The 115343-nt window shown below is 43.6% G+C and carries 92 protein-coding genes, 1 pseudogene and 1 riboswitch; of the genes and pseudogenes, 48 read left to right on the top strand and 45 right to left on the bottom strand.

What is annotated here, in order from left to right:
* The first annotated feature begins 140 nt into the window (after positions 1-140).
* The gene (locus L4D12_RS13255) at positions 141-977 is read left to right on the top strand and encodes a (2Fe-2S)-binding protein (protein ID WP_428448323.1); all 837 of its coding nucleotides are present in this window, start codon (positions 141-143) and stop codon (positions 975-977) included.
* Between the two features lie 6 nt (positions 978-983).
* Here the strand turns inward: L4D12_RS13255 and L4D12_RS13250 are convergent, their stop codons facing one another.
* Positions 984-1772, bottom strand: a complete 789-nt coding sequence (locus tag L4D12_RS13250; RefSeq protein ID WP_428448322.1) for a bestrophin-like domain — start codon at positions 1770-1772, stop codon at positions 984-986.
* A gap of 264 nt (positions 1773-2036) precedes the next feature.
* Between L4D12_RS13250 and L4D12_RS13245 the strand changes: the two genes are divergently transcribed.
* The 3 genes from L4D12_RS13245 to L4D12_RS13235 all read left to right on the top strand — a co-directional run bounded on the left by L4D12_RS13245 (position 2037) and on the right by L4D12_RS13235 (position 3654).
* Complete coding sequence (locus L4D12_RS13245) at positions 2037-2507, top strand: NanQ anomerase/TabA/YiaL family protein (RefSeq protein ID WP_428448321.1); 471 nt, start codon at positions 2037-2039, stop codon at positions 2505-2507.
* Positions 2508-2521: 14 nt separating this feature from the next.
* Positions 2522-2902, top strand: coding sequence for a hypothetical protein (locus L4D12_RS13240; protein ID WP_428448320.1), 381 nt, complete (start codon positions 2522-2524; stop codon positions 2900-2902).
* 332 nt (positions 2903-3234) lie between these two features.
* The gene (locus L4D12_RS13235; protein ID WP_428448319.1) at positions 3235-3654 is read left to right on the top strand and encodes a hypothetical protein; all 420 of its coding nucleotides are present in this window, start codon (positions 3235-3237) and stop codon (positions 3652-3654) included.
* 85 nt (positions 3655-3739) lie between these two features.
* Here the strand turns inward: L4D12_RS13235 and L4D12_RS13230 are convergent, their stop codons facing one another.
* The 6 genes from L4D12_RS13230 to L4D12_RS13205 form a co-directional block, all read right to left on the bottom strand.
* Complete coding sequence (locus L4D12_RS13230) at positions 3740-4366, bottom strand: bifunctional 4-hydroxy-2-oxoglutarate aldolase/2-dehydro-3-deoxy-phosphogluconate aldolase (RefSeq protein WP_428448318.1); 627 nt, start codon at positions 4364-4366, stop codon at positions 3740-3742.
* On the bottom strand, positions 4363-5349 hold the full coding sequence (locus L4D12_RS13225) for a sugar kinase (protein WP_428448317.1): 987 nt from the start codon (positions 5347-5349) through the stop codon (positions 4363-4365). Before L4D12_RS13225 ends, L4D12_RS13230 begins: the two co-directional genes overlap by 4 nt.
* Positions 5346-6770 carry a glucuronate isomerase gene (gene uxaC / locus L4D12_RS13220; protein WP_428448316.1) on the bottom strand — a complete coding sequence of 475 codons (1425 nt, stop codon included), beginning with the start codon at positions 6768-6770 and terminating at the stop codon, positions 5346-5348. The genes L4D12_RS13225 and uxaC overlap by 4 nt, the downstream gene beginning before the upstream one ends.
* A 55-nt stretch (positions 6771-6825) precedes the next feature.
* A complete protein-coding gene (locus tag L4D12_RS13215; protein ID WP_428448315.1) occupies positions 6826-8289 on the bottom strand; it encodes a fructuronate reductase in 1464 nt (487 codons plus the stop codon).
* A 132-nt stretch (positions 8290-8421) separates the two neighbouring features.
* Positions 8422-9723 (bottom strand): TRAP transporter large permease, encoded by a 1302-nt coding sequence (locus L4D12_RS13210; protein WP_428448314.1) that lies wholly within the window; start codon positions 9721-9723, stop codon positions 8422-8424.
* Positions 9724-9741: 18 nt separating this feature from the next.
* Entirely contained in the window at positions 9742-10254 is a 513-nt protein-coding gene (locus L4D12_RS13205) for a TRAP transporter small permease (protein WP_428448313.1), read from the bottom strand.
* A gap of 313 nt (positions 10255-10567) precedes the next feature.
* Here L4D12_RS13205 and L4D12_RS13200 point away from each other — a divergent pair, with 313 nt between their 5' ends.
* The 3 genes from L4D12_RS13200 (at position 10568) to uxuA (ending at position 13769) form a co-directional block, all read left to right on the top strand.
* Entirely contained in the window at positions 10568-11551 is a 984-nt protein-coding gene (locus L4D12_RS13200) for a TRAP transporter substrate-binding protein (RefSeq protein ID WP_428448312.1), read from the top strand.
* Between the two features lie 99 nt (positions 11552-11650).
* Positions 11651-12439: an FCD domain-containing protein gene (locus tag L4D12_RS13195; RefSeq protein ID WP_428448328.1), complete on the top strand. Its 789-nt coding sequence runs from the start codon at positions 11651-11653 to the stop codon at positions 12437-12439.
* Positions 12440-12584: 145 nt separating this feature from the next.
* On the top strand, positions 12585-13769 hold the full coding sequence (uxuA, locus tag L4D12_RS13190) for a mannonate dehydratase (protein ID WP_428448311.1): 1185 nt from the start codon (positions 12585-12587) through the stop codon (positions 13767-13769).
* An 86-nt stretch (positions 13770-13855) separates the two neighbouring features.
* On the opposite strand, the gene L4D12_RS13185 is transcribed toward uxuA, so the two are convergent.
* Positions 13856-14392, bottom strand: a complete 537-nt coding sequence (locus L4D12_RS13185) for a GNAT family N-acetyltransferase (RefSeq protein WP_428448310.1) — start codon at positions 14390-14392, stop codon at positions 13856-13858.
* 164 nt (positions 14393-14556) lie between these two features.
* Here L4D12_RS13185 and L4D12_RS13180 point away from each other — a divergent pair, with 164 nt between their 5' ends.
* The 3 genes from L4D12_RS13180 (at position 14557) to L4D12_RS13170 (ending at position 16879) form a co-directional block, all read left to right on the top strand.
* On the top strand, positions 14557-14958 hold the full coding sequence (locus tag L4D12_RS13180) for an NUDIX hydrolase (protein ID WP_428448309.1): 402 nt from the start codon (positions 14557-14559) through the stop codon (positions 14956-14958).
* A 297-nt stretch (positions 14959-15255) separates the two neighbouring features.
* The gene (locus tag L4D12_RS13175; protein ID WP_428448308.1) at positions 15256-16107 is read left to right on the top strand and encodes an alpha-amylase family glycosyl hydrolase; all 852 of its coding nucleotides are present in this window, start codon (positions 15256-15258) and stop codon (positions 16105-16107) included.
* A 271-nt stretch (positions 16108-16378) separates the two neighbouring features.
* Complete coding sequence (locus L4D12_RS13170; protein ID WP_428448307.1) at positions 16379-16879, top strand: GNAT family N-acetyltransferase; 501 nt, start codon at positions 16379-16381, stop codon at positions 16877-16879.
* Between the two features lie 241 nt (positions 16880-17120).
* Here the strand turns inward: L4D12_RS13170 and L4D12_RS13165 are convergent, their stop codons facing one another.
* Positions 17121-20534: a M66 family metalloprotease gene (locus L4D12_RS13165; RefSeq protein WP_428448306.1), complete on the bottom strand. Its 3414-nt coding sequence runs from the start codon at positions 20532-20534 to the stop codon at positions 17121-17123.
* 739 nt (positions 20535-21273) lie between these two features.
* Between L4D12_RS13165 and L4D12_RS13160 the strand changes: the two genes are divergently transcribed.
* Positions 21274-22302 carry an isoaspartyl peptidase/L-asparaginase family protein gene (locus L4D12_RS13160; protein ID WP_428448305.1) on the top strand — a complete coding sequence of 343 codons (1029 nt, stop codon included), beginning with the start codon at positions 21274-21276 and terminating at the stop codon, positions 22300-22302.
* Positions 22303-22458: 156 nt separating this feature from the next.
* On the opposite strand, the gene L4D12_RS13155 is transcribed toward L4D12_RS13160, so the two are convergent.
* On the bottom strand, positions 22459-22707 hold the full coding sequence (locus L4D12_RS13155; protein ID WP_428448304.1) for a DUF3297 family protein: 249 nt from the start codon (positions 22705-22707) through the stop codon (positions 22459-22461).
* 156 nt (positions 22708-22863) lie between these two features.
* Positions 22864-24114 (bottom strand): L-2-hydroxyglutarate oxidase, encoded by a 1251-nt coding sequence (lhgO, locus tag L4D12_RS13150; protein WP_428448303.1) that lies wholly within the window; start codon positions 24112-24114, stop codon positions 22864-22866.
* A 276-nt stretch (positions 24115-24390) separates the two neighbouring features.
* On the opposite strand from lhgO, the gene L4D12_RS13145 reads away from it, so the two are divergent.
* Positions 24391-25005, top strand: a complete 615-nt coding sequence (locus L4D12_RS13145) for a GNAT family N-acetyltransferase (protein ID WP_428448302.1) — start codon at positions 24391-24393, stop codon at positions 25003-25005.
* Between the two features lie 9 nt (positions 25006-25014).
* On the opposite strand, the gene L4D12_RS13140 is transcribed toward L4D12_RS13145, so the two are convergent.
* Together L4D12_RS13140 and L4D12_RS13135 are read right to left on the bottom strand one after the other, a co-directional pair.
* Positions 25015-25302 carry a hypothetical protein gene (locus L4D12_RS13140; RefSeq protein ID WP_428448301.1) on the bottom strand — a complete coding sequence of 96 codons (288 nt, stop codon included), beginning with the start codon at positions 25300-25302 and terminating at the stop codon, positions 25015-25017.
* Between the two features lie 210 nt (positions 25303-25512).
* Complete coding sequence (locus L4D12_RS13135) at positions 25513-26946, bottom strand: amidohydrolase (protein ID WP_428448300.1); 1434 nt, start codon at positions 26944-26946, stop codon at positions 25513-25515.
* 244 nt (positions 26947-27190) lie between these two features.
* On the opposite strand from L4D12_RS13135, the gene L4D12_RS13130 reads away from it, so the two are divergent.
* A complete protein-coding gene (locus L4D12_RS13130) occupies positions 27191-28042 on the top strand; it encodes a GNAT family N-acetyltransferase (RefSeq protein WP_428448299.1) in 852 nt (283 codons plus the stop codon).
* A gap of 96 nt (positions 28043-28138) precedes the next feature.
* Here the strand turns inward: L4D12_RS13130 and L4D12_RS13125 are convergent, their stop codons facing one another.
* Both L4D12_RS13125 and L4D12_RS13120 read right to left on the bottom strand, forming a co-directional pair.
* Entirely contained in the window at positions 28139-29143 is a 1005-nt protein-coding gene (locus L4D12_RS13125) for a GGGtGRT protein (RefSeq protein ID WP_428448298.1), read from the bottom strand.
* Positions 29144-29231: 88 nt separating this feature from the next.
* A complete protein-coding gene (locus L4D12_RS13120; RefSeq protein WP_428448297.1) occupies positions 29232-29924 on the bottom strand; it encodes an iron-sulfur cluster assembly scaffold protein in 693 nt (230 codons plus the stop codon).
* A 117-nt stretch (positions 29925-30041) separates the two neighbouring features.
* A riboswitch (Fluoride riboswitch) is annotated at positions 30042-30137 on the bottom strand.
* Positions 30138-30427: 290 nt separating this feature from the next.
* Between L4D12_RS13120 and L4D12_RS13115 the strand changes: the two genes are divergently transcribed.
* The 7 genes and pseudogenes from L4D12_RS13115 (at position 30428) to L4D12_RS13085 (ending at position 40029) form a co-directional block, all read left to right on the top strand.
* Positions 30428-30796, top strand: a complete 369-nt coding sequence (locus L4D12_RS13115; RefSeq protein WP_428448296.1) for a hypothetical protein — start codon at positions 30428-30430, stop codon at positions 30794-30796.
* A 172-nt stretch (positions 30797-30968) separates the two neighbouring features.
* Positions 30969-33341 (top strand): Lon protease family protein, encoded by a 2373-nt coding sequence (locus L4D12_RS13110; protein WP_428448295.1) that lies wholly within the window; start codon positions 30969-30971, stop codon positions 33339-33341.
* A 75-nt stretch (positions 33342-33416) separates the two neighbouring features.
* Positions 33417-34325, top strand: a complete 909-nt coding sequence (locus tag L4D12_RS13105) for an aldo/keto reductase (protein ID WP_428448294.1) — start codon at positions 33417-33419, stop codon at positions 34323-34325.
* A 135-nt stretch (positions 34326-34460) separates the two neighbouring features.
* On the top strand, positions 34461-35243 hold the full coding sequence (locus tag L4D12_RS13100; protein WP_428448293.1) for a TetR/AcrR family transcriptional regulator: 783 nt from the start codon (positions 34461-34463) through the stop codon (positions 35241-35243).
* A 360-nt stretch (positions 35244-35603) separates the two neighbouring features.
* Positions 35604-37936: pseudogene (locus L4D12_RS13095) on the top strand (efflux RND transporter permease subunit).
* Between the two features lie 71 nt (positions 37937-38007).
* Entirely contained in the window at positions 38008-38802 is a 795-nt protein-coding gene (locus tag L4D12_RS13090; RefSeq protein WP_428448292.1) for an outer membrane lipoprotein-sorting protein, read from the top strand.
* A 9-nt stretch (positions 38803-38811) separates the two neighbouring features.
* Complete coding sequence (locus L4D12_RS13085) at positions 38812-40029, top strand: hypothetical protein (protein WP_428448291.1); 1218 nt, start codon at positions 38812-38814, stop codon at positions 40027-40029.
* Between the two features lie 111 nt (positions 40030-40140).
* Here L4D12_RS13085 and L4D12_RS13080 read toward each other — a convergent pair whose 3' ends face one another.
* Together L4D12_RS13080 and L4D12_RS13075 are read right to left on the bottom strand one after the other, a co-directional pair.
* On the bottom strand, positions 40141-40581 hold the full coding sequence (locus tag L4D12_RS13080) for a VOC family protein (RefSeq protein WP_428448290.1): 441 nt from the start codon (positions 40579-40581) through the stop codon (positions 40141-40143).
* Between the two features lie 88 nt (positions 40582-40669).
* Positions 40670-41350, bottom strand: a complete 681-nt coding sequence (locus tag L4D12_RS13075; RefSeq protein WP_428448289.1) for a type 1 glutamine amidotransferase domain-containing protein — start codon at positions 41348-41350, stop codon at positions 40670-40672.
* A 205-nt stretch (positions 41351-41555) separates the two neighbouring features.
* Between L4D12_RS13075 and L4D12_RS13070 the strand changes: the two genes are divergently transcribed.
* Complete coding sequence (locus tag L4D12_RS13070; protein ID WP_428448288.1) at positions 41556-42011, top strand: dCMP deaminase family protein; 456 nt, start codon at positions 41556-41558, stop codon at positions 42009-42011.
* 108 nt (positions 42012-42119) lie between these two features.
* On the opposite strand, the gene L4D12_RS13065 is transcribed toward L4D12_RS13070, so the two are convergent.
* Together L4D12_RS13065 and L4D12_RS13060 are read right to left on the bottom strand one after the other, a co-directional pair.
* Positions 42120-43001, bottom strand: a complete 882-nt coding sequence (locus L4D12_RS13065) for a patatin-like phospholipase family protein (protein WP_428448287.1) — start codon at positions 42999-43001, stop codon at positions 42120-42122.
* A 132-nt stretch (positions 43002-43133) separates the two neighbouring features.
* Positions 43134-43694, bottom strand: a complete 561-nt coding sequence (locus L4D12_RS13060) for a type II secretion system protein (protein ID WP_428448286.1) — start codon at positions 43692-43694, stop codon at positions 43134-43136.
* Between the two features lie 536 nt (positions 43695-44230).
* Between L4D12_RS13060 and L4D12_RS13055 the strand changes: the two genes are divergently transcribed.
* Positions 44231-44776 (top strand): hypothetical protein, encoded by a 546-nt coding sequence (locus L4D12_RS13055; RefSeq protein WP_428448285.1) that lies wholly within the window; start codon positions 44231-44233, stop codon positions 44774-44776.
* 123 nt (positions 44777-44899) lie between these two features.
* Here the strand turns inward: L4D12_RS13055 and L4D12_RS13050 are convergent, their stop codons facing one another.
* Positions 44900-46579, bottom strand: a complete 1680-nt coding sequence (locus tag L4D12_RS13050) for an RluA family pseudouridine synthase (RefSeq protein ID WP_428448284.1) — start codon at positions 46577-46579, stop codon at positions 44900-44902.
* Positions 46580-46870: 291 nt separating this feature from the next.
* Here L4D12_RS13050 and L4D12_RS13045 point away from each other — a divergent pair, with 291 nt between their 5' ends.
* Entirely contained in the window at positions 46871-47749 is an 879-nt protein-coding gene (locus L4D12_RS13045; protein WP_428448283.1) for an EAL domain-containing protein, read from the top strand.
* Here the strand turns inward: L4D12_RS13045 and L4D12_RS13040 are convergent.
* Positions 47746-49182: a class II fumarate hydratase gene (locus L4D12_RS13040; RefSeq protein WP_428448282.1), complete on the bottom strand. Its 1437-nt coding sequence runs from the start codon at positions 49180-49182 to the stop codon at positions 47746-47748. The genes L4D12_RS13045 and L4D12_RS13040 overlap by 4 nt on opposite strands.
* A 214-nt stretch (positions 49183-49396) precedes the next feature.
* On the opposite strand from L4D12_RS13040, the gene L4D12_RS13035 reads away from it, so the two are divergent.
* A complete protein-coding gene (locus L4D12_RS13035; RefSeq protein WP_428448281.1) occupies positions 49397-49666 on the top strand; it encodes a PepSY domain-containing protein in 270 nt (89 codons plus the stop codon).
* Between the two features lie 85 nt (positions 49667-49751).
* Here L4D12_RS13035 and L4D12_RS13030 read toward each other — a convergent pair whose 3' ends face one another.
* Positions 49752-51170, bottom strand: a complete 1419-nt coding sequence (locus tag L4D12_RS13030) for an alpha-amylase family glycosyl hydrolase (RefSeq protein WP_428448280.1) — start codon at positions 51168-51170, stop codon at positions 49752-49754.
* Between the two features lie 366 nt (positions 51171-51536).
* On the opposite strand from L4D12_RS13030, the gene glgC reads away from it, so the two are divergent.
* The 5 genes from glgC (at position 51537) to L4D12_RS13005 (ending at position 58279) form a co-directional block, all read left to right on the top strand.
* Positions 51537-52754 carry a glucose-1-phosphate adenylyltransferase gene (gene glgC / locus L4D12_RS13025; RefSeq protein WP_428448279.1) on the top strand — a complete coding sequence of 406 codons (1218 nt, stop codon included), beginning with the start codon at positions 51537-51539 and terminating at the stop codon, positions 52752-52754.
* Complete coding sequence (gene glgA, locus L4D12_RS13020; RefSeq protein WP_428448278.1) at positions 52744-54264, top strand: glycogen synthase GlgA; 1521 nt, start codon at positions 52744-52746, stop codon at positions 54262-54264. The genes glgC and glgA overlap by 11 nt, the downstream gene beginning before the upstream one ends.
* 231 nt (positions 54265-54495) lie before the next feature.
* Positions 54496-55755, top strand: a complete 1260-nt coding sequence (locus L4D12_RS13015) for a DUF3137 domain-containing protein (RefSeq protein ID WP_428448277.1) — start codon at positions 54496-54498, stop codon at positions 55753-55755.
* 28 nt (positions 55756-55783) lie between these two features.
* The gene (locus L4D12_RS13010; RefSeq protein WP_428448276.1) at positions 55784-56353 is read left to right on the top strand and encodes a LemA family protein; all 570 of its coding nucleotides are present in this window, start codon (positions 55784-55786) and stop codon (positions 56351-56353) included.
* Between the two features lie 573 nt (positions 56354-56926).
* Positions 56927-58279, top strand: coding sequence for an endonuclease/exonuclease/phosphatase family protein (locus L4D12_RS13005; RefSeq protein WP_428448275.1), 1353 nt, complete (start codon positions 56927-56929; stop codon positions 58277-58279).
* A 160-nt stretch (positions 58280-58439) separates the two neighbouring features.
* Here the strand turns inward: L4D12_RS13005 and L4D12_RS13000 are convergent, their stop codons facing one another.
* The 6 genes from L4D12_RS13000 to L4D12_RS12975 all read right to left on the bottom strand — a co-directional run bounded on the left by L4D12_RS13000 (position 58440) and on the right by L4D12_RS12975 (position 61669).
* The gene (locus tag L4D12_RS13000; RefSeq protein WP_428448274.1) at positions 58440-59279 is read right to left on the bottom strand and encodes a hypothetical protein; all 840 of its coding nucleotides are present in this window, start codon (positions 59277-59279) and stop codon (positions 58440-58442) included.
* Between the two features lie 70 nt (positions 59280-59349).
* A complete protein-coding gene (locus L4D12_RS12995; protein WP_428448273.1) occupies positions 59350-59658 on the bottom strand; it encodes a YceK/YidQ family lipoprotein in 309 nt (102 codons plus the stop codon).
* Positions 59659-59776: 118 nt separating this feature from the next.
* The gene (locus tag L4D12_RS12990) at positions 59777-60364 is read right to left on the bottom strand and encodes a type 2 periplasmic-binding domain-containing protein (RefSeq protein WP_428448272.1); all 588 of its coding nucleotides are present in this window, start codon (positions 60362-60364) and stop codon (positions 59777-59779) included.
* 245 nt (positions 60365-60609) lie between these two features.
* The gene (locus L4D12_RS12985; RefSeq protein WP_428448271.1) at positions 60610-60912 is read right to left on the bottom strand and encodes a type II toxin-antitoxin system RelE/ParE family toxin; all 303 of its coding nucleotides are present in this window, start codon (positions 60910-60912) and stop codon (positions 60610-60612) included.
* On the bottom strand, positions 60900-61157 hold the full coding sequence (locus tag L4D12_RS12980; RefSeq protein ID WP_428448270.1) for a type II toxin-antitoxin system Phd/YefM family antitoxin: 258 nt from the start codon (positions 61155-61157) through the stop codon (positions 60900-60902). The genes L4D12_RS12985 and L4D12_RS12980 overlap by 13 nt, the downstream gene beginning before the upstream one ends.
* A gap of 215 nt (positions 61158-61372) precedes the next feature.
* The gene (locus L4D12_RS12975; protein WP_428448269.1) at positions 61373-61669 is read right to left on the bottom strand and encodes a hypothetical protein; all 297 of its coding nucleotides are present in this window, start codon (positions 61667-61669) and stop codon (positions 61373-61375) included.
* A gap of 228 nt (positions 61670-61897) precedes the next feature.
* Here L4D12_RS12975 and L4D12_RS12970 point away from each other — a divergent pair, with 228 nt between their 5' ends.
* The 4 genes from L4D12_RS12970 (at position 61898) to L4D12_RS12955 (ending at position 64064) form a co-directional block, all read left to right on the top strand.
* Entirely contained in the window at positions 61898-62095 is a 198-nt protein-coding gene (locus L4D12_RS12970) for a hypothetical protein (RefSeq protein WP_428448268.1), read from the top strand.
* A gap of 248 nt (positions 62096-62343) precedes the next feature.
* Entirely contained in the window at positions 62344-63054 is a 711-nt protein-coding gene (locus L4D12_RS12965; protein WP_428448267.1) for a pesticin C-terminus-like muramidase, read from the top strand.
* The gene (locus L4D12_RS12960) at positions 63051-63425 is read left to right on the top strand and encodes a hypothetical protein (protein WP_428448266.1); all 375 of its coding nucleotides are present in this window, start codon (positions 63051-63053) and stop codon (positions 63423-63425) included. The genes L4D12_RS12965 and L4D12_RS12960 overlap by 4 nt, the downstream gene beginning before the upstream one ends.
* A gap of 252 nt (positions 63426-63677) precedes the next feature.
* On the top strand, positions 63678-64064 hold the full coding sequence (locus L4D12_RS12955) for a hypothetical protein (RefSeq protein ID WP_428448265.1): 387 nt from the start codon (positions 63678-63680) through the stop codon (positions 64062-64064).
* 233 nt (positions 64065-64297) lie between these two features.
* On the opposite strand, the gene L4D12_RS12950 is transcribed toward L4D12_RS12955, so the two are convergent.
* The 4 genes from L4D12_RS12950 to L4D12_RS12935 all read right to left on the bottom strand — a co-directional run bounded on the left by L4D12_RS12950 (position 64298) and on the right by L4D12_RS12935 (position 75235).
* The gene (locus L4D12_RS12950; protein WP_428448264.1) at positions 64298-67168 is read right to left on the bottom strand and encodes a BRCT domain-containing protein; all 2871 of its coding nucleotides are present in this window, start codon (positions 67166-67168) and stop codon (positions 64298-64300) included.
* 79 nt (positions 67169-67247) lie between these two features.
* Entirely contained in the window at positions 67248-70130 is a 2883-nt protein-coding gene (locus L4D12_RS12945) for a BRCT domain-containing protein (protein WP_428448263.1), read from the bottom strand.
* 87 nt (positions 70131-70217) lie between these two features.
* On the bottom strand, positions 70218-72323 hold the full coding sequence (locus L4D12_RS12940) for a BRCT domain-containing protein (RefSeq protein ID WP_428448262.1): 2106 nt from the start codon (positions 72321-72323) through the stop codon (positions 70218-70220).
* Between the two features lie 65 nt (positions 72324-72388).
* The gene (locus L4D12_RS12935; RefSeq protein WP_428448261.1) at positions 72389-75235 is read right to left on the bottom strand and encodes a leucine-rich repeat domain-containing protein; all 2847 of its coding nucleotides are present in this window, start codon (positions 75233-75235) and stop codon (positions 72389-72391) included.
* A gap of 229 nt (positions 75236-75464) precedes the next feature.
* On the opposite strand from L4D12_RS12935, the gene L4D12_RS12930 reads away from it, so the two are divergent.
* Positions 75465-76697 (top strand): vWA domain-containing protein, encoded by a 1233-nt coding sequence (locus L4D12_RS12930; RefSeq protein WP_428448260.1) that lies wholly within the window; start codon positions 75465-75467, stop codon positions 76695-76697.
* Positions 76698-76705: 8 nt separating this feature from the next.
* The gene (locus L4D12_RS12925) at positions 76706-77809 is read left to right on the top strand and encodes an AAA family ATPase (RefSeq protein ID WP_428448259.1); all 1104 of its coding nucleotides are present in this window, start codon (positions 76706-76708) and stop codon (positions 77807-77809) included.
* 91 nt (positions 77810-77900) lie between these two features.
* Here L4D12_RS12925 and L4D12_RS12920 read toward each other — a convergent pair whose 3' ends face one another.
* Together L4D12_RS12920 and L4D12_RS12915 are read right to left on the bottom strand one after the other, a co-directional pair.
* Complete coding sequence (locus L4D12_RS12920; RefSeq protein ID WP_428448258.1) at positions 77901-78569, bottom strand: hypothetical protein; 669 nt, start codon at positions 78567-78569, stop codon at positions 77901-77903.
* 101 nt (positions 78570-78670) lie between these two features.
* Positions 78671-81745, bottom strand: a complete 3075-nt coding sequence (locus L4D12_RS12915; protein ID WP_428448257.1) for a hypothetical protein — start codon at positions 81743-81745, stop codon at positions 78671-78673.
* Positions 81746-82372: 627 nt separating this feature from the next.
* Between L4D12_RS12915 and L4D12_RS12910 the strand changes: the two genes are divergently transcribed.
* The gene (locus L4D12_RS12910) at positions 82373-83059 is read left to right on the top strand and encodes a tetratricopeptide repeat protein (protein ID WP_428448256.1); all 687 of its coding nucleotides are present in this window, start codon (positions 82373-82375) and stop codon (positions 83057-83059) included.
* 2 nt (positions 83060-83061) lie between these two features.
* Complete coding sequence (locus tag L4D12_RS12905) at positions 83062-83982, top strand: hypothetical protein (protein WP_428448255.1); 921 nt, start codon at positions 83062-83064, stop codon at positions 83980-83982.
* Positions 83983-83994: 12 nt separating this feature from the next.
* On the opposite strand, the gene L4D12_RS12900 is transcribed toward L4D12_RS12905, so the two are convergent.
* Positions 83995-85434: an MltF family protein gene (locus L4D12_RS12900; RefSeq protein WP_428448254.1), complete on the bottom strand. Its 1440-nt coding sequence runs from the start codon at positions 85432-85434 to the stop codon at positions 83995-83997.
* A 409-nt stretch (positions 85435-85843) separates the two neighbouring features.
* On the opposite strand from L4D12_RS12900, the gene nrdD reads away from it, so the two are divergent.
* From nrdD to L4D12_RS12880, 4 genes are all read left to right on the top strand, one after another.
* Complete coding sequence (gene nrdD / locus L4D12_RS12895; protein WP_428448253.1) at positions 85844-87970, top strand: anaerobic ribonucleoside-triphosphate reductase; 2127 nt, start codon at positions 85844-85846, stop codon at positions 87968-87970.
* A 75-nt stretch (positions 87971-88045) separates the two neighbouring features.
* Positions 88046-88510, top strand: coding sequence for an anaerobic ribonucleoside-triphosphate reductase-activating protein (gene nrdG, locus L4D12_RS12890; protein WP_428448252.1), 465 nt, complete (start codon positions 88046-88048; stop codon positions 88508-88510).
* Positions 88511-88914: 404 nt separating this feature from the next.
* Positions 88915-90966, top strand: a complete 2052-nt coding sequence (locus L4D12_RS12885; RefSeq protein WP_428448251.1) for an EAL domain-containing protein — start codon at positions 88915-88917, stop codon at positions 90964-90966.
* A 90-nt stretch (positions 90967-91056) separates the two neighbouring features.
* On the top strand, positions 91057-91320 hold the full coding sequence (locus tag L4D12_RS12880) for a DUF2960 domain-containing protein (protein WP_428448250.1): 264 nt from the start codon (positions 91057-91059) through the stop codon (positions 91318-91320).
* 35 nt (positions 91321-91355) lie between these two features.
* Here L4D12_RS12880 and L4D12_RS12875 read toward each other — a convergent pair whose 3' ends face one another.
* From L4D12_RS12875 to L4D12_RS12860, 4 genes are all read right to left on the bottom strand, one after another.
* On the bottom strand, positions 91356-92141 hold the full coding sequence (locus L4D12_RS12875; protein ID WP_428448249.1) for a ceramidase domain-containing protein: 786 nt from the start codon (positions 92139-92141) through the stop codon (positions 91356-91358).
* A 1-nt stretch (position 92142) separates the two neighbouring features.
* On the bottom strand, positions 92143-92550 hold the full coding sequence (locus tag L4D12_RS12870; protein WP_428448248.1) for a globin: 408 nt from the start codon (positions 92548-92550) through the stop codon (positions 92143-92145).
* Positions 92551-92683: 133 nt separating this feature from the next.
* Positions 92684-93580 carry an EamA family transporter RarD gene (rarD, locus tag L4D12_RS12865; protein ID WP_428448247.1) on the bottom strand — a complete coding sequence of 299 codons (897 nt, stop codon included), beginning with the start codon at positions 93578-93580 and terminating at the stop codon, positions 92684-92686.
* 121 nt (positions 93581-93701) lie between these two features.
* The gene (locus L4D12_RS12860) at positions 93702-94298 is read right to left on the bottom strand and encodes a class I SAM-dependent methyltransferase (protein WP_428448246.1); all 597 of its coding nucleotides are present in this window, start codon (positions 94296-94298) and stop codon (positions 93702-93704) included.
* Positions 94299-94577: 279 nt separating this feature from the next.
* Between L4D12_RS12860 and L4D12_RS12855 the strand changes: the two genes are divergently transcribed.
* Together L4D12_RS12855 and L4D12_RS12850 are read left to right on the top strand one after the other, a co-directional pair.
* On the top strand, positions 94578-94931 hold the full coding sequence (locus L4D12_RS12855) for a DUF2750 domain-containing protein (RefSeq protein ID WP_428448245.1): 354 nt from the start codon (positions 94578-94580) through the stop codon (positions 94929-94931).
* Between the two features lie 236 nt (positions 94932-95167).
* Complete coding sequence (locus tag L4D12_RS12850) at positions 95168-95416, top strand: hypothetical protein (RefSeq protein ID WP_428448244.1); 249 nt, start codon at positions 95168-95170, stop codon at positions 95414-95416.
* Positions 95417-95509: 93 nt separating this feature from the next.
* Here the strand turns inward: L4D12_RS12850 and L4D12_RS12845 are convergent, their stop codons facing one another.
* A complete protein-coding gene (locus L4D12_RS12845) occupies positions 95510-96268 on the bottom strand; it encodes a 1-acylglycerol-3-phosphate O-acyltransferase (RefSeq protein WP_428448243.1) in 759 nt (252 codons plus the stop codon).
* A gap of 255 nt (positions 96269-96523) precedes the next feature.
* Between L4D12_RS12845 and L4D12_RS12840 the strand changes: the two genes are divergently transcribed.
* From L4D12_RS12840 to L4D12_RS12830, 3 genes are all read left to right on the top strand, one after another.
* Positions 96524-98200 (top strand): amidohydrolase, encoded by a 1677-nt coding sequence (locus tag L4D12_RS12840; RefSeq protein WP_428448242.1) that lies wholly within the window; start codon positions 96524-96526, stop codon positions 98198-98200.
* 216 nt (positions 98201-98416) lie between these two features.
* On the top strand, positions 98417-98929 hold the full coding sequence (locus L4D12_RS12835) for an NlpC/P60 family protein (RefSeq protein WP_428448241.1): 513 nt from the start codon (positions 98417-98419) through the stop codon (positions 98927-98929).
* Between the two features lie 185 nt (positions 98930-99114).
* Positions 99115-99633 carry an aminoacyl-tRNA deacylase gene (locus L4D12_RS12830; RefSeq protein WP_428448240.1) on the top strand — a complete coding sequence of 173 codons (519 nt, stop codon included), beginning with the start codon at positions 99115-99117 and terminating at the stop codon, positions 99631-99633.
* A 61-nt stretch (positions 99634-99694) separates the two neighbouring features.
* Here L4D12_RS12830 and L4D12_RS12825 read toward each other — a convergent pair whose 3' ends face one another.
* From L4D12_RS12825 to L4D12_RS12805, 5 genes are all read right to left on the bottom strand, one after another.
* Complete coding sequence (locus L4D12_RS12825; RefSeq protein ID WP_428448239.1) at positions 99695-100231, bottom strand: protein disulfide oxidoreductase; 537 nt, start codon at positions 100229-100231, stop codon at positions 99695-99697.
* Positions 100231-102291 (bottom strand): cytochrome c biogenesis protein CcdA, encoded by a 2061-nt coding sequence (locus L4D12_RS12820; RefSeq protein ID WP_428448327.1) that lies wholly within the window; start codon positions 102289-102291, stop codon positions 100231-100233. Before L4D12_RS12820 ends, L4D12_RS12825 begins: the two co-directional genes overlap by 1 nt.
* A 117-nt stretch (positions 102292-102408) precedes the next feature.
* Positions 102409-102816, bottom strand: coding sequence for a hypothetical protein (locus L4D12_RS12815; RefSeq protein ID WP_428448238.1), 408 nt, complete (start codon positions 102814-102816; stop codon positions 102409-102411).
* A 196-nt stretch (positions 102817-103012) separates the two neighbouring features.
* The gene (gene ylqF / locus L4D12_RS12810; RefSeq protein ID WP_428448237.1) at positions 103013-103969 is read right to left on the bottom strand and encodes a ribosome biogenesis GTPase YlqF; all 957 of its coding nucleotides are present in this window, start codon (positions 103967-103969) and stop codon (positions 103013-103015) included.
* A 313-nt stretch (positions 103970-104282) separates the two neighbouring features.
* On the bottom strand, positions 104283-105260 hold the full coding sequence (locus tag L4D12_RS12805) for a peptidoglycan DD-metalloendopeptidase family protein (RefSeq protein ID WP_428448236.1): 978 nt from the start codon (positions 105258-105260) through the stop codon (positions 104283-104285).
* Between the two features lie 252 nt (positions 105261-105512).
* Between L4D12_RS12805 and L4D12_RS12800 the strand changes: the two genes are divergently transcribed.
* The gene (locus L4D12_RS12800) at positions 105513-114344 is read left to right on the top strand and encodes a tandem large repeat (RefSeq protein ID WP_428448235.1); all 8832 of its coding nucleotides are present in this window, start codon (positions 105513-105515) and stop codon (positions 114342-114344) included.
* A gap of 151 nt (positions 114345-114495) precedes the next feature.
* Positions 114496-115343 (top strand): hypothetical protein (locus tag L4D12_RS12795; RefSeq protein ID WP_428448234.1); only part of this gene is annotated, 848 nt, incomplete at its 3' end.

The raw sequence follows: 115343 nt of genomic DNA, 5'->3' as shown, positions 1-115343 counted from the left end.
ATCGTGATTTGAGGGGCTTTCTCGGTGTCGACGCAAGTTGCTTGCTGCATTACTTTAGTTAAAATTGAGGACTTGGCGCTAGCTGTGCAGTAATATCAATGATTTGCTGCTTGTCATGTACGGAATAAGATAGAGGTTTCATGAACTTAACGACTGAATTGGCGGTTTTATGGCCAGGTGAGCCTCAGCAATCGACTATCGGCGCGCAACTTGAATGGCTTGAACAATGTGAGCCTTTTTTTCGGCTAGAATCTAGCCATATTGGTATACCGCTTAATGAGTGGATGGATTCAGCATTTCCGGCCACGATAGCCACTTTTTGTGATGACATCGATACCCGTAAGGCTGTAGGGGCATCCTTATGGCTGAAAAGCTTTAGCGCACATTTGTTGACAGGTATGGCCGCATTGAGATTGAAATTTGCTCGCGTGCCTTGTATTACGGTTAGTCAAATTAGCCTTGAAGTGTCATCAAAAGGGAAATTACAGCGTGTTGCAATAGATGAAGACGCGAAATTTTTCTGTTTAGCTGATGATGTCATGGCTGATTCCCCATTGGCAATTGTTGTTGCTTCTGAGCAAAGGCTGGATCAGCAGTTTGCTCTCATATTGCAGCAGTTAGGCGATTACCTGGCGCCTTACTACAAGCATGAAAATGTGAGTCGAAACTTGTTCTGGGGTCATTGGGGGTATGCGGTCGGCTTGTCGTTTCAAAAATTGACCCAGCATGGCTCTGAAAGCACCTTGCTGGAAACCCTTCAGCCAGAAGCGGATCGCTGGCTAAAAAGTTTACTACCTAACACGGCGAACCTAAATAGCGTCAAAGTGGCAACCAGAGAACCAGTTGCCATTTATTATATTCGCCGTGAAACCTGTTGTTTAAAATACAAACTGGATGGTAAGAAAAACTGTGCAACATGCCAGTTGATTGATCCTGAAGAGCAGTTGATTCGGTATCAGTCCAAAATACCAGAGTGACAGCCATTAAGGGGTAGTAACATCTAAGCCATCGCGTAGGTCAATCAATGGTTGCTGGCTTACCTCAATGATAGTGCGTATTGGCCTATCAAGCTCAACAATGAGCGTGAGCACTAACGAAAACGCCATCGCAAAAGGCAGGGCAGCAACTAGCGCCCTGCCTTTGTTTTCGGCCCCTACTTGTATACCATTCAGTGCAATTGTCAGAAAGGTTAGTAAGCCTAAGGTGAGCCAGATACTGATGGGTATTCGCCCGCGCAAACTTTTGTTGACCCGTTCAGTATGGATATCAATCACTTCATTAAGAGAGCTGATATAGAGCAGCAGTAGTTCTGGTGTCGTGGAATTATGTGCTTGAATGGCTTCATCCCAAAGTTTGAGTTGAAGGGCCTCACTCGTAACAATGATGTAGTTGATTGACGGTTTTATCTGGCTTTTATTTTCAACCACCCGAATGGTGACATATTCACGGAGCAGTTTTTGGCTACGGGAGCGATAAGGCTCGGTGAGCAGTGCTGAACGGAGGATGGTGGTGCCGACAGCATTGGCTTCTGAGAGTACCAGTTGCTTTCTTTCTCCTGATTTGCTTGCCGCCATACTGAATGTGATGGCAAGGATAAAAGCCAGCAGACTCGCTAGCCCTGTTGCCATTGGCGTGATCGAGCGACTGATTTCCTGTGAGGGGAAACGCAAGGCAAGTTGGTAGCCACATTCAAACATCACTGCGATCAGACAGAAAATGAGCCCGAAAATAAGGAAGATTGAAAGAGAATCAAAAAAGGATTCCTGATACATACAACAACCTTGGCAATAGGGTTTTGACATAAAAATGATTTAGGTAGTTGGCATCAGTATAGCGGCTTGTTGCTGTCCCGGTTCTTAGACCCGTTCGGATACCATAAATTTTTACTGATCTTATCGTGCGCTGTTGTTTCAGGGCATAAGTTTGATCGCGCTCTATATCTTCATAAATATTGGTCAACCAATCATTCCGGTTTCGTTATACTATGTTGAGCTAACCCATATTCGGGTTTTATTTTGGTGTTTAAGAGGCTTATCGTGTACAGAGGTAATTTAGACTCCCTAGAGAGTTATCGTCATATTCCTGATGCTATTGTTGCAATTATTAAAGTAGTTAAGAGACGACTGAATGAAAGTCAGGAACCCGGTCGTTTTCAAGTAAATGGCGACAGTGTATTTTACTTTATTGTGAATGATCACACTCAAGAGTTGGCCGATAGAAAATCTGAAATTCATGCTAAGTATATGGATGTACAGATTGTACTTGAGGGTGAAGAAATGTTTGGTTTTAGTTATCACCCGTTTAACACTATCGCTGAAGATTTTCTGGCTGAGAAAGACTTGGCTTTTAGTGAAGATATTCTTGAAGAAGAATTTATTACGTTAACTGCGGGTGATTTTGTCATCTTTGATACATTGCAGCCTCATCGTCCTCTTGTGGCGGTAAACCAACCTGCACCTGTAAAAAAAGCGGTGATTAAAATTGAGAAAGCCGCACTTCAGGATTAATTTAAGGATTGATAATGAATGCTGATATGAATGTCCTTGAATGGGGCAATAAGCAAATTCCTCACCGGTTGTGGGTTGAGAAGCAAGATGATACACACACAAGATTGTGTATGAAAATCATCAAAGATGTTGAGCCAGAAATGCTTTACCTTGATCTGACTGCAAGCCAGGAGCAGGTAATAGGGGCTTGGCAAGGTTATGCGGTGCCTATCTCAACTGAGTATCATGACGCGCATCTTTATTCGCAGGTGCGTAGTTTGTTGAATTTATCTCAAGGCTGTGTTGTTTGGATGGTTAACCATATTCAATTGCCATGTGGTAATAAAATGTCGGCAGATAAGTTAGTTCTGATACCTGATATGAAGCAGTTCGACGGTAATATTATTGCACAATAGCCATTTTATTTTGTTATGAACAATTCCAAGTAAGGAGACTTACTTGGGGTTGTTTTAGATCCTGCCACCATTACTACCGTATATTACTATCGACCTTGAGTGTTTGCCTGACAGTTAGCAATATACCGAAGTTGGCATTTATCGTTAGAGTTCACTCAGAATGAACATGTTTCATATGGCTTTCATTCTATTCTGCTCCAACACTCTCAAATCCTTCTGTCTTTGGTGGCAATGGCTACCAATTATTCACTTATGTATATATTGTTGCTTTTTCAAAGCGTTGCTATGGTTGTTAACGCAATTAACAGTTATATGAGAAGGGATTCAAAATAATGAAAGGTGCAGGCGGTACTTCTGGTGGGATAGGTCAGTTTTTTATTGGCTTGATCATGATGTGCGGAGGTTTTTACTTACTGTTTAATGCCATTACGGTATCGTCGAGTTTTGGACTTGGTTCGCGTTTGTATGGTTTTTCAGCATTTGGTTCTGGCTTTGGTGTTACTGGCGGTATGATCATGATCCCCTTCATGTTTGGGATCGGTTTCGTGTTCTTTAATAGCAGAAGTTTTATTGGTTGGTTATTGTCGATTGGTTCATTGACGGCGCTCATCTTTGGGGTGATTTCTGCAATCCGTTTTACGTTTAAAACAATGACAGCGTTCGAGCTCATGGCAATATTAATATTAGCCATTGGTGGGCTAGGGCTATTTTTTCGTTCCTTAAAAACGATTGATAATAAGTACCCTGATTAAACAGTGAATAATTGGCGTGTAACTTCGTTGTATGCCTTGATGCAAAAGGCTTCCCGAAGGAAGCCTTTATATTGTTAAGGGGGGATTAGGCGACTAAGTCAGCGGCTTCACGTGCTAAACGACCAATTTCGTTCCAACGGCCTTCATTGATCATTGCCTTATCGACCATCCAAGTACCACCACAGGCAAACACGCGATCAATCGCAAGATACTCATTGATGTTTTTCGTGTTGATACCGCCTGTTGGCATAAATTGGATCTGGGTGTAAGGGCCGAGTAGGGATTTCAACATGTTAATGCCGCCAGATGCTTCAGCCGGGAAGAATTTTAGCGTGGTGATGCCCATTTCAATCGCCGCTTCAACGGCACTTGGGTTATTCACTCCCGGCACGATATCAATACCAATCTCTTGGCAGGCTCTGACGGTGTTAGGGTTAAAGCCCGGTGATACCACAAAGGTCGCGCCTGCTTCTTTTGCGGCAATGGCTTGTTCGCGGTTCAATACTGTACCCGCCCCGATAAGCATGTCCGGCTGGGCTTTACGCAGTAGGCGAATAGCTTCAACCGCCGCATCTGAACGGAAGGTGATTTCAGCCGCAGGAAGCCCATTCTCAGCCAATGCTTTACCCAAAGGAATAATGTCTTCGGCGCGATCAATAGCGATAACTGGGATAACTTTGATGGTAGCAAGCTGCTGGGCAATAGTGCTCATGATTGGGCTTCCTTTTCGATTTTGTTGTCGTTGATATTGTTCTGTGAGAAATTAAAATCAATCGCCGCCGTGGCGGAGGCTGGGATAATCGCGCCTTTATGCTGAATGACAATGCCAGCAAGTTGGTGGCCTTGTTCTGAACATTGAATCGGTGTTTTACCCGTCAGTACCCCAGCAAGGAAACCGGCATTGAATGAATCACCGGCAGAGGTAGTATCAATGACGGTTTTGACGGGTGTAGTTGCCACAAACGTACGTGTTTCCGTGGTGAAGTCTTCATAGTAGTTGCCTTTTGGTCCCATCTTCACCACGGCCTTTTTAACACCCACCGCCTTGAGTCGAGCCAGAGTGACTTCTTCGCTATCATCACCCCAAAGCGCGGCTTCATCATCGTTAGTCACCAGTGCGAGATCGGTGATCGCTAACAATTGGGTGTAGCATCCACGTGCGATATCAGCGCTTTCCCACAAAGCTGGGCGATAGTTGGAGTCGAACACAACCGCAATGCCTTGGTGGTTGAGCTGCGTCAGCAATTCAATCAGACGCAGGCGATCGGCTGCTGGCAAGATAGCCAGACTGATCCCGCTCAGGTACACCATATCAACAGTTTCAAGGTGTTTGATCACGACCTCAAAATCAGGGTGTTGCATCATGTAACGGGCAGCAGACTGATTACGCCAGTACAGGAAGGTGCGCTCACCCTGATCATCAAGCTGGATCAGGTACAGCCCAGGCTGGCGGGTGTCGTCGCGCAACACCATGTCAGTGTTTATCCCTTCATCATTCCAGCGCGTGATCATTCCATTGCTGATGGCATCGCAGCCCAGCGCTGAAATGTAATCAATAGCAACAGACTGGCCTGCTGTACGGGCCAGATAAACGGCGGTATTGAGTGAGTCGCCACCGTACGCTTGCTCCATGGCGCCGAATGGGGCGCCATTGAGTTCAATCATGCATTCGCCGATCAGTGCGATACGCTTCATGCATGCTCTCCCGGTAGCTGGAAGTAGGCTTTGGCGTTATGAAAACAGATGTCCTGTATCATTTTACCCAACATATTCATGTCGTTTGGTACTTCACCGTTAGCCGCCCACTGACCCAGCATATTACACAGAATACGACGGAAGTATTCGTGGCGGGTGTAAGACAGGAAGCTACGCGAGTCTGTCAGCATCCCGACAAACTGGCTTAGCAGACCCAGCTGAGAAAGTTGCTCCATCTGGCGCTGCATGCCATCTTTCTGATCGTTGAACCACCAACCTGAGCCAAACTGGACTTTGCCAGCGATACCGCCACCCTGGAAGTTACCAATCATGGTCGCCATCATTTCATTGTCGCGCGGGTTCAGGCAGTACAGGATAGTTTTTGGTAGCTCGTTAGTGATATCCATCTGATCAAGCAGCGAAGCCAGTTGGAAGGCAAATGGACGGTCGCCAATCGAGTCAAACCCGCAGTCAGCGCCGAGCAATTGGAACATACGGGTGCTGTTATTACGCTGAGCACCAATATGAAGCTGCATCACCCAGCCACGTTTAGCATATTGCTTACCAAGCCAAACTTGTACCGCCGTGCTGAACTGATCCACTTCGTCTTCGGTGAGTGTTTCGCCTTGCATACGGCGTGTGATCATTGCATCAAGAGTCGCTTCTGCGGGTACTTTGCCGTAGCGAACAATTTCAATACCGTGGTCTGCGGCGCGACAGCCGTGCGTGGCAAAGTGGTCAAGGCGACGATCAAGGGCGGTAAGCAGGTCGGTAAAGCGGGTGATTTCGATATCAGCCACTTCACCCAGCAGTTGCATGTATTCAGCAAAGCCTGCTAGTTCTATTTTGAATGCACGATCAGGACGCCAGCTTGGCGCAACTTCCACATCAAAGCTGTCATCTTCAGCAATGACTTTATGGTACTCAAGCGAATGAATTGGGTCATCTGTTGTGCCAGCCATTACTACATTCATCTGCTTCATGATGCCGCGCGCTGAGAATTCAGGGGTTGCCAGCATCTCATTACATTCGTGCCAGATCCCTTCTGCGGTCTCTGGGCCAAATAGCTTACCCGTAATACCGAACGGGCGACGAAGCTCTAGGTGGGTCCAATGGTAAAGTGGGTTACCCAGTGTTTGTGGGACAGTTTTTGCCCATGCCATGTACTTGTTGAAATCACTGCTGTCTTTACCGGTGATCAGTGCTTCCGGTACGCCTGCAGAGCGCATGCCACGCCATTTGTAGTGATCACCTTCCAGCCAGATTTGACCAAGGTTGGCAAACTGGCGGTTATGTGCCACTTCCTGTGGGTTTAGGTGGCAGTGGTAATCGTAGATAGGCATGTCTTTGGCGTAGTCGTGGTACAGCTGACGTGCAATATCATTGGAAAGTAGGAAATCGTCACAAAGGAAGGTTTTCATGTCTTGCTCCAAGCAGTACGCCGGACGTAAAAGCCCGGCGTATTTATTCAGTTAATTACAGAGAGGCAACCGCTTCGCGAGCGCCTTTGGTGATGATCAGCTGGTAGGCTTTGGTGACTTCAGTCACAAACTCGTCGTTTTGAATCAAGTCAGTGCCGAATACCGCTTCCATACCAAGGATCGCTTTCACCACTGAGGTATTAATGCCATGTTCTGCGTAGATAGCCTGGAATTGCTCAACCATTGGGTCACGTACATCAATTGGCTGCTCGTTTTCATCAACAGCGCCGATGTATCGCATCCAGCCCGCAATACCCATCGCCAGCCATTGGTAATCAGTACCTTGTGCAAGGTGGTGGCGTAGAGAGCCGCCCATACGCTGTGGAATTTTCTGGCTACCGTCCATCGCAATCTGCCAGGTCTGGTGCTTTAGGCTTGGGTTGGTGAAGCGAGCGATCAATAGCTTGGCATAACCTTCAAGATCTGTACCCTCTGGCATGTTCAGAGTCGGGGCTTGTGCTTTCATCATCATATCGAAGGCTGCTTTGCGGTAGCTTTCGTTGGTCATGGTGTCAGAGATATGGGCATAGCCGCCAAGGTAGCCAAGGTAAGCCAAGAAGGAATGGCTGCCGTTTAACATACGGAGTTTCATTTCTTCAAACGGTACCACGTCAGATACAAATTCTGCACCTGCCACGTTCCATTCAGGACGGCCATTGACAAAGTTGTCTTCAATTACCCACTGACGGAAAGGTTCGCACGCGATACCGCATGGGTCTTCTACACCAACCAGTTGCGCGATTTCTGCCAGTGTTTCTGGTGTCGCAGCAGGAACGATGCGATCAACCATGGTGCAAGGGAAGGTAACATTGGCTTCAATCCAGCTGGCGAGCTCCTGGTCAACCAAGTTGGCAAAATCAAGTACAGCAGCGCGAGCAACATGGCCATTTTCTTGCACGTTATCACATGACATGACGGTGAAAGGTGTGATGTTGCGTTCACGACGGATACGCAGTGCTTCAACGATATAGCCAATCGCTGAATCTGGTGTGCGCGGGTGTTCAAGGTCTGCTTTAATCAGGCCATTGTTTTTGTCTAGGCGACCTGTTGCTGGGTCTGCACAGTAGCCTTTTTCCGTGATAGTCATAGAAACAATGGCAACTTGTTCTTCGGCCATTTTTTCTAATACCGCTTGCTTGCCATCAAGTAACGGGTGCAATGATTCAGTCACTGAACCAATCAGTTTGACATCCGTGCTTTCGGCCCCTTTTTCTGCCACGGTGTACAAGTGGTCTTGTTCGCGCAACTGCTGAATAAGATCTTCACCACCAAAAAGGTTTACTTCGCAGATCCCCCAGTTGCTGCCTGTCTTTTCCAGCATTTCATTGGTGAACAGGGCTTGGTGTGCACGGTGGAATGCACCGAAACCTAAGTGAACGATACGGCTTTGTAGTGCAGTGCGATCAAAAGTGGCACGGATTACCTGAGGGTTAATCTGACTGTTTGCAATGTTATTCATGATTGAGTCCCTTATCCCGCTAGGTTGAGGCTAGCGGGATAGATGTTGTTAGCTGGAATTGTCGTTTTATTTTTTAATCACGTCGTTTGTATTGCTGGTGGATAGTGCATCCTGCAATTAGTAATCCAATACCTAGTAACCCAATACCAGTCGTGGCAGGAACAGGCTAAGTTCAGGGATAAAGGTCACGGCTAGCAATGCGGCAACCAGTGCGGCATAGAAGGGTAGCAGTGGCTTAATGATTTTATCGATAGAGACTTTGGCAACCGAACAACCAATGAACAGCGCACTACCAACCGGTGGTGTACAGATACCGATAGCCAGGTTGAAGGTCATCATGATACCGAAGTGAACCGGATCAACACCCAGATCCAGTACGATAGGCATGAAGATAGGGGTAAAGATCAGAACGGCTGGCGTCATGTCCATGAAGATACCGACGATCAACAGGATCAGGTTGATGATAAGTAGAATCATCAGAGGGTCTTCAGAGATAGCCAGTAGCGCATCAGCAATCATGTATGGGATATCGGCGTTTGCCATTGCCCAAGACATACCCATTGACGCACCAACCAGCAGTAGAACGATAGACGTTGTTACCGCTGACTCAAGGATAATTCCTGGAAGATCTCTAACTTTGACTTCGCGGTAGAATACAACGGCAAGTACTAAGGTATATACCACTGCAATGGCAGAGGCTTCAGTTGCAGTGAAGATACCACCGATGATGCCGCCCATGATGACCACGATCAGTAGTAATGATGGCATCGCTTTGATGAAGGTATCCCAAACCTGAGCAGCTGTCGCTCTTTCAGCAACAGGGTAGCCACGTTTCTTGGCAATGTAACCGGCAACAACCATTAGGCTTAGGCCCATTAGAATCCCCGGAATGTAACCAGCCAGGAATAATGCTGCCACAGAAGTACCACCAGAGACTAGTGAGAATACAATCAGCGTGTTACTTGGTGGGATTAACAAGCCAGTAGGGCATGAAGTAATGTTAACCGCGGCAGAGAAGTGCTCATCGTAGCCTTCTTTTTTCTGCAATGGTGACATGGTGCCGCCTACCGCTGCAGCAGAGGCAACGGCAGAGCCAGAGATCGAACCGAACATCATGTTCGCCATAACGTTTACGTGGGCCAGTGAGCCAGGCAAACGACCACCAAGTACTTTGGCGAAATTAATAAGACGGATAGCGATACCGCCTTGGTTCATGATGTTACCCGCCAGAATGAAGAACGGGATAGCCAGTAGGGCAAAGTTATCCAGGCCTGCAGCCATACGCTGAGCGACCACCGCGATAGCGGGCTCAAGCGGCAGGCTCATCATGATAGTGGCCAGCGAGGAAAGACCGATCGCAAATGAAACCGGGATCCCGAAAGTAAGGAGAACCGCAAAGCTACCAAATAGTGTGAGAATGAGTTGCCATTCCATTGTAGAAATCCTTCTTAATTAGTTTTGCTGGGTTTCAGTGAGAAGAGGTTTACCAGATGTAAGCTGGCTAATTTTGTCTAAACCAAACACAGTAGAGTAAAAAATCATCAATAGGCCACTGATTGGAAGACAGAAATAGATGTAGCCCATCTGCATGCCTAGTGCGGGTGTGAGCTGTCCGGTAGAGAGTGTTTTAAGCGCTAAATTCGTGCCGCCGTAAACCAAGACAATGAAAGCAAATACCGCAATTGCTATCTGAATGAATACTTCATTAATCAGTTTGCGTTTTCCTGTCAGCTTCATCGTTAGCAGGTCAATGGCAAGGTGGCGCTTTTGGCCAGTTGTGTATGCAGCACCAATCAGTGCGACCCACATAAACAAATAACGGGCGACTTCATCGGTTACAGTACTTGGTTTACCGATGACATAACGGGAGAGTACCTGCCAGATAACACAGAAAACCAAGAAGCTAGAGAGTGATACGGTAAATACTGATAACCCTCGGTTTACGTAATCAACCAATTTGTTCATTTTAAGTTCCTTATCATGGGGGCGCATGGCTGATGCTATTGGTCAGTCCATTTGGTTGACCAAAGAAAAATGTTGGTTTGCGACACTTTCTATCAAATATGCATGTTCTGGGGGGCGATTATATGAATGAATCATAAAATGTCATGTGAGCTTGTTCACAATTAGATTGGTTGACCAATTTAAGGGTTGAATGTGTGATATTGGTCAATCAATTTGATTTATTGCTTTGACGGAGGCGATTTTTAGCGCCAATATTGCGCCGTATTCAAACATACCCTACGTAATGGATAACCAATTTCACGGAGACATAAGAATGATGACGCGTAAAAGCCTGCTAACTGCTGTAATCGGTGCCGCCCTGACATTCGGTGCTTCTGCATCAGCTTATGCAACAACAACGTTAAAGCTTAGCCATAACAACCCACGTGACCACGCGGTACATAAAGCAATGGATCACATGGCGAAAGAAGTCCGTAAGCTGACTAACGGTGAAGTGCGTATCCGTATTTACCCAGATGCTCAGCTTGGTAACCAGCGTGAATCCATGGAGTTGATGCAAAATGGTGCACTGGATATGGTGAAAACCAATGCTGCAGAGCTTGAAGCGTTTGCGCCTGCTTATTCAGCCTTTAACATGCCGTACCTGTTCCGTGACCAAAATCACTACTACAACGTGCAAGAAGGCGAAGTGGGTGAGGAAATTCTAGCGTCTTCTCGTGAAAGTGGTTTTGTGGGCGTGACGTATTATGATGCGGGTGCCCGTAGCTTCTATACGTCCAAGCCAATTATGACACCGGCTGATCTTAAAGGCCTGAAGGTACGAGTACAGCCAAGCCCGTCAGCTATCAGCATGGTTGAGGCTTTGGGTGCCAGCCCAACACCATTGGCATATGGCGAACTGTATACTGCACTTCAGCAGGGTGTGGTCGATGCTGCTGAAAACAATATCCCATCATTTAGTTTGAGCCGTCACAGTGAAGTATCGAAATACTTCAGTCTGGATGAGCACACCATGGTGCCGGATGTTCTTGTCATTTCAACCAAAGCGTATGATGGCCTGTCTGAAGAAAACCGTAAGGCGTTAAAGCAAGCGGCAATGAATTCGATGGAAGTCATGAAAACATTATGGGCTGAGTCAGAAGCGAAAGAGCGTGCAAAAGCTGAAAAACTGGGGGTGAAATTCATCACTACAGATAAGACAGCATTTGTTGAAGCGGTTCAGCCAATGTATGACGATGTTAAAAAGTCAAACCCAGAACTTAATCAGCTTATTGAGCGCATTAAAGCGGTTCAGTAATTTAAGAATCTAGCAAATAACACTCAAGGTGTTGCTACAATATAATATATAGAGGTTGACCAATTCTAATTGGTCATTATGATGGCGTATATGAGTGCAATGGAAAATAGTGACAATATCATCATGATGCCTTTTGAACCTAAACGTCCTTATCAAGAATTAGGATTAATACTCCGACGGGAATTAATTGACGGACACTATAAAGTGGGCGACCGATTACCCCCTGAGCGAGATATTGCTGAAAGACTTGATGTGAGCCGTACCGTCGTCCGTGAAGCAATCATTATGCTTGAGCTGGAAAATTTGGTTGAGGTAAAAAAGGGATCAGGTGTTTATGTCCTGAATATTCCTAGTCAGTCTAACAGTCGTGAAAATGTGATCAGTGATGATGCTGGTCCGTTTGAAATGCTGCAGGCGAGGCAATTACTCGAAAGTAATATTGCAGAGTTTGCCGCGATTCAGGTCACGCCTGGGGATATTGTGAAGATGCGTGCTGCGCTTAAATTAGAGCGTAGTGAGATAGCCAGCGGAACCAATGAATGCATTGGTGATGAACAGTTCCATATGTGCATAGCGGAAGCGACACAAAACTCCGTTTTGGTCGATATGCTTAAGCATTCTTGGGAACGTCGTGAGCAAAGCCCGATGTGGAAAACGTTGCATGCACGTATTTCGGATCAGGCTTACCGCGAAGAGTGGCTGGAAGATCATGCTCGCATTTTGGCAGCTATGCAGCGGAAAGACCCTATTGCCGCTAAAAACGCCATGTGGCAACACCTTGAAAATGTAAAGCAACGATTATTAGATCTGTCCGATATTGATGATCCCAATTTTGATGGGTATTTATTTAGCTCAAACCCAGTTGTTCTCCTTGGTGGGGAAAGTTAATTTAAATTTATTATAAAGGCCAAGTATTCCTCAGGCCTTTATTTGAAAAATAACTGACATCGTTTAGTTGTTTATTTGAAATCGAAAAATGCTTAATTCGAATTTTATCGAGCGGGTTAAGTCTGTCTGTTAAAAGGTGATTGTCATGGAACAAACGTGGCGTTGGTACGGCCCAAATGATTCTGTATCGCTTGATGATATTCGTCAGGCTGGTGCAACTGGTATTGTTAACGCATTGCACCATATTCCTAATGGTGAAGTGTGGACAAAAGAAGAAATTTTAAAGCGTAAAGCGATTATTGAAGCGAAAGGTTTAACTTGGTCTGTTGTTGAAAGTGTGCCTGTTCATGAAGAAATAAAAACACAAACAGGCAACTTCCAGCAGTGGATTGATAATTATAAGCAGACATTACGCAACTTGGCTGAATGTGGTATTGATACGGTATGTTATAACTTCATGCCAATTTTGGATTGGACCCGTACTGATCTAGAATTTGAAATGCCAGATGGGTCTAAAGCTCTGCGTTTTGACCAAATCGCTTTTGCTGCCTTTGAACTTCATATTCTAAAACGCCCAGGCGCTGAAAACGACTATTCAGCTGACGAACAAGCGCAAGCGCAAACCTATTTTACGAATATGTCTGACGCTGAAGTGGAAAAGCTGACCCGTAATATTATCGCTGGTTTGCCAGGTGCTGAAGAAGGCTATACGCTGGAAGAGTTTCAGGCACAGCTTGACCGCTATGCGGGTATTGATAAAGACAAACTCCGTCAGCACATGAAGCACTTTTTGACTGAGCTGATGCCTGTGTGTGACGCCAACGGCCTGAAGATGGCGGTACACCCGGACGATCCACCGCGTCCAATCCTTGGCCTGCCACGTATCGTGTCTACCATTGAAGACATTAACTGGCTGACACAGGAAGTCCCGAGCAAAAATAACGGTATTACCATGTGTACAGGTTCTTATGGTGTACGCGGTGACAATGATTTAGTTAATATGATCAAGCAGCACGGTGAGCGTATTTACTTTACCCACCTGCGCTCAACACAGCGTGAAGACAATCCAATGAGCTTCCATGAAGCCGCGCACCTTGAAGGTGATGTGGATATGTATGACGTAGTTATGGCGATTCTAGAAGAAGAGCAGCGCCGTGAACAAGCGGGTGAAGGGCGCTTGATCCCTATGCGCCCGGATCACGGTCACCAGATGCTGGATGATTTGAAAAAGAAAACCAATCCGGGTTACTCCGCGATTGGCCGTTTAAAAGGTCTGGCGGAAGTGCGTGGCTTAGAGCTTGCGCTAAAACGTGCATTCTTTAAGAAATAACAAACTGTCACTGTTTGTCGATTTAAGGTCCGCTTGCGGGCCTTTTTTCGTTCTATTACGTAAAATACCCTGTGTCATTCAATTCCTTAAACTGGAGGATTAGCGATAAATCGCGTTAGCGTTGGCCAGCGATAAATATATTCATCAACCAAGCTCCCCTCTGGCGCGATCCATTGTTGTGCATGAATGTTTTCGCCCCCCATATGCTGATAGAAGGCTTGCGCTTTGTGGTTCGCTGCCAGTACTTCAAGATACATCCCCGTAGACTGTGCGTGCTGCTGTATCATCGTCGCAGCGTGTCTCAGTAACATAGCACCTAAGCCTTGGCCTTTACTGTGCTGGCTGATATGCAGGTTATCGATAATACTTCCCCACTGAGCATGTTGGTCTAGATACAGGCAGATAAACCCTGCGATCTGCTTCCCATCACATGCCACAAGAATATGTTGATTAGATGTCGGTTGGCTGAAACGTTGTCGCCACAATGCCAAACGCTCATCGAACACATCGTTGTTTAAATAGGCCTGATTGAGTTGGCCGCGATAAATGGTCTGCCAGTTTTGTGCATGTAGTTGGGCGATGGCATTTTGGTCTTGCTGTGTGGCAGTACGCACAATAAACACGGTAATTCCTTTCTAAAACATTAAGATAATCATCAATTTATCATTGGCGACTATAAATACCAAGTTCCCTTGATGTCATCAGGGACAATCGCTGAGAAAGCGCGGTACTATAGTGTCGTCTGTAGGGTGTATCCATATATGAATTTTATGAGTTTGAGGACGAAATGGAAAAAGTGATCGATAAACTGGCGTGGTTTCATTTGCGTGATGGCAAGTTGCTAACCGTCCGTTCGGTAGGGAAAACCCTGTTCTATTTGCCGGGCGGTAAACGTGAAGAAGGTGAAACGGACGAACAAGCGTTGATCCGCGAAATCAACGAAGAATTATCGGTGGATTTGGTGCCAAGTAGCCTGAATTATGCAGGCACATTTGTGGCGCCTGCCGATGGTAAAGCGGAAGGGGTGTCTGTGCAATTGACCTGTTATTTCGGGGAGTTTACCGGTGAGTTGCAGGCAGACGCCGAAATTGAAGAACTGGCTTTCGTTGACATGCAAGATGAAGCCCGTTGTTCAGCCGCATTGCTGGTGGCAATGGCGTGGTTAAAAGCGCAATCCTTGATTAAATAAATTTGAATTTGTCAGTCGAGTGATTGATGAAATAAATTAGCCAGCCAGTTCTTGCCGCTGGCTGTTTTTATTTAACAACTATGACACCCATACTTTTGTACTTTCTTGCCCTATGTTCTAGGCTTCTTTTTACATGGATAAATCAAGGAGTTGTCAATCATGCCAAGGGCAAGGAAAACGCAAGTGAGTTTAACTGACACACCGTATTATCATTGTGTCTCGCGTTGTGTGAGAAGGGCATTTCTATGCGGAAAAGATCCACTCACAGGGCATTGCTATGAATACAGGCGTGGTTGGGTGGAACGACGATTGCTGTGTCTTGCCAAGGTGTTTGCGATAGATATCTGCGCGTATGCAATAATGACTAATCATACCCATGTTGTACTTCATGTAGATGAAGTACAAGCAAAAAGTTGGTCACAGGAAGAGATCATTACCCGCTGGCATCAGGTGTGTAAAGGAAATTATCTGTCTAATACTTGGTTGGATGTAAGTCAGCGAAGCCACATGGACAAGGCGCAGTTACTGGCGGTAGAACGTATTGCGGACGAGTGGCGAAAGCGGTTACATGATATCAGTTGGTTTATGCGTCTGCTCAATGAGCCAATAGCCCGCCAAGCGAATCAAGAAGACGGTTGTACCGGACGTTTTTGGGAAGGGCGATTTAAATCTCAAGCCTTATTGGATGAAGCGGCTTTAGCAGCTTGCATGGCCTACGTTGACCTCAATCCTGTTCGTGCGGGAATAGCGAGAACGCCTGAATCCTCCGATCACACCAGTATTAAAAAGCGCGCTAATGCTGCGAAGTCGAGTTATCAGCCTAGAGCGTTATTGCCCTTCGTGGGGAATTCTCGCGCTAATATTTCCAAGGGGTTACCCTTTGTATTTACAGACTATTTGTTATTGTTGGATGAGACAGGGCGTGCCATACGTGATGGCAAAAAAGGTATTATTTCAGAAAAAGCGCGTAATATTGTCGCTCGCCTTAGTCTAACAGAAGATAACTGGCTGGAATTAACGAACCATTTAGAGCGAAACTTTTCGGGTGCGATTGGTAAGGAATACTTACTACGAGAATATCACCATCATATTGGTCAGCAGCGTGCTCATGGGGTAAGCGTCAGTCGGCGATTGTTAAACGTCGCCTGATACATCACATTTATTTTCTATCATCTTCGACTAGTGATCAGACTAGGTTTTGTCATGCAAGCAATTTGCAGAAATCGTCAAATAACAGCGCTTATTACGGAAAGAACGTTGAAAAGCGTCAATGGGTAGGGAACTGTGGGGAGTAATACGTAGTTTTGCTGATTCAAACCCTGTTAAGTTCTTTTTATTATGGGTGTCATGATTAAAATTATTGCTGAGACGATTCAATTCTTGTACAAATCAGCCTTTGATGAGGCTGGAGTACAGTTGAATGAGTTTAGTCGTACGACAAGTAATCGCAGATGATGCACAGGGTATCACGGATGTTCTTAATCCGATCATTGTTGAAGGTTTGTACACTGTCTTAGATACCACCTTTTCTGCAGATGAAGAAAAAGAGTTTATCGAACAGTTTCCAGAACAAGGTGTTTTTACTGTTGTAGTGAATACCGATGAGTCGAAGATTATCGGCTTTCAAAATGTTGAGCCATTTGCGTCATATACAAAAGCGTTTGACCATGTGGGTATTATCGGCACATTTGTTAGCGATGAGAGTCGAGGGCAAGGTGTATCGAAGATGCTATTTCAGTCTACGTTTGAAGTTGCAAAGCTGAAAGGGTATGAAAAACTATTTGCTTATGTTCGTAGTGATAATGAACGAGCTTTAGCTGCTTATTTAAAGCAAGGTTTTGAGATAGTTGGAACAGCGAAAAGACATGCAAAAGTAGCTGGAATCTACATTGATGAAATCCTAATTGAGAAATTCCTGTAAGTATCAGCAATTGGTTTTAAGTGTTTGAAATTTATATAAAAATAACTTTTTATCTAATTGGGTTAGATACAGGTATGCGCATTTTACCAGATAGTTTAATGTGCATTTTTCTATTTGCGAGTTACCAGCAGATATGTTCAAGTTGCATTATCTGAAGCACCTGCTCATGAATGAGCAACAACAATGGATATATACAAAAAAGGGTGCCGAAGCACCCTTGGAAGTAGATTATTGATTTAGCTTAGCGCAGGGTATAACCACCATGACCGCTAGAGAACGTCCAATGCTTGCCGTTTGACCAGTAAATACCCGGAACCTGGGTACATTGGCCAGCATCATTAACAAACCCAGCGCCATAGAACCCACTGCGGGTGATCACACACAGCGCTTTGTCACTGTCTTTGTAGGCTTTCGCCTTTTCACCGACATTGGCGCGGTCACTGAGTGATAGCCACTCAAACTGGTTGATAGCAGACTCAATGGTTGTTTCAGAGCCATTTTGACGCACAGTAATTTCACTGCCACCAGTACAGCGGTATTGGTTTTCACTCAGTTGTTCAACGTAGCCATGCAACGTTTGTGACGCATCATTTATGGTCATGTCAAAACGACACACTGGCATTTGTTCACCATTGACTGGCATAACCGCGAGCAGCGAACGATCACGAGGATTTAGCTGGTCAGGGTTAAAGCCTTGCTTTGGATGAGTAAACCAACCTTCAGGCATTGTTGACTGTAATGCGTCGTAACCAAACTCTTGCCCAATAATTACTGGTCCTGCTAATGATTCGACCGCAGGGTTATATTCTGGGTATTGGGTATCAAGAACTGTTTCACCATTAATATCACCGCAGCTTAACTCAATTTTAGATGGTTGCTGATCTGCTGGGATATTGAGGTGGAACTTGTTGCTCTGGTTAGCAGTGTGACGACTCCCTGCGAGGCTGATAGCCGTTTCGATACCTTGGCTATCTGTGAGTGTTAGCTGACACTGGCGCTGGCTTTGGTATACCGGCTTAATCGTTGTTGAACGGTTTGCGGCATAACGCCATACGTTCCCGTTTTCATGCATCATGCCATCCACTTGCATACAGTAACCATCACGCAAGAACCCTGCACCTTCATGAGCGACATTGCCAGAATCTAGGGTACATACCGCCACTTCACCAATTTCAGGGGTTGGCGTATAGGTTAGCGCTCCTTCGCCATAGCGTGATGCGATGGTGTATTGTTGCGGTGCTGACACCAATTGATCTCGATTATTGTTAGATTGCCAGAACATATCATTACTTGCTTCACAGCGTTGCTCTGTGTCGTTAACCGCGCCAATCATGTGGGCTGTATCGCCATTGTTAGCCGTGTATTCAAATTGGCACATACGATGAGGTACACCGTCAATGATCAAGGTTTGCCAGATGTCAGCAGCGAGTTGCTCATCGGTTAATTGATCAATGGATTGCCAGCCTTCAACCTGATACGCCGAGGTTGATGGTGCTGGTAGGTCAAAGATATTGCCGTAGTTTGAGTATAACAATGGGTAAATCTGACTTGGATTTTGTGCCATTGGATCATACACGCCTAGTAGGGTGATAACGGGGACGCCTTGCTGTTGTGGCGCAGCATAATCAACATCAGCCTCTACGTAGCGCTGCAGAGATTGATCCCAACGTGAATAGCCAGTTGCACTGTTTGGATCTAGCATATTGGCACTGTTAAACCAGTTGGCTGCGCGGCGGTTCATTTTTGGATGCTGTAAGGTATAACGGCTGACGATACCTTGTGCATAGCCACCAGCTTGTGCATCTTTCAAATAGCCAAATTCTTTGGCGAATGGTGGAACAACTTCACCACCTACATCATTGGTATAAGCGGCACTGGTCCAATTAATGTTACCGATAAAGCGGTTATAGACAGCATCCCAGCCCCAGCCGGATTCTTGATCATGGCTTGATGCTTGAGCCGGGTAATGGCCCAGACCGAAGTTATGCCCTAATTCGTGAGACCATTCATTACCTGTAGTATTGGTTAACGTGACTTTGCCACCACCACCGCTGCCGCCGTGATTAACCTCACCGTTGGCGTACACACCGTTATTAGTGTGGGCTGTAATGTGATTGAAACGGCGGTTATAGGTTTGAGAGAAGCCAGCCGTGTCGGTAATACCGAAGTTTGCGTTATTGATCCCGGTTGAGACTAAGGCTTTCCCAATCGCTTCACGCATATCACCACCATGCCAGCCGCCAGTATCGTCACTGCGTTCAGTATAAACTTTACCGTTTGGCATAGTAATTTTAGGGAAATGAGCTGCGGTGTAGTCCGCCATAATCAACTTAGACACGGGGATTTTCTGGAAGTAGTCAGCAGACAGCGTGGCCATTTCTTTGATCATGGTGTTTCTGTCTTTGGGTTCCATCAGCATGCCAATATCAATGTTTTGGATTACCAGTTCTGGTGCACCCGCAAAAACAAAATCACTTTCGGCAAGCTCACCAGCATTTCCATTGTTATCAGTAAAGCGAAGAGAAAGGCCTGGTTTCATCCAGTCCCACTGTAAGGGTAGGCTCCATATGGTGTGAGAGTAGATGACTTTCGCTCGGCCATTATTAGGTTGATCGGTATCAGCCAATGCACTTGGTGGTAACATAGCTGCACGGGTTTGTAGTACACCATTTAGATATACTTCAGCCCAAAGCTGGTGGATATGGGTGTTTTCTGGATTTAACAGTAGCATCGCGGCACGGTTAATCACTAGGTCAGGATTTCCTGCTTCTTCATTGCCAAATGGGGCCGTGGTCGTTCCGGTTTGAGCAAAAGATAATTGCGCTGCTAGGCTGCCGTTAAGGTGGTTAGTAACAGGTGCGTGGTCGGCAAAACCCAGTCGAGCAGGTAGGGTGGTGAATGTGTGCTGTATCGGAGGTGCGCACCCTAATGGGTTGCAGTTTGAGACGTCCACTTGATAGGCAGTATTTGGGGTTAATGCACCAATAAAAAAGTCAGAGCTTGAATCATTGAATACTTGAACATCTTCTGAGTTGGTAAGGTTACGCAGCGTGATAGTAACGGTGTCTTGCTCTTGTTGACCTGTCCAGCTAAAACCAACCCCTTGATCTGACAGGCTGCTTACCGTAAATTTATTTAGTGTCGGCTGTGCTAAACCTTTACAATCGGAGGTTTCGATATGTTGAAGCATTGCCGCTTCATAAGCGAAGTCACCGTTTGGTAACACGGAACCACGGCTAGCAGGTACATACTCAATAAAGCAGCCCGTGCCATCGCGATTCATATTGCCGTATTCTAGGTTTAACAGATAAAAGCCACCATTGTATGAAACAAACTCCCAAGTGTTATCAAGGAAGTCCAACACATGGCGATAGGCACTTTCATCGCCATTAATGGCTAATGGGAACATTGGGTAATTATCAAAATTCAACCAGTAGTCGCGTTCCTTGTAGCGCAGATAGTTTTCATTGTCCTGGGTGAAGGTGCCTTCACCGCGTTCGGCAAGGGCATGCATTTCGTCAATACGCTTAAAGGTCTGTTGAGCAACTTCCTGCATATTTTGCTGTTGTACTGAGTCTTGTGTCTGGGCATAAATTGACGGTGACGCTCCGCTAAGGAGTGTCGCAATCACTATGCTTATATGTGATTTTTTCATTATCCACCTACTAGTACATTTATTGTTATAAAGATTACATTGAGACATTTAGGGTGTTAAATGCCGTGGCGTACTCATGTATGCCAAATTGTTACTGTTTTGAATGAGTAATGATATTTTGTGTCGTTAGGGTTTAATAGCCCATAAATGCATGTAATTCTCATTTATGAGACTTTGGTTCAAATGTTGATACCTGTCTCATTTTTACATGCCGTGTGGTATTGAAAATTCGCAAAAAATATGAATTGGAATGTGGCACATAAAGGTTATATGCCTTCAGGGTATGCTGATTGGGTTAAAGGAGATTGCTCATAGGGTATATTTCTAAAATTGTTGTTGCTACAGATATTCTCTAGTGTACGGATATAAATTTATTGGTTTTTATTTAAATTATTATTATGTCGATTAGACTATTTATGGCAAGAGAGGCAGATGCCATATCAATGGCACATAGTAATATTCTATTGTTTGATATTAATGTTTATTTTATCTAATTCCCACCCCCACAGCTTTTTATACTAAAACCATTGGATATGCAATTCGTTGAAAATGGTAATGTGCACTGTTATGTTATGTTATTTTTTATTTAAAATAAACAACATTTATAAATGTATTTCTGGTTATTCTTGTATGCATGTCACGATTAAGTAAAATTTGTATGATTATTAAAATATAAATATTCATTGCTGTTAAGTTTGATGCTAATTTCCATCCTTTATTGTCATAAGGATTAATAACAATGAAACTAAAAACATTATCAGCACTTTTACTTACTGCTTCACTATCACCAATGTCAGTGTTGGCTGACGATAGTCCCATTCGTCTAGTGATCCATGGTGGTGCGGGTAATATTATAAAGAAAAACTTCACACCAGAAAGCGAAGCAGAATATAAGGCTAAACTTGAAGAATCACTTAACGCTGGGTATACAGTGTTAAACAGTGGTGGAACAAGCATTGATGCGGTTATCGCATCGATTAAAGTGATGGAAAACTCGCCTTTATTTAACGCAGGTAAAGGGGCGGTGTTTACTAATGAAGGTCGTAATGAGCTAGATGCGTCGATTATGGATGGCGAGACGTTAATGGCCGGATCGGTTGCTGGTGTAACGACAGTAAAAAACCCAATTACAGCGGCGCATGCCGTTATGACAAAATCGCCTCACGTGCTAATGGCAACACAGGGTGCTGAAAAGTTTGCCGCTGAACAGGGGCTAGAATTGGTTGAACCATCATACTTTTTTACAGATTTTCGCTTCCAGCAGTTAAAGAAAGCTCAAGCTAAAGATCAAATCATTCTCGATCATGATGGTAAGACAGCAGCATTGTTTGCTGACCCAATGATGTACGATTACAAGTACGGTACAGTTGGTGCCGTTGCTTTAGATAAAGACGGTAATATCGCGGCTGGTACATCAACTGGCGGCATGACGAATAAGCGTTACGGTCGTGTGGGTGATTCGCCGATTATTGGTGCGGGTACCTATGCTGACAATAACACAGTGGCGGTATCGGCAACGGGATCAGGTGAAAAATTTATTCGTACCTCAACAGCCTATAACATTTCATCTCAAGTAAAGCATAAGGGTACACCACTGGATATCGCCGCAAAGAATGCACTAGCTGAAGTTGCTGCAATTGATGGTTCTGGTGGCGTGATTGTGCTTGATAAGCACGGTAACTATGCAATGGAATTTAATTCTGCTGGTATGTATCGTGGAACAATCGGTACTGATGGCAAAACAGAAGTTGCGCTATACGGTCAATAATAATCAAGAGCAATAGAACAGATGCCGATTAAGCCGGCGGTGTCTGGTATAGCAAAAGATACTATATTCGACCGGACGAAAAGCACTCGGCATGCCCTGCTTGCCGAGTGCTATTTATTATCTTGCGTACATAATCCAGTAGGCAGTTGAAATTCCTTAGTTATAAAAGGCTTCAACAGTACCTTTTAGTGTGATCAAAAGCGGTTGGCCACGACGGTCCAATGCTTTATGTGAAGGAATTTTTACCCAACCTTCACTGATGCAATATTCTTCAACGTCAAAACGCTCTTTGCCATTAAGGCGAATACCAATGTTATGTTCGAAAATTTCTGCAACATGGTGTGGGCTACGTGGATTAACTGAAAGGCGATCAGGTAAAGTTGGTAGCGATTTAGAGTCAGTCATGTTCGTGTTCTATAGTAAAAAAAAGTGCGCCATTGTAGTCAAAATAACCCTAGCGCTCAATAGTGGTCGTCACGATTGCGATGAATCACTTCAAGTCTCTCTTTCTCAATGTTGAAGTCGATTAATATCCATAACGGTTAACATTCATATCCTGCTTCATTCTTTATTGTCGTCAGATGAGCGCTTAGCAGTGTGTGGTAAGGTTGATGTCACCTTATCTACGATATACGCGCCAATTGGAATAGCTGAGGTAGCGGCAGGGGAGGGCGCATTGCAAACGTGTAAGCTGCGCGGGCTAGTCGCAAATAAAAAATCATGGACTAATGTGCCATCATTCATCACGGCTTGGGCTCGGACCCCTGCAGGGTAAGGCAGTAGATCACTGGTTTTGAGTTGTGGGCAATACTTATTGACTAGCTTTAGATAGCCAGGTTTCCACCATGAGTTTTTGGTTTCTATTAGTCCGGTTTTGAGGTTATGGGCCGTGGCTTTCCAGAACCCCTTAAATCGAAACATATCACTAATATCCTGCAGACTTAGATTCACAGCGCCATAGCCTTCACGCTTCCAGCCTTGTACGGCATTGGGGCCAACAGTGACAGAGCCATCTATCATTCGGGTCAGGTGAACCCCCAGAAACGGTAAATCCGGATCAGGAATGGGATAGATAAGGTGATTGACTATCTTATTATGTTCCGGTTTGAGCTGATAATACTCACCTCGGTAGGGGATGATTTGAAAATCGGTTTTGATCCCTAACATGCGGGTAATTCTGTCAGCCATCAAACCCGCACAGCTGATCAGATAGCAGCCTTGTAAAGTTAATTGTTGGTTATCGCTATGGCAAGAGACGGTTATTCGTTGATCATCTTCGGTAAGTTGAACTACCTCACATCGGCGGACAATTTCGCCTCCGAGTGCGATAAAAGTCTCCGCCATTTTTTGGGTTACCAATTTATAATCAACGATACTGGTGTCGTGTACCAAGATGGCACCAAGTCCTGATACATTGGGTTCTAATGTTTTAAGTTGCGTTTCATTAAGTATTTCGGCGTTAATGTTATTTTGCTGGCAGCGTTCAAACAGCACTTCCATTCTGTCCAGTTCTGTTTGATTGGTAGCAACCAGTAATTTGCCACAGTTCTCGACAGGGATATGATGCTGCTGACAAAACTGTTTGGTCGCGTCGATACCAGCTTTACAGAATTGAGCCTTTAGGCTACCAGGGGCATAGTACACTCCAGCGTGGATCACGCCACTATTATGTCCGGTTTGATGGTAGGCTAGGGTGTCTTCTTTCTCTACCACGATAACAGCCTTGTCAGGATAACGCTGTTTTAACTGCCAAGCCGTTGATATGCCGACAATACCACCGCCAATAATGATGTAGTCGTAGAGCTTTTTCATAACAATCCTTGATCCATTTAACCGATGCAGTTGAAGGTATACCAGACTATACCCACGATAATTCAATATACGCGGCTATTTTATCGAATTGAGTGTGCAAACTACATTGAATTCTGCATTTTGGGCAACGTGAGTATATAAGTCTAGGTTTACTGTCTTTCGTTAATGTTAATGCGACCTTTACTGGCGTATTTGGAGGCTATTGACGGATTTATACAATACAGACGAATGGCTTCCGATTACTATTCTGTCCATCGAAAGCGAATGAGAACCCCAATGAAATTTCAAGATTTACAACAAGGTCAGGCAATGGCTCTAGCGCCAAACATCTCTTTTACTCTGATTAGAGAGAGTGATATGGCTGATATTATTCAGATGCTAGCGAACCCGAAGGTAACCGAATATCTGTTTTTTGCGCCAGCTCCCGTTGAAGTGTATCGCAGCTATTTTGATCCTATTATCGAAGCTACCGCGGTCGCTATTGACGAGCAGCGCTGGCCTGAAAATCCAACGGTGGTGGTTCGCGACCAAGCGGGACATTTTATGGGGATGGGCGGTCTGGTACAGGTAATGTTACTTGAAGGCAATTTTGAAGTGGGTTATCAGCTTCCTGAACATGCATGGGGGCAAGGCATTGCTACGGCAATTTGTCAGGTGCTGACTGAATTAGCCTTTACTGTGTTATCTGCACATAAAGTTACGGCCGATTGTTATAGTAGTAATGTTGGCTCGTATAAAACACTCGAAAAATGCGGTTACAGTGTGGAAGGGCAATCAACCCACTATTATAAGCTGGAAAATGGTTTTGCAGACCGTTTATATCTTGGTCTTACAGTCAGTGAATTTCAGAATAAGCAACAAAAGGTCATAAATGGAACGTTTAAACAATAGTTTTGCTATTTACAGTTTGCCGGATAGTTTACTTTTAACCCATTGGAAAATAAGCAAAATGCTATAAAATGGGTTCGATGAGGTGTTGTATTCCTCAAGGGCGTATACGTAATTTGATTTGAATTTTTCAACCGCTTCTTTTGAATTTTCAGCATAAATTACATCATCTTCGACCTCAAAACCTTGAGAAAGCAGGACTTCTTTTTCGGTGAGAAACGAATCGGAAGACATATCAATAAATGTAAATTTCTTTCTATTACTGTCTGGTATACAGAAAAATTGGTATTTATTTATCATGTAACACCTATCGTGAAAATATAGCGTTCAGCAGAGTAGTTACTCTACGCCTTTGGTGTGCACGATTAAATACATAGCCAGTTACTTATTTGTATTTATTTGTATTTCCGAGAAAAGCCCCACACAAATTGCGGGGGCTTTGGGGGATTTCTGTCAATCACCGAGATGCTCATAAGGGGGCAGTATGAGAGCAAGTGTGACAGCAGCAGATTATTTCATCAAGCTTTCAGATTTAATGGCATTCTTGGCTAATGCTTTGGCAAATTCAGCAATGTCAGACTCAATTTCGCCGATCGCTTGGCGCATTTCACCCATATCGATATTTTGAATTACTCTGTTTTCCATCACGATATCACCGTTGACGATAGTAGTGGTGACATTGCTTGGATTGGCTTGATAAACCAAGGTGGCGTACGGGTTATAGTTAGGCATCATGTTCGGAGATTGGGTTTCGACAATGATTACATCTGCTTTCTTACCCACTTCTAATGATCCGACTTCGTCTTCCATATGCAGTGCTTTCGCCCCGCCGATAGTGGCCAATTCAATCACTTGCTCTGGGATCATAATGGTCCGGTCGTTATGTTTAAGGCGCTGCATATTGGCGGTGTAACTTAACGTGCGCCATAAATCGACTTGATTAGAGCTCATTGGCCCGTCGGTGCCCAACCCTAATCGGAGATCTTGACGGTACATGTCCCATGCCGGAGCGATACCAGTTGCGCCTTTGGCATTTGCCATTGGGTTGTGGGCGACACTGGCACCTGCTGCTTTGATCATGCTGATATCATGTTGATCTAGATGGATCCCATGAGCCAATACCATCCGGTTGTCTAATACACCGATATGCTTGAGCCAAGCGACAGGGCTGAGTTTATCAGTATTTCCTTCAATACGTTCTGCTTCGTTGCCAAACTCCCCCACATGGATGAGTACAGGGACATCATATTGGTGTGATAAACGATTAATCTCTCGCAGCTTATCGGTAGAGACTGTGTATACCGCATGCGGAGCAAAGGCCGGTGTGATCAGCGGATCATTTTTATATTGCTCAATAAATTTCTGTGCATACGCAATGCCACCATACGGCTGCACGGCATCAACTACCGGGAATTTAATGACTGTTTCACCCAGCACTGCACGTAAACCGACCTCTTTTGTTGCACGTGCCATATCATCGACATGGTAATACATGTCAGCGTAAGTGGTGACACCACTTTGTGCTAAATCAACCGCACCAAGCTTGGTGGCCTGATAGATGAGATCGCGGCTGAGCTTTTCTTTTTCTAACGGGAAGAAATACGCAAACAGGCGGTTGGCTATCCCTTCTTCCCCCAATCCGCGAAAGGCAATCATCGGTAGGTGGTTGTGTGTATTGATCATTCCAGGCATCACAATGCCATCGTGAGCGTCAATGATTTTCGGGGCGTGATATTGCACCAGTAAGCGGTTATCTCCAATAGCAACAATGGTGTCATCTTTAATCACGATAACGCCACTGTCGATCACGTCTTTGTTATTGTTGATCGTGAGGATCTGACCATTAGTGATGATCAAAGAAGCATTGTAAGGTGTTTGTGCCGGTAACGCAGAGCAACCCGCCAGAAGTATGCTGGTGGCAATAAGAGTGAGTGTCTTTTTCATGTCGGTATCAAGTAATGATAGAAAGGCGGGCGCATTTTAGGGAGTTGAATTGGGAGTTGCAATCGTTTGCTGGTGTTCGTGAGAGGTTGAGCCATGAAAATATTGGATAGTCTCAGAGGGTGGTTTTCATCAGCTACGCTTAGCAAAGAGATCCCCCAGTTATCTTAAGAAACCAAGATGTAAAAATAAGGCTCTTCGGAGTGCGGTTTGGGTCTTGAGATAGTTTTGGCAAAAAGGAGGCAGTATGGTTACATCGCATTATCACATAAAAGGAATGTCCCGGGATGATTTACAGGTTGCCATTGATTGGGCTGCACAGGAGGGATGGAACCCTGGGTTGTATGATCTTGAGTCGTTTTATGCAGCGGATCCGACTGGTTTTTTAATGGGGTATTTGGGCGATGAGCCGATCGCCTCGATTTCCGTCGTGAAATACGATAGCAGCTATGGGTTTCTTGGTTTTTATATCGTGAAACCCGATTATCGAGGTAAAGGATATGGCTTGGCCTTGTGGAAAGCCGGGCTTGAATACTTGAAGGGATGTAATATTGGCCTTGATGGGGTGGTAGAACAACAGGAAAATTATAAGCAGTCTGGGTTCAAGCTTGCCTATGGCAATATACGCTTTGAAGGTTTTGGCGGCGGTCGTGCGCCAGTGGCTGCAGGGGTGACTGATCTTGCACTGGTACTATTTGATGATATTGAGCGTTATGATCAAGCATTTTTTCCTGCTACCCGAGGTCCATTTCTCGAACACTGGTTATCGCAGACGGGTTCCGTCGGGCTTGGGATCAAGCAGCAGGAGCAATTGATGGGATACGGGGTGATACGCCCTTGTCGTAATGGTTTCAAGATAGGCCCGCTGTTTGCCGATAATTGCGTGTTGGCAGAGGTGCTGTTTCTTGCGCTAAAGGCGACCGTACCAGCGACTCAGAATGTTTATCTGGATGTGCCGGAAGTGAATGTTCTGGGAGTTGAGATTGCCCGGAAATATAATATGCAGCCGATCTTTACCACTGCGCGAATGTATACTGGAGCTATGCCTGCCATTTCAGTGGATCGTACGTTTGGAGTGACGACATTCGAATTGGGATGATGGAAGTAGCGAGCACCGCCGATAATAACCAAAGTAACTCATGCTTAATCATATCTTGAGGTAACTTGGACATAGACGGTGCAACACTGTGTAATATTATGCTTTCATGGCCTGTTCAATCGCCACCGCGACGGCGACTGTTGCGCCAACCATCGGGTTGTTGCCCATACCAATCAGTCCCATCATTTCAACGTGCGCAGGCACAGAAGATGAACCAGCAAATTGCGCATCAGAGTGCATTCGGCCCATGGTATCTGTCATACCGTAAGATGCAGGGCCTGCGGCGACATTATCAGGGTGAAGTGTGCGGCCTGTACCGCCACCTGATGCCACAGAAAAATAAGCATTTCCTTGCTCTAATCGCTCTTTTTTGTACGTTCCGGCAACCGGGTGCTGGAATCGGGTTGGGTTGGTTGAATTACCAGTAATGGAAATATCGACATTTTCACGATGCATAATGGCTACGCCTTCACTGACATCATCAGCCCCGTAGCAGTTTATATCACCACGAGGACCTTGAGAGAAACGGCGCTCTTGCACGACATCTAACTCGCCTGTTTCGTAGTTGTATTGGGTCTGAACGTAGTTAAAGCCGTTGATTCGCGAGATAAGGTAGGCGGCATCTTTGCCAAGACCATTTAAAATTACGCGTAATGGGTGCTGACGTACCTTGTTGGCATTGAGTGCAATTTTGATGGCACCTTCAGCGGCGGCGTAAGACTCATGACCAGCAAGGAAGCAAAAGCACTGGGTTTCATCACTCAGCAGTCGAGCACCTAAACGACCGTGACCTAAACCCACTTGACGTTGATTGGCGACAGAGCCGGGGATGCAAAATGTCTGAAGGCCTTGACCCAGATACTCTGCGGCTTCTGCGGCAGTACGGGCATTTTCTTTTAATGCGATGGCAGCACCTAATACATAGGCCCATCCAGCGTTTTCGAATGCAATGGGTTGGGTTTCTTTAACGATCTGATAGGGATTGACGTTGTTGTCTGTGCAAAATACTAACGCTTCTTCTAGAGAAGAGAATCCATATTGTTCAAGTACAGGGGTAATTTGGTCGATACGGCGATCATAACTTTCAAATAGTGCAGCCATGATGGTGTCCTCAATAAAATGGTGAAATCTGCTATGGTACTAATGTGACGTTGTCACCTTACCTTTTTGCTTACGGCTTTTTTGTTCGTTATTCGTGACGAGGGTCGATAGTACGAACCGCTTCATCGAAACGACCATACTGACCAGTGGCTTCTGTCATTGCTTGTTCAGGAGCAACGCCTTTACCAATAGACTCCATCATTTTTCCGATATTAACGAAGCGGTAGCCGATGATTTCATCATTGTCATCAAGTGCGAGTTGAGTGATATAGCCTTCTGCCATTTCCATGTAACGGGCGCCCTTAGATCGGGTACCATAATGAGTGCCGATTTGACTGCGCAGTCCTTTACCGAGATCTTCAAGCCCAGCCCCAATAGGCAGACCATCGAGTGAAAAGGCAGTTTGAGTTCGACCGTAGACATACTGTAAGAAGATTTCACGCATTGCCACGTTAATGGCATCGCAAACTAAATCTGTATTCAGTGCTTCCAGAATGGTTTTGCCGGTGATGATTTCTGATGCCATCGCCGCAGAGTGGGTCATACCTGAGCAACCAATAGTTTCAATCAGGGCTTCTTCAATAATACCGTTTTTGACATTTAGTGTGAGTTTTGCTGCGCCTTGTTGTGGTGCGCAGGTCCCGACGCCGTGGCTGACACCGGATATGGCAATAACATCTTTGGGTTGTACCCAACGCCCTTCAACCGGGATCGGGGCTGATGGATGTTGTGGGCCACGTTGAAGTGTGCACATGTTTTGAACTTCAGCTGAGTATTGCATCGCTCATTCTCTCTGTTTACTTGAACTGAAAGTGAGCAAAGAATGGAGGGAGATAGCTCGCTAACAACATCCCTATGTCTATATTAGACACAGAGTCTCTCCGGCCATTCAATGCCGTTGTTGTTAGACGTCATCATCCCTGATGCAAATGCCGTTAATGCAGGCGAAAATGCGAAGGGCGGTTAAAGGAGGATCATCATCTCCCGTCAATCATGAATATAGATCATCGACTGACTATGACAGGACGTTTATCCTGTCGATGAAAAGACTATACGCTTTTCTTTTGGGAAATAACCTTATAAATAGTAGAACCTTGTTTTCACTATTGGACAAAGTAGAAATATTGTAACAAATTGTTTTGTGGTGAAACGCCAGCTCAATGGCTTAGGCTATTCATAATGACAGGTGAACTGACAGTTTCCTTGACGAAATTTGACATGAATCGAACATGATCTCTTGATAGGGGCATTAATCTACCGCCATATAATGAGTGGAGAAAACCCATGAGATACGTATTAACAACAGGATCAAGTCAGTCAGTTAATTTATCCCTTTCACAGGGAATGGTATGGAAGAATCGGTGCCTATCTGGTGTGATGGCCGTTTGTATCGCGTTATTTGGTATGGTTACGCCAAGTATGGCTGAAGCGAAAGGTCACCATCATCATAATAAAAAGCATCATAGGCATAAGCACTGTCACCATGTTGTGATTGTGAAAGAAAAACCACGCCATCGCCATTATCATCGTAGCCGTTTACCAGAGATAGCGACTTTTGCCGTTATTGCTGGTGCAACGTATGCGATTATTAATAACACTTATTATAAACAGCGTGGTGATAACTACGAATATGTGGAAAAACCACGACGTTAATTGTGATGTGATCACATCACGATGAGATATTTAGTGACTGTTTTTGATTAAAAAATTCAGCAATTAAATTGTTGTCACGGTATTTTACAGTAGTAAACCTCGGTTAAGTCACTAAAACATCATACTTAACTGTCTACACTGAGTGTAACTGATTGATTATGGAGGGAGCCATATGACTATGAATTCGCTCAGTAGTGACAAGTTGTACCGAGCCGCTGAACTGCATGGCTTACCTGACGATTGTAAGTCGACGAAGAATTTAACGCCGCTTAATGAAATTGTTGGCCAGGAAAGGGCGCAGCAAGCCGTAGAGTTTGCAATGTCGATCAAGGAAAAAGGCTATAACATTTATGCCATTGGTCGAAATGGTTTGGGTAAGCGCACTATGGTATTGCGCTATCTCAATCGGCATGATCCTAATGGGAATGGCAATACCTTGTATGATTGGTGCTATGTCGCTAATTTTGATCAGCCCCGCAGTCCTAAAATCCTCAAATTACCCGCTGGTTGTGGTAATGCATTCCGTAAAGACATTGAAAAATTAATGACCCGGCTAGTAAAGGCTCTGCCACTAGCCTTTGATAATGAAATGTACTATAGCCGCTCTGAAAAGTTGAAAAATCAACTTACTCAGAAGCAAGAGAGTGCGTTAGTAACATTGACGAATGAAGCACTAGAACACAGTGTCAGTCTCTCGGTCACCACAACGGGTGAATATCAGTTGGTGGCGTTAAATGGCGAGGAGGCTCATACGGAAGAGACGTTTGCACAATTATCAGAACGGGAACAGAAAAAATTTGAAGATACAATCAATGATCTTGAACGGCGATTGCGCGGTATTGTTCGCCAGCTGACAGAGCTGGAAGAAGAATTTTCCGATAAAATCCAGAAGTTAAACGAAGAAGTGGCAATGGACGTTGTCGCGCACTTTATTAAAGCACTGCTGGTGGAATATAAAGATCTCTCTGAAGTTAAAGCTTATCTTAAAGCGATGCAGGCAGATATTCTCGATAATCTTGATATTTTCCTCGAAGAGAGTGAAGAGCAGGTTGCGCTTGCCTATGCGGCACTGGATAAGAAGATGCCACGCCGTTATCAAATTAACGTCCTGGTTAATCAGCCAGAGCATAAATTTCCGATAGTGGTGGAAGAAAGTCCGAATTATCACTCAATTTTTGGCTATGTTGAGAATGCCACTTTTAAAGGAACGGTATTTACAGATTTTTCGCTGATCCGGCCAGGAAGCTTACATCGTGCCAATGGTGGTGTACTGCTGATGGATGCTGTAAAGGTACTTGAGCGCCCTTATGTATGGGATGCCCTTAAGCGGGCATTGCGCTCGAGAAAGCTTAGTGTAAGTTCGCTGGAAAAAGAAGTCACTCTGTCTGGGACTATCTCGTTAGATCCAGAGCCCATTCCACTGAATGTGAAACTGATATTATTTGGCGATTATCAAACCTATCAGCTACTACAGCATTATGATCCGGAGTTCAGTGAGCTATTTCGTGTAACCGCTGATTTTGAAGATGAAATGGTCAGAACTGATGAGTCAGAAGCGCAGTATGCCCAGTTTATTTCAAGTATCGTGAACGATAATGGCATGCTGCATTGTGATCGAAAGGCAATTGGACGCATTATTGAATACAGTTCGCGTCAGGCAGATGATCAAAATAAGCTGTCATTACATTCGGCAGATATCGCTAATTTATTGCGTGAAACCAATTATATGGCGAAGTCATCTAATGCCACTATGATCCGAGCCAACCATGTTGAACAAGCATTGCAGAGCCAGGAGAAACGGGTTAGTCGACTGAAAGACCATGTTATGCAAACGTTCACTAATGGTACGACGTTAATCGACACAGAGGGTGAAGCTGTCGGACAAATTAACGGGTTGTCGGTAATCTCAACGTCTGATTATCAGTTTGGATCACCGAATCGTATTACTGCAACGACTGCTTATGGCGAAGGCGAAGTCTTTGATATCGAGCGCAGTGTTGATCTCGGAGGCCGTATTCACTCTAAGGGAGTGATGATCTTATCGGCATACCTAGCCTCAATGTTTGGAAAGAGTAGCCGAATCCCTCTCACTACACACTTAACGTTTGAACAATCATATGGCGGGGTCGACGGTGACAGTGCCTCAATGGCCGAGTTATGCGCCATTGTGTCAGCATTTTCTCACGTACCATTGCGACAGTATGTTGCGATTACTGGTTCAATGAATCAATTTGGTGAAGCGCAGCCAATTGGTGGGGTGAATGAAAAAATTGAAGGCTTCTTTGATGTTTGTGCCATTAAAGGGCGCTCGGCGCAGCAAGGGGTGATCATTCCTCAATCCAATGTGCACAATTTGATGCTTCGTAAAGATATTGTAGAAGCCGTTGAAAAAGGTGAATTCCATATCTGGGCGATTAGGCATGTTACGGAAGCGATCGAAATTCTGACCGGTAAACCTGCAGGCCTATTGACTGCTGAAGGGGTCTACCCAACAGCGTCGGTATTGGGGCAAGCTCAGCTGAAATTAAATGCGCTGCGACGGTAGTATTGCGTGCTGGAAAAAACACGCATAGGATAGTGGAAGATTGTTTAGCACTTATCGAGATGGAGTTTGACCAAGATGGTGGCAAAAGTAGGGTTAACCCCTCAAGGTCCACAGTTCTCTGAACTGGTCCAAGGCTATTGGCGTTTAGGCGAGTGGCAAATGAGCCCTCAACAACGCCTCGCTTTTCTTAAACAGCACATTGAACTCGGGATCACTACCGTAGACCATGCAGATATCTACGGTGGTTACAGTTGTGAGCGCTTATTTGGTGAAGCTTTGGCGCTTGATCCAACGCTTCGCGACAGTATTCAAATTGTCACTAAATGCGATATAAAGTTACGTAGTGATTTGGATTCTGAACAAAAAATTAATTATTACGATACCAGCAAAAAGCACATCATTGAGTCAGTGAATAACTCATTATCACGCTTGCAGGTAGAAAATATTGATGTGCTATTGATCCACCGTCCGGATGTTTTGATGGACGCTGATGAAGTGGCTGGTGCGTTTGCAGAGCTAAAACAGCAAGGTAAAGTGAGTCACTTTGGTGTCTCTAATTTCTTACCCGCCCAGTTTGATTTATTGCAGTCACGGCTTGATGATACGTTAGTGACAAATCAAGTGGAAATTAATCCGCTTAATTTCGATGTCGCGCATGATGGCACGTTAGATCAACTGCAAATGAAGCGCATTAAGCCTATGGCATGGTCATGCCTAGCGGGTGGGGGTATATTCACCGGGCAAACCGAACAGCAAGTTCGCGTACGTAATGAACTTGAAGCGATTTGTGAAGAAATAGGTGCAAAAAGTATCGATCAAGTCGTTTATGCTTGGGTTCGAGCCTTGCCGTCACAGCCTTTACCTATCGTGGGTTCTGGTAACATTGATCGTGTAAAAGCGGCGGTTGATGCCCTACAAGTTACACTGACTCGTGAGCAATGGTACCGAGTATGGGTTGCATCTAAAGGATATGGAGTGCCTTAATCGTGACGATCATTATGTACGTGATTTAATGCAAAAAAGGGGCTGATATAGCCCCTTTTTTGCGTTTGTTATCTTATGTTTTTAATAGGAATTTCATGCTATAACCTGTAAATGGTTCATTGAGAGGTAGCAGAAATGGCAGTTCAAGAAAGCAAACGTAGTAGTACGATTGCAAGCTTAGATGTATGCAGTGGATTAAGTAAAAAACAGCAGGCTATTGTTGAACGTGAGCTGGAATTGCTTGATATTGCCAAACAAATTGTCATCAATGAAGGGTTTGCTCACCTGACAATGGATAAAGTCGCTGCCGCAAGTGCGTATTCAAAAGGGACGATTTACAATCACTTTATTAGTAAAGAAGATCTCATTACGGCATTGGGCGCACAGGCTTTTCGAAAAGAGATACAATTTTTTCGTCGTGCATTAGCGTTTGCAGGTAACAGCCGGGAGAAGCTGGTGGCCATGCATGTCGGCTATTCGTTATTTACTCGTTTAGAGCCTGTACTTTCTCTGTGTGTCCTAACCTGTAGAACGCCTTTTGTGATCGAGAAAAGTTCGAAAGAGCGCTTAGATTATTTTATTCAACTCGAAGAAGAATTAGTGACGATCAGTGATAGTTTTCTGTCCTATGGTATAGAGTCTGGTGCGTTGGTGTTACCTGACAGCCTCTGCCGTGAAGGGGTCGTTTTTGCTAACTGGTCGATGGCATTTGGATCCAATGCATTAATGAATAACGCGAGCCAAAGTTGCTGTGTATCACGGTTGGCTCTGAATCATTCTGTATTGCAAAATGCCAATTTATTACTTGATGGGCTAGGGTGGTTGCCATTATCGTCTGATTTTGATTATCAACAATCTTGGTTACGTATTGAGAAAGAAGTATTTGCAGAAGAGGTACGTCAGCTGGCTTCTTTCTAATGGATGATGTTGTTATGTAAGGGCTAATGAGTCGCTGCGTAGACCCCTGTAGCCCCAAGAAAATAAGTTTTATTGTTAAATTTATTAGCGAAAAACGCTTGATGTGTAAATATTATTCATTATTATGACGGTTAGTCATTTTTTGACGATTCGTCATAATCGGTAATTTATGCTGTTTTATCAGATTTGAACACCTTCTCTTTGCCCCTAGGATTGGGCATTTATTTACAAGGATGTTGACGAAACGTCAAAAATCAGCGTTTTTTGACAGCCCTTGCTCGGGCTATCGATGCTTTGCATAGGAATATAAACCAGCCATCCGCTGGTTTAAAAAGCAAAGTTTTTGACGAAACGTCACAAATGGAGAAGGTGATGAAGTTAAAAATACCAGTGTTACCCGTCATATACCCCAAAACGATTTTACTGCTGTCATTATTAGTGGTTTTTTTTTCCACGTTTGGTATGAAAAATCTGTATTTTCGTGGTGACTACCAAATCTTTTTTGATGCAGATAACCCACAGTTACAGGCTTTCCAAGAAATAGAAGCCACCTTTAATAAAACGGATTCTATTTCTATTGTGTTGGCGCCCAATTCGGGAACCCTTTTCACGCCGGCTTACCTTACAATGATCCGTGATTTAACCGAAGCGGCTTGGCAAACACCGTACTCTAGCCGGGTCGATTCAATGGCGAATTTTCAGCACACGTCGTCAGTCGGTGATGACATGCTGGTGGAAGATTTACTCTTAGCCGATCATCCATTAACTGAGCAGAGAATTTCTTTTGTTGAGGAGGTTGCTACCAGCGAACCCAGATTGAAGAACTTACTCGTATCTGAAGATGGAAAAGTTGCGGTAATCAACATTACCTTGCAACTACCAGCAGGAGATCAAACGCTATTGGTCGCTGAAATAAAGCAGTTTGTTTCTTCGCTTACTGACCGCTATCAAGTGACTCACCCAGAAGTACAGTTTCATCTTGGTGGGATCATTGCAATGAACTCTGCATTTGCTGAAGCCGCTATGGCTGATGGTAGTACCCTCATCCCACTGATGTTTTTGGTTATTCTTGTCTTTTTGGGGGGCATGTTACGTTCAGTTAATGGTGTTGTCGCTACCTTGGTGATCATTATAACCACCGTTGCCGCAACGATGGGCTTACTGGGTTGGGCGGGTAAGTTTGTTAATAACGGTACAGTGAATGTCCCCACTTTGATTATGACGCTTGCTGTGGCGGATTGTGTACACGTGATCACCTCTGTGCTGCAGTCGATGCGACAAGGGATGAAGAAGCCGGATGCCATTGCACATAGTTTGAAAATAAACATTGTTGCGCTTTTGGTTACCTCGCTAACGACGGCAGTAGGCTTCCTGATGATGAACGCCTCTGATTCACCTGTCTTAAGGGATATGGGTAATCTCTCTGCTGTTGGTGTTATGGTCGCTTTTTTGCTGGCAGTAACATTGTTACCCGCAATGTTGGCATTATTACCCTTGAGGGTGAAGGTACTGCCGCAGCGTCAGGATAATGGTTTCATGAATAGCTTGGCGGATTGGGTAATTGGTTCCCATCGTTCTATTTTAGTTGTGTCTGTCGCGGTGGTAGCAGTGTGTAGTGTGTTACTGACTTACAACAAGGTTAATGATGACACGGTGGCCTATTTTGATAAATCAAATGACTTTAGGCAAGCGGCTGATTTCATGCAAGAAAACATCAGAGGCATGATGAATATCAGCATTGCCATTAAATCGGGTCAGTCGCAAGGTGTGAATGATCCTAAATTTATTCATACTTTGGGTGAATTTACCGCATGGTTACGAGCCCAGCCAGAAACGGATCACGTGACTAGCCTGGCAGATACATATCGTCGTCTGAATATGAATGTGATGATCCTCATTATTACGCGCTGCCTGATGATCGCGAATTGGCTGCGCAATACTTACTGCTTTATGAAATGTCTTTGCCTTATGGTTTAGATCTTAATAATGAAATCAATATTGATAAATCATCGGTCAAGTTACTGCTAACAACTGACAATCTTGGCAGCGTCGATATGGTCGCATTAGAAAAACGCATTTATCAGTGGTTTGCTGATCATGCGCCAGAATATCAAGTGTTGGCATCAAGCCCAAATCTCATGTTTTCCCATATTGGGGAAGTGAATATGACCAGCATGCTACAAACTTTACCGGCGACATTGATCTTTATTTCCCTATTACTTATTGGGGCTCTGCGCTCATGGCACTTAGGTGCAATCAGCTTAATTCCGAACTTGATCCCTGCGGTGATAGGTTTTGGTGTGTGGGCTGTGATTTCCGGTGAAATTAATTTAGGTTTGTCGGTCGTGGTAACGTTAACGCTGGGTATTGTGGTGGATGACTGTGTCCATTTCTTGGCTAAGTACCAATATGCTCGGCGTGAGGGGCGGGATGTCGAGGCGGGTATTCGTTATGCATTTGCCACGGTAGGTAAGGCGTTGTGGGTGACCACGGTTGTATTAACGGCAGGTTTTTCGGTCTTGGCAATATCGAGTTTCAGACTGAATGCGGATCTTGGTTTGCTCAGTGCATTAGTAATCGCTATTGCTTTGATTGTTGATTTTATCTTGCTGCCAGCAGTATTACTGATATGGGACCGTAAATCGTATGAGTCACAGCAGGATGCAGAGCCCCAGTGGGTTAGTCAATCATAAAAAGTATGGTCAGTAACAGGCGCTTTAGCCATAAAGCGCCAATTTGAATCGAGTCAGTGACAAAGGATTGAATGATGAGAAAAGTGAAAGAAGTTATTGCATTAGGAATAGCGGGTTGGTTGTTAGTATCGCCAATTTCCGCTTTTTCAGACGAAGGAAAAGGCTTAGCCATAGCAACAGAGCGCAAAACAAGGGATGCCGGTTGGGGTGATTCAGCAGCCACACTGAGTATGCTGCTTAAAAATGCGCAGGGTGAGACCAGTGAGCGAAAGCTTAGAATAAAAAGCCTGGAAGTAGAGGGCGACGGGGATAAAGGTTTAACCGTATTTGATGAGCCTCGTGATGTAAAAGGGACGGCATTCTTAAATTACTCGCACACGACAACGCCTGATGATCAATGGTTGTTTTTACCGGCATTAAAACGGGTGAAGCGAATCGCATCACGTAATAAGTCTGGACCATTTATGGGCAGTGAATTTGCTTATGAAGATTTGAGTTCTTTTGAACTTGAAAAATTCACCTTCACTTATTTGAAAGATGATGTTGTACAGGGGATGGACAGCTATGTAATAGAGCAGCAGCCGACAGACCAATATTCTGGTTATACACGTCAAGTGGTTTGGTTAGATAAAATTCATTTACGGCCATTACAAATCGAGTTTTATGATCGTCGTAAAGCGTTACTAAAAACTTTGTCTTTTGAACAATATGAAGAGCATCTCGATCGTTATTGGCGAGCTAATTCGATGACGATGGTGAATCATCAGACAGGTAAAAGCACGACATTGACGACACATGAGCTGTTGTTTAAAAGAGGGCTTGATGAAAGTGATTTTAGTAAAAACAGTTTGAAACGAGCGAGGTAAGTCCGAGCAATGAAAGCTGTTAATGTCAGAAGTTTGCTATTCATTGCTCTAGTGGTCAGTCTGTGTTCGCCATTGCAGGCGACGGAATTATTAGCAACGACATTTCCTTCATCGGAGCTCAGGGGCGGCTTTGCCGTAGAATACCGGCAGTACTTCCAGCGTGGAATTATGGGACAAGAGAATGCGCAACCTTCGGTTGTGCTGGAGCCAGAATGGTATTGGGAATGGCATGACGGGCAATCGAGTTTTACTTTTATTCCTTTTGGCCGTTGGGATGGTATGGATGATGAACGAACGCATCTGGATATTCGTGAAGCAATGTATCTGTATTATGAGGGGGATTTTGAATTTCGTCTGGGTATCGGCAAGGTATTCTGGGGAGTCACGGAATCACAGCATTTGGTTGATGTTATAAATCAAACGGATGCAGTGGAGTCAATTGATGGTGAGGAAAAACTGGGGCAGCCAATGGTGCAACTCAGTTATTTTACCGATTACGGGCAGATGGAAGGGTTTGTTTTGCCATATTTTCGTGAGCGAACCTTTACGGGCAGTGATGGGCGATTGAGTGTCCCTGGTGTTGATCCTGGTTATGCTGAGTATGAGTCACGGCGTGAAGAGAAGCATATTGATTATGCGCTTCGCTATACCTATAGCTGGAGTATTTGGGATCTTGGTTTGAGTTACTTTAGCGGAACAAACCGTGATCCCTATTTCGTACTTGGTCATCAGAACCACTTACCATTGGTACAATATTACGCAAAAATGGATCAAATTGGCCTCGATCTACAAGGGCTTTGGGGAGACTGGTTGTGGAAGCTTGAAGTATTGCGTCGCTGGAGTTTTGATGATCATAGTGCGCTAACAGGTGGTTTTGAATACACGGTTATTGGTATTGCAGATACGGTTTGGGATCTGGGATTACTGGGGGAGTATCTGTACGATAGCCGTGGTGATAAAGCGTCAGTGGTTGGACAAAATGATGCCTTTATTGGTGCTCGCTGGGTGCTCAATGACATGGCGGGTACCGAAGTATTAGTCGGCATTAGCCAAGATCTTGATTTTTCACAATCCCGAACGGCAAAGATCGAGGCTTCAAGCCGGATTAATAATACATGGAAATGGAATATTAATGCCTGGTATTTAGAATCGGATGAAAATCTCGATCCAACGTATGTTCTCCGCAAAGACGATTTTATTGAGCTAAGTGTTTCTTATTATTTTTAACAGAGCGTAACTCTCTATGCCCAAGCTACCTTAAGATACAGAATTAGGCTCTTAAGGTAGCAAGGGAGATCGCCAGTCACTGCTGGCGATCGTATTGTGCATATACTCAAGTTACCACTGGCCACTATTTTCCATCGAAAGCCACGGTTCTGTTGGTGGCAGAGGTTCGCCTTTCTGTAGTAGTTCAATAGATATACCATCGGGCGAGCGAACAAAGGCCATATAGCCATCACGTGGTGGGCGGTTAATAGTGACACCGCTTGCTTGTAAGTGTGAGCAGAGGACGTAAATATCATCAACACGAAAAGCCAGATGGCCGAAGTTACGCCCTCCGGTATATTCTTCAGGACCCCAATTGTATGTCAGCTCGATGAGTGGCGCATTGTTTGTTTTAGCGTGGGACTCATCACCGGGAGCCGCAAGAAAAACGAGGGTAAAGCGTCCTTTTTCACTCTCTTTTCGGTGGGTTTCAACCAATCCAAGTTGGTGGCAATAAAAGTGTAGCGAGGCATCAAGGTCGCTCACACGAATCATAGTATGCAAATATTCCATTGTCGTTCCTATTGTATCCAGTTTTGTTGGTTCTCATTTTATACTTCAAGCTAATCTGAATATATATCTGCAATTTAGGTAAACGTGATTATTTTGTAAGGAGCAATGCTGCTACTTTGTTGCCGACATCAGCTGCCGACTGTGGGTTTTGTCCTGTAACGAGTTGTCCGTCTACTACAACATTGTTTGTCCATACGTCCGTTTTGATAAAGATAGCGTTGGCTGCCTTTAGTTTGTCTTCCAGTAAAAAAGGTACGATGTTCGTGAGGCCAATGGCTTCTTCCTCATCGTTAGTAAAGCCAGTGATTCGTTTGTTGGCGATAAGATGATCCCCATTGGGGTGTAGTATGTTGATCAATGCTGCGGGGCCGTGGCAGATGGCAGCTACGATGCCATTCTGTTGGTATATCGCCATAGCAACCCGTTGTACATGTTCGTCATCAGGAAAATCCCACATGGTTCCGTGGCCGCCAGCAAAAATAACGGCATCGTAGTGAGAGGGGATCACGCCATTGATAGAGGCGCTATTTTTGAGCTGTTCGACTAATTCTGGCGTAGCAAGAAAGCGGGCATTGCTTTCATCTTCTTCACTCCAGCTTTTTGGATCAACAGGGGTTTCACCACCAGCGATAGACACCACATCAACCTCTATATGTTGGTCGGCTAGGGCGTAATAAGGGTGGGTCAGTTCCGACAACCAAAATCCAGTTTGCGTGCCAGTCACTCCCATCGAGGCATGGCTGGTTAAGACAATCAGTGCTTTTGTCATTAGGTATACTCCCATCATAACGTTACAGCGAAAGCTTAGTTGAGGTTTGCAAATAGGGGAAAGAGGTTATGTATTGTACTAGTCTCGGTCATTTTCAAGTAGTGTGTAATTACTTACATTCAATAGAAACGATAAGCTTGAGGTCGAAGGATAAGTCTTGCAAAATAGCAGATATATTTTCAATAATTAATTTATAGGTATCAGCATGATTTCAAAATGGGCTGTGCGCTTTTTTCAAATGGCAGAACTAGTTGGCTCTTGGAGTAAAGACCCTTCAACTCAGGTTGGTGCCGTTATTACGCAGGGAAACCGTATCGTTTCAGTTGGTTTTAATGGCTATCCGCATGGTATTTCAGATAGTGCAGGGACTGATGATCGTGAGATGAAGCTATTGAAGACCTTGCATGCGGAAGAGAATGCGATCCTATTTGCTAAACGTGATTTATCCGGTTCGGATATTTGGGTAACGCACTTCCCGTGTCCGAATTGCGCGGCGAAAATTATTCAGACTGGTATTTCAACCGTACACTGTCCTGAGCAAACCGAGGATTTTCTTTCTCGCTGGGGGGATAAAATTAAAGTCAGCCAAGATATGTTTGAGCAATCAGGCGTTGAGGTAAACTGGCTACCATTGAAAGAGCTGGATTCTACGGGTAATTGATATGAAAAGAGGCTGCAGTTGCAGCCTCTTTTCATCTTACTCAATATATTCTTGCTGAACTGATCATCTGAGATCACTTGGATAGAATGGCTATTACCTGAATATTGGTCACAGACAGAAATGGCAATTCTCAGCAGTTAACCCGTGATTACCATTTAAGTTGTTGATGTGTGATTTACCGGCTTGTAACCCCATTTTATAGCCGGCATTAAGCAGTGTTTGTTTCATGGTTAGCCGTTTAACTGAAAATGTCTCTGGTGGCGCTATCACCCTAACTATCGTGTCTTGAGGTGGACGGCGGATGAAGTCTAATGAGGCATTGTAGTTTTCAGAACGATGGATCATCGCTTCAGCAATACCAGGATAACGAGAAAGCAGCTTTTTCATCATCCATGGGTGCTTAGCTGGGTTCATGTGGTAACTCAATGGATGCGAAAGAACAACCGTAATATCACGCGCGCCTCGACGATAGGCCTCTTTGACTGGAATCGAATCTGCTACGCCACCATCGGTATAACAACCGCCAGAAAAACACGGCGGTGATTTAACGGCAATAGGGAGCGCAGCAGTGGCTATCAAGGCTTGCTTCATATTTAGCTCGGTAATGCGATAGTAATCGGCTTGGCCTGTTTCGACATTGGTGACTGTCGCCCAAAATGGCATAGCACAAAGTAACTTATTGTCATCAATCGGGAAACGACGGTTAGATTCCTGCCATAACCATTCGATATCCACTAAATCGCCACCCTTTATAAATCGCCGTGGATTATAAAAAGTTTTGGTTGTTGCCAACTTAGTAATAACCTTATAACTACGTTTTGGGGTTTGAGAGACGTAGCCCAGTAGGTTTGAAGCGCCAGCCGAGACACCAATTGCAAAATCATAGGGTTGAAATTCGGCTTGCATAAAAGCATCTAGTACACCGCTGGCAAAGATGCCTCGCATAGCTCCACCTTCAACGATGAGTGCTCGACTGTTTTCAAAATACATACTTACCTCTACGCGTGATTATCCGTTAAGAGTACGTCTGGACTGAGCATAATGATATTCGGTTTTATTTATTGGTGTAGTAAGTAAAACCTAACGTGATAAGGCCGTTATCAGTCGGACGTGATTGTCATTTTAGCAAGGAACAACGGTAGCCGTTGGATGCTCGCCAAGTGCTTTTGCGGGGGTATATTTGATATAACAACGCATCTCTTTAAGTTTGTCATTCTCTTCACTTGTACCAACAACATTGTTTTTAAAGGTAATAAATGAAGAGTCTTCATAGCCGTCATGACCATAAATGGAGACAAAGTCGTAGTCTTTCTTTGTGCCATCGTAGATACCATCGATGATATGAGAAATGGTCAGAGGGTCAGCATCTGGATACCCGTAGCGGAACACACAGTATGAATGTCCATTTTTTTCACATCCAGGAAAGGGGAGAGACGCTTGAACGCTATTTTCATTGCTACTAGGCTGGTTGGTGACATATTCGTACCCTTCCAGTCCATCAATTGCCATTTTTCCATAGGTGACATCAGCGCTCGACATGAGGATGCCAGCGACGGCCTTGAGTACAGCATTTCGAGCATCACGTTGTGTGTCTAGAAATTTTGGTGCTGCCACAACGGCAAGAATACCAAGAATGACGATAACCGTGACCATCTCAATTAAGGTGAAGCCTTTGCTTTTCATTGTTCATATTCGATAGGTTGTTCCTGCGGTGCATTATACACATAAGTGTGTGATGCTGATCTCAAATACTTGTACGAAAATGTACCAAATTATATAAAACTTGCGCAATTGAAACTCTGTTGAGCTGATTATTCCGTTCTAGCAGTTACTGCTAATGATAGGGTCAATTTTTTGAGGGAACTAATTTGCCCTTATGATGCGGTGTACGTGATCATGCTGTAGAAGCAAGTAGCAGTGAAATGGTAAAAATTATCGACAGGAATAGCCACAATCTATCCCCAGAAATTGTGGATAACATTCGTATTTGGCAGGGTGTTTTTTGAGCTTTATGGGTGTAATTGGTTAAATTTTGCTCGATATTATATTCTATAAAGGATTGTTTTAGTCGTTTAACTTGCTGATTTTAAGGGTGATAACCTTGAAAAATTAAATTATTCAGAATTTATGTCTAATTTTGGATGAAATGTTGCTTGTTATGTCGCCTGATCCCCTTTACTATCACCCACCAAGTTTTGATGATCCGAGGGGAAACAACAATGGATTTTATTGTTGATGTGCTAGGCTGGACCAGTGTTGCTTTTTATATTTCTTTAACCGTGTTCAACAGCATGAAAGCAACACGTTTCGCAGCATTTGGATCTGCTGCGAATGACATTGTTTGGGCCTTTTTAATGGGTTGGCACGCGAAGGTCATCTTAAATCTGTCAGTAATGAGTATTAATGCGTATCGTTACGCCAAAGATTTCACTAAAGTATCTAAAACCTTGATAGCGATACTGGGTGGGGCGATGGCGCTGGGTATCGCAACAATTATGTATTTTGCTGTGACATCCTTTATTGCGGAACCAACCATGATGGTTGCATTCCAATTTGCGGATTTGGGTGTGATTCTTGTAGCAATGTACATGACTGATCTGAAAAAATACCGTGTATTGATGTTGCTTTCTGGTTTTGTTGGCATGGTGGGGTATTACGGTAATCCTCAAATGATGATCATTAAGGCCATGGTGATTGGCATCATGTCGTACAAGTTGTTCATTACGAAAGAAGAAGCGCCTGCAGCTGTTGCAACACATTCATAGCGGCGAATATCAATCGTAGTTAATAACGGGTCATTCTAGTTTATTAAAACACCCCATGACGATATGTATTGTCATGGGGTGTTTTGTTATGTGAGAGCAAGATCTGGTTGAACTATGGGAGTATTAAAACTCGGCATCAACCTGAAAATGCATCAGCTCATGAGTGATAGGATGTTCAAGCTCTAAGGTTTCAGCATGCAGATGCAAGCGATTGGCTTTAACGCCATACAAGTCATCACCGATTATGGGCATGTTTAATCCCTGGCTATGAGCACAATGTACCCGTAGCTGGTGGGTTCGACCCGTTTTAGGATAGAGATGCACTTTTGTTTGGGTTTGTGTTCGGGAAATCACTTCAAATTTCGTTTCGGCCGATTTACCGTGTTTGTAACATACCAGCTGTCTTGGCCTGTCATCTAAGTCACCTCGTATCGGTAAATTGACGATGCCCTCATCCAACGCTAAAACACCGTCGATCAGCGCGGTATAACGTTTTTTTACCGTCCGTTGAATAAACTGCTTTTGCAGGCTTTTGTTAGCCCGCTTTGTGAGAGCAATTACCATAAGCCCGGACGTTGACATATCTAGGCGATGCACGATGAGTGGCCCGGTGGCATCTGGGAACGCTTGTTGCATCCTTAAATAAACAGAATCTTCAATATTTTTGCCTGGAACAGACAGAAATTCGGCGGGCTTGTTGACGATGGCGATATCATCATCCTGGTAAATAATATCAACCACTTTGCCCTCGGCCGGATTGAGAAGCAATGGGTTGTCATCCACATCCATACCTTCAAGCATGTGGGTCAGTATCGGTTGGCATTTACCCTGACAGGCAGGGTAGATGTTCTTATGTCGGCGAATTTCTGATTTTGGCGAGCTACCCCACCAAAATTCAGCCATGGCAAGAGGCTTAAAACCCCATTTAAATGCATATTGGAGTAGCTTGGGTGCGGCGCACTCTCCGGCACCAGCTGGGGGAACACCTTGTGTGGTACTAGCAAATAATTCGCTTAAGTTTTTTTCAATACCCTGAACGTTTAAAAAACGATATTGTTCGAATAGTTTCTTTTGAAGTGCTGATGATAGGTTTTTTCGCTGGTTTTTCAATGGTGTAATTTCAGCAATGAGTGCATCAAGTTGTGCCTGAATCTCTGAGATGCGTGTCTCCCAATGGATTTTCAGGTCCCTTAATTGAAGCTTTTCTATGACACTTTCTTGGCTTAGCTGGGTTTTTAGCGCATTGCGTTCATCAACAGAGAGTTCAGCACCAGCAGCACGTTTTGTTTTGCGGATCTTCCGTGCTTCAACCATGTTGCTACGATGTACTTTTAACTGCTCATCAGCTGAATGCTTTTCAACGTTAAGTGAGCTTTGCAGTGTCGCAATGAGAGGGTTTGCTTCTAGTTTATCAATTTGCTGGTTAATTTGATTAATGTCAGCTTGTTCTTCTAGAAAGAAGCTACCTTCTGTTAGCATATCGAAAACGGGAGGCACAAAGTGAGGGAGTAGGTTTTGATCGGCCATTTTTCCTGAAAAAGCAGAAAGATAACCAATATCTCCATTTTGTCGTTGAACCAATAGAACGCCGAACATTTTGCCGATAGCGTTTTCTGTTTCTCCGTTCAGGCCGAAATTGTGTTCCCAGTTATTCTGTGATTGGAGATGTTGTTGAAGCTCCTCCGCTGCGAGTAAACACAATGGGTGAGGTTCGTAGTAAAACGGGTAATTGAAGCGCTCCGGCAGAGTAATGCTTTCAATATTGGCAATAAAAGGCGTAAAACAGTGTTCCGGGGAGTGCATAAGCTGATCTATCGTGACGTATGTTATACCTCATCTCGCGAGGCGGATGGGCACTAAAGGAGAGTAATTCTACCTTGACGCTTTGCAGAGATCATTAACTGGCAGTTAAAAAGTAAAAATGAGAGAAAAAACGTACTTTTCTCATTTATGAGACAGAAGGGGTCGCGCTGTCTCGATAGTATAGTGAAACTTTTGGTATCATACCCATTAGAGTGCATACTATTTGAATAATAGTGTATTTTAACAACAAGCTGCAGCAGGATTGGGAATTTAGTGGACACAGTGTTAAGGATGAGAGAAGAACTAGAAAGTCACTTGATGTGTCTTGATGATGGGTCATATTATGCGCATTATCATGACTTAATATTGGTAAGTGCTTTTCAGCCTATTTTCACTCCTGATGGAAATGTGTTTGCGTATGAAGCGTTATTGCGGATCTTTAACTCGTCACAACAGCTCATTGATACGGGTAATATTATCCATGCTTACCAACTTGAACAAACGCACCTGATAAACCTTGATCGCCTTGCAAGGGTTATTCATCTCCGAAATTTTGCACATTCTTTTTCGACTTCAAACTTGTTCATTAATATGGCGCCTGTGGCCATCATTGATGGTAATCGTCAGCAGTTGACGGAATCTATTTTTTTACCGCGATTATTTGAGCTTGGTCTTTCACCTGAGCGAATTTATATCGAAATTTTAGAGCATTACTGTGAGAATGATAAGGATTTGGTCCACGCTATAAATTCATATCATCGTCGTGGATTTAAAATTGCGATTGATGATTATGGTGTGGCAGGCTCTGCTGAGCAACGCACGAGAGCGCTAAACCCTAATTTAATTAAAATGGATAAATCGTTATTGCAGGATTATCTCAATGGCAACCCAATGCCGATGCAAGATGCGATAGCGCTAGCACGCGAGATAGGGAGTAAGGTGTTGATCGAGGGTATTGAAGATAAAGCGTGCTACCTTGCTGCTATCACACTCGGTGCTGATTTTTTTCAGGGCTACTATATGGGACGGCCAAAGATGGTCAGCTCCATATTTACTACCCCACATCATCAAAAGCCGATCACTAGCGGTAAGACACTGCTCCCTGAACAAGGTGCTGATCATAAGTATTTTCTGAATCCTGGATTCTGGTCCCTAGATCCTGAATTTTAAATCTTGTTTTGATTTGACTTGCCATCCGTACGATGAGTTGAGTGACTCTCTTCTGCTAATCCGCCTTGCGTGAGGTGGTAAGGGTTAAGCAGTTTGGTTAGTTGCTCTCGGCTTAAGTTGGTCTCTTCTACGGCAACATCGATAATATCACGTTGTTCAGCATAGGCTTTTTTTGCGATATCGGCCGCTTTTAGATAGCCAATAAGCGGATTCAAAGCGGTTATCAGTATCGGGTTTCGAGCCAGTGCTTTCTGTAGGGTATCGGTACGAATAGCGAAAGAGCTGATGGCCTTGTCAGCGAGTAAAGTAAAGCCGTTGGCGAGAAGCTCAATACTTTGTAGAACGTTATAAGCAATCACGGGAAGCATCACATTAAGCTGAAAATTACCTGATTGACCAGCGATTGTAATTGTCGTGTCATTTCCCATCACCTGAGCTGCAACCATTGCTGTGGACTCCGGGATCACCGGATTTACTTTACCCGGCATAATAGAGGAACCTGGTTGTAGCGCTTCCAATTCAATTTCGCCCAGTCCGGCAAGTGGCCCTGAATTCATCCAGCGGAGATCATTCGATATTTTCATCATCGCCACTGCAGCGGTCTTCAGTTGGCCGGATAAAGCGACAATCGCATCTTGACTACTGAGGTTGTAAAAAAAGTTTTCACTGACAGTGAAATGGATCTTAGTTGATATGGAAATATTGTTGGCAAAAATAGCAGCAAACTCAGGTTCGGTATTGATGCCTGTCCCGACTGCGGTACCTCCTTGTGCAAGGGCTATTACAGCTTCCAGTGATTGAACGATGCCTTGTCGAGTTTTAGTGAGCTGCGTTTGCCAGCCACTAAGTTCTTGGCCTAGTGTGATGGGCATTGCATCCATAAGGTGTGTTCGGCCTGTTTTAACAACATGTCCTATGATTTCATTTTTGCTGGTAATTGCCGCGATTGCATGGTCTAGCGCAGGGAATAATTGTGTGTGACAGGCAAGAGCAGCACTTACTTGTATTGCGGTGGGGATAACATCATTGCTACTTTGTCCCATATTGACGTCGTCGTTGGCACTGACTTTTTCTTTGAGCTTTGTTGTTGCCAGTGAAGCAATCACTTCGTTAACATTCATGTTGGAACTAGTGCCAGATCCCGTTTGGAATACATCAATAGGGAATTGGTCACTATGTTTACCATCTATGATCTCTTGGCAACTATCAATGATCGCGTGGGCTTTTTCATGACCGAGTAAATTGAGATCAAGGTTACTTCGAGCGGCCGCTTGCTTGATAAAAGCAAGTGCACGGATAAATAAAGGAGGCATAGTCAGACCGCTAACCGGAAAGTTATTGATAGCGCGCTGTGTTTGAGCTTGAAAGAGTGCTGTTTTATTCACTCTTACTTCACCCATGCTGTCGGATTCAACACGATAGTTCGATGTCATTATGTCCCCCCAGTTATTGCGAGAAGAACTTAAGGTATACCGTATAGTCTATACCTTCGTGTGATCAATGGGTTCATTTCTGTATAAATGGTTGGCTTTTGAGCAATAACAGGTTTGAAAGGTAACTTAGGCCCACATCCATGGCGATAAAGCAGAATGAATCGAGAAAGTGTTCGGTATAATAGGGATAAGATAGAAAATACAGGTGAAGTGTATGCAGTTAACTTTGAAATATATATTAGTCGTCTTAATGGGAGTAATGCCTGTGCTTGCATTTGCTAAACCAGTTGGATCCGCAGCCGCTCCTGAGATAACCGTACCTAAGGCTATGCAGCTATTGCAAGACAAAGGCTATCACGATTTTCGTAAAATCAAGGTAGAGCGTGACGAGAACGAAATTGAAGTCGAGGCGCGAAATGCCGCTGGGCAAGAAGTTGAAATAGAGCTCGATCTGTTTAGTGGTAAAATTCTAGATATAGAGTAAGGCTGAAGTATGGATGTGGTGGGGACCATGACGATTCTGTCGATCATTGTACACAACCGCGAGGAAAAAGATCCCCGCGGTTACCTTATTCATCGAGTGTGTCGTTTACTTTAACCAGCATGGCGCAATGTTTGTTTTGCAGCTGCATACTACGTGTTATCAGCCCATTGCTGCGATTAGTCTGTTCTCGAGTCTCCGTTTCAACTTTAAAATCAGGGGATAATAAATCGGTATAATAACCTGCTGGGAGCTGTAGTGTAACAGGTTCGGAGCCACTGTTGATTGCAACAATGCCTTGATCACCCCGGCTAAACATTAAATGGTGCTCGCCAATATCAAGTACAACCATGGGGAGCTTATGCATCATATTATGAAACGTGATCATCTGTTTCAATTGCGGATCTTGCCAGCAGTCTTCCCATCGAGGGGAGCCTGCCTGATTCACTATACCGCTGGTGTTTAAATCACTGTAGATCAGTGGTACGCCGCCATCGCGACCGAGTATGTAACAATAAGCTAATGTTTCATTTTGTTCACTCATGACTTGATTTAAGAACACGTCATTATTAGGAATATCATGCGTGATCGCGAAGGTGATAGCTCTATCAAATGCCAATGCTTGACCAACAGAATAAGGATTCTGCAAGGTCGTCATTGACTCATTGTTTTCTAATACGTTGTAAATGGAATGAAAAAGCGGAAAATCGTAAGCACCTAATGTTGTGTTTTGCAGATAAGGTGCCAGAAAAAGCGCATATTCTTCTTTAGTCGCTCCCCCATCGGTAATAATCTCTCCGAAGACATGTACACCTTCACTGATCGTTTTGTCCCATACCTGCTGGATATGCTCAAGGGTTAAATGCTTTGCCGCATCAATTCGAAACCCTTTTATACCTAATTGCTTTAATGTAGTGAGATAGTTTTGTTGTTGTTTTATTACATTTTGGTTGTTCTTTAGGGTTGGTAGTCCTGGGTCATCAAGACCGCCGCTGAGCCTGCCGTGTTGCACTTCCCAAGGATTATTCCAGTCTGCTATGGGAAAGGCAGTAATAAAATCTTGGCCAGAGAAGATAGGCTTTGATAAATCACCATATAGTTTGTTTTTATTAAAATATTCTTCTTCTTTTTTGTATTCTGCGAGTGTTTCGTCAGACGGATATGAGAGATCGGTCCGTTGTTTTGATTCATTTGCCATGTGGTTAAATACGACATCAACATACACATGTAAATCATGCTGATTTAACGTCTCAATCATAGAAATAAAATCAGTGGTATTACCTAATTGATTGTCGATAACCCGATAATCTTGAGGTTGGTATCGTTGCCACCATGGAGTGCCGTGATTGTTTTTGTATGACTTCATCGGTGGAGAAACGAGAACAGCTTTAAAGCCTGCTAGAGCAATGGCTGTAGCGTGTTTAGCCACACGCTGATATGGCCAGTCAAACGCGTGCAGAATGACATTCGTTGCTTTTGGTTGTTGTTTTGAAACGCTTGTCGTCATTTGTTATGTCCTTTAATTGAACTCACTGAAGTCTACTGACCAATTTGGTAAAAGTACTCAGCTTTAATGACCGAGTTGAGGGGAGGAGATTGAAGGGCGTAGATCGCAATACTAAATGGGATTAAGGGGGAGAGTTTGCTCAATACTCGGATATTATGGCCTGATTGCAATAGTGTGTATTGATGGTAAATGCCAAGTTAAAATCGGCTGTGTTTGCACCGAATGTGATCGATACCGACTAAACGCTATGCGATAAAAGTCTCCATTTTGAAAAATATTTACGACATTTCAGTAAAATAGCATTCTCATCGAGTATATCAATGTGGTATATATGTGATTGATTGCTTATTTACAAGGAGGTACACCATGGCTGGCGTTTTAGGAATGATTTTGGCTGGAGGAGAAGGGTCTCGTCTACGCCCTTTGACAGATACTCGGACTAAACCTGCAGTGCCATTTGGTGGCAGTTACCGGTTGATTGATTTTGCATTGAATAATTTTCTAAATGCAGATTTACTGAAAATATATGTACTGACTCAATTTAAGTCACAGTCTCTTTATGTACATATGAAAAAAGGGTGGAATATTTCAGGTATTACAGGGCGATTTATTGACCCTATCCCCGCGCAAATGAGAAAGGGGAAGCGTTGGTATGATGGTACTGCAGATGCGATATATCAAAACTTACGGTTTATTCAACTTGAAGAACCGGATCAAGTTTGTATCTTTGGCAGTGATCATATTTATAAAATGGATGTTAAGCAAATGCTTGATTTCCACCAGGATAAGCAAGCAGATTTGACAGTATCAGCATTGCGTATGCCTTTGTGTGAAGCCAGTGCTTTTGGGGTGATTGAAGTCGATGAAAACGGCTGCATGGTTGGATTTGAAGAAAAGCCAGCCAATCCGAAGTGTATTCCTGGCGATCCTGAACATGCATTGGTATCAATGGGGAATTATATATTTGAAACAGGTGTGCTTTGCAAAGAGCTTGAAGAGGATGCGGTAAATGACGCATCAAGCCATGACTTTGGCAAAGACATCATTCCTAAGCTATTTCCAGAGGGTAAAGTGTTTGTCTATGACTTTACCAAAAACATTATTCCGGGCGAGAAGACAGCGGGCTATTGGCGTGATGTTGGTACGATAGAGTCGTACTGGCAAGCACATATGGATCTCTTATCTGAAGATGCACCATTCTCGTTGTATAACAGTCAGTGGCAGTTGCATACCTTTTATCCGCCATTGCCGCCAGCAACGGTGCTTGATAGCGAAGACAGCAAGGTGGATATAAATAACTGTATGATTTCAGCAGGTAGTTATATTCGTGGTGCTAAGGTGCATAAGTCTATTCTGGGCTTCCGAACCAATGTCGATCATTGTACAACCATCAGTGAGTCAGTCATTCTCGGTGATGTGAAGATTGGGGCTAATTGTTCGATTCGCCGCGCAATCATCGATAAAGATGTTCATATCGCACCGGGAACCGTTATCGGTGAGAACCTGGAAGAAGACAAGAAAAAATACCACGTATCGGATGAAGGCATTGTCGTAATACCTAAAGGGGCAAAAATTGGTTATTAGTAAAAAAACGACAGTGAAGCCGCTACGTATTTTATTTGTCGCTTCCGAAGTCGACGGTTTAGTCAAAACGGGGGGGTTAGCTGATGTGGCGAAGGCGCTCCCAGCCGCACTGATGAATCTAGGGCATGATGTACGTATAGTGATGCCTCTATACCGTAAAGTTGAAGGCCGTGAGCAGGCAGTTTCACTGTTAAGTACTGAACTTAACGTTCTCACGCAGCCGCATGCGGTACCTTATCAGATCAAGCAGCTATTTAGCGGTGACGTACCCGTCTATGGCGTTGATGCACCACAGTACTTCGATCGAGCTGATATATATGCTGAGAACAATGAAGGCTATGCAGACAATGGAGAACGGTTTGCGTTTTTCAGTGCTGCAGCACTGGACTTGTGCGAAAAAATAGATTTTCAGCCTGACATTGTGCACTGTAATGATTGGCATACTGGACTCGTTCCCTTTTTATTACGTACTCGTTATGCCAATGACGTGTTCTTTGCAGAGACGAAAAGTGTAATCACCATTCATAATGCGGTGTTCAAGGGCGTCTTTAATTACGATCAATACAGTTTAATTCCTGAGCTTATTCAGCGACGCTATCTTGAGGCGGAGATCGACCCATCTCATATCAGTATGCTAAAAGCGGGAGTGGCTTATGCTGATAGAATTAATGCGGTCAGTCCAAATTATGCGGCAGAGTTGCTAACACATCTAGGCTCGCATGGCATGGACGCTGACTTCCAACGCCGAGCGAATGATCTGTATGGTATCGTTAATGGCTGTGATTATAGTGACTGGAGCCCTGAAGCCGATCCGTATATTAAGCAGTCGTTCAAAGCCAATAAGGTGAGCCTTGCCCGAGGTAAGAAAGCTTGTAAGCGTGATTTACAGCAACAGGTAGGCTTACCGGTCGAGGATGTGCCCGTGTACGGGATGGTCTGCCGTCTTACTGAACAGAAAGGCATTCATTATTTGTTACCGATATTAGCGGACTTCTTGGTGAATGATGTTCAACTCGTTATTGTCGGTAGTGGTGATCCTGTCTTGGCCGTCGAGCTGCGTAACGTGAGTGAGCGATTCCCGGAAAAATTGGCATTCGTTGAAGCTTATAACAACCCATTGGCGCACTGTGTAGAAGCCGGGGCTGACTTTTTCTTGATGCCGTCTGAATTTGAGCCGTGTGGATTGAATCAGATATATAGCCTTGCCTATGGCACTTTACCTATAGTCCGTAGTGTGGGTGGTTTAGTCGACACGGTAATTGATTACGATCAGACGCCACAGGTTGCGACAGGTTTCATTTTTAGCGCACCTACACCAGAAGCTTTGTTAATCAAGCTACAGCGCAGTTTGCTGTTATATTGTCAGAAACCTCAAGAGTTTAAGCGATTACAGCAAAATGCAATGGCATGTCGTTTTGAGTGGCATGAAGCCGCAGAGCAGTATGTTGAGATGTATCTAGGCAATAAAGAGAATACGTTAGATAGAATGTTCAGCAGTGAACATGTTTAATCGCTTTATTCTTTGCCATTAAATCAGAAGCCCTCTACCTAGAGGGCTTTTTTAGTATTAAACATTCCCTGCCGATAAAATATTGAACTTTAAGTTGGGTTTGATATAGCAATATACGCCGAATAAAAACCAAACGTTAGCCTAAGTGACTGTATGTTATGTTGACTTTAGGTATAATTCCCGCCTTGTTTTAGCCTTCTAGGGCTGTAGTGACAAAAGAAAGGAAATTTCATGCATCGCAATCGTATTGTCGCGAAAAATATAGAACAGCTGACTCATGCTGTTAATGCTGCGACCACTCAGGATGATTTATTAGCAGTCATTACGCAAGTTGAACACCATCCTGGTCCGCTGGATTATCGTGATCCTATCATGCATATTATTAAATGGTTGATGGTCACATCTTGTGTTCTAATTCTATTTTTAGCGTTTATTCATAATGATTACGAATGGGCTGAGCTAGTCGTCACATACCTTGTCCGCGGCTCCTGTTTTTGGTTGCCGGTTGTATTGGGCACCGTTTTAATGAACTATTTTTACGAGAAAGGTAAATACCCTATACCGACTGGGCTGAATGTGCTGATACTTATAGCTGCGATGGTTGCGGTTGCAAAATATGCTCCTGATTGGCCTGAGGTGTATTGGGATGGCGTGTATGGCTTTGGTTACCTGCTCAGTGTGGGAAAGATTGACTCCGCAGAATTCACATTCATGATGATACTCGTTAGTGTGACGTTCGGTCTTTGGATGTGGTTATCCTTCCGAACTCATTGGCGTAATGATTTGTCGGACCGGATATTTTTACTGGATGCATTGTTTAATAACAATATCAAAGAGGTCAAGTTTTCCTCTCGGGATAAAATTAACGTATTGAAGCAACACTTTCGCGAATTCGTACGGGGTAGTGGCTCACAAGATATGTTGCAGCTTTGTGAGGGAGAGTACCAAGGCGAAGAGCATCAATTCACCTATCGTCTTTTTCATTTCAATTACTATATTACAAAGAACAAGACGGTGTCTGATGGTAAGGGTGGGTATGAAACCAAGACAGAGCATGAGTATCATGACCGATATGGTATTTTGTTAGATTTCCCCTACGCATCGGATGTATGTATAGATTCAACTAAAAAGTTGAAACAAGATGGCATTAAGTATCTGACGGAATCAACGGAATTTAATGACAGCTATAATGTCCAGACTGGCGATGAACTCTCTACTGCTCGGTTCCTTAACCCCGCTATAGTTATAAAACTGTTGGATGTCAATAATCGTTTTTTTGAGCCGACTGTGGAAATCAGTCGCGATGGACGATTGTGTATTTCTTCCGAAAGTAAATTAATCTCTGCAAAGCGTAAGCATGGTTTGGCTGACCCTACCGCTTTTCATACAGAAATTGCGGGCCATACAGAATTAGTCAAGTTGAAGGAGATTCTGGACGTTGCCCACGATTTAATGCGTTTATGTGATAACAATTTCAAAACTAGCCTTTAAGCTGAAAATTTTATAATAAGGAAACACAATGGATATGTCTGGCATGTTACTGCTAATCTTCGTTATCGCTGTCGGGTGGTATTTTGTCACGCAATACAACGCCATTATCGGTAAATACAATGCTGTCGATCGTGCTTGGGCTTCGGTGTTGAACCAAGAGCGTCAAAAAAATAAAATTATCCCGATTGTTGAAGAATTAGTTGAGCAATATAAGCTGCATGAGTCTGGCGTTCTGATTAAAGTCACAGAACTACGTAGTGCGATAGCCGAAATGAATGCGGGGGTTAATACAGAACTGTTGGCCGCCGCAGAGCAGCATACTCGTGAACTCCTAGACGGCTTAAAGCTAACAGTAGAAGCTTACCCAGAATTAAAGGCTTCGGATCTGTATCTTAAGTTGATGGCTGAGATAAGCGAACAGCAGGAACAAATTGGTGCTGCGATTCGTATTTTCAATGGCAATGTAGAAGCGTTTAATAACGCAATTGAAATGTTCCCGGGTTCATTGGTCAATAGCATGCTGCTTGATAAGAAGAAAGTTAACAGTTTCACTGATAGTGAAGCCCAAGCAGGTTTTGAATATAAACCGAACTTGTAATTCAAACGATAAAAAACGGGCGAAAGCCCGTTTTTTACATCTGAGGTGTCGCAGATCATGCTCGATCTTATACCCATACGATAAAGATCACATCCCCGTCAAAATTAATCGAATTTAAACATTAAAATTTGGAATAAAAATCAGCCCAAAGGTACACGATTACAGTTGAAACGCTGTATACCCAAGCTACCTCAAGATGCAGGATTCAGAGTGAGCTCAGCACGCTCAATTCAAGGAAAATTAGCGCTGGAATGGCTATTCCCTTTCGAGCTAATTTGACACCGAAGTGGGTGTGCTGACTCACTCCCAAAGGGCGAGTTTTATTGGTTTTTACTCTGCGTTGCAGATTTTTAACGTAGAGCGACTATGTTTACAAATCTACGCCTTGATTAAAAACCAATACATTCTCGCTGAAACGAGCATCTTGAGGTAACTTGGGTATAGTTGTTACAAGAATCACATATACATGGGTAACTAATGAAATGAACATCTCCTCTCTGTGACTGTAATCACTGTGGTGCGGGATTAACTCTAATAGTATTGAGCAATTACTCTAAATGGTAAGCCATGCTTATGAATACTTTTACCACCCCTCTAGCTTTAATTATCAGTGCTGCTCTTCTGGCTGGTTGTAGTAATAAAGGAACTGAACAGGTTCCTGTACAGCCAACAGAGGTGAAAATTGCGACGTATAATCTTTCATTTGACCGCAATACATTTGCAGACCTTGTCGCTGAAATGCAAATTTTGCCAGCGAAACAACAAGAACTCGTCACAGCATATTTAGACGGTACAATTGCTGAAGATGACAAAACGACTGCAGAAAAAGTGATCCAAATTCGTAATGTGGCTGCAATTATTCAGAAGAATCGCCCTAACGTTCTTATGATGGCTGAGTACAACAATGATGGTATCGGTGAAGACAAAGCGGCGCTCATTGGCTTCCAGGCAAACTATTTATCGGTAGCTCAAAGCATTGATGGTGCGGGTGGTGAAGCAAACCTTGAACCAATTCAATATCCTTACTTTGAGTCTTATAGTACAAATACAGGGTTATTTAGCGGCCTTGACCTAAATAATGACGGCAAGATTCAAGGTCCGGCAGATGCTTGGGGTTTTGGTCTTTATCACGGCCAATATGCGTTTGCGCTAATGTCACAATATGAAATTGATACTGATAATACTCGCACCTTTCAATCATTTAAGTGGAAAGATCTTGAAGGTGAGCACATTCCAACTATCACAATGTGTGACAACTCACAGGCTATACCAGCGGGTATGAGTTGTGGTGATGAATGGTATACCCCTGAAGAGTGGGAAAAAGTTCGCCTATCTTCCAAGAACCATGTCGATGCGCCAATTATTATTCCAACTAAGAGTGGTAAAGAAGTCGTTCACCTACTTATGTCTCACCCTACACCCCCCGTATTTGATACAGGCAAAAACAAAGCTCAAAATGCAGCAGAAGTTGAGTTCTGGAATCAATATATTCAAGGTAAAAGGTTTTTCTACGACGATGCAGGTCAGAATGGTGGTTTAGCTGATGGTGCCAAGTTCGTTATCATGGGTGACCAAAATCTAGATCCAGTTGCCGGTGATGGTGAGAGTGCGGTGATGAAAACACTTCATGATAACCCGTTAGTGAACCAGAAAGTAATGAATGGTGAGTTATACCCAACCAGCTACGGTGCTGCTGAATATAAAGTCGCCAATCATCCATATCCCAACCGCGTCACGTCAACATTTGGCCTTGGAGTAGACTACGCGATGCCGTCTGCAAACCTGAAGATTATTGATACAGGCGTGTATTGGGCTGCGTCGTACGAGAACGGTAGAAAGTTGTTTAACGATATTCGTATCGGTTCAGGAAACGGTAAATCAGTTTCTTCAGATCATCGCATGGTTTGGATTAAAGCGATGCTCTAAGACTTAGACGTAATCAAAGTAAATTACTCGGATTTTGTACGGGAACTAGATAAAAAGTTAATGCTACGAATGGAACAGTGACTTACTTAGGATATAAATGGCAGTACTATAAAATGTACTGCCATTTATTAGACAAAGAATTAGTGATTATCTATATCATTCACATAGGTAATGCGCGATAAATCGAGGTTTTATAGCCACGTACTTTTACCCCGCGTCGTAGCGGAATGGAGTATTTGGCCGCTGGTCGTGGGCTGTAATCAATAAATTGTGGCGTTGCATAATAGAAGACACCTTGATATTCAGCCGGCAATGTTTTTTGCTCTAACAAGTCATAGTCTACATTAAAAGGCTGTACTTTGATTTGTCCGATGTCCTCACCCAATTTATCGGCCAAGGCCTGATTGGCTCTCGACGCGCCTTCATCTTCAACCCAGTTGGCAATGAGTTTACCGCTCGCATCGTGTTTAAGCGGCATTAAAATGGTGTCTTTGGTGACAGGGACATCTTTTATGGATGCCATCTTGTCTTGTTCTTTAAATATGTAGAATGAGGAATACTGTGGCCGCTTTTCTATGTGTGGGGCGTTAAACCCATAAACAAGATGGTCACAAGTATCGCCTTGCCAGTCAGGGTTGATATCACATAATGCCCCCCAATCAGGCATGGTGATCTCAATCAAGGCGGCACCATAACCGTCAGCCTCAAAATGGCTGCCAATAATGTGATAGTCCATGGCTCGTCGACTTGCTTGCCAGCGATGATTAAAAGTCTCACTGCGTTTTCCTTCACAGAAAAGCAGAGGGAAGGGGAGTCTGTTACCCGCACCTGCCGCTTGATACATGACTTTTCGTTCGTTGTCGTCGTATTGGCAACTGCTTAAATCAGTCATCAGGGCCGTGATTTCATTGTCACTACTGTTAGGCAGCAGGCTACAACCAGAAAATAATCCCGCCGCCATCGTTAAGGTTATTACTCTGAATCTGTTTGAAACTCGCATGTTTATCATCATTCTTTATTCTTGTTTTTTTGGTATTGCGATTTACTGGAATTAAAATTAATCAACGTTCTTAAAAATTAAAGGAGCAAATACTGGTTTTATCTTTATGATCATTGGCTATAGGTAATAAATCTATCGGTAATAAAACCGTATCGGCTATTACGGAGCTTCCGATATCTATCGCAGATATCGGGATTGATAGTATAAGTAATGGCGGATACTCTTTTAAAACAAGAAAGTTGCAATTAAAGGTATTAACCAATGCATATTCTGTTCCGGCGTATGGGACACCCAGTGAGCTATTAGAAGGAAGTTTAGACGCGATTGTTGAACACCCACTAATAACAAACGTAAACAGTGTGACAAATATTACTTTCATATAATAACCATTAAATACGCTATTCTTCAAAATTCAAAAGTCCAGTAAGGTGATCTTACTGGAACGTCATATTTATTTACTCTGAATGTGATGTTATTCAAGGTCTAAGGTTCAATGATCACTGCTCTGCGCGATAGATAAACAAGGCCATATTGGTTACCGTTTTATTAATCGGCGTTTGGTTGAACTGCTGTGTTTTACCGTCCACAACCACATATTTCATGGTGCCGACTTCTTTGATGGATGACACTTTGTTGCACTTGTTTGTGAGGTTACGTTCACAGGCCCTTACCCAAGGCTCGGTTGTATAGTAAGTGACGTGCAGGGCGATTTCATTGGTTTGTTCATCTTTTGTGTGCAGGACTTCTACTTTGGCAATACCATCGACCTTGCCACTCTCAAGCATACGGTTTATTACACGTTGATATTGTTGTTGTAGCGTTGCAGAATCTTTGCTGACAAAGAGAAACGGTTCGACACCGAACTCCTCAAGCTTAAGCCCAAGATCCGTGGCAAAGGTTTTCCCTACATCATGCAAAAACGCGTTGGCTGAGGGTTGGTCTTCATAGGTCGAGTTCATACCTTCCCCCGCGACAATGAGCACGCGTTTACCTTCTGCATTGTCTATTTTGGGGTTGGCACAGCCCGCTAAAATAGCAAGTACTGATATAACCAGTAGGTTACGCAACATAATTAGTTTATTCATTGTCTACATCTCATCTTGAAGGACGGTATCGCAGGTACGATGATAATTAAAAGCGACCTAATACACTAATTCTTAAGTTAATTTATCAAGTAGCAAGCACTGAGTAATGATGACCTCAGGAACGTGGGATTATTTTCACTGAAAGACGGATGGAGCGCTGTTCATTCTCGAGGCCAAGAAGTGAACCCGAAATGTAGGTTAAGCGTTCGGAATGAACCGCCCTGTTAGCCGCTCATAACTAAAGGTTATTGCTTGTTCAATAATAACTTACGTAAATCTCTTTCGACGCGCATAATAAACAGAATAAATACTTTGTTGCCATCTTGTTTATAGAAAATACGACACGGATTAACGACAACTTCACGATAACTTAGATGTTCTAGTTCGGGTGGAATGCGACCCGATTCAGGGAAGGTTTCTAGGCGTTCAACTTTAGAGAAGATCGTTTGAACCAATTGCTTTGCAGCTACGACATTTTCAAGTGCGATGTATTCAGCGATATCATTGAGGTCAGATAGCGCTGGATCAGTCCAGATTATTTCAGCCATTTTGACATGTTGTCCTTGGCTTCATCGTGACTGACCACTTTACCGTCAGCTAATGCGCGCTCGCCTCGTGCAATGCCCTCCAGAATCGCCAAACGATTTTGCATAAACTCGTAATCGTCAACATCTACTAGATATGCCGATGGCTTACCATGTTCGGTAATCAACACGGGTTCTTTGGAATTGTGGAGATCGGCAAGGATCTTAGTTGCTTGACGTTTGAGTGATGTAACTAGTTCTACTTTCATCAGAGCTGCTCCAAAAGAATACTAAAGTGATACTATTCTATCACTTTGAGTGTGGCAAGCATCCATGATGCCGTTGTGACGTGGTATTACAAGCAAAGAACCTAACCAGAAAATGTAGGTTAGGTGTTCTGAATAAACCGCCCTGTGCAGATCCGCATGCAGGGTGGTGTGGGGCTGGAGGGTAATACCTCCGGCTACCTGATTATATCACTATCTTAATATTGCTCTGAATCTTGCTTCAGCCTTTCTTTGAGATCAGCCAAAGACAGCAACTTTACAGTCAATGGATAAGGGGTAGTCTCTGCCCTTCCTGACCAAGTAAGGTGTACTATAAAATAGCTCGAACCAGAAGCAACGAGAATGTCATCGCAATTCTCACGTTTAGCCAGAACCGTTAGCTCAACACCAAACAAATCGTGGTTCTTTCCAAGCTCCTTCAGCAATTCACTTTTAATTGCTGATCTATGACCGTCTTGGTATTCACTTATATCAGACCATGGTTCTTGATACATTAACTACTCCTACAATAAGGTGTACCACGTTGAGCCAACCAAACGCACCGAAGCCTTAATAAAACGGCCAAATGTAATGTTACCTTGATGTCTTTGTTGTGCTCGTGTTATTGACCACTGTTTACAATCTAAAACCTACATTTTCACTATTACTTTGGTGAGATTGCAAGTGTAGTCACATGATAGACTAAATTTTACTAGTATCAGACTGCGAATTAACCAAAAATTATGGCAACAAAAGAAAGCATATTCCCTGTGGGTTCGATGGCTTATGAAGCTGATATGAAAGCAAAAGCTAACCCAAGACCACAATTAAATGAACCGTCCTGCCCTTTTCCACCCAGAACATTCGCATATTGGGCCACACCAACTCCAGGAGGCTTCGGCAATTCATATGATGAAGCCTTAGCAAACTACAATAAATAACAAGCAGCATTAACAAATAATGTACCAAAAATAGAACCCTCCCAACCGCCTATGACACACACTGTTGTAGCTGGGGATTCCTTATCTCAGATAGCAAAAAGTAATGGATTAACACTTTCTGAAATCGTTGATTAAACCCGCAATATAAAGGTCGAGAACATCTAATTAATGTTGGTGATGTCATTGTTGTAGCACCTGAGAAAAAAACTTCGGTACAAACACAAATTGAAAACACTGATGATGACGAAATGAATGAAAAATGGTTGAATGTACCAAAAGGACAATTAACATTTAGCTCAGAAGGTGATGATATTGTCGCTAGTCCTTACTTCACACGCATTCCACATATCCCACACAATGACGGCGTTGTCATTGGTGAGTCTGGCATCACCTTTGGTAGAGGCTTAGACATCGGAAAGCGTACACCTGATGAAATAACGCAATTATTTGCAAATGTTGCTAAGCACTGTAATCCGATTTCTGACAGCTTGCTCAAATGGCTTCAAGACGGTGCGGGAAAAACTCAGCAAGCGGCTTATGAACACTACAAACTACTCAACACTATGGTTGCTAAAATTGAACAAGAGCTTACACGGAAACAGCAACATTTTTTGTTTTTGGAGATTTACCCTTGGTACGAAAAAGAAACAGAAAGACTTGTTACTAAAGCCGATGTCCGCGCTGCCTATGATAAGGAACATATTATAAGATGGGAAAAACTCTCAAAAAATATTAAGGATGTGTTGGTTGACTTAACTTACCGAGGCGATAACGCTGGTAGCGATGATCCTAAAGGTAGTACTCGAGCTTGGTTCATACCTGCCTTATTCAACGATATTAAACAAGGACTAACTGGACCACTATCGGAATTTTTTCGAATTATGGATGATGAAGCTTGGTATTACAAATATGGCGTTGATAAAAATCGTTTAAACAATCGCAGAAACCACTTACTATGAATAAATTATTCTTCATAATTGCAGTAATTTCCAGTTCAGTTTGCGCAGAAGTAATTGAGGATTATAGATTCTATCAAACCGATTACATTCCAGCAGCAAACAAGGAAAGATTTGCTGCATATATACTCAAAAGCGACCCTTGTATAATTGTAAAAATGATTAATTCTGGAGAAAAAACAAGATACTGTAAGCTAGGAGATAATGACCTTGACTTGCAACGAGATACACCGAGCCTTTACGCTACCCAATTTGATGTTGGCGGTGGTAGTGTATACTTTACTGCTGCAGCCCCTTGGGGGGAGCAACGTTGTCGTATCGAAGTATACAGAAAAAAAATAAGTTGCAAACCAACAAATCAAAACCAACTATAATCTTAAAAGTTTCCGTGCTACCTACGATAAGGAACATGTCATAAGATGGGACAAACTTCCAGCAAATATTAAGGATGTGTTGGTTGACTTAACTTATTCAGGTGACGATCCTAAAGGCAGTATCCGTGCTTGGTTCATAATGTCTTAGTCAACGATATTAAAAATGGTTTAATCGGTACAAGCTCATTTTTTTATAAAGTGGTGAAAGACAAAACTTGGCTAAAAAGGGGGAGACTTGAATAGGTTTGAAAAATGTTGGGGGCATCTACTATGAGACGACTCTCTTATGCAATAGCACTAATTTCATTATCCGCAATGGCAAATGTAAATACAGATTATCGTTTTTATGCAACAGACTATCGCCTTGATACTCAAAAGGAAAGATTTGTAGCATATGTGTTGAAAAGCGATCCATGCATTGCTGTCAAAATACTCAAATCAAGCGAGACAACGAGGTATTGCAAATTAGGTGACTCAGGCCTGGATCTAGAAATAAATGCGCCAACAGTGTATGCAGGTCGCATTAATATAGTAGCCGGTAGTGTTAACTTTATCGCAGCAGCGCCTTGGAATGAACAAGAGTGTGATATTGATATCTATAATAAAACAATTGATTGCACCCCAACTGGCCGCAATTAATTCTTAAACACTGCTCCATAGTTTGGGCTATTTTGCTCTGAGCACATAACAGTGTATTAAACAGCATTCTTCCTTTTCCAGCTAAATACACAAAAAACCGTATAACATTTTCTTTTTAAACTATTTTGAATCAATTATTTATGTCACTTCGTGAGGGAAGGCGCTGCAGGGGGAAAGAACGGGCCATTGGCCCGTTCTTCATGGTGTCGCGTTATATGTGCAAAGGCACTGGTTTATGCGTCTTCTAAAATCTCACAATCAGGGAAGGCATCGAGGAATGTTTGTGAGGCACGAATAGGCTCATAGCCATGCTGCTGATCATAACCGTGGCGATATAAAGGCTCACTGGCACTGCGAAGATCGAGTCGCTTGAGGTTTTTGAGCTTAAACAGCACCGCAGGGAACTCGGTGAAATGGTTGTAAGAGAGATCCAACTCTTCAAGTTGGCTCAGCTGACTCAATTTCGCTGGCAGTTTAGACAAGTGGTTAAACTGCAAATTTAGCTTAGTAACATCGACATAGTGTTCAATGTTGGCGGGTAGATCGGCCAAGAAGCAGTTATGCATGTCGAGTTCAGTGATTTTACGTGTTGCAGGTAACTCAACAGGCAAACGCGTTTTGGCGCTATCAAGTTCATGGCTGTTCTGCATGAAAATCTCTGGCGAAGCGTGGCAGTCAGTCAGGCGTTCTTCATCAGCCCCTTCAAGCATGCGCGCAAACCCGCAGCCTTTATGCCAGTTTAGGCATTCACCTTCAATGAGCTCTGCAATAATAGCCTGACGCTGGGCGCACTCTTCTTTTTGCATCAAAACCCAAAGTAAACCTTCACCAAAACGGTCGAAATAGGCTTTAGCAAAGTGAATGGTTAACTCGCGTCCCCAACGCTTAGGTAACCCCTTCAGCTTTTTATACATCGGGCCTTCACCGGTAGGTTTATTTTGCCAGTCTTCACCGCGAAGATTATCTTCAAAGAAGATTCGGTCTTGTACCGCGACTTGAAAGATCTCATCGCCATAACCCGCCAGTAGCTTTTGTATCTCTTTTCGCAAGCCTTTGTCGCTGGTGGTTTTTAAAATAAAGAACAGTGGCATGACGAGCGTTTCGGTCACGCCGCCTTGCCGTAACATTTGTACCGCAACCTGATGGCTGGAGGCATCCGGCGAGTTAAGCATGGCGAGCACGTTGTCGACCATTGGTACGTTGTTTTGTACTTGTAAAAATTGTGGCGTGGCCTGATCGAACCATTGTTTGAGTGCGGTATCATCAATGAGCTGGTGATCTGCGCTTAACGCCACTGTGTTTTTAGGGTTCGCAGCGAGCAATACGTGGGTTACTTTCTCGGTTAGCGTTTTGCTGATGGTGAAACCAAGCTCTTCGGCTTTGGCATTTAGCTCTGTTGCGCTAAAAGCACTTTTGCCATTAATGAAGAGTACAGTGTCAGTCCCAAGAGGGTGTTGTGTAACCGCATCCTCGGCTTTTTGACGTAGCCAATTGATGATATGTGCTTTAAACGGGGTGTATTTTGCTTCCATAAAGGCTAAGTGGAAGCGATCACCTAAGACCGTAGGATCGACAGGCAGATCATTCGGTTTATTGGCACTGAGCAATATACGCCAGCAGTGACGTTTTTCATCATCCGTTAATGGTGCCAGCTGTACGATGCGTAATTGTTTTGTTAACTGAGCGGCGCGGGCTTCGCTTCCGTCAATGTTGATCTCGCAGTTAACCTGTTCTGGTAAGCACGCTAAGTGTTCAGCATTATTCAATAGGCTGTGCTTATTATGGACTTCCAGCTTGAATGTAGTCAGGGCAGGAGCTGAACTAAGGTCATCCAGTTTTGGTAGCGTTAACTCAGGGTAGCGATACTTTTCTAAGCGAAGACTGATCGTAGAAAGAGCGGTCATCGCGCTGAGGCAGCCGAGTTCGCTCAGTTCTGGGGCGGTTAACGTAAGTTCACTCAGCGTATTGAGTTGGCGTATCACTGAAGGGAGTTGCTGATCAGTAAGGTGGTCTAGATCCAACGTGGTTAATTGGGGTAACGTAGCCAGAACGTTAGCATCACCGAACGCGCCACACTGGCTGATGTATAACGAGGCCAGTTCAGTCGTGTGCGCTAGCCAGTCAAGTTCTGCCATGGGTAAACCACGGATTAAAGCTTGAGTGAGTGCGGGTAACCGTAGTGGCCCTTGTACACTTAACTGACGCCCATCTATGTCTATATACTGTAACTTCGTTTGTTTGCTTAATAGGTTGTCAAGTCGAACGGGGGAGTCCAGCAGTGATAACTGGAGCGATTCAATCACTTTAATATTTGCCAGTAAATCGTCAGGTAGCGGAGACGATTGTCGGGTCTGAATACAGAGCCAGTTTATGTTATCGGCGTGGCCTAGTGCATTGGGCATGAAATGAACATTCTTGCCTTCAATGTACACTCTGTCCGCCAGGGTACCTGCGCAAAACAGGGGACCGTGCAGATAAACTTCATTACTTAATGATAATTCGACAGTTTTGATCGCGCTTGGCAGCATCAATGCTGACAGCGTCATTGGGCCGCTTGGCTCATCGCTATGTGTCGTACCACTATGTAGGGTGATGTCGGTGAGTGATATTGCTCGTGTTAAATCAATGCCAACCTCTTGCACATTGGTTAACCTTAAGTTGCATTCCTGCAATATCGGACTTTCAATGCAAAGTAAGCCGCTTTGGTGGCCTTGATATTCGAGTTGCAATGCTTCTAGATGCGGTAGCTTGCCTATGACGGTGAGTGTCTCTGGTGATCTTGTTTCCGCATAAGCAATCTTCTGTAATTGCTGCATCGCGGGGAGGGACGCAGCCGTTAGCTGTAATTGGCTACCACTACACTCTAAACGCGTCAATGCCTTGAAATGGCGAAATAGTTCATCGTCTAATGGTCGCGGTATTTTGTTTATAGTGCGTCTTCTGCGGGCAAAGGCAATTTCTAGTCGTGTCACATTGGGGAAAGCTTGTGCTATCTGCGCCCAACTTGGATGTGGTTCAATGCACTCGTATTCAAGGTGAGTGACTTCAGGGTGTACGGAATCAAGCTGTTCGAGTGAATCAAACGATAAATTGGCAAAGTTCATTGGATCGTTCCTAGTATGCCTTAAGCCGTATATATTAAGGCGACTTAAGGCATGATGATTTAATCAGTTTTTTCTTTTTTTAGATGGTGTCGATGGCGTCTTCTAAAATCTCACAGTTAGGGAAGGCATCACGGAATGTTTGTGGCGCACGAATTGGCTTATAGCCATGCTGCTGACTATAACCGTGAGACAGTGGTCTACTTGCACGACGGAGATCCAATCGTTTCAGTTTTTTCAGCTTAAACAGCACCGCAGGAAAATCTTCAAAATGGTTATATGACAGATCCAGCGCTTCAAGCTGACTCAGTTTACTCATTTTCGCTGGCAGCTTAGATAGATGGTTAAAGTGCAAATTGATCGTAGTGACATCCACATAATGCTCAATATTTGCAGGCAGCTCACCTAAATAGCAATTATGCATATCCAATTCAGTTATTTTACTTGTCGCAGGTAGCTGTGCGGGCAGGCGTGTTTTTGGCGATCCCAATTCATATTGGTATTGCATATAAATTTCTGGATAACGCTGGCAGTTAGTTAGACGCTCTTCATCAGCCCCTTCCAGTACACGTGTAAAGCCACAGCCTTTGTGCCAGTTTAGGCATTCGCCTTCAATAAATTCTGCAATAATGGCCTGACGCTGTGTACATTCCTCTTTCTGACCCAATATCCAGAGTAAACCTTCACCAAATCGGTCGAAATAGGCTTTAGCAAACGTGATAGTCAACTCGCGACCCCAGCGCTTCGGTAGCCCTTTGAGTTTTTGGTACATTGGGCCTTCACCGGTCGGTGTGTTTTCCCAATCTACACCGCGAAGATTATCTTCAAAGAAGATCCGATCTTGTACTGCCACTTGGAAATGTTCATCGCCGTAGCCTGCTAACAGTTTTTTTATCTCTTTACGCAGGTTTTTGTCACTGGTGGTTTTCAGAATAAGGAACAGCGGAATGAACAGATCTTCAGTGACTCCGCCTTGCTGCAACATCTGAGCCGCGACGTGATGGCTGGTAACATCGGGTGAATCCAACATCGCAAGTACGCCCTCAATCATGGCTTCACTGCCTTGAGTTTGCAAAAATTGCGGGGCAGCTTGCTCGAACCACTGTTTGAGTGCGGTGTCATCAATGAACAGATAGTTAGCCATTAATGCGGCAGTATTTTTAGGGTTGGCACCTAACACCACATGAGTGACGTTGTCAGTTAATTTTTTGCTAATGGTGAAACCAAGCTCGTCGGCTTTGGCTTTGAGTTCTGTAGCGGTGAATGGAATTTTTCCGTTCACAAACAACACGCTGTCAGCGCCCAGTGGACGTTGTTCTACTGCTGAAATCGCTTTTTGACGTAACCAGTTAATGGCATAGGCTTTAAATGGGGTGTATTTGGCTTCCATGAAAGTCAGATAGAATCGATCCCCTAACACAGCAGTGTCAGTGGGAAGATCTTTCGGTTTTGGCGCCCCTAGCAATACCTGCCAGCAGTGGCATTTTTCGTCATCGGTTAATGGTGAGCGCTGTAATATGCTTAGCTGTTTGGTTAATTGTGTCGCACGGGCCTCTCGGTTTGGAATACTGATCTTGCAGTCAACTTGCTCAGACAGCGTCGCCAAACTTGCGGCATTATCCCAGCGGTTATATTTTTCTGATACTTCTAGCATGAATGAATGTAGTGCAGGCGCAGTGTGAAGATCATCCAGTTTAGGTAGCTCCATGATGGGGTATTGATCGTCTTCTACGTATATTTTCACTTCGCAGAGTTGGCTCATTGCATCTAGGTTACCGAACTCTTGTAGTGTAGGGATGTATAAGGTGAGTTTCGTCAGGTTGTTATGTTGACGTACCGACAATGGCAGTGCTTGCGCATTAAATTGGCCCAGTTTTAGTTCCGACAGTTGAGGCAGCTGGCTCAGAATGTCGGCGTCACCCAGCTCACCGCAATTCTGGATTGTTAATGACGTCAGCGCTGTTGAATGTACCAGCCAATTAAGATCAGCAGTAGATAAGCCACTAATAGAAGCGCTAGTCAGCGCGGGTAATACAATAGGGCCTTGAATGCTCAATCGCTCACCGGAGAGATGTAAATCTTGTACCGCTGTTTGGTTGCTTAACAGGGCATCCAGACGCGCAGGGGTCTCATATGGTAACAGCCAAAGTGAATCTATGGTGTTGATGTTTGTTAATAAATCGTCAGGCAGTGATGGTGCTTGGCGTGTACGAAAATATAACCAATCAATTTTGTCGGCATGGCCAAGCGCTTCAGGTGCGAAATGGATGTTGTCGCACTCAATATGTACCTCTTTAGCCTGTGTGCCTGCACTAAATACAGGTCCGTTCAGATAGGTCTCATTGCTGAATACAAGTTTCACCGTTTGAACAGAATGTGGCAACATCAGTGGTGACAGCGTTAATGGGACGTTAGGTTCATCATCATAACCTGGCATACCACTAATGATATCAACGTCTGTGAGTGATACAGAGCGGGTCAAGTCAATGCCTACCTGACGCGCATCTTCGAGCTTGATTCTACATTGCTCTAATTGGATGCTTTCGACGCATAAAAACCCCGGCGCATGCCCCTCATAGGTGAGATTTAATTTGCGCAGTGCTGGCAGTTTGCCGATGGCAGTCAGCGTCTCTGGGGAACCGGTTATTGCATGCTTAATGGTGTGTAACTGTTGCATGGAGGCAATTGCGGCACTGGTAAATTGTAAAGAGTATTTGTTGCCTTCAATACTTTCCAGTTTGTTGAAATGAGTAAACAGTTCATCATCCAGTTTTAACTGTGGTGTAGCATCGCTGTCTCTATGGTGTTTATAACCGAAATCCAAGTGCGTTAGATTGGGCAATGAATATGCGAGTTGTGCCCAGGTTGGGTGCTTGTGTGTGCAACAGTATTCAAGAGACGTCACCTCGGGATATTGGTTTTCTAATTTATCAAGTGCGTCATCGGTTAATTTAGCATGGCTCATTGGCTCGTTCCTTTTAGCGCCTTATATCCTATGAGGTAAGGCGCAGGTCGTATTCAGTGTTATGGTGCTTTTGTGCTTATTCGATTTTCAGATTGAGTCGATAGTGTCTTCTAATATCTCACAATCAGGGAACGCATCACGGAACGCTTGCGGAGCACGAATTGGCGTATAACCATGTTGTTGGTCATAACCGTGACGATATAAAGGCGCGCTGGCACGGCGAATATCCAATCTTTTGAGGTTTTTTAGCTTAAACAGCTCGGCTGGAAACTCGTTGAAATGGTTATAGGACAGATCCAACTCTTGCAGATTTTGCAGTGCCGTTAGTTTGCTCGGCAAAGTACTAAGCACGTTAAAATGTAGGTTTAAATGGGTGACATCAATATAATTATCGATGTTGACAGGTAATGCCTTCAATACGCAGTTGTGTAGATCCAGCGTGGTTATCTTACTTTGCTGAGGAAGTTGCTTTGGCAAGCGGGTCTTGACGTTTCTCAGTTCTTCTCTGGCTAGATAAATCTCTGGCGCCCAATGGCAATCGACCAGCTCTGCCTCACCTCTGGCCGCCAAAATACGGGCAAAACCGCAGCCTCTGTGCCAATTTAGTGTTTCACCTTCAATCAGTTGTGCAATCGCGATATCGCGAGCCTCAGATTCTTCTTTTTGAGCGAGCAACCACAACAACCCTTCGCCGAAACGGTTGAAATAGAGCAACGAAAATTCATCACACAAGGTTTTCCCCCAACGTTTAGTTAAGCCTTTGAGTTTTTTGTAGACCGGGCCTTCACCTTGTGGCTCTCCATGATGATTCAATCCGCGCATTTTGCCGTCAAAAAAGACCTTATCTTGAACCGCCAGCTGGAATGCATTGTCGCCATGTCCTGTCAATAACGTCTGAATTTGCTTGCGTAGCGCTTTGTTGTCGGTGGTTTTTAGCACTAAAAATAACGGCAACAGCATATCTGTGGTGATACCGCCTTGCTCTAACATAGTGGCAGCGACAAGATGACTAGCCTCATCAGGAGAACGCAACATGTCGAGCACGTTGCCTTGCATCGATGCCGCGTCTTGTTGTTGCAAAAACTTAGGTGCAGCGGCACTGAACCATTGGCTGAGCGCCGTATCGTCGATGATCAAGTGTTGGTCAACATCAATGGCAGCGGTTTGCTTAGGGTTACTGCCCAAAACAATATGAGTAACGCTGTTATCCAGTTTCTTACTGATACCAAAGCCCAGCTCAGCGGCTTTTTCTTTCAGCTCCGTCGCTTTAAAACCGCTCTTACCACAGATAAACAACACACTATCAGAACTTAAAGGTCGACGTGCAACATCGCTTTGTGCTCGCTTGCGAAGCCAATCTTGCGCCAAGACTTTAACTGGATTGAACTTGGCTTCCATAAAGGTCAGATGAAAGCGCGCATCCAGCGTTTCAGCCGCTAGATTCTTAGGCTTAGGGGTTGCCAATAACAGCAACCAATAGCGGCGGCGTTGCTCGTCGGTCAACTCTGCGTGTTTTAGTATTCCGAGGAGTTTGTTCAGTTCATCACTACGAGCAATACGACAAGAAACATGCAATGCTAACGTGATATGTTCTGGCAAATCGACCAAGCAGGCGAGCGGTGCCAGATAGGTCATATCTTGAACGTGCGGGCTCAGCTCTATTTCTAGTTCCTGCAGGGCTGGCGCTATTAATAAGTTGTCGAAATTTGTTATCGGTAGATCATAGGGGTTATCGTAATGATGTAGCTCTAGATTGACTTTAGATAGAAAAGCCAACGCACTAAGATCGCCAAGAGAGACGAGATTTGGTTTCTTAAGCGTTAATTCACCCATGTTTGGTAGGGTTTTCAGCCAGGATGGTAGCGAATCACCTTCGCAATGGCTCAACGTTAAATGACGCAATGCCTTGTTATGTTTTGGCGGCTTGTACATTGATGTCAGGTGCAGATTAAGAGCACTCAGAAACTCAAGTTTGGGTAGGCAGCTAAATAGCGCTGCGTCAGGTACTCGGTTAGCGATATTGCCTTTGTGACATAACTCCAAATCCTTTAAATTAGGGAATTTACGTGCCAATTCGGCCCATTCTGGATGGTTGTGTGTGACTTGGTAGTAGATCTTGGTCACCTTAGGTTGAACACAAGCGTCCAGCGGTAGGTGACTATCTTTAAGGTACAAGGTGCTATTGATGCCCATTATTTTGCCTAATATTCTTGGTATTCGCTGCTGAAAAATGATGTTCAACTTTTATTTTTAAACGATTAAATATCTTCAAGGATTTCACAGTTAGGGAAAGCATCGCGAAATGCTTGCGGGGCGCGAATTGGTCGATAAGCGCCTTCACGACTGGTTCCGCCTTGATAGGTGTAGGTAGATATATAGTCATCAGAGGCGACCGGTTTGCGGGCGCAGCGTAGATCCAATCGGTTAAGATTCGGCAGTTTCATCAGCACTTCAGGGAAGGCGGTGAAGTGGTTATGGCTCAAAGACAACTCTTCTAGCTCACCAAACAGTGCAAAATCATCTGGTAGCTTGGTAAGCGCGTTGCCAGTCAGGTTCAACCGGTGAATATGGCGATAATGTTCAATCCCTTTAGGCAACGCATCCAGCAGGCAATGACCTAAATCCAGTGCCAGTACGGTGTGATTTTGCGCGAGTTCTTGTGGTAGATACGTCTTAGCCGCTCCCAGTAAGTTGTCATAGTTTACCGTTGTGCTGCAATTGATATGGCGTTGATAATGCGCAATGGAATGCTCGTCAAAATGCGCCAGCATCTGCTCAAAAGCCGCGCCTCGTCGCCAATTCAAACAATCACCGTCGATTAAGGTAGAGAGCGCATCAAGTTGCTCGGTAGAGGTCTCTTTTTGCATCATGAGGCCAATCAAGCCTTCGCCAAAGCGCGCAAAGTACAACTTGGCAAACTGGTTGCACAGTGCTTCACCCCATTTTTTCTTTTGCTTTTTGAGCTTGTCGACCATCACGCCTTGGCCCATAAGGCGACCGTACTTATCCAGCCCTCGGCAAGCATTGAATAAAATGCGGTCATTCACTGCGAGCTGGAATGGTTCATCGCCCATGCCAGCAAGAAGCTGTTTAATCTGCTTGCGCAGTTTGTTGTCTGAGGTGGTTTTTAGAATGAAGAATAGCGGTAAACGCATCGCTTCGGTGACACCGCCTTGTTCCAACATTTGTACCGCGACCTGATGAGATGCCTCATCAGGAGAGGTCAGCATCGCTAACACGGAATCCCCCATAACACCTGCATCCGCTTGTTGTAAAAACTTCGGTGCTTCAGCGGTGAAATAAGTTTGTAAGCTGGTGTCATCAATCAGCAAATGGCGGTCTATATTCAGTAATTCTATGGACTTAGGCGCGCTACCTAACAAAACATGGCTAACACTAGCATCGAGCTTTTTACTGAGGGTGAAGCCCAGCTCCGCTGATTTCGCTTTTAGCTCGGCGGCTTTAAAGGCACTTCGACCACTAATGAAAATGACGCTGTGGTTATCGAGTGGTTTTTGTTGTTCACTTTGCTTAGCGACTTGTCTTAACCATATTTTGTGCTGCGCCTTGAATCGGTTGTACTTGGCTGCCATTAGCGTTAAGTGAAACTCAGTGGGCATCGCAGGCAGTTCAGCAGGTTTATTGATCGAGACTAAGGTGTTTGACCATGCTAAGCACTGTTCAAATGGTAGGTTAGCGCTGCGCAAAATAGCCAATTCGGTCGCGAGGTGTTGATGCCATAAGTCCAGCTCAACCTGTGGCGCAAGTTGTAGCCAGATCGGGTCAATCTGTGTTGGGATAATATCTAATCGCACGGTTTTTAGTGCGGGTAACTCACTGATCCCGGCCATGTTTGGCAGCAATGCTTGGTCATCTTCCCAAGGTTGGATCCAGATATTTTCAAGCGCGGTCATTGCGCTAATGTCACCCAGAGCCGGGTACGCACAGTTAAGCAGGTTGAGCGTATGGATATTGGCGTTATGGCGGAGTGTTTCGGGTAATTGGTCGCCCTTTGTACCGCGCAGGGTGCAACGAGTCAGTGATGGCAGAACAGGCATTGCTGAAATGTCACCATTGAACAGCAGGTCAACGTTAGTCAGCTGTGGGCTGTGTGCCAGCCAAACAGGCAGTTGCTCGTGATGCCAATTCAGCCAAGCGGTATGCAGTTTAGGAAGGTTGGTATTCAGTAACGGTGTGAGATCGGAGTCTTTACAATGAAGATAGAACTCTTCTAGGGGCAACGCTTGCGGTAGAAAATCTTGCTCTAGTTGAGTGTTATCTAGAGCAAGACTGAGTGTTGTTAATGAGGCTAACTTGGCGAAAAGGCTGGCTGGCACTGGGGTCGTAATATCTTTTAATTTCAGCGTGCATTGAGTGATATGAGCCACGTCCCCCAATAAATATTCGCTGATAGTGCCGCCTTGTTGTTCTAGCGTCAGTTTGTTTAGTTGCGAAACATGACTCAGCATATCTTGCGGTAATGCTGCTTTGGTCATGATATCGATAGTCAGCTCAGATAAGCAGGCAGGTAACGCGAATGTGTCGATAGTGACGGCACTCGGCTGATCTAATCGGTAGTGATTGCGCTGCTTTATCTTTAGTGTGTTGATTGGCGCTGTACTTAAATCAATGTCTAACGCATGGCAGTGATGAGTCAGCGTTAGTGCGACCTCTTCAAGTCCAGACTCTGCTTGGGCATGAAAGCGCAGAGTGGGGCTTTTTACTGTTACTTCCAGTGTTTTTAATTTTGCTAAACATCCCAAAACAGACAAGTCAGTATTACTACAAAGCTCAAGTTTTAGCTCTGACAGTTGGCTCAGTAGGTTGACACTAACGTCGGTGAAGTCAGTATCAAGATCTTGGTCTGAATCGGTAATAAAGCGTTCTAATGCGGGAAATGCACTAAAGAAATCGGCATCGATATTATGTTTCTCACCCACTTTTGCGAGTTCGGAAATCTTGATGCTTGTCACGTTGGGAAATGCATTGGCGATAGCTTGCCAACTGATTATATTTTCATCAGTGTCAATAGTTAAGTAATCGACATCAGGGTGGATCTGAGAGAGCTTTTCTGTAATACGAAAAGATAAACGGGATTTGCTCATGAATGATCCTTACTGTTACGTGAAAGAGAGTACTTGACTAGTGCAAACAACAACCAAAACAAACTGAAGAAATAACGTGGTGATAACGCAAAATTAATGCAGAGTTAGCTCTGGGTTGGAATAAGGTTAGCGTACGGTTAACATCAAAAAACACCACGCCTCGTCAATTGACGGGAGTCGGAAGTATATGGATAATCCCTTTAAAATGAAATGGTTATAAGAGTTATTTTTGAATCCTTCACTGTCTAAAGCAAGCGTTACGTTAATGCTCAGCGAGCCGTTCTACGGTCATTATCTTGCGAGTTTGCAAAAGCAGATACTGACTAAAGGCGACATAAATTCGTCAACTCTTAACTCCTTTTTTGAGCCCGTGCTAGAGATAAGGTTGCATGGTACTTGTGATGTGGAATTGGTTTGCCATCTAGAACATTGGCAGACGTTGAACGCTCAACAGCAAGTGGGGGCGTTGAAGCATGAAGCGCTTCATCTAGTGCTCGGGCATATTTTTCAACGAGGAAACTATGCTGATAAATCCCGCTTTGATCTCGCGGCTGATTTAGTCGTTAATCAATACTTATTGCCAGTACAGCTCCTTCCTCATAGTGTGACTCTTGATGGTGTTAATCAATATTTAGACACGCAGGGACAACCAAGATTAGCGCCTTTTCGTGAGGTGAATTATTACTATCAGGCGATCATATCTCTACCAATAGAGAGTTGTTTTTCCGAATCTCAGCTTAACCAGAGCCAGCATAAGTCATGGGGTGCCGTGTGCGGTCAGACGCAAGCGCAACAAGGATTGCTAGAGCAGCAATTGATTGGCAAGTTAGAAAATGCGGCTCAGCGTACTGAACTTTGCCATGTCATCGGCAGCTTACCCGCTGCGATTGTGGCTATCTTGGAACAAGTCCGTCTCGCTCGTAATCCGGTATTAAATTGGCGCCGTAGCCTGAGATTGTTTGCCAATTCCAGCCGTCGCACATCAGTCAAAAATACCCTTCGCCGCCCATCGAAACGTTACGGCACGACGCCAGGCATTAAGATCCAGCCTCACCAAAGGTTGCTGGTGGCGGTAGATACCTCCGCCAGTGTCGATGATGAGCAGTTACAACTGTTTTTTGAAGAAGTCCATCATATCTGGCGTGCAGGCGCTGAAATCACTATCGCCGAGTGTGACACTGTGATTAAACGTCAATACATATACCGGGGAATCGCCCCGTCGAATATTATCGGTCGCGGCGGTACAGATTTTGATGAGCCTATTATATTAGCGAATCAGCAACGGTTTGACGGCACCATCTATTTTACTGATGGCGAGGCGTCAGCGCCCACCGTTAAGCCTCGTAAGCCACTGCTTTGGCTTATTCACAGTGGAGAAGGTAAACAAGCCTTTGACCATCTTCAACATTCTGGCCGGGTCATTCCGATGATCATACCCACATCCATAGCAACCAAGCGTTAGGTCTATTTATGAATAAAGCTCAATATCAATACTATGGCCTGAGCTGCCAGGCACAAGAAGTGCGCGCATTTATTGAACATCTATTGTCAAATGATACTCAGCATATCACTCCGATTTGCATTTGGGGACGCCATGGTATTGGTAAAACTCAACTCGTCGAGCAAATAGCAAAGGAAAGAGGAATGCAATGGCGAGCCATTGCCCCTGCGCAGTTTGAAGAAATGGGTGATTTGCTGGGGATGCCGAAAGTTGACAAGGGAGAAGATGGTAATGATGTGACTCGCTTTGCGCCACCTCATTGGGTACCCACAGAGGCCGGCCCGGGCATTTTGCTTATCGATGATGTCAACCGTGCGGATGAGCGAATTTTACGCGGTATCATGCAGTTGTTACAAAACAACGAACTCGTGAGCTGGACGTTACCCTCTGATTGGCACATCGTACTGACCGCTAACCCTGATGGCGGTGATTACTCGGTGACACCAATGGATGACGCAATGCTAACGCGTATGATGCACATTACGATGCAATTTGATGCGAAAGCATGGGCATTGTGGGCAGAAGGCGCAGGTGTAGACCCGCGCGGGATTGATTTTGTTCTGACCTATCCTGAGCTGGTGGATGGCGAGCGTACAACGCCGCGTTCATTGGTGCAATTTTTTACCAGTATCGCCAATATCAGCGATCTTAAAGCTGAGCTACCATTGGTGAATATTTTGGCGCGATCTTGCCTTGATGATACCACTTGTAACGCATTCATTGCCTTTGTAGAGCAGAACTTAAGTAAGTTGGTCTCACCCGAGGCGATAGTGAACGCCAAGGATTTTGCGAAGTCGATAGCACCTAAAATTGAAAAAGTGGCGGGTGGTTCAGTGCCTAGGGTCGATATTCTCGCCACCCTGTGTACTCGCTTATATCACTACCTAAAGGTAAGTAAGCTTAAGCCTAAGAAGGATCAGCTCGCCAATATTCAGGCGTTCTTAAAAATGCCATTACTGCCGAATGATTTGCGTTTAGCCATGATGCAAGACTTAATGAAAGGGGATAACCCTGCGCTTAAAGCGGTACTGGCAGACGCTGAGTTAGCCCAGCTTTTTCTTACCAATAGTTAGAAAACAGCGGAAATAAGAGCGACTCGCTGATTTTTACCCCTATAAGCCAAAAGCCCGATAGCCCTGAACTAAGGAGGATCGGGCTTTTTTGTTAGCGACCGAGCTGATTTTGAAGAATATATTCCTGCGCTTCTTTTTGGGTGACGGGTTGGTTTGCCCTGATAGACGACGCAATGAATCTGTTCATTAGGTCATGATTAAGCACTCGATATTGCTGGTAGTCGAACCCCAGTAGCGACTTATACCCTCGTAACACCAGCGTGTCTCCGGGTTTCAATGCATCCCAGTCTTCTTTGCTAATGTCACAGATGAAATTGTTGTACCAATACCGATAACCTTGAATATATAAACCGCCGTTGCAACCCCGGTTGTAATAGCCAAAACGTTGTTCCTCCACAACGGCGAAGGCAATCGCTGGTTTGGATATGATGCTGTGTAATAGCACAGGTAGTCCTTTTGCGAACGCAAGCTGAAAAAATACCGGAATGCCGATAATACAATACAATGTCACTTTACGGGGTGAGGTATTTTGTCGATCAAAATAGACTCTGAGGGCTGACTGTGGCTGACGATATTGCTTAAACATAACAATCAGCATGGCGATCGCGAGCAGGGCACTGACGACGCTTAGCGTGGCATACACCTGATCATGAAGTAGCGTATCGCTAAATACGCCAACGATAGGCAGCAAGAACATCAATAAAACGCAACAGATGAGTAGTTGCTTTAATTTGGGGGTGCCAGGGGCAGTGATACTCATTTCGCTTATTATTATTTCCGTTATTTATGGATAAGTTTGACAGCGGTTATTTCGCCCACTTGCGCAGGCGATAGGTATATTAAGTAATGGCGATAAATAGCCTATAACAAGGCGTTAACAGCATCGCGCACGCTACGTATTTTATCTTTAAGTAAGTGCTGCAATGTGTTGCCGGTACCGATTTCACTGCTTATCAGCTTCACCAGCTGTAACCGCTCAGCACCCGTTAGCTCAGCTTGCATGTTTGGGATGACATCCGCCTTGGCAAGTTGGTTTAACAAGTCTTGTCGTTCCCAATCGAAGGCTAAGGTTACCCAGCGCTCCGCGGGTATTGGTAAGGGCTGTAATTGCTGCCACACCCAATTTTGACTTAATCGGGTTAGCGCCATACTTGCGTTGCAATCACGGATGGTGAGGTGGCCGACGGTGTCATCTTGCCAGCGATTTTCTATGCATAAATCGCCGTTGCGAATTAAATGCCGTACATAGGCATTGCGGATGGCCTCACTGTGCAATAGCCTTTCACTACTGCGCCTTGCGCTTAGCAATAAGGTGAGCAAGCGTTGTTGTTTTTCCTGTGGTAATAACCAGATAAACGTATCTAGCCCTGTTTGGTTATCGTTACGTCCGCCGTAGTTCAACCTTTCGCCACAGTGTGCGTCAAACAAAGGCAAGACTTCAGACAGGTCACTTTCGCCGTTAAGATAGGCATTAATTTGTTGCAATAAGTGGTTAATACGCTTATTACGGTCGCTATTTTCAGCAATTATTGCACTCAGTTCTGTATGGTCAACTTTTTCATCAACCACCAGAATAGGAGTGAGTAGCCGGCCATTGACGATGTGTTGATCGTCAGGATCATGATGCAAAACAAATAACTGCTTACCCCGGCGTTGCAATACCGTGACATACTCAGGAAATTGGCCGTCAGTTTGACAGCGCAGCTGGGCGTTACTGTTGGCATCCAGCACTAACGGAAGTTCGAGTGCGGTTGGACGTTCATAGTGCCAGTCATTAAACAAGACGGCTTTTTTACCAAATTTAGCGTTGATTTTTTTTGTGATGACATGCCATGTGGAGGCTAAGTTGTACTCAATGTTGGCATAAAGTGCACGCTGAAAGTCAGCATCAAGATTTATGTTTGTTTGTGGGTGTCGTGCTGCTGTGTCGGCAAGAAAAGCGATACGGTGATGCTCTGCAATTGACAACAATGCTTCAGCTAGTGCTTGCTGTTGGTTAATGGTGTGGCGTCCAAGCATGCTGGTGTCGTTTTCAGCGGCTAGTTGTAACCCTTCGGCGAAGGTGTTTATCTGGGTGATATAGCGTTGCCAGAAGCGTCCAGATGCGGGGCGATAGCTGGCGAGACTGCGATCAGACACAATCAGAAAAGCCTGCAGTTGTGCGGATGAAAATCCTACTTTTTCAAGATCGTGTTGTAGTGCATTATCAGCGGCAGCATCATCAATACCTGACCACTGGGGGTAATCAGAATTGAGTCGGGTGATTTGACGTAGCATTTTTTGCGGTGCCAAACTGATAAGGGCTTGCCACCAACGCGCACTGAGAATGTCCAGAGGGCGGCTGAGCTGACCACGGTGCGCGACTAAGCGAAGCCAAAACAGGCTCAGGATCCCGCGCTGGAAACCATCATCAATATTAAACAAACGGTATTTTGCTTGCTGGGGAGAGAAACCTCCGAATGCAGACCAGTCTGTGTTGATCAGTGCTTGTTGCAAAGCGGAGTTGATCTCATTTTGATTCGCCTGACTATCAACGTCAGTCAGCAGGCTGATTAATGTTCCAGTTTGAGTATTGCCGCTATTCGCTTCCCTGTCTTTAAAGCCCTCTCTTAGAATATCGACAAGTGCGGGAAATAACCCGTTGGTAAGCCAAGTTTGTAAGGCGCCCGATTCAGTCGATTGGCTATCTAGATGCAGTAATCGATGGCAGCCGTAGATGTAGGCGCCAAAATGTTCGGGCCAATCTTGATATGACAGGAGATCCGGCGAATCGTTAAGTAAAGTATCAATGGCAGTCAGATCATCACAATCAAGCGCATCATCATCAAACAGCCATTCGAGCTGGTTGTAGAGCTGTTCTCGTAAGGATGGCAGCTCATCATTGTCATTTATATTTTCACGCCATTCATCATCATTATCTTCGTGCTCTGTTGGAACATGTTGACGCGGCTCACCGTGCGCTAACGCTACGCGGCACAATGGCTGTGAGGCAAGGGCTTTGATCTCTTGGCATAGGTCAAGTGCTTCGTCTTCTAGGGTACGTCCCATAAACGGAAGTAACTTAATATCATCATGCCATTCATCTTCATTCCATGGTTTGGCATTCACTGGCCAGCGGCATTCTAGCGAGTAGAAAAAGTCCAGTACTAGGGTTTCATCTGAGAACTCAATGCTGTGATGATAGGCAAGTACTGGCTCGCTGAGTAACCGTTGTTTTAATTCTTGTTTGAAAAACGGGTAATCCTGAGGATGCTGTTGTAAATGGTTGAGCAGGCTTAACCCCGTTGGGCTGCCATCGCTATCGGCATAGAAGGCACGCCGTAAGTTTGCATTATCGCACCATAGATAGGCCTTGATCATTTGATGATCCCAGCCACGTAGCTCAAGTAGCTGCGCCATCATGCATTCAGGGCCGTGAATATGTTCATTGTCCCAGTAGGGGATCAGGTATTGTGCCAATAAAAGAATCGCATCATCGTGGTGCTGAGCCAGCAAAAACAGGGCTTCAGTACCGAAGATGTACATATCATCGACCACCATATCACCAGTATTGTTATGGTGACGACTAAAGGCGGTGATCGCTTGTGCCGTTTGCAGTAATTGAGGCAGTAGTTCGGTAAAGTTGAGTGCACAAGCGAATAAAATGGCTTCGCTGCGATAAATCACATCATCTTCTGTGATGGTTTCAGTTAGCGGCTCATCAGGGCGTAATAGCGCCAGAGCCGATTCGAGTAAGGCTCGCTTGTCGCCACTATCGGCTAATTGTAGGCGTCTGTTACTGCTGTGGATAAACTCGACATCAAACTGCAACCCCATAGCGGGCTTAAATGCCTGACCGGTCTGTAGTAGCCGTGTGTATCGTTCTAAGGCACAGGCAAGGCTGTCAGGGTTATCCGGATTAACAGGAATTTTGATGGATTTATCAAACTGTGACACGTGAGATCCTTATAGGAAAATGGTATGGCGAAGTGTTATCGACACTCAAGATAAGAGGTAGGGATAGATCTGGTATAGTTGGTATGCGACATAAAGTGTCAGCGGTAAATTTGCCCATAGGCCGTAACGAATGCTTTTATAATAACATTTAGAAAAAATCAGGCTAAATAGTACTAAGCCGGAAACCCAGAGTAAGCATTTGAATAGGAACAGCATCCCTGTACCGATACCTTCATGGTCGACACGAATGACATTAATTAGGAAAGCCGGGCCGATAAATTGTAATATCGGTGTTGCGAGAATAAACAGATATTTATCTAATTGCAGTTTTCTCAAAGAGGATAGAACAAGTCTCATATGTAATGTGGCCAAAATGTTAATGCTTTCATTATGTTACCCTTAATGGCAAGATTAATATTTATACCAGAATTATATCGGTTAAACTAGGCACTTATGGTGTAGTTACCGGGTTTAGTTTTAAGCAATACGGTATTGCTGACGATCAGTTGTTTATTTTTGTTATCGTACTGATATTGTCAGAATTAGATATATGCAGGTATATAATCGCTCATTCATGTAGCTTGTTAGGGATATTGTCCTTTTTTCATTTTTATCGGATAAATGCTAGTGATAAGTAAATTAAAAGCTTGGGGAGTGACAGCAATAGGAACCGCTGTTTTCTTTGTGATAAGTGCTTGGTTTGAATCTGACGGGATCCATTTATCTGGAATAGAGCACTACGCTGAACAGGTATCGCCGCAAGAAGCAAAGCAATTGGGTTTTATTTTGTTCAAGAGTAAGCGATATTCAGAAGCCCGTACATTTTTTGAACCGGCAGCTAAACATGGCGATATTCCAAGTCAGGTAACGTTGGCGACGCTGTATTATTATGATAAAAATACCCCTCAACATTTTAAACTTGCTTACCAATGGTTTATCAAAAATTCAGATAATGCGCTGGCGCAATATTACATAAGTTTAATGTATTATTTTGGTGATTATCTCGTTAGAAATCCTGAAAAAGCGCAATTTTGGTTACAAAAAGCGGCTAACCAATCTCTGCCTGTTGCACAGTATAATTTGGCTGTGGGCTATTATAATCAGCGGCAGTATCTGGAGGCTTATGTGTGGGCAAGCTACGCCAGAAGTAATGATTTTTTCAAGGGTAATAAATTGGTTAAGGATGCGGCAGATAACCTGTCACCGCAGGATAAAGTCCTTGCCCAGCAACGCTTTAATACCAGTAAAGCTGATCATGTCTGGCAAAGTGAACACGATAGTGGCTTTAGTGCATTATTTAGGCAGGTATTTTAGTTATGCAGATTAAATCTTTATCGTTGTATCTTCCTGATGAGTCAATACGAGAGCGGCTATTAATTACAGGTCGTAAATCTTTATTGTTGGCTTTGGATGAGATACTTAATGATGTGAATGTCGATCTTGAAGCCGACGATGGGCAAGGCGTGGTTTTACCTCTATTGATAGCTGAGGCGAAGGTAAGTAATAGTCGAATTTACCTGAGTTATCATGTTTTCAATCAAGATAGCGGTCTGCTGACAATTAGCTACCAGAACAGTAAAGGGAAAACACGAACAAAAGACATCGGGGTGATCACCCGGTGCGAACTTGAAAATCATTTAAGACAGATATTAACATTGGGCAAAAATGCATATATAGAAGAGTACTTTCCCCCACAGGTCGCCTTAGACAAATTATCTAGGGGTATGGGAATAACGGTGATGCTTGGTGCGTTACTTGGTTATTTTTCTTTATTCTATTTTTCGAATGTTATCTGGCGTGATCAGGTTATCGCTAATGCTTGGCAAGTTGCTGTCGCCGTGTACATTGTTAGTGGACTGATATTGTTACCGCAGTTCTTATCCAAAGAGGGACAAGAGCGAGCGGCAAGCGTGGGGCAGACCCGAGTAAAACAAGCGTGTGGATTAGTGTTTGGTAATGTGATCATTACTCTGGGTTTAATGTGTGGGGGGATGAATGCATTGCATCTATACGGTAGCCAGCAAGCACAAGTTCACATAGTTTTTGCTGATAAAGCGCGTGATTATTACGGCAAACACTGTAAGGGCTCGGTCAGTTTTGAGCAATTTTCAGGTTCAGTGTGCTTAAAGAACCGGGCCTATTGGCAAGTGATCCATTCGGGAATGTTGGCACAAGCAGAAGGGAAGCTATCTGATGTGGGATTTGATATTCAATCCATTACATTAACGGGCCAATAGTCTTGAGTTAACTTATCGGCTTGGCATATAGCGCAGGCTCTTGATCTTCGCCATTCGTTGTCCGGCAGCGTTTTGTAATGAATAAATTTGCTTATAAATAGTATAAAAGCGATTAATATTACCAACGTAAGTGATGGGCTCTATCCCTACCTCTTCTTTTACGACAATTTCAACATTGTTAAACCATTTTGTATGGTCAAAGCCGCGTTCTCTAGCGACTTCACGTAGCCGTTTGATTCGGTTGGGCCCTGCATTATAGCTCGCTAAGGCGAAGTAGAGTTTGTTTAAATCGTCGATATCCTCATCAGCCATATAATGCGTTCGAATAAAGTCCATGTACTTTACCCCCGCATGGATGTTGTTATCGATATATTGAATATGACGAATGTTGATGTAGGGCTCTTGCGCGGTTTGTGGTAGTACTTGCATGATTCCAATAGCACCCGCTTTTGAGCGTCTTGATTGATCAAATTGTGACTCTTGGAAGGCTTGGGCTGCAATCATTAACCAGTTGAAATTATATATGTCGGCATAGCGAGAGAAACGTGCTTCGAGCTTATTGAATTTTTTGATATTGGTTGGGTTCACTGCTTTTTGAAACCATGCTTTATTGTTGAGATAACGGTTAAAAATGACATTGCCGTGGAGTGTGCCTTGGCGGTTTTGCTCAATAAATTGATTAACAAGTTTTTTCAATTCAGGGCTGTTTTTACGAAAACACCAAGCAATAGCACCATGATCACGCAGGGGAAATGCGTAGTGGATCTGTAGATTGTCAGTCACGAGATCCCAAAATTCAGCCTTATGGGAATCAATAACAGTCATAGGGATAATCCCTTGTTGAATCATTTGCAGTAACTCATAGTCTTGCAGTGTTTCCTCAAGAAAGTGTACCGACATGGGCGCCAGATTTTTATCTGTCAGTTGCTTGTTTATCTTACGAATACTTTGGTAGTAACTGGAGCTGGCTCTGACCCAGACCTCTTTTGCAGAAAGCTGTTGAAGCCCCGTGATAGCATCACGTGTTTGATGGGTAATAAACAATTCTTGGATTTCTTTGAGAACGGGGGTGCTAAAATCGACGTGCTTCTGCCTTTGTGCGGTAACGGTCAGATTTGCCGCAGCAATATCACCGACACCAGCCAGTAAGGCGGGGAAAAGTTGATCGCGATGCACTGGGATAATTTGGATCCTGAAATGCTGTTGCGTGGTTTTCAGTACAAATTTTTCAAATAAAAGTAGCATTTCAGAGATCACCCCTTTGGGCTGCCCTCTGTCTAGATAATAGAAACCGAGATCCGCAGCAACAAGCACGCGAATAACACCGTGATCAGCCATGGCGGGTAAATCACCCGTATACCTTTCATCGGCCATTGGAGTCACTTCAAATCCATTACTGTAACCAGCAAGGATCAGAAATAGGAGAAGCAAACACTGTCGAATAATACACATGAGCATCTTGATGTGGCAGGGGTATATCAAGTATAGGGGGTTAGAGACGATCCGGTTTGATGCATGGATTTAGTATGTAATGCAAGTAAAAATGATCGGTAAATTTTCCTATTGTAAATCGGTAAAACACCTCTTCTTAGTGAAAAAAATCAAGTGATAAAATTATCTTTTGTGGGAGTTTGAAGAAAAATATTGATTGACATTATTTCTGCTGAATGGGCGTTAAAATCAAATTTGAGAGCTCTTCGATAACATCGGTTGTAAGCTGTGCGGTCTTCGTTTAATCTTGATCAAGATCAATGTTTCATTTTCCAAATTCTCGCCTAATACCCCACATCTTGTACCACCCCCACTAGTAACCCCTATATTTTGTGGTTTTAGTGACAGTGTCATTTTTTAGGAGCCGTGTGTGAACCCTGTTGTGATTAAGCGTGATGGATGCCGAGTACCGTTTAATACCAAGCGTATTAAGGAAGCGGTGCTTAGTGCTGCCGAGTCTGAGGAAGTGATGGATGCAGCGTATGCGGAGTCTGTTGCTGAGCAAGTTTTATCTCAGTTTGTAGGTATCAAAGAAGTTGAGATACACGCCATTCAAGACGCTGTTGAATATCAACTGATGATGGGACCACACAAGGCTGTTGCACGAGCGTATATTGAGTATCGCCATGATCGCGATATCGTTCGTGAAAAGGCCAGTACGCTAAGTGCGGAAATTACAGGGCTTGTTGAGCAAAGCAATGCCTCATTGCTTAATGAGAATGCGAACAAAGATAGCAAAGTGATCCCAACACAGCGTGATTTACTTGCCGGTATTGTAAGTAAGCACTACGCTAAAAATCACATGTTACCGCGTGAAATCGTCCACGCGCATGAAAGTGGTCAGATTCATTATCACGATCTCGATTACTCTCCGTTTTTCCCGATGTTCAACTGCATGATTGTTGACTTGGAAAACATGCTGACGAATGGCTTTCGCATGGGTAATGCTGAAATCGACACGCCTAAATCAATTCAAACGGCAACAGCGGTAACTGCCCAGATTGTTGCTCAGGTTGCCAGCCATACGTATGGCGGTACCACACTGAATCGTTTAGATGAAGTACTCGCACCTTATGTTACAGCGAGTCACCGTAAGCACCTTGCAACAGCGCAAGAGTGGGGCATTCCAAACCCAGAGGCTTATGCTGAGAAATTAACTGAAAAAGAAGTGTACGATGCCTTCCAATCGCTTGAATATGAGATCAATACGCTATTCTCAAGCAATGGTCAGACGCCATTTCTCAGCATTGGCTTTGGTTTAGGTACTTCATGGGAATCTAAACTTATCCAAAAATCTATTTTTGAAAATAGAATTAAAGGCTTGGGTAAGAATAAAAAAACAGCGGTATTCCCTAAGCTACTGTTTGCAATTCGTGATGGTGTAAACCATAAACCGTCTGATCCAAACTATGATTTGAAACAATTAGCCCTTGAGTGTGCAACTAAGCGTATGTACCCCGATATCTTGAACTACGATAAAGTAGTCGAAGTGACGGGTTCATTTAAAGCGCCAATGGGTTGTCGTAGCTTCCTGGGTCAATGGACAGATGAAAATGGCAAAGAAGTACACGAAGGCCGTAATAACCTTGGTGTTGTGAGTTTGAACTTGCCTCGTATCGCGATTGAGGCTAATGGCGATGAAGATAAATTCTTTGAAATTCTAGAACAGCGTACCCAACTAGTGAAAAAAGCACTGGAGACGCGTATTGATCGTCTTCGTGGTGTTAAGGCACGTGTTGCTCCGATTCTTTACACTGAAGGTGCGTTAGGTGTACGTCTAAAGCCTGATGACGAAGTGCTGGATATCTTTAAGAATGGCCGAGCATCGATCTCAATGGGATACATTGGTATCCACGAAACGATCAATGCGCTTTACGCTAAAAATGGAGAGCACATTTTTGATAGCGAAGCGCTGCGCCAAAAAGGCATTGCGATTGTTAAGTTCCTTAAGGATGCAGTAGATAGCTGGAAAGAAGAATCTGGTTGGGGTTACAGCCTTTACAGTACGCCATCTGAAAACCTTTGCACCCGTTTCTGCTCTCTAGATACCAAAGAGTTTGGTGTTATCGAGAATGTTACTGAGAAAGGTTACTACACGAATAGTTTCCACTTGGACGTTGAGAAAGCGGTTAACCCGTACGATAAGATTGATTTTGAAATGCCTTATCCTGAGTTAGCAAGCGGTGGTTTCATTTGCTACGGTGAATACCCTAATATGCAACGTAATATTGAAGCGCTAGAGAACGTATGGGATTACTCATATACTCGTGTACCTTATTACGGCACAAACACACCGATTGATGAGTGCTACGATTGCGGATTCACGGGCGAGTTTGACTGTACAAGTAAAGGTTTTACTTGTCCTAAATGTGGCAACCATGATCCGAAGAAAGTATCGGTGACTCGTCGTGTATGTGGTTACCTTGGTTCGCCAGATGCTCGACCATTTAACTCGGGTAAGCAGGAAGAAGTTATTCGTCGCGTCAAGCACATGTAATTTTCGTGCTCTGAGAGTGATTCTAATTGCTTAAGTGCCGACATGTCGGCACTTTTTCTATTTAAGGTGACCCAAATGAACTATCACAATTATTACCCTGTCGACGTGGTCAACGGCCCGGGTACGCGCTGTACGCTATTTGTGTCGGGGTGTATACATCAGTGCCGTGGTTGTTATAACCAGAGTACCTGGAACTTAGACGCTGGGCATACCTTTACTCAGGCGATGGAAGATCAGATCATTGCTGATTTGAACGACAATCGGATTAAGCGTCGGGGCTTATCGTTGTCAGGTGGAGACCCCTTGCATCCGGCCAATCTGCCAAGTGTTTTGGCGTTGGTAAAACGTGTTCGACAGGAATGTGCAGGAAAGGATATCTGGTTGTGGTCAGGCTATCAGCTTGAAGCGCTTACGGACTCACAGCGTGAAGTGATTGATTATGTTGATGTATTGGTTGATGGTAAATTTGAAAAGGATTTGCATGATCCCGAATTGCTTTGGCGGGGAAGCAGCAATCAAGTTATTCATTATCTTAAGTGACAATGTTGTTAGTTCAATGGTAAATCGTTAAATTATTGTGTTGTTTTCATAGTTATCCACTGTTTCTGTGCATAACTATGGGAAAACAGCATCACAGTTCACCTTGTTGTATTATTCTGTTAAAGCCTATTCCCTTATACACAGTCAATTTTGTATCACTCAGTATCAATGATAATCATTTTTTAATTAATGGATTTTATTATCACAAGTAATATGGTTAATGCAATATGTGTTAACTCTATAATACAGTGGATGGTGTATGTATTGTGAGTAATTGTAATGCCTGAGGGTAATTATTGTGCTATGCTCCGGATCCAGCGCAGATGTATGCGTTGTTAGGCACAGTAAGCGTTTGAAATTAAAGAACAAACATCTCAGTAGCAAGTTTACAGAAGCAAATCACATTGGATTCAATTAAGCTAGTTTTAAAAAAACTGATACCTGTTAGAGCAGGGTATCATGTGTATCTGCATGATATTTCAGCAATCGCTATTTTATTATTGCCTTTAACATTATCAAATGCGGTCGCGTTACTTTTAGGCCATGCGTTTCGATATGGAGACTTGATGGAAGTGGCAAATCTGCTATTTCGCCTGTCAGATGTATTGATTAATCTTTATCCGCTGTCGCTCTGTGTGGTTACAAGTTACTATTTATCTCATAAAACAAATATTAATAGCGCAATTTATATTATTTATTCACTATCGCTTTTATATTTGTTGTCCATTACTAATGGTAGCCTATCTGCCATCTATCATTTGCCGAATAATCCGTTGTTCGCGCTTTTGAGTGCCTTTCTTACGCTGGCATATTGTACTCGGCTCAACTTGCGAACGTTAGAACCACAAGCCATTGATTTTGCGGCGCGATTATTTAAGCATGTTATTCATTTTTTTATTTTTGCCGTATTAGCATTATTACTCTCTACCGTTAGTACTTACTTTATTGGTGTATTAACGGCACTGATTAAAGCAGTACAGCCTGATCCGTTAACCTTTTCAGGTGGCTTGATTTATCAAGGTATTCTTGGTCTGTTAGGCTCAATTGGTATTAATGGCCATAACTTGTTGTTTTCAGTGAAACAAATGCTTTATGCCGTAACCCAAGAAAACTTACTTGCGTGGCAGGCTGGTGAAGCTCAGCTGAATATTATTAGCCAGGGGTTCTATGATGCATTTATGTCAATGGGGGGATCTGGGAATAGTATTAGCCTGCTGTTGTGTGTTTTATTGTTCTCTAAAGAACGTAATCACATCATGTTGGCAATTGCTGCTTTGCCGATGGTAATGTTCAACATTAATGAAGTATTGCTGTTCGGTTTGCCAATTATATTCAACCCGTTACTTATCGTTCCATTTGTGCTTGTACCTTTGCTCAGTTTTGTTATTGCCTATTTATCCATTGCTTATGGATTAGTCAGTCCTGTAACCACCATTGTTGACTGGATGACGCCACCATTGCTCAGTGGTTATGTGGCAATGGGGAAGAGTATTGAGGGAACGATACTACAGCTTGTTATTATTATTGCAGGTGTGTTTGTTTACCGGCCATTTTATTTGGCTTTTTCAGGCAAGGGTTTTAAAAGTATTCAGTCGGTTGCTAACTTTTCAAGTGTTGAAAAGATGACGTTTAAGAGCTTGCTTGAGAGTATTCGTGTTTCTGCTGAAACCAGCATTAGCCGTGCGACTGCTCAGCAACGTATGGTGAATATGCTACGAGAAGGTGAGTTAGTTATGCATTATCAATTGCTGCATAATTTGTCGTCACCAGAGAAGTATGAATTTGAAGCGTTGTTAAGATATAAAGATCCCAGTGGAAAAGTGTATTTCCCGACTTTTATCAGTGACTTCCAACTATTGGATGCGATGCCCATTTTGGATAAAGCAGTACTGGAGCAGGTACTGACGGATATGCAGAAAATGCCGCTTGAGCAAGGGGGACGCGTAGCGATAAATATGTCAGTAGCATCCGTCACAGAGGTGGATTTTGTTAAGCATCTGGCCGCCCGTTTAGAGCATTTCAACATTCCACCACACTGTTTAGCGATTGAAATCACCGAGGAGGCAATCCTTTCAGACAGTAGCCAACTTCGCCAAACGATGGCCGATTTACAAGCGTTGGGCATATTGGTTGTCATGGATGATTTTGGCACCGGGTATGCGTCGTTCCCACATTTGCTGAAATTCCCATTTGATAAGATAAAGCTTGATCGTTCGTTGTTGCTCGATGCGACAACACAGAAAGGCAGGGATCTTTATCATTTGGTCGCACAAATCGGGAAAATTGCCAATTGTACTGTTGTTGCGGAAGGGGTGGAAACCAAAGACGAACTCGATTTTGCTACTGAGTGTGGGGTTGATATTATTCAAGGTTATTATATAGCCAGGCCGCAGCCGCTTGTTGATGCGATGGCGCTTATTGCGCACAAGTATCCACAAGGTGAAGCTGTGGCGTAGACACTTTAGCGGTGATAGGTGAGACAATCTTCTTTCATCTGAAGCTGAACTAAGGTAAATTCCCCTCCTAGTTTTGCTGTTGGAGGCGTTATGTCACGCACAATTATTTATACCTATAAGATGGAAGAGAAAACATTACCGTTTTCATATTCTCAATACCGTTCCATTCAAGAAGCGGTTGCCGCAGCAGAAGGTATAGATTTAACAAACTATTTTAAGATGGAACAGCAGGTAGAAGCCGTTTCATCAGGCAGCAAGGCGGTTCGTGATTTTCGAGATAGCCATTTTCGTAAGCTTGGCTTTGGTAAAATTACATTAGCGCAAAAAGAAAACCGCGGTGTTGGTGAAAAATAAGTGTTAAAATTAAGCCCTGACGCAAGGTCAGGGTTTTACCTTCTCTTCCAACCAAGGTAGATTAAGAACGCTCCAATGGCGGCGAGAACGTGCTTCAGGCTATGGCCACTTATTCCCCCCAGTATGTTATAGATCTCTTCATCATTTGATTCTGCTAGTTTTGCTAAGCCGTACATCCCTATCGCCATTAAATAATACCGAGCATTACCAAGCTTCGATGGGTACAGTGCAATAATCATCGGTATGTGGATGATAGGAAGTAGCTGAACCAGAATATATGCAGCCATATCTCCTCGGCCAGTTAATACATCGGTCATATACCAATACAGTACAGATATGATCCCATAAGCAAGAATGGGAATGATCATGGTTTTGGCTAATTTTAATGAAACATGTTCAGCTAGTACAATGCAATAGAGGCTGCAGAAACCGATAGTGATAGGGATCCGGTCGAGCATTAGAGTGAATGGTGTCGGTGAGTAATGGTAGATACTTGATCCAATGAAAGCGGTGATAAGGCTGACAAAGAATAAATGATAAATGCTGCTCAACTGAGGAATAATAGTGAGTGAGTTGCACCTTAATGCTTTTAAACCAACATAACCAACTAGTAAAAAACCAAAGTTAGAAAAGATGTTCCAGAAATGTGGGATACCAAAAAATGATCGTTGATCGGCATAGTGATAAAAATAACGGCTTTGTGTAATCGGTGAGAAGTAATAAGCGAGAATACCCAAAAGAAGGGTGGTCAATAATAGCGACAGATATCGCCAATCATAGACGGGTTGATCCTCTGAGTGTGAATGTTTGTTGTTGGGCATACTACATCTCGGGTTGGCATTCCTCTCTCATTATAGCCAAACCTGTTTGGAAGCAATCTCGCCATGCGGCTTCGATATGTTTATCATACTTTGGGTCACTGAGACGCACGGTTATCAATAAGCTTTCGAGCCATACGTCAAAATCGATGGGGGAGGCGCCTACACCATCTGGACCATGCCTTTTCGCGAATACTCGGAATTGATCTTTGGCGGAATCCGACGACGAGGTAAGAAGCAGTATGGCAATTGATAATTTCAGCATTTTGATCTGGCGCTTCATATCCGTCCCTTTAAACATGAGGCGAAATTTGTCATTCTTCTCCAATAAAATATCGTAGAAAGCCTCAAAAAATTGTTCATTTAACAAGCATCGGCGATAGCTATCATTGAATATTTGCTGCGTATCCATCCTGACTCCTACCTTATATCGATATCTAAAATCAGTATGGATATTTAATGTAATTATGCAATTTGATGTTTATAAAGTGTGATGCCTGTTACCCCAGCCAAATAGGCTGGGGTAATGGGTTATTCACAAGAGGCTAGGCGGGGTGATAGCGGCGCTGGAACATGTGACTAATGGCTTCGAGGCTACACAGAAGTAGGCCTAACCAAATGAAGGTAAAAGTAATGGCTTTAGATTGATCAAATACCTCACCGAACAAGAAGACAGCGAGTATAAACTGCAATGATGGCTCTATGTATTGCATCAAGCCGATCATGGTCAGGCTGGTACGACTTATCGCCAGTGCAAAGAATATAAGTGGTGCTAGCGTAATAGGAGCTGATCCGATATAAAGCACCAGAGTAGTCATATCAGATGAGAGCGCGGTACTGGTACCTGACAACCCTGAAATGACTAAGAAGATAAGTGCAAAAGGCGTTAAAAGGGCTGCCTCAAGGGTTACTGATGTCATCGCATCGTATTTGATATATTTTTTACATAGCCCGTATAGTGCAAAAAAACTGCCCATGATCAATGAGATCCATGGCAATTCACCATAGTGCCAAATTTGATAGCCGATCCCTATGATGGCTAATACTACCGCGATAAATTGGGCTTTGCTTAAACGTTCTTTTAAGAAAAAAACACCTAATGTGATGGCAAAAATGGGATTAATAAAAAAACCTAAGCTAGCCGCGAGAACTTGATCGTGAGTCATTGCCCAAGTAAAAGCGTACCATGATACACACATGATCAAGCTAGCAAGCCCAGTCATAAACAATGAGCGTTTATCTTGTAAAATTGACACTAAGCTTGGCATTGGTCGCCGTAGTAGCCACATGGCGATAAGCATAAATGGGACGGAGAACAAGATCCGTAATGCGAGTAAATCATTAATATCTGCCTGAGGCAGATATTGGTAATAGAGTGGCAAGATGCCCCAAAGCACAAATGAAAATGCTGCCAAGGCATTTCCGGCGCGATGAGTTTGCATAAATAACGACCTGATAGTGTGGAAAGTATAAGACGGGCATTTTGGCATGAAACACTGCCGACCAGAACCAAAACTTACATGGTTTGTCGTGATATTTTACTTCTCTATAATTTACAGTGAATTATTTTTTTAATGCGATAATGGTATGTATCAACCACAGACGTTTTTTCCCGGTAAGGTTGCTTGAATACTCTTGTTTTTTCTTCCACGAAATGATGTAGAAATCAGAGAAAAGCTGCTCAAGTTCACGTTGGCTGTGAGTCAGTATAGGCAGTTTTTCATTTTCTTCTAAAGTATCATTGCCCAAAAAATGGCCACAAAAAATCCCATTGTTTTCAAGATATTGGTGGATGTTTCGCCAGAGAATACTGAAATCAGTTGGTGTACAAAAAAACAGGCAGGCGCTGGCATTAATTAAATGTGATTTAGGAAATTGGTATTCAGCAAAGCTACTGATTTGTATATCAAGATTTGGGTTCGATCCTGTGAGGGGGTGTTGTGCCAGAATATCTAGCCTGGGGAGATCATTATCAAAGGCATAGACTTTGTAGCCTTTTTCGAGCAAATAAAGGGTGTCTCGGCCTGTACCACAAGCACAATCGACTGCCACTTTATTCTCAATACTATCACCTAAGAATTCATGCGCCTCAATAAGATGTGAACGTGGACATAGCATTGTTAGGCTATTGAGGTGAGTAAGCCAATCGGCTGTTGCCATATACATACCTCGTAACTGCTTCAGTGACTGAGAAAAAACCGACGATAACTCGGGTTGCCTGATCTAGTATAGCGAATTGAATATCATCAAGGTCTAATTCTAAGCGCGTAAGTATCATTACCGTAGAGTGTGTGATTCTTGTCGTTTGGCTATAGTTATGCTCAGAATGATAAATTTGGCGCTGGAGCAGATTAGAATGGGTATACCTGAAGCAAATTCTGGTATCATAGGCGGGCATCAAGTCGTTGATGTCACATATAAAAGACAAGCGAGAATAGAATGACTAAGTTAACCGCAGATATTAAAGCAAACAGTGAACTATTTGTTGCAGAAACGAAAGAGACCCTGCAGATTTGGGGCCTGTGTAATGAAGAGGGTGGCTGGCTTTCTGTTGACTCTAGTGAGTTCGAAGAATCAGAAGTAATGCCGTTTTGGTCTAATCAGGAAGATGCAGTGCTTCATTGTGTTGATGAGTGGGCAGAGTTTGTTGCTGTTATGATCCCTCTTGATGTATTTGTGGAAGATTGGATGATCACACTTGCTGAAGATGGCGTGCTGGTTGGCTTAAACTGGAATGCTCAGCTAGAAGGTACAGAGCAAGAGCCTTCTGACGTAGCTAAGTTATACCTATAATTTGTTTTATCTACCGGCTTAATATAAGCGGGTTGATTAAGGGCTATACGACATTGTCGATAGCCCTTTGTTTTATCGAAATATTGAACAGTCCAAGGACATTTGGGTCATTCTTGTGCAATGGCTTGACCGCTTTTAACCTTGATGGGCGTGAACGGTGATCGCTAAAGGTTATGACCGGCTTGCTATACTTTTACTGATTAACACCTGATGGGCGTATCCGTAGGAGGTCGAGAATGGTTCTTTCTGAGTGTCGTCAGCTTTTGGTGGCTCAGGTGATAGTTGAAGCACGCTTAGTGCATGACTTCCTGAGTGCCGGTTGGAGTGTTCACTTTATCGATGAGAATGGCAATGATTACCCAATTACGGACACTTATGGCATTCCCTGTTGCTATGATAGCCTCAAACAAGCTGAAGATGTGGTGCATCAAGTGGGCGTATGCCCGATCATGATTGACAGTTTATTTCGCTTTGCCGAAAGGTAGTGGGTTATTGCGAAATATTAGTAGTCCGCGATATCTGAATATTAAGCTTCCCCTGTTGATTCAGGGGAAGCCTGAAATATGGGATACAGCTAATTAACTAACGTTTACTTTACTTGCTGAACGTTCTTGCTCCCTTTGTACGACTTCGCTATCTAGTTCGGCAATTTTGTTTGCCATCAGTTGGTGGCAATGATCCGCTAATTGGCGGGCATCCTTGATGCTATAGCTTGATACGTCAATCGGCTCCATCATTTCAGCAATGACAATACCGTTATCTCTGTTCGACAGTGAGATTTTCTCGTGAATGGAGCTAACACACATTGGTACAATGGGCACACCTGCTTCAATGGCCATTCGGAATGCCCCAGTTTTGAACGGTAACAATCCACGCCCCTTACTTCGTGTACCTTCTGGATACATCCATACTGACAGGTTTCTTTTGTGTATCGCCTCCGCAACTTGCTGGATAGTGCCATTGGCCTTTGATTTGTTTTCACGATCAATCAGAATGTTGCCTGTTATCCAATAGAGTTGACCAAAAAAAGGAACCCATAATAAGCTTTTTTTACCAATGGAAACCGTTCTAGGGGGTAGCATTCCTGGTGATGTGACAAAATCAAAAATATTTTGATGGTTAGAAATATAGACAGCATTGGGTATATCGCTGACTTTTTCTTTACCTCGATGGATAAGCTCCAGCCCTATGATCTTATGTAGCTGGTTAAACCAACGACAAAAAAAGTGAACATGCTTTGGATTTCTTGGTTTAAACAGGCAGCAATAGGGTAGGGCGAAAAGGGTGGTAAAAATGATAAAAATGACTGCGAGGACAATGCGGAAAAAGGGAAGCACGCTCACTCCTTAGCGATTTATTATAAAACTATAAACATTATGAGTTTTTTTAGCTTATAAGACCAGTTGAATATGTATGTTTTAATCGTTTTGTTCAAGAAGTATATGATTTTGAACGATAATTGCTTGGCTATATTCAGGTTTTAATGTAATTTTAAGAGACATATTTTTCCTGAAACGATGGTTTATAGCGAGTAATATGCTTCTTATAAACTTATGTGTAACTCGTGTGAATTGATACATACAAGGTAAGAGATGACCCCCTTTTTTATTCGACTTCTTATGAGTGTGATGTTGTCTAGTTTGTTGGCTGGAGTCGCTAACGCTAGGCAAGCCCTCGATATACTCATCACAGGGGGGCACGTTTATAACATGCCGTCAGACACGGTTGTTGGTATCACCGATGGCAAATTCAGTTACCTTGGTTCCTTCAACGAGGTGACTCCACTGGTTAATCAGGCTACTCATCATATTGATGCAAACGGCGCATCGATATACCCAGGTTTCATTGAACTTCATACCCATCTTTTTGATAACATCAGTTTTGGGAACGTTGCCTGTGTGTTAAATCCTCATGGTGGTTTATCTGGTCTCGAAGATTGCTTAGTGATTAATCAGCAACTTAAGTTTGAAAAGTGGTTGATTGGGCATAGCAAGGGATTATTAGACACTGATCTTGACGGGCAAACCCCAAGGCAATGGCTTGATGGTCACTTTCCTGATAGGCCTGTTGTGATCTGTGAACCTCATACGTCTGTTTTGTGGCTTAATTCCAGTGCGTTAGAACGTATGAGGATTGACCGCAATACGCTGGATCCTATAGGGGGCAGGATCCTCCGTTCAGATCTGAATAACCCAAATGGGGTGCTGTTAGGATCGCTTACAGAGGCCGTATTAGAGAAGGCGCTAGAAACTCATCATATTTCACACCGTGAACTATTGAAACGTTATCCAACGGCAGCTGAAAGGTTACAGCGGCATGGAGTGACCAGTATCGGTGAAGCGGAGAGTCTTTGGAAGAAGAGCAATATGCTGTTCTGGGAGCATCTTGAACAGGCAGACCAACTTGATTTTCGAGTTTCAGTCAGACCGCGTTTATCACCCAATCAGGGGGTAAATGCGCAGTTGATAGGGTTAAGCAAAATTTATCGTAACGATCTCAGCTCCAAACTGATCATTAATCAGGTGATGCTCAATATAGATGGCCAGCATGAGTTTGGAACTGCACGGATAAGTAAGCCCTATCGTAATCCTAAAATCAGCAATGAGCCCAAAGGGTTATTCTATTTTTCCCCGACAGAGCTGAACTCATGGCTTCATCGATTGGATGAAATAGGCTATGGGGCTTACATGTATGCCGAAGGTGATGCGGCGGTAGAGGCTGCGTTATATTCGATTCAAAATGCGAGAAGACAAGGGGATGATCAGCGCTTTATTCTCACGGGTATGCATTTTATCAATACCGATTTGTATCCGTTATTTAGGCAAAATGGAATTACCGCGAGTTTTAGCTCAGATATAGAGCATAATCAGTTTGAATGCAGCAACTTTGTACATCTCGATAATAGTGCCGATGACAAAATTCAAATGATAAAAATAGAAGACCTCATCAAGCATGGTGCCAGCGTTGCGTTAAGCAGTGGTGGATATGATCGCACTTTCTTGCCGCCATTAGTACGTATTAGTGAAAACCTTAAGTTAGGCTCGACAGGTCTTAATGATATTCACCGTGCAATAGAGAGTTACACCATAGAGCCAGCAAAGGCGCTAGGGATCGAATCAATTACCGGTAGTATTGTTATTGGTAAATCAGCCGATATCGTCATGATCGATAAGAATTTGACGACAATTTCAGTGGAAGAGATCGCCACGGCAAAAGTGTTAATGACAATGCTACAAGGGGAAATAACGTTCTCGACTGGTATGCAGTAAACAAGCGTGAAGCGCATCGGGTGTTGTGAGCTGGACGTCGAAGCTTGGCTGTTTTTTCATCAGTGAATGTCAAGTTTTTACCCGAGGGTAGTTGAAGGCCAGCTAAATTGGTAAAATTTTGTGGTATAGAAAAGCGCCATGAGGTTGCTTGATCGAACGCCGAAAATTCGTTATCGGATGGGGAGCGTAAGTTGCAATGAAGGATCTGCCTCGGTGATGAAACAGTCATTATTCTTAGTCGCTATTATGGTGTTAGCTGGGTGTACCTCTGATCCTGATTCATTAGCAAAATCAGCGATTGAATTTAATGACACGAAAGACGGTTCAAAACAGACCAATTTACCGATGAGTGCATCTCAAGCTGACTCTCAAACATTTGATAACGTTTACCGTCAGTGGCGAGGAACGCCTTATCAGCTCGGTGGCGTAAGTCGTGCAGGTATTGATTGCTCCGCATTTGTTCAAGTTGGTTATGCTGAAGTGATGAATTTATCGCTTCCTCGTACGACGAATCAACAGGTAAAGATGGGCAAGTGGGTTGATTACGCACAGCTTGCAAAAGGTGATTTGGTATTTTTTAAAACAGGGCGAGCACTTCGTCATGTTGGTATTTATGTCGGTGATGCTCGCTTTCTTCATGCATCAACTTCACAAGGTGTCATCATTTCTAGTCTCAAGAATCCTTATTGGCGGAGCGTTTATTGGCAGGCACGTCGGATTATTGATTAACCTCCTTTTTGCTGCGATGGTGCAATAGTCGTTGCTGCGGCTATGTGGGCAAAAGTTTACACAATTAGTCGGATAGATTACTCGCGAAAATGGTTAACCCCTCCCATACTGAGGCTATAGGAAAAGACCAATGGACAGTGGTAACGACTATGGTGTCCTTGGTCATGAATCTTGGAGGTGATCCTATGGCTATGGCAATTACAGTCGGGCAATTTCTCAACAGTCATAATGTTGATTTTAGTCTCACACCACACAAGCACACTGATACCTCATTCAGCTCTGCCATCTCTTCGCATGTTCCAACTAGCCAAGTGGCGAAGGCGGTAATGTTGAAAGATCAAAAAGGTGAATTCATGATGGCGGTAGTTCCCTCTAACCGTCGGGTTATGATCGATAAAATCAATCGCATGACGGGGAAACAATATTTTTTGATTGGTGAACATGAACTGTCGACCATCTTTCAAGATTGTGAACCGGGGGCGGTTCCATCGATTGGGCAGGCTTATCAAGTCAATATGCTTGTTGATGACCTTCTGCTCGAGCAGAACGAGCTATATATCGAGTCTGGTGATCATGAAAATCTGATCCATGTGGATAACCAACAGTTTCACAAGATCATGAAGGATATCCCTCACCAAAATATCAGTGGGTATCGAATGATGTTTTCTCAGGCTCATGACGGAAGGCATTGGGAGTGGGAGTAGTCACTATCTGTAAGTGATCATGTTAAAGCCCAGCCATAAAATAAATGGTTGGGCTTTATAGTTATTTAGCGACTAGCATTCTAAACCATAAGCCGGGCGGGGTACTAAACCCTGTTGTAATGGATTTTACCTTACCATCTTTTAGAATAATCACCGTTGGCACCGCACTGACCCCCCATGCTTTCATGATGGCAGAGCGATTATCATTGATGGTTTCAAACTGATAACCGTGGTGCTTGAGATAGCCATTTAAGCGCTTGTTATCACCAGAGTTTACCGCGACAGAGATAACATCATGATTATCGTCAAGCCAGTTAATTGTCGGACTCACAAAACGGCAGACTGAGCACCATGTTCCCCAGAAGTAGACCATCACCGGCGCTTTGTGGCTGCGTGCAACAAGGTCGACAGTGTCACCGTGTGTTGACTGCATGATAAGCGCCGGGATTTTATCCGTTGGCATATTTTGGCTGCGCCAGATATCCAGACCGAGACTGATCACGAGAAAGACGATAAGCATCATTATGGCTTCTTTAAACCAGCGTTTACCTCGTGATAGCGGCGGCTTGTTGGTCGCATTCTTGATGCTCTTCGTCATTACTGACGGCCTCCCTGCGCTTTATTCATTGCTGATAGGACCTGCTCGTTGGTTAAGATCACAGGTAAAGGGATCCCCGTTGGAGCATTCGGGCCGTAGACAATATTAAACGGCACGCCAAAACGGCCGTTGGCCCGGAGGAACCCCGTCACATAATCAGAAGGTTTAGTCCAGTCACCACGCATGAGTACGACATTATCTTGTGCCAGCTTCGTGTAGATGGGGTCTTGTAGTAGTACGCTGACTTTATTCACCTTACAGGTAATGCACCAGTCTGCAGTGACATCAACGACAACCGTTTTTCCTGATGTAACATACTGATCAATCGCTTCTACATTCAATGGTTGCCAGACATGATCTTGTGGAAGTGGCGTAGACCATTTATCTGCAGTCATGCTCCCAGCGATGAGTCCGCCCCCTGTCCCAAACAAAATGAATGCAAGGGCGAGGATAACAGGCTTACGGCCTTTTGCTTTACCAAGACGCCATAACAAAGCAATGACCATGGTGGCACCGATAGCAGCTACAATCGCCGCACTCAGAAAGTTTGTCATCAGGCTGAGTAGCCAGAGGCTGGTGGCCAGCATCATGAGGCCAAATAGTGTTTTGACTTTATCCATCCATGCACCGGGTTTAGGCAGGAGCCCAGCTAAACGCGGGAACAGGGCAATGATTAGCCAAGGTGCCGCCATCCCGATAGCTAAGGCTGTAAATATTGCAATGAGGGTTACAATATTCGCACCTAGAGCAAAGGCGACAGCCGTACCAAGGAATGGCGCACTGCATGGCGTTGCCAGTAGGGTTGCAAACATGCCTTGGATAAAATGCCCCAGATAGGAATCATCCCCTTTGGTTGCCATCCAGGTATTGGTATTACTGGATAAACGGATTTCAAAGAGGCCTAACATATTGGCAGCGAACAGGCCGGTGATCACGATCATTGCACCGATAAAGTACGGGCTTTGGAATTGTACCCCCCAACCCAGCGCCTGACCGGATAGTTTTAAGATGATCAAAAAGCCTGCCAGTAGCCAGAAAGAGGTTAGGATCCCCGCTGCTGAAGAGAGAAATTGCATACGGATCTGACGTTTTTTAAGGCCTTTGGCCGCGATAACACTGCTCAGCTTCATTCCCAATACTGGCAATACGCATGGCATAACGTTCAGAATGAGGCCGCCCAGTAGGGCAAAGCCAATGATTTCCCATAAGCTTGATTGATTAGCGAGTGTGATGGTCACAGGTTGATCACTGGCAACAACTGACTCTTCAACAGCAAAACTGACATCGCTGATTGTAATATTTAGTGTTTCCCCGAGTAATTTAGGTTCACCAAACCAGCTACTGACAGGTATTGTAGCGACAAGGGTATTGCCATCAACATCAATGGTTGGCTGAAGGAATGAGGCATCTTGGACATTTTGTGACCGGCCATCTACAAAAAGATCCGGATGCTGCCATCCCAGTGAATTTGTCGCCACAACGGTCAGTTCACGTTTGTCTTTATTCCATGATGCCGTATCAATGGTGACAGAGGCTTGTGCCTTAGGCACGCTGCTCATACCCTGATTATATAAGTGCATGGCTTCTTCATTATATTGAAGATCAGCAGGGCGGAAGCTTAACGATAATTCGTAATCCGTTAATACACAGATATTGGTGCAAGACGACATGGTGAGCACACCAGATAAAAAGACGGGTTTGCTCATGTCTTTGATGTGCAGGGTCATCGGGAATATGATGTGGTGCTTATAGCCAAGGGTTTCGACCCCAAGGAACTCATACCGTTTCGGCAGTGGCCAGTGCCATTCCGCCTCTTTGAGGTTGCTCGATAGCGCCCAGTTAATGGTAGGTGCAACACCGCCTTCGCCTGGACTGCGCCAATAGGTTTTCCAATCGGTATCCAGTTTCACTTCTAATAATGCTTCGACTGTGTGATTCGCCGTATCACTCTGGCCTGTCAGCATATAGCGGATTTGGATAGGTGGATGATCAGGGTTATCAAGCCATCCTGTTGAGTATTCAGTGGCAGAGGCTGTTACTGAAAAGAAAGCACTGACCATCGCCAGAAGAAAGGCAACAGGGGTAAAGGTGTTGAATAATCGGTATATCAATGTAAAAACTCCAAGAATAAAAAACAACAAAGTGTCTGGCGTTAGCCAGAGGGATAGCTGCCGGTTTTATTCCCGGAAGACACATAATGTAAGATGACGCCGTCGGGTTGGAGGGATGGGCTCGGTTAACTTAGGAGTAACGATGCTTGGTCCCGCAAAAAGGACAAAGGTCAGAACGATAAAAATGAAGCAAACAATGGCCTGTTCAAGTTGTTGCTGGTGAATTTGGAGCAGATGATCGCTCAATGAACATTGCTCAGAGATGGCGACACCATCAGCATCAGCAGACCTAGCACCGCTCTGGCTGTGTTCCAGTTTCTGAGTGGGCATTGAATATGAAATGGGATCAGCAGATTGCTGTAACGAGCACGTTGAATTGAGACCAATATTCTGGCTGGAACAGACAAAAATCACTAAGGTGACAAGCCAAAGCGCATATCTCGCAAGCTGATAGTGATTAAGTTGGGTGTGCATTCGTCTCTCTTGCTTGTTTAGCTGAATATAATCAAACACATGATTCATTATTAACGGGGAATCAGACCGGCAGTAGCACGAAAAGTTTCCAATAAGGAACATTTTCTTTGTTTTCAATCAGTGCTGCAAGTAAGAAAAAAAGCCATCTGTGTATTCTGTCAGATGGCTTTTATGTGATCAGAGCAAGAAGATCTGATTAGCGTTTGTTTTTTAAGTAGCGTTTTCTGCGTTCTTCTTTCTTTTTAATTTGCTGCTCTTTTTTAATGTCAGCTTCAATTGCAACATTAATCAACTCTTGGGTGATCATCTCCGGGCGTTCCATTGTGATTTTGCCTAAAGTGCCATTACGTAGTTCATTGATCAGAATCTCAGAAGCCTTATGTAAATCAACACGGCCACCTGACTTTAGACAACCGCGTTTACGACCGATGGCTTCCATTAGCTCAATTTCAGTCTCAGGCAGTTCATCATCTTCAAGATCATAGCGGGCTTTGATTAGCTCAGGATATGCGGTGATCAGGTATTCAATGGTAAAGAAAGCCACATCAATGTAGTCCATTGCCGTATCTTTTACCGCGCCTGTCGCAGCAAGGCGGAAACCACTATGTGGATTTTCTACTTTTGGCCACAGGATTCCCGGCGTATCAGACAGCACAATACCGTTTTGCAGGTTAATACGTTGTTGTTGACGTGTCACCGCAGGTTGGTTACCCGTGATGGCAACAGTACGGCCAGCTAAAGCGTTGATGATGGTTGACTTGCCGACGTTAGGGATTCCCATGATCATGGTGCGAATGTTCTTACCCATGTCTTCACGGTGTGGGGCCAGTTTGCGGCACAGCTCCATGATCTTATGCACTTCATTCAGGTTTTCCGTGGTGATCGCAATCGCCTTAACACCTTGTTCTTTTTCAAGGTGATCAATCCAAAGCTGCGTCATTTCAGGATCGGCCAGATCTCGCTTGTTCAGCACCTTAACAACAGGCTTATCGTTTTTTTCGCGGAAGGTTTTGATCAGTGGGTTTTCGCTACTGAACGGAATACGGGCATCAAGGACTTCAATGATGACATCGATTTTTGGCAGTACTTCTTCGATCTCTTTACGAGCCTTGTGCATATGGCCCGGGAACCATTGAATTGTTTGACTACTCATTTGATTTTTATACTCTTTATTATCTTTAGCTATCCTGATGATAGATAAGCAGGGTACTAAAATTGATTGTAAGCTAATGACTGGTGCCTGAGCTCTTATCAAAGAACACATACTTTTTTAGATAGCTTACATACAGATACTTATCACAGAGTTTACCATAACTAGTGAGAGATGCGTGCTCGTTGATGTATTTAGGCGCTAAGAGTAATGAAAGAGCGTAGAGTTATTGTTCAACGCAGAATTGGCGGTGCTGACTCTCTCTAAATTCTACGTTTAAAGTGGCCAGTATCATTCGAAATAACACATTTAATGGTCAAATGTCGGCCATAGAGCGATGGTGAAGTGCATTAATCAGTTCAGCTCGTTCGATTTGAGCTGCCAGTAGCATATGCGTGTTAATGGAAGGAGATGCGTTAGCTTTAAAGTAACGTTCGTAGTCTACGTGGACCCCCTTAATTAATAGCTCTAAATGTAGGTGTGGTCCGGTTGTCCTACCGCTATTACCTGTGAAGCCGATGATTTGTTTTTTTGCTACCTTGTCGCCAACATGAACGCTTCGTTTCGATAGGTGAAGATACCTAGATACCGAACCATTTGGGTGGCGGATATTGATATAATTTCCTGCAAAACGATTGTATTTCGATTTGATAACAACACCGTCAGCAATGCTATGAATGGTTGTTCCAATAGGGGTAGCGAAGTCTGTTCCTAAATGTGGGGTTATTAGATTTGTCACGGGATGCTTTCTTTGAAGATTAAAGGCTGAGCTTATTTTGAAGTTTTTATCCAGAGGAAAGGCATAATATGGATCTTTATTTATCGTTTGTCCGTATTCGTTATAAATATTATGATTAGTACCACTCATTGCGAATAAGTCAATACTACTACCCGAATAGTAAAAAGAACTAATATATTTTTCATTATATCTATTGACTTTTGTTTTTATAGCATATGTATCACCTTTGTGAACCGATCTAACAATATCAATTTTATTCTCTATTAGGTCTAATAAAGACTTAATTTCATTTTTAGTTAAGCCTGAATTTATCATTGATATAACAAATGAATAATTAATTAAACCAGTAATTATTTTTGGGCTGTGTACGTCACTTTCACCTGTTTGTGATACATCGCTCTGAAAAGGATGTAGTGAATTAGCTGTTTTATAAACTTTTTTTTGCGTAAGGTGATGATGCGTAATGAAAAATATTCCAGCAAGTATCGAGAGCGCAACGATAGTAAAAGGGATAGCTATATATTGAGCACGCCATTTTAATATTAAACTTGTCATTAAATAAAAAATATGCATAGAGACTAAAAATTGAGTAGATTATAATATTTAAAATAAAATATTACACTAGATTAGAGCGAATTCCTGTCATTTCACTAAATAAATAATTATTGATATGGAGTAAAGAGGCATTGAAGGGTGTAATTTAACTATATGGCTGGTGTTTATGGTTAAATTGGCAGTTGTTATGTCATGTTGAGAAAATCTTTGACAATAATATAATCTCGGCAAAATTAACTCTGTCAAATTACTATGTTCACAAAAAAAATGCTGAGATCGACGTTATGTCTTGTAGTTATAACACTTTTATTGAGTGCATGTGGTGGTGAAGGCGGTGATAATACCCCTCCAGCAAGACATACAGGAACCATTTCTGGAAATGTTTTTGATGCACCTGTTACCGGTTCAACGGTCTATGTCTGGGAATTCGAAGATGGGAAGATCGGTAGACAACTAGCCACAACAACTACGGATGCTTTTGGCGATTATAACGTTGAGATTGAATCCTCGTCTCGCTCATTATTAGTGAGTGCACAAGGAGGAAGCTATATCGATCCTTTAACTCACGAAACGGTTTCAGTTAGTGATGGTAAAATGCTCAGGCTTGATGGTGTTCTGAACTACCGTGATGGAAGCGATCAACGCCAGATGCTGACTCCGCTTACAAACATTGTTGCTGGACTAACTAAGTACAATATTAAGAGGGGAATTTCTGGTCCAAACGCGGTTTCAGAGTCTCTTGATAGCATCAACGCAATGTACGGTTTCAACGTTAATGAAACTAAACCAATTGATATTACCAAAGGTGGTCAAAGCAGCTTTGTTACACCAGGGCACAAATATGGTGCTTTGCTTACTGCATATTCCTCATATGCTCATGACCTAATCAACAAATATGGTAATTCGGATAATATATATACATCATTGCATTTAGCCGATATCCAATATCGAGATGTACTTGCTGACGGTTACTTGAATGGAGAAGAGATCAGTGGATTGACTGGTGCACTGTCTCCATTAACGTTTGGTCAGAAAAAGATTACGAGTGATGTATACACCAATGAACTCGCACAGCACGTTTTAATTGTTGTGAATGATCTTAATCTTAACATTTCTGGTACTGATGCATCGGAATATGTTGATTTTGGCAATAAAATAAATGAGTTAGGATCACACAGCAGAAGCGATGGCGTTATCCCACCAAGAGATAAAATAGGCATTGATACTCAAGCACCTAATGTAAAGAGAACGGATAGTGATATTCTGGCAGGTACAGATAAAGTCGACATTACCCTGACGGATGACATCGGGGTACGCAGTGTTTCTGCGTATATTGAATATCAGGTAAATGGTGTTTGGTCTGAGGAGTATCGTTGTGACGACCTTATGAGTTCAGGCAGTGAATTTTGTTCTATTGAGTTTAACGATTTTAATGAAGGTCTTCGTGATACGAAGATAAAAGTAAGCATTAATACTAACGCCATTGACAACGTCGACTCTAACTCAGGTATTTCAAATATCACGGCTGCACGATTGGTATTTTATCCTATAGATGTATTAGGAAATGATCTCACATTAAATAGCGGTACTGGGCATTACGTTAATTTTGAATGGGATAACGATGCTCCTGTTATTGACGTGACATCAGTGACAGCGATAAATAATCAATTACAAGAATATATTTTAAAAGGCATAGTTAAAGAAGAATCACAAGATATAAAGTCAGTTAGCGTTTCATTTAAAGGCGGCTTACCTGAAGAGCTGACGTGCTCTCCTGTTACCGTAGAATCAGGAAGTGCTTGTGAATTTAGCAAAGCTTACTCTACGGGTGAATTTATATCGACGACGACTTTTGAAATAAAAGCGACAGATAGTAATGGCAATGTTGGCTCAGCAGAGCGCTCAGTGAGTCGAGATGATCAAAGTCCAACTCAAGTCGTCACATACCCTGATGGTGCGACAATGACGTTTGTAAATGTCAGTGTTGATGGTAAGAGAAGTACCTATGATGGGCTTTATACAGAAGGCACTTACACTGCTGATAATGTACAGGCAACTCGTGATTACTTAAAAATAAATTATATTTATGCTAGCTCAGGAATTCAGAACTCAATTAAAGGAATTGATTTCAAAAACTTTAATCCGCATTTATTGAAACAAAATAAAATCCCGTACGTTCGAGTGAAAGTTTCTGATATCAATAATGATACGGTTTTAGGTTCAAGTGCTGAAAAACTTCGATTGGTGGTAGAGTATTATGTTAGTCAGAAGAATGATGGGAATTACGTTCTCCAAAACACTATTGAAACCATCGCGTCTGATAATGACTTTACTGCAAAAATCCCTCATGAAACATTAATGCATTCTGATGGAAGAGTGGATGAAGTTATATATTACGTGCCTTTCGTTCGAGAGACGTTAGGCGAAGATTTTAAATCAGCTTCAGAGAATAGCAGCCAAAAGTTAGTTATTAAAACCATCGACGCATCGGATAATCAGAGTGCGGTTCAAGAGGTATACTTCCGTCGCAGTTTTGACTTACCAACAATGACAGTCATCACGCCTTTTATTGGTGCACGAGTGCAATTAGAAGGTTTAAATTTAAATGGAGAGTTTACATCATTAGCGAGTTGCACATCAATCCAGCAAATAGAAGATGGCTCCAACATTCTGGCGCTTGATGTTGCAACTTGTGAAACGACAACTGACGTTGTTAATTATGATTTTATGAGATTGAGGTTACTTGGTGTAGATGGTTCAAATCCGTATTACTATCAATGGAAAACAGACACTGGAGCGAAGGAAAACGTCAATCTTAATAACGCTAATATTGGTGCATATTTCAAACTAAATGGTTCACAGACTTTTTATGTAACCGAGCTTTCTGCCTATCAAACTGGCTTGTTTGACTATAAGTGGAACCAAGTAGAAGCAGGAAAAAAAACGGCTGAGAGAGCAATTAAAATATTGGACGATGTTCAACGTGCTTTAGCTGGACAGAACAATAATTCTTTTTTTGGATTTGATCCTACGGTTGTTTCATACGCAACAAACCGAATGTTAGCGATGAAACCAATTCCAGAAAATCCTTCTAATGATTATCTTCATCGTTTTTTAGTCGAGGCAATAGGCGATATGGCGCAGGATATGCCGCGCAATAATTCGTTGGATTTTGCTGCCGCTGTTTATGATGATTTTAGCTATGATGGTAAAGCAAATGGTATTGGTGCAGGGGGAAGTCAGATTACGTTGGACTTTTACAAATTTAGTTCTGATACGTATAGAAATGATTTAGCTCAATCTTATTACGACCTCATGACTAATAGGTATGGCATTGCTTCTAATATCGCTCAGCTCTATGCCGACGATATTTCAATGGCAAATCCATATTTGGATGGGGGACCTATATTTGACACGTCGGGAAAAAGTATTGATGTATTACCGCCTCAACCAAAACTGACGATCGAAAGTGGTCGTTCAACGAAAGTTGGTAATAAATATTATATTGCTGGTGAAGTTGTATCTAAGATTTTATTGGAAGATCCTTCAGGCATCGTAGAAAGTGGAGAACATCAGCCTTTATTTAGTACGATGTGGTTTAAGAAAAGTGAACCGAATACATCAATTCCAATTAATGTAGGTATTACTTCAGATCCTGCGAATAGTAATAGTTACAAAAAAGAGTACATTTATAGTATTAATACGGAATCGAGTGATCTTAAAGACATAATAGAATTTGCTATTGAGGCCAGTGCAATGGATTCTCATGGCAATACATACGGTTATGACGGAAAAGCACCATACACCGAGTCTTTGTATGTCGATAATGACTATCCTCAAGCACTGTATTTCCCACCAAAAGATGTGAACGGTGATCCTTTACCCGAGGAAAACTATCTGAATGCGAATAACGTACACGAGTTAACGTTTAAGCTAAAAGATGCTGTTGGTGATGCGCTGGACAAGCGTGGTTTGGTCTTTTATCAGCAGACGGGTAAGAAAGTTTCATATAAGCCTGCGGATTTTTCTCTAAACTCAACGGAGTCTTTTAAAGTTAAGTTATGTACTGGTGACCGATGTTCAAACCAAGGTAAGACGATTTATCCGGGGGATGGTGACTGGTTAGTGGTGGTACAGGCCGAAGATAATCTTGAGAATTCGGTGTCGGAGCTAACGAGTACTGCTCCAAGGTTCAATATCCATATCGATTCGGAAGGTCCATTAGTAAAAGGTGAAGAAATTCAGAATCGGTTAGGCGGTAATGCGCTATGGGCTCCTGTTATTGACTGGGGAACGTTAAGTCAAGGTAGTGACGTTAAAATTGAACTACGCCGTGGGTCTGGTCAGGCCGTTGAGCTCAAGAGTTGTGATCCTTCATTAGAGTCTTGCGAAGACCCCTATCTGGTTGGAACTCAACCTGATGTAAAAGTGCAGTTGACAGCCAATGCGTTTGATTACAATTTATTGAATGGTTTTTATGTGACGGCTACCGATAATGCTTACCCTGTAAATGTAAGCACTACGGGTCTATTCACATTTAAAGTCGACAACATTGGTCCTGAAATTGTTCTCGATACTCCGTGGGTAAAAGATGTGTTATCTGGAGAGAGCTATGTATTGGGCCGTCAGTTCAATGTTCAATTTGCATCTGTTACCGATGATTCAAAGATTGCGGAAGTTTCCCTTTTTCAAGAGGGGAAGAGTGATCCAATAAAGAGTATTTTACCGACAAATCCTAGTTCAAAATTTGTTATGGATCTTACTAAAACGGATACTGATAAAATCGTAGTCTCAGACGATGAAAAGACAACTTCTTTGTACGTGCAAACTGTTGACATACATGGCTTTGAATCTAAATCTAATACGAAAAGTATCATCTTGGACCGTGATGGTCCTACTTTGGGCTTAAATGGTTTTAATGAAAATGATTATTATCTTGGTAATTACGTATTTACCTTGACCGCCCAAGATCTAAATACTAACGGTGATCAGTCGATTGATGGCGTTAACAAAGAGAGCTTAGAATTCTGGACATTTGCTGGCACTGAGCCGCTACCTGGTACAACACCTGGCTCAAAACCAGATGAAAATCTAAAAATCCACCTTGGTAATTTAAGTGATGGTATTAATTTTGTTCGCCTAAAAGGCAGTGATATGCGAGGTAATACAACGTTAACGAGCGGAGAGGAAGATTTTCGAATTAAAGTAAAAAATTCTGAACCAGAAGTATCATTGACTATGGGCTATGACGATGGCACATCTGTTAAAAATAATACTATTAATCGTGACGGTAATATTATCCTGACATTGGATGTTGTTGACGAAAGTGGTGTTGATAAAATCGATGCCACTTATAAGTACTCAGGACAAGAAAATGGTACGAGTTTCACTTTTGTTGAAAGCAGTAACGGTAAATGGAAAGCAACATTACTACCCACTCAGATTTCTCAAGATGGCCGCTATGAGCTTGACATTAAAGTTTATAACAATGTTCGCTATATTGATGACAAAGATAGAAATATAGGAATAGTAAATCAAACGTTTAGTGTTCAGAGGCAAGGTGTCAACCTATCGATCACGAAACCGATGGATTTTCAAAACTATATTTCCGATGGTACTTTAGCCGTTACATTTAATGCTGTAGGCGAAGTTAAAGCACAAACCCTCGAGTGCTGGGTGCGAGAAGCATACACTTCTGATGATGTGCCTAGCGATGACTCCGCTTACTCAGGTGTGCTGAATGTATCCCAAGAACCATATAGTTGTACTGTTACATCTGGTAGCAATATGTCAAAGGCTCCAGTTGCATTGATCACCCGGACGAAAGGTACTAATGGGAAAATAACCGTTAGTAAATATAACTTTAAGATGATGGACACTGGTGTCCCTACCGTTGTCAATGAGAAATCGTATGATTTCACGGGTGATGATGTATGGTTTAATGACGCGCAGCAAAAAATGCTTACGTTCGCCATCACTTTCCAAGACGATCTATCAGGGGTAGACATATCTAACCAAGACACGTATCCCAAGCTTGTTAGGAATCAAGGTAATAAATCGTTTACACCTCAGAGCTGTTTTACGAGCATAGGTAATATCACATCATGTACTTATTCAGAGTTGTACTCAGACATTATTAATGGGTTGAGTATTGAACAGAAGTATAAGATCAAGAATCTAGTTGATGTTGCAAATAATGTAGCTCCTGATCATAATTTTTTGTTGCAATTACCACAAGGCAACGTTGATGTGGACATCATTAGTCCGGAAGAAAGCGCCACGATCAATGGAAAACAACTTGTCGTAGATTTCAGAATTAAACTGTATGAAAACTCGCGTTTAGATAACGTTGTCGTAAATTATGGTGATAAATCTTATAGTTATAAAGAAAACTCAAATAAATTTGATCCAGTCGTAGGGTGCTCTGGACCAGATGGCGGTATGTATCAATGCTCTAGATTTACGAGTGAACTTCCTGAAGGGTCTGATGGCCAGTCTTTAACGATTTCAGTCGCGGCAAACGATGTGTGGGCAAAAACGGGCGAGGATAAAGTTTCGATTCGTGTTGATAATACAGCACCTAAGATTGGTGAAGATGTAACTATGACACAATCAGAAACTTCACCTGAGAAGGTTCGCTTCCGCTTTGATGTTACTGACTCTGGGAGTGGTCTCGAAAAAGTTAAGTACTCCGTATTTAATCCAAAGCATGAAGAAGAGAAGATGGAAGATGGAAGTGGTTCATCAACCTATTTTGAACTAGATAAACTTGATATTGAAGGCCTGAGTACCATCACTGTTGATATTATTGCGACGGATAATGTTGGGTTGACATCTAATGTCAGAAAAATTATCGACGTTAAGACTCCGGAGATAACACTAAACTTTGACGCAGGGGTAGAACTGTCAGGGGGAAAACTTCTGTTTAAACAAGATAGCCAACCATTCACTTTTGCGGTTATTGAAGGTGGAGAGATCAAGGCTCTTCATTACAGTCTGGATTTCACATCGAGTGAGGTAGACGACTTTATTCATTCTGGTGATTTCGCACTTTCTTCCGCGAACGATACAATGAATTTTGCACCTGATAAACAGGCTGTTTATCAGTTTAAGGTTAAGGTGAAAGATTCAATTGGTAGAGAGATCAATAATTTTACGTTATTGGGTAAAAAATATGATGCCAAAGGAATTGAGGCAGTTGTTGATTACGAATTACCAATAATAGCAAGTATTAATGGCGATCAAATATCCATGGTTCCAGAGAACGGTAGATATAGATTAGATGTAAAAGCACTTGTCAGTGATAAAAACTTAAGTGTGGTTACCTCATCAGCTGCTGACGGTGAAGGTGTTAAATTCACACCAACATCGATCACTGAACCGAGTAAAGAATCAGACTTGTATGTTATGCACTACTTAGTGCCACCTGGTAATTATAGTGTGAAGGTAATGGCTTCTGATCTAGCCGGACACCGAAGTGAAAAATCGATTAATGCTGTAGTTGATGAGGCAACCATTCCGAAGTTAACCATATCGACGGAAAACAAAACATCAATCGCAGGGGCAGAAGAGGTCACACTTGTTTTCACGTTCTCAGAGGAAGTGACAAACTTTGATTTGGCGGATGTGAAGCTATTAGCTAGCGACGGTGGAGACACGGGGCAATTACAAAGTGAAACATGGACAACTAAAGAAAATATGATATGGACAGTCAAATATATCAGCCCAGTAAAACAGAATAAAAATATAACCATACAGGTTAATGATAGTAGTTATCAAAGTATAAATACCATCCCGGGTAAAGGTGATAGTTTGGTTATTGGCGTTGAGGGAATATTACCAACGCTGACTAAAGTGACATTTAACCCAACCCAACAAGTGATCGGTCAGATGGTTAATGTGCAATTAACATTTGATAAAGAGCTGCAAGCGGTAACGGCAAAGTTGGGGACGACTCTAATTAGCTCGCTTAGTCCGAACAGCGATAAAACAGTCTGGTCTGGAGATGTGCTTGTATCGAGCACAGTGGATCGTAAAGTTGACCTAGTTGTCAGTGAGTATAAAGATCTTATTGGTAATGTCGGTGAGATTAATTCAGAACATTTTTTACCAATCACGCCGACCCTCACCCTCGATCACCGTGGTGATGTGAACGGCAGCGGTGCYTCGGCAGTCGTGATAGCGGGTGGCAGCACCCGGTTTGAGTCGGGCGCGACCGTGATGGTGAAAGCCATCGATGCGAACGGGAAAGCCGCGTCAGCCACGGCCACGGTCGGAGCAGACGGTGCCTGGACCACGAGCCTGGATATTGCRGGCTTAACCGACGGCACGATCACGGTATCGGTCACTGGCACGAACGATCTCCGCGCCACGGCAGAGCCAGCCCAGACGACGTTCATGTTTGAGCAGTCCAAGCCAACGGTTGATGACAGCAAGACCCGCATGTCGCCAGATTTTGCGGCAGCGGGTGACACGGTGACGGTATCGGTCGCGTTCGACAAAGCGGTAACCGCACCAACCGGTTCAACACTGGGCAGTGCCGTCGTTACGTGGACGCCGCAAGCGAGTGCCAGTCAAACATGGTCTGGCTCGGTGCAGATCGCGCCGGCCGCGGATGACACACGCCGTGTGGCATTAACCCTGCAGGGCTTTAGCGATGCCGCGGGCAATCAGGGTGAGGCATTTACCTCGGCGACCGCACTGGCAATGACGCCGACCCTCACCCTCGATCACCGTGGTGATGTGAACGGCAGCGGTGCTTCGGCAGTCGTGATAGCGGGTGGCAGCACCCGGTTTGAGTCGGGCGCGACCGTGATGGTGAAAGCCATCGATGCGAACGGGAAAGCCGCGTCAGCCACGGCCACGGTCGGAGCAGACGGTGCCTGGACCACGAGCCTGGATATTGCAGGCTTAACCGACGGCACGATCACTGTTTTCGTGAACGGTAGTAATGACTTGTCGGCTAGTGCACAAGAAGAGCAAACTAGCTTTAATTTAGATAAAATGGTAACAGCTTTTTTGTTTAACTCATCCAGATATACATCTTATTCCGAAGGAAATGTTGGCTATCAACAGGCTGCATAATTAAAGCGAGCGTTAAGCTCGCTTTTTACTTTTAGCCTAAAACCACCGACTACAGTAGGTAGTTATTACTCGCTTCGCTTTTATCTGTGGAAGAACCGGAGACATTTGTCGTTGTAGCGCAAATATAAAAATAGATAACAATGGATAAACAATGAAAAAGAAACGACTACTTGGCTTAGGTATGGTGACCGTCATGGTGGCCAGTGCAGGTTATTATTTTACTAAGCCTTATTTTGCAGAAAAAGCTCGCATAGAATTGTTAGCGGATCAACTAAGGTACCGTGAAAAAGAGCCTAGATATTACAGTAACAAATTTCGTAATGTTATTGGTGGGAATTGGCTATACCGTTACGATTTTGAAATACCCAGTAACCCTGAGGTGGCGGATTGGAACACCGAGAATGTCAAACTTCCGCAAGTGTTATTTACGATTGCCAACCCAGACGATGAGTCACAAGTCAGTTATTGGGCGTTGAATATTGACGGCACTAACCCTCAGCTGCTGATTCCTGAAGGTGTGCTACCTCCCACACCTCGTAGCGGCACCATCGATTATGGCATCTATATGTCGCGTTCACCGAATGGCCGTTATCTTATTATCCCTCAGGAAGAGGGCACGGTGTTGTATGGCTTAGACAACGGTGAAATCACCCCGCTGGGCAAGGTTTCGACATCAATCCATGATGTCATGTGGGATAAAGACAGTACTCAAGTTGTGGTAAAAAAAAGAGATGAACTCATTTTAGTYAAATTAGGCAATAAAAAGGTCATTAACTTTGACGAGGTGAATGGTCCACTGGCAAGGCGAGCAGCRTCCTTTGGGMAAGCTTATATGAACCAGTCCGAACAACAGATATATYTAAGTTTTGACAATGATGTCGCTGGGGATTTCTCTTGTGGGATCACTGAAGAGTTTATTGAAACGTTTGGCGACAGAGGCTTGCCGACCTGTGGCAATACCTTTGTTATTGATGCTAAAACATTAAAACTTGTTGACCG

Source organism: Photobacterium nomapromontoriensis (genome assembly GCF_050336815.1).
GTDB lineage: Bacteria > Pseudomonadota > Gammaproteobacteria > Enterobacterales > Vibrionaceae > Photobacterium > Photobacterium nomapromontoriensis.
This window is presented reverse-complemented; position numbering and strand designations above follow the sequence as displayed.

Excerpts from the sequence above, each read along its gene's own strand:
- rarD (WP_428448247.1), bottom strand. The coding sequence starts at position 93,580 with ATGCAAACTCATCGCGCCGGAAATGCCTTGGCAGCATTTTCATTTGTG.
- L4D12_RS12955 (WP_428448265.1), top strand. The coding sequence starts at position 63,678 with ATGTTGGGGGCATCTACTATGAGACGACTCTCTTATGCAATAGCACTA.
- L4D12_RS13200 (WP_428448312.1), top strand. The coding sequence starts at position 10,568 with ATGATGACGCGTAAAAGCCTGCTAACTGCTGTAATCGGTGCCGCCCTG.
- L4D12_RS12900 (WP_428448254.1), bottom strand. The coding sequence starts at position 85,434 with ATGTGTATTATTCGACAGTGTTTGCTTCTCCTATTTCTGATCCTTGCT.
- L4D12_RS13030 (WP_428448280.1), bottom strand. The coding sequence starts at position 51,170 with ATGACGACAAGCGTTTCAAAACAACAACCAAAAGCAACGAATGTCATT.
- L4D12_RS13010 (WP_428448276.1), top strand. The coding sequence starts at position 55,784 with ATGGATATGTCTGGCATGTTACTGCTAATCTTCGTTATCGCTGTCGGG.
- L4D12_RS12815 (WP_428448238.1), bottom strand. The coding sequence starts at position 102,816 with ATGCACACCCAACTTAATCACTATCAGCTTGCGAGATATGCGCTTTGG.
- L4D12_RS12840 (WP_428448242.1), top strand. The coding sequence starts at position 96,524 with ATGACCCCCTTTTTTATTCGACTTCTTATGAGTGTGATGTTGTCTAGT.
- L4D12_RS12950 (WP_428448264.1), bottom strand. The coding sequence starts at position 67,168 with ATGAACTTTGCCAATTTATCGTTTGATTCACTCGAACAGCTTGATTCC.
- L4D12_RS13090 (WP_428448292.1), top strand. The coding sequence starts at position 38,008 with ATGATGAGAAAAGTGAAAGAAGTTATTGCATTAGGAATAGCGGGTTGG.
- L4D12_RS12945 (WP_428448263.1), bottom strand. The coding sequence starts at position 70,130 with ATGAGCCATGCTAAATTAACCGATGACGCACTTGATAAATTAGAAAAC.
- L4D12_RS13230 (WP_428448318.1), bottom strand. The coding sequence starts at position 4,366 with ATGAGCACTATTGCCCAGCAGCTTGCTACCATCAAAGTTATCCCAGTT.
- nrdG (WP_428448252.1), top strand. The coding sequence starts at position 88,046 with ATGAACTATCACAATTATTACCCTGTCGACGTGGTCAACGGCCCGGGT.
- L4D12_RS12855 (WP_428448245.1), top strand. The coding sequence starts at position 94,578 with ATGACTAAGTTAACCGCAGATATTAAAGCAAACAGTGAACTATTTGTT.
- L4D12_RS13055 (WP_428448285.1), top strand. The coding sequence starts at position 44,231 with ATGGATTTTATTGTTGATGTGCTAGGCTGGACCAGTGTTGCTTTTTAT.
- L4D12_RS12960 (WP_428448266.1), top strand. The coding sequence starts at position 63,051 with ATGAATAAATTATTCTTCATAATTGCAGTAATTTCCAGTTCAGTTTGC.
- L4D12_RS13155 (WP_428448304.1), bottom strand. The coding sequence starts at position 22,707 with ATGACTGACTCTAAATCGCTACCAACTTTACCTGATCGCCTTTCAGTT.
- L4D12_RS13215 (WP_428448315.1), bottom strand. The coding sequence starts at position 8,289 with ATGAATAACATTGCAAACAGTCAGATTAACCCTCAGGTAATCCGTGCC.
- L4D12_RS13205 (WP_428448313.1), bottom strand. The coding sequence starts at position 10,254 with ATGAACAAATTGGTTGATTACGTAAACCGAGGGTTATCAGTATTTACC.
- L4D12_RS13240 (WP_428448320.1), top strand. The coding sequence starts at position 2,522 with ATGAATGCTGATATGAATGTCCTTGAATGGGGCAATAAGCAAATTCCT.
- L4D12_RS13170 (WP_428448307.1), top strand. The coding sequence starts at position 16,379 with ATGAGTTTAGTCGTACGACAAGTAATCGCAGATGATGCACAGGGTATC.
- L4D12_RS12875 (WP_428448249.1), bottom strand. The coding sequence starts at position 92,141 with ATGCCCAACAACAAACATTCACACTCAGAGGATCAACCCGTCTATGAT.
- L4D12_RS12995 (WP_428448273.1), bottom strand. The coding sequence starts at position 59,658 with ATGAAAGTAATATTTGTCACACTGTTTACGTTTGTTATTAGTGGGTGT.
- L4D12_RS12970 (WP_428448268.1), top strand. The coding sequence starts at position 61,898 with ATGGCAACAAAAGAAAGCATATTCCCTGTGGGTTCGATGGCTTATGAA.
- L4D12_RS12940 (WP_428448262.1), bottom strand. The coding sequence starts at position 72,323 with ATGGGCATCAATAGCACCTTGTACCTTAAAGATAGTCACCTACCGCTG.
- L4D12_RS12860 (WP_428448246.1), bottom strand. The coding sequence starts at position 94,298 with ATGGCAACAGCCGATTGGCTTACTCACCTCAATAGCCTAACAATGCTA.
- L4D12_RS12935 (WP_428448261.1), bottom strand. The coding sequence starts at position 75,235 with ATGAGCAAATCCCGTTTATCTTTTCGTATTACAGAAAAGCTCTCTCAG.
- L4D12_RS13180 (WP_428448309.1), top strand. The coding sequence starts at position 14,557 with ATGGAAAAAGTGATCGATAAACTGGCGTGGTTTCATTTGCGTGATGGC.
- uxaC (WP_428448316.1), bottom strand. The coding sequence starts at position 6,770 with ATGAAAACCTTCCTTTGTGACGATTTCCTACTTTCCAATGATATTGCA.
- L4D12_RS12850 (WP_428448244.1), top strand. The coding sequence starts at position 95,168 with ATGGTTCTTTCTGAGTGTCGTCAGCTTTTGGTGGCTCAGGTGATAGTT.
- L4D12_RS12965 (WP_428448267.1), top strand. The coding sequence starts at position 62,344 with ATGAATGAAAAATGGTTGAATGTACCAAAAGGACAATTAACATTTAGC.
- glgC (WP_428448279.1), top strand. The coding sequence starts at position 51,537 with ATGGCTGGCGTTTTAGGAATGATTTTGGCTGGAGGAGAAGGGTCTCGT.
- L4D12_RS12905 (WP_428448255.1), top strand. The coding sequence starts at position 83,062 with ATGCAGATTAAATCTTTATCGTTGTATCTTCCTGATGAGTCAATACGA.
- L4D12_RS13195 (WP_428448328.1), top strand. The coding sequence starts at position 11,651 with ATGGAAAATAGTGACAATATCATCATGATGCCTTTTGAACCTAAACGT.
- L4D12_RS12880 (WP_428448250.1), top strand. The coding sequence starts at position 91,057 with ATGTCACGCACAATTATTTATACCTATAAGATGGAAGAGAAAACATTA.
- L4D12_RS12825 (WP_428448239.1), bottom strand. The coding sequence starts at position 100,231 with ATGACGAAGAGCATCAAGAATGCGACCAACAAGCCGCCGCTATCACGA.
- L4D12_RS13035 (WP_428448281.1), top strand. The coding sequence starts at position 49,397 with ATGCAGTTAACTTTGAAATATATATTAGTCGTCTTAATGGGAGTAATG.
- L4D12_RS12990 (WP_428448272.1), bottom strand. The coding sequence starts at position 60,364 with ATGAATAAACTAATTATGTTGCGTAACCTACTGGTTATATCAGTACTT.
- L4D12_RS13070 (WP_428448288.1), top strand. The coding sequence starts at position 41,556 with ATGATTTCAAAATGGGCTGTGCGCTTTTTTCAAATGGCAGAACTAGTT.
- L4D12_RS13085 (WP_428448291.1), top strand. The coding sequence starts at position 38,812 with ATGAAAGCTGTTAATGTCAGAAGTTTGCTATTCATTGCTCTAGTGGTC.
- L4D12_RS13115 (WP_428448296.1), top strand. The coding sequence starts at position 30,428 with ATGAGATACGTATTAACAACAGGATCAAGTCAGTCAGTTAATTTATCC.
- L4D12_RS13130 (WP_428448299.1), top strand. The coding sequence starts at position 27,191 with ATGGTTACATCGCATTATCACATAAAAGGAATGTCCCGGGATGATTTA.
- L4D12_RS13160 (WP_428448305.1), top strand. The coding sequence starts at position 21,274 with ATGAAACTAAAAACATTATCAGCACTTTTACTTACTGCTTCACTATCA.
- L4D12_RS13045 (WP_428448283.1), top strand. The coding sequence starts at position 46,871 with ATGAGAGAAGAACTAGAAAGTCACTTGATGTGTCTTGATGATGGGTCA.
- L4D12_RS12975 (WP_428448269.1), bottom strand. The coding sequence starts at position 61,669 with ATGTATCAAGAACCATGGTCTGATATAAGTGAATACCAAGACGGTCAT.
- L4D12_RS13255 (WP_428448323.1), top strand. The coding sequence starts at position 141 with ATGAACTTAACGACTGAATTGGCGGTTTTATGGCCAGGTGAGCCTCAG.
- L4D12_RS13060 (WP_428448286.1), bottom strand. The coding sequence starts at position 43,694 with ATGAAAAGCAAAGGCTTCACCTTAATTGAGATGGTCACGGTTATCGTC.
- L4D12_RS13135 (WP_428448300.1), bottom strand. The coding sequence starts at position 26,946 with ATGAAAAAGACACTCACTCTTATTGCCACCAGCATACTTCTGGCGGGT.
- L4D12_RS12985 (WP_428448271.1), bottom strand. The coding sequence starts at position 60,912 with ATGGCTGAAATAATCTGGACTGATCCAGCGCTATCTGACCTCAATGAT.
- L4D12_RS13225 (WP_428448317.1), bottom strand. The coding sequence starts at position 5,349 with ATGAAGCGTATCGCACTGATCGGCGAATGCATGATTGAACTCAATGGC.
- uxuA (WP_428448311.1), top strand. The coding sequence starts at position 12,585 with ATGGAACAAACGTGGCGTTGGTACGGCCCAAATGATTCTGTATCGCTT.
- L4D12_RS13005 (WP_428448275.1), top strand. The coding sequence starts at position 56,927 with ATGAATACTTTTACCACCCCTCTAGCTTTAATTATCAGTGCTGCTCTT.
- L4D12_RS12920 (WP_428448258.1), bottom strand. The coding sequence starts at position 78,569 with ATGAGTATCACTGCCCCTGGCACCCCCAAATTAAAGCAACTACTCATC.
- L4D12_RS12830 (WP_428448240.1), top strand. The coding sequence starts at position 99,115 with ATGGCTATGGCAATTACAGTCGGGCAATTTCTCAACAGTCATAATGTT.
- L4D12_RS12835 (WP_428448241.1), top strand. The coding sequence starts at position 98,417 with ATGAAACAGTCATTATTCTTAGTCGCTATTATGGTGTTAGCTGGGTGT.
- L4D12_RS13015 (WP_428448277.1), top strand. The coding sequence starts at position 54,496 with ATGCATCGCAATCGTATTGTCGCGAAAAATATAGAACAGCTGACTCAT.
- L4D12_RS12870 (WP_428448248.1), bottom strand. The coding sequence starts at position 92,550 with ATGGATACGCAGCAAATATTCAATGATAGCTATCGCCGATGCTTGTTA.
- L4D12_RS13080 (WP_428448290.1), bottom strand. The coding sequence starts at position 40,581 with ATGGAATATTTGCATACTATGATTCGTGTGAGCGACCTTGATGCCTCG.
- L4D12_RS13065 (WP_428448287.1), bottom strand. The coding sequence starts at position 43,001 with ATGTATTTTGAAAACAGTCGAGCACTCATCGTTGAAGGTGGAGCTATG.
- L4D12_RS12980 (WP_428448270.1), bottom strand. The coding sequence starts at position 61,157 with ATGAAAGTAGAACTAGTTACATCACTCAAACGTCAAGCAACTAAGATC.
- L4D12_RS12805 (WP_428448236.1), bottom strand. The coding sequence starts at position 105,260 with ATGACAAGTTTAATATTAAAATGGCGTGCTCAATATATAGCTATCCCT.
- L4D12_RS13250 (WP_428448322.1), bottom strand. The coding sequence starts at position 1,772 with ATGTATCAGGAATCCTTTTTTGATTCTCTTTCAATCTTCCTTATTTTC.
- L4D12_RS13140 (WP_428448301.1), bottom strand. The coding sequence starts at position 25,302 with ATGATAAATAAATACCAATTTTTCTGTATACCAGACAGTAATAGAAAG.
- L4D12_RS13040 (WP_428448282.1), bottom strand. The coding sequence starts at position 49,182 with ATGACATCGAACTATCGTGTTGAATCCGACAGCATGGGTGAAGTAAGA.
- L4D12_RS13105 (WP_428448294.1), top strand. The coding sequence starts at position 33,417 with ATGGTGGCAAAAGTAGGGTTAACCCCTCAAGGTCCACAGTTCTCTGAA.
- L4D12_RS13100 (WP_428448293.1), top strand. The coding sequence starts at position 34,461 with ATGGCAGTTCAAGAAAGCAAACGTAGTAGTACGATTGCAAGCTTAGAT.
- L4D12_RS13210 (WP_428448314.1), bottom strand. The coding sequence starts at position 9,723 with ATGGAATGGCAACTCATTCTCACACTATTTGGTAGCTTTGCGGTTCTC.
- L4D12_RS13165 (WP_428448306.1), bottom strand. The coding sequence starts at position 20,534 with ATGAAAAAATCACATATAAGCATAGTGATTGCGACACTCCTTAGCGGA.
- L4D12_RS13120 (WP_428448297.1), bottom strand. The coding sequence starts at position 29,924 with ATGCAATACTCAGCTGAAGTTCAAAACATGTGCACACTTCAACGTGGC.
- ylqF (WP_428448237.1), bottom strand. The coding sequence starts at position 103,969 with ATGAGTAGTCAAACAATTCAATGGTTCCCGGGCCATATGCACAAGGCT.
- L4D12_RS13075 (WP_428448289.1), bottom strand. The coding sequence starts at position 41,350 with ATGACAAAAGCACTGATTGTCTTAACCAGCCATGCCTCGATGGGAGTG.
- L4D12_RS12820 (WP_428448327.1), bottom strand. The coding sequence starts at position 102,291 with ATGGTCAGTGCTTTCTTTTCAGTAACAGCCTCTGCCACTGAATACTCA.
- L4D12_RS13000 (WP_428448274.1), bottom strand. The coding sequence starts at position 59,279 with ATGCGAGTTTCAAACAGATTCAGAGTAATAACCTTAACGATGGCGGCG.
- L4D12_RS13110 (WP_428448295.1), top strand. The coding sequence starts at position 30,969 with ATGACTATGAATTCGCTCAGTAGTGACAAGTTGTACCGAGCCGCTGAA.
- lhgO (WP_428448303.1), bottom strand. The coding sequence starts at position 24,114 with ATGAAAAAGCTCTACGACTACATCATTATTGGCGGTGGTATTGTCGGC.
- L4D12_RS12925 (WP_428448259.1), top strand. The coding sequence starts at position 76,706 with ATGAATAAAGCTCAATATCAATACTATGGCCTGAGCTGCCAGGCACAA.
- L4D12_RS13125 (WP_428448298.1), bottom strand. The coding sequence starts at position 29,143 with ATGGCTGCACTATTTGAAAGTTATGATCGCCGTATCGACCAAATTACC.
- L4D12_RS13050 (WP_428448284.1), bottom strand. The coding sequence starts at position 46,579 with ATGCACTCCCCGGAACACTGTTTTACGCCTTTTATTGCCAATATTGAA.
- L4D12_RS13235 (WP_428448319.1), top strand. The coding sequence starts at position 3,235 with ATGAAAGGTGCAGGCGGTACTTCTGGTGGGATAGGTCAGTTTTTTATT.
- L4D12_RS13145 (WP_428448302.1), top strand. The coding sequence starts at position 24,391 with ATGAAATTTCAAGATTTACAACAAGGTCAGGCAATGGCTCTAGCGCCA.